This is a genomic window from Vibrio sp. 1874 (assembly GCF_033344395.1).
In the GTDB taxonomy this organism is placed as follows: Bacteria; Pseudomonadota; Gammaproteobacteria; order Enterobacterales; family Vibrionaceae; genus Vibrio; species Vibrio alginolyticus.
This window is the reverse complement of sequence record NZ_JAWPOR010000001.1, coordinates 788775-891593: the sequence shown is the minus strand read 5'-3', so window position 1 is coordinate 891593 and position 102819 is coordinate 788775. Positions and strand designations below refer to the sequence as shown.

90 protein-coding genes, 1 tRNA gene and 1 pseudogene (1 of these 92 cut by a window edge) are annotated in these 102819 nt (G+C 43.9%); 30 read left to right on the top strand and 62 right to left on the bottom strand.

The genetic code is table 11. The features are described 5' to 3' along the window. The 3 genes from R8N46_RS03950 to R8N46_RS03940 all read right to left on the bottom strand — a co-directional run bounded on the left by R8N46_RS03950 (position 1) and on the right by R8N46_RS03940 (position 3404). Positions 1-74: transfer RNA gene (locus R8N46_RS03950), tRNA-Cys, on the bottom strand. 204 nt (positions 75-278) lie between these two features. After that, positions 279-1733: an ATPase RavA stimulator ViaA gene (viaA, locus tag R8N46_RS03945; protein WP_005375981.1), complete on the bottom strand. Its 1455-nt coding sequence runs from the start codon at positions 1731-1733 to the stop codon at positions 279-281. Positions 1734-1742: 9 nt separating this feature from the next. After that, a complete protein-coding gene (locus R8N46_RS03940; RefSeq protein ID WP_054576741.1) occupies positions 1743-3404 on the bottom strand; it encodes an ATPase RavA domain-containing protein in 1662 nt (553 codons plus the stop codon). 269 nt (positions 3405-3673) lie between these two features. Here R8N46_RS03940 and R8N46_RS03935 point away from each other — a divergent pair, with 269 nt between their 5' ends. The 5 genes from R8N46_RS03935 to R8N46_RS03915 all read left to right on the top strand — a co-directional run bounded on the left by R8N46_RS03935 (position 3674) and on the right by R8N46_RS03915 (position 8466). After that, positions 3674-4189, top strand: a complete 516-nt coding sequence (locus R8N46_RS03935) for an NUDIX hydrolase (protein WP_115386663.1) — start codon at positions 3674-3676, stop codon at positions 4187-4189. Between the two features lie 22 nt (positions 4190-4211). Continuing rightward, a complete protein-coding gene (ltaE, locus tag R8N46_RS03930) occupies positions 4212-5216 on the top strand; it encodes a low-specificity L-threonine aldolase (RefSeq protein WP_054578964.1) in 1005 nt (334 codons plus the stop codon). Between the two features lie 78 nt (positions 5217-5294). After that, a complete protein-coding gene (locus R8N46_RS03925; RefSeq protein ID WP_017633643.1) occupies positions 5295-5615 on the top strand; it encodes a c-type cytochrome in 321 nt (106 codons plus the stop codon). 212 nt (positions 5616-5827) lie between these two features. Beyond that, complete coding sequence (gene yfcC / locus R8N46_RS03920) at positions 5828-7360, top strand: putative basic amino acid antiporter YfcC (RefSeq protein WP_005387492.1); 1533 nt, start codon at positions 5828-5830, stop codon at positions 7358-7360. A gap of 110 nt (positions 7361-7470) precedes the next feature. Continuing rightward, positions 7471-8466: a succinylglutamate desuccinylase/aspartoacylase family protein gene (locus tag R8N46_RS03915; RefSeq protein ID WP_213972164.1), complete on the top strand. Its 996-nt coding sequence runs from the start codon at positions 7471-7473 to the stop codon at positions 8464-8466. 207 nt (positions 8467-8673) lie between these two features. Here R8N46_RS03915 and R8N46_RS03910 read toward each other — a convergent pair whose 3' ends face one another. After that, positions 8674-9207 carry a lipocalin family protein gene (locus R8N46_RS03910; protein WP_054576742.1) on the bottom strand — a complete coding sequence of 178 codons (534 nt, stop codon included), beginning with the start codon at positions 9205-9207 and terminating at the stop codon, positions 8674-8676. 304 nt (positions 9208-9511) lie between these two features. On the opposite strand from R8N46_RS03910, the gene R8N46_RS03905 reads away from it, so the two are divergent. After that, entirely contained in the window at positions 9512-9892 is a 381-nt protein-coding gene (locus R8N46_RS03905; RefSeq protein WP_172563844.1) for a cystatin family protein, read from the top strand. 59 nt (positions 9893-9951) lie between these two features. On the opposite strand, the gene R8N46_RS03900 is transcribed toward R8N46_RS03905, so the two are convergent. The 22 genes from R8N46_RS03900 to tagH form a co-directional block, all read right to left on the bottom strand. Further along, positions 9952-13008, bottom strand: coding sequence for an AAA family ATPase (locus R8N46_RS03900; protein ID WP_213972163.1), 3057 nt, complete (start codon positions 13006-13008; stop codon positions 9952-9954). 9 nt (positions 13009-13017) lie between these two features. Further along, a complete protein-coding gene (locus R8N46_RS03895; protein WP_005375971.1) occupies positions 13018-14151 on the bottom strand; it encodes an exonuclease SbcCD subunit D in 1134 nt (377 codons plus the stop codon). 364 nt (positions 14152-14515) lie between these two features. Then, a complete protein-coding gene (locus R8N46_RS03890) occupies positions 14516-15355 on the bottom strand; it encodes an NAD/NADP transhydrogenase subunit beta (protein ID WP_115386667.1) in 840 nt (279 codons plus the stop codon). Continuing rightward, positions 15356-15646 carry a PAAR domain-containing protein gene (locus R8N46_RS03885; RefSeq protein ID WP_005375969.1) on the bottom strand — a complete coding sequence of 97 codons (291 nt, stop codon included), beginning with the start codon at positions 15644-15646 and terminating at the stop codon, positions 15356-15358. A gap of 11 nt (positions 15647-15657) precedes the next feature. Continuing rightward, the gene (gene tssI, locus R8N46_RS03880) at positions 15658-17493 is read right to left on the bottom strand and encodes a type VI secretion system tip protein TssI/VgrG (RefSeq protein WP_115386668.1); all 1836 of its coding nucleotides are present in this window, start codon (positions 17491-17493) and stop codon (positions 15658-15660) included. A 49-nt stretch (positions 17494-17542) separates the two neighbouring features. Further along, complete coding sequence (locus R8N46_RS03875) at positions 17543-18022, bottom strand: Hcp family type VI secretion system effector (RefSeq protein WP_005375967.1); 480 nt, start codon at positions 18020-18022, stop codon at positions 17543-17545. 208 nt (positions 18023-18230) lie between these two features. Further along, positions 18231-20798 (bottom strand): type VI secretion system ATPase TssH, encoded by a 2568-nt coding sequence (gene tssH / locus R8N46_RS03870; RefSeq protein WP_017820212.1) that lies wholly within the window; start codon positions 20796-20798, stop codon positions 18231-18233. Positions 20799-20808: 10 nt separating this feature from the next. Then, positions 20809-21774: a type VI secretion system baseplate subunit TssG gene (tssG, locus tag R8N46_RS03865; RefSeq protein WP_005375963.1), complete on the bottom strand. Its 966-nt coding sequence runs from the start codon at positions 21772-21774 to the stop codon at positions 20809-20811. Beyond that, positions 21771-23594: a type VI secretion system baseplate subunit TssF gene (gene tssF / locus R8N46_RS03860; RefSeq protein WP_115386669.1), complete on the bottom strand. Its 1824-nt coding sequence runs from the start codon at positions 23592-23594 to the stop codon at positions 21771-21773. The genes tssG and tssF overlap by 4 nt, the downstream gene beginning before the upstream one ends. Continuing rightward, a complete protein-coding gene (gene tssE / locus R8N46_RS03855; RefSeq protein WP_017635621.1) occupies positions 23591-24055 on the bottom strand; it encodes a type VI secretion system baseplate subunit TssE in 465 nt (154 codons plus the stop codon). Before tssE ends, tssF begins: the two co-directional genes overlap by 4 nt. A gap of 7 nt (positions 24056-24062) precedes the next feature. Then, positions 24063-24857 carry a type VI secretion system accessory protein TagJ gene (locus tag R8N46_RS03850; RefSeq protein WP_017635622.1) on the bottom strand — a complete coding sequence of 265 codons (795 nt, stop codon included), beginning with the start codon at positions 24855-24857 and terminating at the stop codon, positions 24063-24065. Positions 24858-24867: 10 nt separating this feature from the next. Further along, positions 24868-26379, bottom strand: a complete 1512-nt coding sequence (gene tssC, locus R8N46_RS03845) for a type VI secretion system contractile sheath large subunit (RefSeq protein WP_025767712.1) — start codon at positions 26377-26379, stop codon at positions 24868-24870. Between the two features lie 52 nt (positions 26380-26431). Continuing rightward, complete coding sequence (gene tssC / locus R8N46_RS03840) at positions 26432-27925, bottom strand: type VI secretion system contractile sheath large subunit (RefSeq protein ID WP_005375950.1); 1494 nt, start codon at positions 27923-27925, stop codon at positions 26432-26434. Continuing rightward, complete coding sequence (gene tssB / locus R8N46_RS03835; protein WP_005387524.1) at positions 27925-28455, bottom strand: type VI secretion system contractile sheath small subunit; 531 nt, start codon at positions 28453-28455, stop codon at positions 27925-27927. Before tssB ends, tssC (R8N46_RS03840) begins: the two co-directional genes overlap by 1 nt. Positions 28456-28470: 15 nt before the next feature. Further along, positions 28471-29586, bottom strand: coding sequence for a type VI secretion system protein TssA (tssA, locus tag R8N46_RS03830; RefSeq protein ID WP_115386670.1), 1116 nt, complete (start codon positions 29584-29586; stop codon positions 28471-28473). Then, positions 29579-30373, bottom strand: coding sequence for a PP2C family protein-serine/threonine phosphatase (locus tag R8N46_RS03825; protein ID WP_115386671.1), 795 nt, complete (start codon positions 30371-30373; stop codon positions 29579-29581). Before R8N46_RS03825 ends, tssA begins: the two co-directional genes overlap by 8 nt. Positions 30374-30382: 9 nt before the next feature. Continuing rightward, entirely contained in the window at positions 30383-31078 is a 696-nt protein-coding gene (gene tagF / locus R8N46_RS03820) for a type VI secretion system-associated protein TagF (RefSeq protein WP_115386672.1), read from the bottom strand. Then, positions 31060-34578, bottom strand: coding sequence for a type VI secretion system membrane subunit TssM (gene tssM, locus R8N46_RS03815; protein ID WP_115386673.1), 3519 nt, complete (start codon positions 34576-34578; stop codon positions 31060-31062). The genes tagF and tssM overlap by 19 nt, the downstream gene beginning before the upstream one ends. A 16-nt stretch (positions 34579-34594) precedes the next feature. After that, positions 34595-35887 (bottom strand): type VI secretion system protein TssL, long form, encoded by a 1293-nt coding sequence (gene tssL, locus R8N46_RS03810; RefSeq protein ID WP_033907010.1) that lies wholly within the window; start codon positions 35885-35887, stop codon positions 34595-34597. An 11-nt stretch (positions 35888-35898) separates the two neighbouring features. Beyond that, positions 35899-37224 carry a type VI secretion system baseplate subunit TssK gene (gene tssK, locus R8N46_RS03805; RefSeq protein ID WP_082240190.1) on the bottom strand — a complete coding sequence of 442 codons (1326 nt, stop codon included), beginning with the start codon at positions 37222-37224 and terminating at the stop codon, positions 35899-35901. A 21-nt stretch (positions 37225-37245) separates the two neighbouring features. Next, the gene (tssJ, locus tag R8N46_RS03800) at positions 37246-37701 is read right to left on the bottom strand and encodes a type VI secretion system lipoprotein TssJ (protein ID WP_005375933.1); all 456 of its coding nucleotides are present in this window, start codon (positions 37699-37701) and stop codon (positions 37246-37248) included. Positions 37702-37712: 11 nt separating this feature from the next. After that, a complete protein-coding gene (gene tagH / locus R8N46_RS03795) occupies positions 37713-38906 on the bottom strand; it encodes a type VI secretion system-associated FHA domain protein TagH (protein ID WP_005375931.1) in 1194 nt (397 codons plus the stop codon). Positions 38907-39218: 312 nt separating this feature from the next. On the opposite strand from tagH, the gene R8N46_RS03790 reads away from it, so the two are divergent. The 3 genes from R8N46_RS03790 (at position 39219) to R8N46_RS03780 (ending at position 42377) form a co-directional block, all read left to right on the top strand. After that, positions 39219-41369: a serine/threonine-protein kinase gene (locus R8N46_RS03790; protein ID WP_165439090.1), complete on the top strand. Its 2151-nt coding sequence runs from the start codon at positions 39219-39221 to the stop codon at positions 41367-41369. A 446-nt stretch (positions 41370-41815) separates the two neighbouring features. Next, complete coding sequence (locus R8N46_RS03785) at positions 41816-42151, top strand: Hpt domain-containing protein (protein ID WP_318098070.1); 336 nt, start codon at positions 41816-41818, stop codon at positions 42149-42151. A gap of 34 nt (positions 42152-42185) precedes the next feature. Further along, complete coding sequence (locus R8N46_RS03780) at positions 42186-42377, top strand: hypothetical protein (protein ID WP_025767706.1); 192 nt, start codon at positions 42186-42188, stop codon at positions 42375-42377. A 70-nt stretch (positions 42378-42447) separates the two neighbouring features. On the opposite strand, the gene R8N46_RS03775 is transcribed toward R8N46_RS03780, so the two are convergent. From R8N46_RS03775 to R8N46_RS03765, 3 genes are all read right to left on the bottom strand, one after another. After that, complete coding sequence (locus tag R8N46_RS03775; protein ID WP_115386677.1) at positions 42448-44118, bottom strand: SpoIIE family protein phosphatase; 1671 nt, start codon at positions 44116-44118, stop codon at positions 42448-42450. Between the two features lie 29 nt (positions 44119-44147). Then, on the bottom strand, positions 44148-44408 hold the full coding sequence (locus R8N46_RS03770; protein ID WP_017820228.1) for a hypothetical protein: 261 nt from the start codon (positions 44406-44408) through the stop codon (positions 44148-44150). A 220-nt stretch (positions 44409-44628) separates the two neighbouring features. Continuing rightward, positions 44629-45243 (bottom strand): glutathione S-transferase family protein, encoded by a 615-nt coding sequence (locus tag R8N46_RS03765; RefSeq protein ID WP_005375905.1) that lies wholly within the window; start codon positions 45241-45243, stop codon positions 44629-44631. A gap of 284 nt (positions 45244-45527) precedes the next feature. Between R8N46_RS03765 and R8N46_RS03760 the strand changes: the two genes are divergently transcribed. Both R8N46_RS03760 and R8N46_RS03755 read left to right on the top strand, forming a co-directional pair. Then, on the top strand, positions 45528-46103 hold the full coding sequence (locus R8N46_RS03760) for a TetR/AcrR family transcriptional regulator (RefSeq protein ID WP_005387553.1): 576 nt from the start codon (positions 45528-45530) through the stop codon (positions 46101-46103). Between the two features lies 1 nt (position 46104). Then, complete coding sequence (locus tag R8N46_RS03755; RefSeq protein ID WP_042604124.1) at positions 46105-46509, top strand: PPC domain-containing DNA-binding protein; 405 nt, start codon at positions 46105-46107, stop codon at positions 46507-46509. Positions 46510-46607: 98 nt separating this feature from the next. On the opposite strand, the gene nirD is transcribed toward R8N46_RS03755, so the two are convergent. The 11 genes from nirD to R8N46_RS03700 all read right to left on the bottom strand — a co-directional run bounded on the left by nirD (position 46608) and on the right by R8N46_RS03700 (position 60058). Next, positions 46608-46943 (bottom strand): nitrite reductase small subunit NirD, encoded by a 336-nt coding sequence (gene nirD / locus R8N46_RS03750; protein ID WP_017634206.1) that lies wholly within the window; start codon positions 46941-46943, stop codon positions 46608-46610. Continuing rightward, positions 46944-49463, bottom strand: a complete 2520-nt coding sequence (gene nirB, locus R8N46_RS03745; protein ID WP_065275352.1) for a nitrite reductase large subunit NirB — start codon at positions 49461-49463, stop codon at positions 46944-46946. A 10-nt stretch (positions 49464-49473) separates the two neighbouring features. Then, positions 49474-50310: an ABC transporter ATP-binding protein gene (locus R8N46_RS03740; protein ID WP_005450080.1), complete on the bottom strand. Its 837-nt coding sequence runs from the start codon at positions 50308-50310 to the stop codon at positions 49474-49476. Between the two features lie 11 nt (positions 50311-50321). After that, the gene (locus R8N46_RS03735) at positions 50322-51287 is read right to left on the bottom strand and encodes an ABC transporter permease (protein WP_213972162.1); all 966 of its coding nucleotides are present in this window, start codon (positions 51285-51287) and stop codon (positions 50322-50324) included. A 72-nt stretch (positions 51288-51359) separates the two neighbouring features. Further along, entirely contained in the window at positions 51360-52724 is a 1365-nt protein-coding gene (locus R8N46_RS03730) for a CmpA/NrtA family ABC transporter substrate-binding protein (protein ID WP_213972161.1), read from the bottom strand. 265 nt (positions 52725-52989) lie between these two features. Then, positions 52990-53571 (bottom strand): ANTAR domain-containing response regulator, encoded by a 582-nt coding sequence (locus R8N46_RS03725; protein ID WP_213972160.1) that lies wholly within the window; start codon positions 53569-53571, stop codon positions 52990-52992. Positions 53572-53644: 73 nt separating this feature from the next. Then, positions 53645-54562: a dienelactone hydrolase family protein gene (locus tag R8N46_RS03720; protein WP_054578976.1), complete on the bottom strand. Its 918-nt coding sequence runs from the start codon at positions 54560-54562 to the stop codon at positions 53645-53647. Between the two features lie 229 nt (positions 54563-54791). Next, positions 54792-55745: a glycosyl transferase family protein gene (locus R8N46_RS03715; protein WP_213972159.1), complete on the bottom strand. Its 954-nt coding sequence runs from the start codon at positions 55743-55745 to the stop codon at positions 54792-54794. Further along, positions 55742-56647 carry a uroporphyrinogen-III C-methyltransferase gene (gene cobA, locus R8N46_RS03710; RefSeq protein WP_213972158.1) on the bottom strand — a complete coding sequence of 302 codons (906 nt, stop codon included), beginning with the start codon at positions 56645-56647 and terminating at the stop codon, positions 55742-55744. The genes R8N46_RS03715 and cobA overlap by 4 nt, the downstream gene beginning before the upstream one ends. A gap of 20 nt (positions 56648-56667) precedes the next feature. Further along, a complete protein-coding gene (locus tag R8N46_RS03705) occupies positions 56668-59331 on the bottom strand; it encodes a nitrate reductase (RefSeq protein WP_213972157.1) in 2664 nt (887 codons plus the stop codon). 292 nt (positions 59332-59623) lie between these two features. Beyond that, positions 59624-60058: a GNAT family N-acetyltransferase gene (locus R8N46_RS03700; RefSeq protein WP_017634213.1), complete on the bottom strand. Its 435-nt coding sequence runs from the start codon at positions 60056-60058 to the stop codon at positions 59624-59626. A 379-nt stretch (positions 60059-60437) separates the two neighbouring features. Between R8N46_RS03700 and R8N46_RS03695 the strand changes: the two genes are divergently transcribed. From R8N46_RS03695 to R8N46_RS03675, 5 genes are all read left to right on the top strand, one after another. Further along, on the top strand, positions 60438-61694 hold the full coding sequence (locus R8N46_RS03695; protein WP_005375868.1) for an aromatic amino acid transport family protein: 1257 nt from the start codon (positions 60438-60440) through the stop codon (positions 61692-61694). A 612-nt stretch (positions 61695-62306) separates the two neighbouring features. After that, the gene (locus R8N46_RS03690; protein WP_115386683.1) at positions 62307-64220 is read left to right on the top strand and encodes a tetratricopeptide repeat-containing diguanylate cyclase; all 1914 of its coding nucleotides are present in this window, start codon (positions 62307-62309) and stop codon (positions 64218-64220) included. Positions 64221-64230: 10 nt separating this feature from the next. Then, on the top strand, positions 64231-64572 hold the full coding sequence (locus R8N46_RS03685) for a hypothetical protein (RefSeq protein WP_025998581.1): 342 nt from the start codon (positions 64231-64233) through the stop codon (positions 64570-64572). Positions 64573-64821: 249 nt separating this feature from the next. Continuing rightward, positions 64822-66600, top strand: a complete 1779-nt coding sequence (locus tag R8N46_RS03680; protein WP_115386684.1) for a S8 family peptidase — start codon at positions 64822-64824, stop codon at positions 66598-66600. Between the two features lie 12 nt (positions 66601-66612). Continuing rightward, on the top strand, positions 66613-67068 hold the full coding sequence (locus R8N46_RS03675; protein WP_025767689.1) for a hypothetical protein: 456 nt from the start codon (positions 66613-66615) through the stop codon (positions 67066-67068). Between the two features lie 146 nt (positions 67069-67214). On the opposite strand, the gene R8N46_RS03670 is transcribed toward R8N46_RS03675, so the two are convergent. The 3 genes and pseudogenes from R8N46_RS03670 to R8N46_RS03660 all read right to left on the bottom strand — a co-directional run bounded on the left by R8N46_RS03670 (position 67215) and on the right by R8N46_RS03660 (position 70163). After that, positions 67215-68144 carry an SRPBCC family protein gene (locus R8N46_RS03670; RefSeq protein ID WP_115386685.1) on the bottom strand — a complete coding sequence of 310 codons (930 nt, stop codon included), beginning with the start codon at positions 68142-68144 and terminating at the stop codon, positions 67215-67217. A gap of 137 nt (positions 68145-68281) precedes the next feature. Beyond that, positions 68282-69523 (bottom strand): annotated as a pseudogene (locus R8N46_RS03665) (sensor histidine kinase). Further along, positions 69495-70163 (bottom strand): response regulator transcription factor, encoded by a 669-nt coding sequence (locus tag R8N46_RS03660; RefSeq protein WP_053303698.1) that lies wholly within the window; start codon positions 70161-70163, stop codon positions 69495-69497. Before R8N46_RS03660 ends, R8N46_RS03665 begins: the two are co-directional and overlap by 29 nt. Before the next feature lie 89 nt (positions 70164-70252). Here R8N46_RS03660 and R8N46_RS03655 point away from each other — a divergent pair, with 89 nt between their 5' ends. The 4 genes from R8N46_RS03655 (at position 70253) to R8N46_RS03640 (ending at position 73083) form a co-directional block, all read left to right on the top strand. Then, entirely contained in the window at positions 70253-71452 is a 1200-nt protein-coding gene (locus R8N46_RS03655) for a DUF5666 domain-containing protein (RefSeq protein ID WP_115386686.1), read from the top strand. A gap of 149 nt (positions 71453-71601) precedes the next feature. Next, on the top strand, positions 71602-71898 hold the full coding sequence (locus tag R8N46_RS03650; protein WP_115386687.1) for a hypothetical protein: 297 nt from the start codon (positions 71602-71604) through the stop codon (positions 71896-71898). 271 nt (positions 71899-72169) lie between these two features. Then, positions 72170-72697: a hypothetical protein gene (locus tag R8N46_RS03645; protein ID WP_318098082.1), complete on the top strand. Its 528-nt coding sequence runs from the start codon at positions 72170-72172 to the stop codon at positions 72695-72697. A gap of 107 nt (positions 72698-72804) precedes the next feature. Further along, positions 72805-73083: a hypothetical protein gene (locus tag R8N46_RS03640; protein WP_080996836.1), complete on the top strand. Its 279-nt coding sequence runs from the start codon at positions 72805-72807 to the stop codon at positions 73081-73083. Between the two features lie 476 nt (positions 73084-73559). Here R8N46_RS03640 and R8N46_RS03635 read toward each other — a convergent pair whose 3' ends face one another. Continuing rightward, positions 73560-74609: a Preprotein translocase subunit SecY gene (locus R8N46_RS03635; protein ID WP_115386688.1), complete on the bottom strand. Its 1050-nt coding sequence runs from the start codon at positions 74607-74609 to the stop codon at positions 73560-73562. Between the two features lie 439 nt (positions 74610-75048). Here R8N46_RS03635 and R8N46_RS03630 point away from each other — a divergent pair, with 439 nt between their 5' ends. Continuing rightward, complete coding sequence (locus tag R8N46_RS03630) at positions 75049-75510, top strand: hypothetical protein (protein ID WP_005388493.1); 462 nt, start codon at positions 75049-75051, stop codon at positions 75508-75510. Positions 75511-75603: 93 nt separating this feature from the next. Further along, positions 75604-76077, top strand: a complete 474-nt coding sequence (locus tag R8N46_RS03625; protein ID WP_005375841.1) for a copper chaperone PCu(A)C — start codon at positions 75604-75606, stop codon at positions 76075-76077. A gap of 340 nt (positions 76078-76417) precedes the next feature. Here R8N46_RS03625 and yegD read toward each other — a convergent pair whose 3' ends face one another. From yegD to R8N46_RS03605, 4 genes are all read right to left on the bottom strand, one after another. Beyond that, complete coding sequence (gene yegD, locus R8N46_RS03620; RefSeq protein ID WP_115386689.1) at positions 76418-77770, bottom strand: molecular chaperone; 1353 nt, start codon at positions 77768-77770, stop codon at positions 76418-76420. Between the two features lie 121 nt (positions 77771-77891). After that, positions 77892-78515: a hypothetical protein gene (locus R8N46_RS03615; protein ID WP_206969268.1), complete on the bottom strand. Its 624-nt coding sequence runs from the start codon at positions 78513-78515 to the stop codon at positions 77892-77894. Between the two features lie 326 nt (positions 78516-78841). Next, complete coding sequence (locus R8N46_RS03610) at positions 78842-79162, bottom strand: DOPA 4,5-dioxygenase family protein (protein ID WP_005375836.1); 321 nt, start codon at positions 79160-79162, stop codon at positions 78842-78844. Between the two features lie 396 nt (positions 79163-79558). Then, positions 79559-79753: a hypothetical protein gene (locus R8N46_RS03605; RefSeq protein WP_127891143.1), complete on the bottom strand. Its 195-nt coding sequence runs from the start codon at positions 79751-79753 to the stop codon at positions 79559-79561. A gap of 65 nt (positions 79754-79818) precedes the next feature. Between R8N46_RS03605 and pdhA the strand changes: the two genes are divergently transcribed. From pdhA to R8N46_RS03590, 3 genes are read left to right on the top strand one after another with little or no spacing between them, the layout of a single operon-like run. After that, on the top strand, positions 79819-80913 hold the full coding sequence (gene pdhA / locus R8N46_RS03600; RefSeq protein WP_213911985.1) for a pyruvate dehydrogenase (acetyl-transferring) E1 component subunit alpha: 1095 nt from the start codon (positions 79819-79821) through the stop codon (positions 80911-80913). After that, a complete protein-coding gene (locus tag R8N46_RS03595; RefSeq protein WP_017634235.1) occupies positions 80906-81889 on the top strand; it encodes an alpha-ketoacid dehydrogenase subunit beta in 984 nt (327 codons plus the stop codon). The genes pdhA and R8N46_RS03595 overlap by 8 nt, the downstream gene beginning before the upstream one ends. Further along, positions 81886-83034 carry a dihydrolipoamide acetyltransferase family protein gene (locus R8N46_RS03590; protein WP_054701354.1) on the top strand — a complete coding sequence of 383 codons (1149 nt, stop codon included), beginning with the start codon at positions 81886-81888 and terminating at the stop codon, positions 83032-83034. Before R8N46_RS03595 ends, R8N46_RS03590 begins: the two co-directional genes overlap by 4 nt. A 67-nt stretch (positions 83035-83101) precedes the next feature. Here the strand turns inward: R8N46_RS03590 and R8N46_RS03585 are convergent, their stop codons facing one another. Next, positions 83102-84067, bottom strand: a complete 966-nt coding sequence (locus R8N46_RS03585) for an electron transfer flavoprotein subunit alpha/FixB family protein (protein ID WP_005375829.1) — start codon at positions 84065-84067, stop codon at positions 83102-83104. Between the two features lie 138 nt (positions 84068-84205). On the opposite strand from R8N46_RS03585, the gene R8N46_RS03580 reads away from it, so the two are divergent. Further along, entirely contained in the window at positions 84206-85867 is a 1662-nt protein-coding gene (locus R8N46_RS03580) for an electron transfer flavoprotein-ubiquinone oxidoreductase (protein ID WP_213972156.1), read from the top strand. Between the two features lie 59 nt (positions 85868-85926). Here the strand turns inward: R8N46_RS03580 and R8N46_RS03575 are convergent, their stop codons facing one another. Then, positions 85927-86811 carry a LysR family transcriptional regulator gene (locus R8N46_RS03575; protein WP_005388553.1) on the bottom strand — a complete coding sequence of 295 codons (885 nt, stop codon included), beginning with the start codon at positions 86809-86811 and terminating at the stop codon, positions 85927-85929. Between the two features lie 117 nt (positions 86812-86928). Between R8N46_RS03575 and R8N46_RS03570 the strand changes: the two genes are divergently transcribed. Beyond that, on the top strand, positions 86929-87600 hold the full coding sequence (locus tag R8N46_RS03570) for a type 1 glutamine amidotransferase domain-containing protein (protein ID WP_005388562.1): 672 nt from the start codon (positions 86929-86931) through the stop codon (positions 87598-87600). 84 nt (positions 87601-87684) lie between these two features. Here R8N46_RS03570 and R8N46_RS03565 read toward each other — a convergent pair whose 3' ends face one another. Further along, positions 87685-88332, bottom strand: a complete 648-nt coding sequence (locus tag R8N46_RS03565; protein WP_042521061.1) for a glutathione S-transferase family protein — start codon at positions 88330-88332, stop codon at positions 87685-87687. Positions 88333-88450: 118 nt separating this feature from the next. On the opposite strand from R8N46_RS03565, the gene R8N46_RS03560 reads away from it, so the two are divergent. Then, complete coding sequence (locus tag R8N46_RS03560) at positions 88451-89281, top strand: LysR family transcriptional regulator (RefSeq protein ID WP_042521063.1); 831 nt, start codon at positions 88451-88453, stop codon at positions 89279-89281. 9 nt (positions 89282-89290) lie between these two features. Here the strand turns inward: R8N46_RS03560 and R8N46_RS03555 are convergent, their stop codons facing one another. From R8N46_RS03555 to artP, 5 genes are all read right to left on the bottom strand, one after another. Beyond that, complete coding sequence (locus tag R8N46_RS03555) at positions 89291-89863, bottom strand: protocatechuate 3,4-dioxygenase (RefSeq protein WP_054576775.1); 573 nt, start codon at positions 89861-89863, stop codon at positions 89291-89293. Between the two features lie 137 nt (positions 89864-90000). Then, entirely contained in the window at positions 90001-90669 is a 669-nt protein-coding gene (gene artM / locus R8N46_RS03550) for an arginine ABC transporter permease ArtM (protein ID WP_005388569.1), read from the bottom strand. After that, positions 90666-91355 (bottom strand): arginine ABC transporter permease ArtQ, encoded by a 690-nt coding sequence (artQ, locus tag R8N46_RS03545; RefSeq protein WP_042521067.1) that lies wholly within the window; start codon positions 91353-91355, stop codon positions 90666-90668. The genes artM and artQ overlap by 4 nt, the downstream gene beginning before the upstream one ends. Position 91356: 1 nt before the next feature. Beyond that, a complete protein-coding gene (locus tag R8N46_RS03540; protein WP_005443853.1) occupies positions 91357-92088 on the bottom strand; it encodes an arginine ABC transporter substrate-binding protein in 732 nt (243 codons plus the stop codon). Positions 92089-92176: 88 nt separating this feature from the next. Beyond that, entirely contained in the window at positions 92177-92905 is a 729-nt protein-coding gene (gene artP, locus R8N46_RS03535) for an arginine ABC transporter ATP-binding protein ArtP (protein ID WP_017634245.1), read from the bottom strand. Between the two features lie 425 nt (positions 92906-93330). Between artP and R8N46_RS03530 the strand changes: the two genes are divergently transcribed. Further along, positions 93331-95565, top strand: a complete 2235-nt coding sequence (locus R8N46_RS03530; RefSeq protein ID WP_213972153.1) for a hypothetical protein — start codon at positions 93331-93333, stop codon at positions 95563-95565. Positions 95566-95706: 141 nt separating this feature from the next. Beyond that, positions 95707-96702 (top strand): ABC transporter substrate-binding protein, encoded by a 996-nt coding sequence (locus R8N46_RS03525; protein WP_054576780.1) that lies wholly within the window; start codon positions 95707-95709, stop codon positions 96700-96702. Between the two features lie 82 nt (positions 96703-96784). Here R8N46_RS03525 and R8N46_RS03520 read toward each other — a convergent pair whose 3' ends face one another. The 6 genes from R8N46_RS03520 to R8N46_RS03495 all read right to left on the bottom strand — a co-directional run. Beyond that, positions 96785-97162 (bottom strand): nuclear transport factor 2 family protein, encoded by a 378-nt coding sequence (locus R8N46_RS03520; protein ID WP_031777276.1) that lies wholly within the window; start codon positions 97160-97162, stop codon positions 96785-96787. A 142-nt stretch (positions 97163-97304) separates the two neighbouring features. Beyond that, positions 97305-98036: a DUF3726 domain-containing protein gene (locus tag R8N46_RS03515; RefSeq protein ID WP_025767672.1), complete on the bottom strand. Its 732-nt coding sequence runs from the start codon at positions 98034-98036 to the stop codon at positions 97305-97307. Further along, positions 98033-99769 carry a hypothetical protein gene (locus tag R8N46_RS03510; RefSeq protein WP_054576781.1) on the bottom strand — a complete coding sequence of 579 codons (1737 nt, stop codon included), beginning with the start codon at positions 99767-99769 and terminating at the stop codon, positions 98033-98035. The genes R8N46_RS03515 and R8N46_RS03510 overlap by 4 nt, the downstream gene beginning before the upstream one ends. Positions 99770-99870: 101 nt before the next feature. Continuing rightward, the gene (locus R8N46_RS03505) at positions 99871-101472 is read right to left on the bottom strand and encodes a BCCT family transporter (RefSeq protein WP_005388593.1); all 1602 of its coding nucleotides are present in this window, start codon (positions 101470-101472) and stop codon (positions 99871-99873) included. 109 nt (positions 101473-101581) lie between these two features. Beyond that, complete coding sequence (locus R8N46_RS03500; protein ID WP_115386697.1) at positions 101582-102571, bottom strand: membrane dipeptidase; 990 nt, start codon at positions 102569-102571, stop codon at positions 101582-101584. Positions 102572-102640: 69 nt separating this feature from the next. After that, a protein-coding gene (locus R8N46_RS03495; RefSeq protein WP_031781215.1) for an aldehyde dehydrogenase family protein crosses the window boundary here: on the bottom strand, positions 102641-102819 show its final stretch. Its footprint extends 1282 nt past the window's final position; only the last 179 of its 1461 coding nucleotides appear in the window; its start codon lies off the right edge, out of view; the stop codon is at positions 102641-102643.

Sequence of the window (102819 nt, the reverse complement as noted above, 5' to 3'; positions counted from 1 at the left end):
TGGAGGCGCCTCCCGGAGTCGAACCGAGGTCCACGGATTTGCAATCCGCTGCATAGCCACTCTGCCAAGGCGCCTTTTTATTACGCTTCAGGGCTCTACCCCGTTGCGTTGGTGGCTACTTTACGGATTGAGAGAAGATAGTCAAACAAAAACATTTCATTTTCTGTTCGTTTGATTTCTTTTAAGTCAATTCGACCAAAGTTCGATCTTATTGGCTTAAAACGAAGCAATATAAATCTCGCTTTCAGTTCGTTTTGTCCCATGAAACATTAAGGCGTTTAATAGTTGCTGACCCTTTTTAGCAATCTTCCCACAACATTAGGGTGATAAGACCAAGTGTGATCAAACATCGACATTAATGCAGGATTTCCGTATTTCGATAAGCTAATCGCGTGAAAACGGTTTTTCTTCGCTTTGAGCGCATCCACTTTGGCCAGTAACTCGTCTTGTTGTTTTGGCGCGATAAAGTCGGAAATGACTACCATGTCTGCGTTTTTATATTTATCACCGCTCATCAAGTCGATAGATTTAATCAAAGTTGGCTCTAAGTCTGTACCACCATGGAAGCTATAAGTTAGAAAGTCCGCCGCCTCGCGCAGACCATCTTGTTTGGTTAGTTCGTAGGTAATGTGTTCCGTAGAAAAAATAATGACATAGCAATCACGTTGCTCCGCTAGTGCGATTTGCATCAGAGCATAAGCCATGGCTTTGGCGCATTGCTCAGGAAAGCCACTCATGGAACCGGACGCGTCCACACAAACAATGAAGGGGCCTTTTTCGATATCTACCGCTTTATGGTCAGGTCGGTGAGCTTTAACTTTACGTAACGTGCGCGATTTGCCTTGTGTACGATAGTTCATGAGCCGTTTATCAACTAAGTGTTTATAGAACACAACTTCAAGTTCAGGATACGCCAAAAACATCGTTTCGTTGGGAAGTAGCTTATTTAGATCATCGCTTTCGTGAATACCAACAATATCATCCGTCGCCTCATCACTTTTCTCTTCGACCAATTGAAGTTCTTCAGTGGGCGCACGATTTAGTTCAGGATCATTTACTTGCCCCGCCATACGACCGAGTTGCTCCGCAATTTCTTGCAAGCCTTGGTGCTTCTTCAGAAACTCAGCATGGCGTTTCATCACCGTTAAGTCTGTTTTACTCAACTTGGCAGATGCCATATCCCACAGGCGCCCTACACTTTCAGCGTCACCCGACTCCGTGACTTTATCCATATTACGCATGGTTTCCATACGTTGATACAGGTCATTCAGCACCTTTTCTTTATTGGCTTCAAGCTCGCTTACTTGCGCTTGTTTTATAGCATCGGTGAGGCTTTTGTACCATTGATCACAAAAGTAATGAGGGAACATAGGGTTATTCATCCCTTTGTTCTTTTCCATCATTCGGCGAGCTTGCATGTAAAACGCAGAGTGCCATTCCAGCTTTTTAATCACATCTTCGATGTTTTCAAAAAACGCCTCTTCATCCCAATGAATAACCTCTTGATATAAAGACAGCTCTTGTTGGAAACGCTCTGTCTCACATACCTTGGTGATCCGTTTTTTAACGCTGCCTCGCCACTTTAACAAGTGACCTTTGACCGAAGATTTAACACCTCGGTTTTCTGCCATCATCATGACTTGTGAACGAGCCATCAAATCATTAACTGCGCTATCGATGATGCCGGAGTCGGCCACCATCAGCGCGAGGTTAAGTCCGTCTGCACCTAGCATGTCGTCTCCTTATGAGAAAAACTGATTTAAGTTTTTAAAGCGTTGGATAACTTTTTCACTTTCTGCTTGGATTGATTCAAGTCTCTGACTGACCTGTTGCAGACTCGACTCCATTAGGCGGGGTAATTCAGGATCAACAAAGCTATGCGGAAGCGCATCATGAAAGTTCGCTTTCACCTTACGCATATGGTGTTCTGCCTCACTAAGCTGATTTACGGCTTTTTCGCTCTGCGTTAACCACTTTTGGTAAAGCTCTACATCCAAGCCCTCTTGAGTCACTAGGCTAACCAGAATGCCTCGGTTCGCGATATCACGGATAACTAGGTTATTCGCCGCGTCAACGTCAAATCGTAAACGGCACATGTTGGTGTTTTGATTGACGTAACCATACACATCACCGCTTCCCTCTTTAATGACTCGATCTAACTCATCTTTGGGTACATAAACCCAGCGGCTATCACCTTTTTCTGATTCTGAAACCGACATGTTGCTTTGCAAGACCACCAATTTAACTAAGTTAACGGCTGCGCCAACTTTGTACATCTTGGCTTTAGAGGTATCAAAGCGCATGGTTTCTTTGCGCAAAATACCCGTTGCCGCTTCAGACGTTAACGTCATGCGGTAGGCATCTTCAAGTTCATGTTGAACATCAACCAAAGACTCACGGCAGTACTCGATTTCCTGCTCCGCGTCTTGTTGATCAAATGCATGTTTTAAGGCGAACTCTTGAACCACTTCACGTACCACATCTCGCGATTCAGGACTGTTCCATAAACAATCTTGCAGCAGTAGAAGGTCAAGCGGATTGATTTCATCGCGACCATTAAAAAACGCGCTCGCTTTTAACAACTTCACGGCTTTCTTCCAGCGGCGGTCAGAGACATACATGTCGGTATTGGCCACATCACCAAACTGAGCTTCAACTTTGCTTTCTAACATCGTTTTAAGCTGGAAAAGCTTTTCGAATGCATTATCGGTTAGCGTCAATTTGTCGAGCTGTTGTTGCCATTGATGATATTCTTCATCAGTTATCGCTAGGCCTTCTGGTACTTGTGCCTCTTGCGATGTGCCCACAGTCAACATCGACTTAAAGTTTTGTTTATTCTGAATTCGATTCACAAACACACGCACCAACATGCGGTCGTAGAGCGCATCCAATCCACTATCTTCATCGGGTAATTCATTGGAAGCCGATACCAACAGGCGCATTGGCACACGCTCGATATCGCTGCCATTTTTGAATGTTTTCTCATTAACCACTGTCAGCAATGTGTTAAGAATTGCAGGCCCCGCCTTCCAGATTTCATCCAAAAATACGACTTGTGCAGTTGGCAAATACCCTTTAGTTAAGCGAACATAACGGCCGTTGTCTTTTAGCTCTTGGATACTCAGTGGCCCAAACACCTCTTCAGGGGTTGAGAAGCGCGTCATCAGGTATTCGAAGTAACTGCTGTTATCGAACGCTTGGATGAGTCGTTTGGCAATTAAGCTTTTTGCAATACCAGGGGGGCCTAAAAGAAAAACACTTTCACCAGCAAGTGCAGCAAGAAGGCAGAGCTTGATCGTATGTTCACGCTCATAAACGCCATCCGTTAACGCTTTCGCCAATTTATTGATGCGTTCTGAGAGAAGCGCTTTTTCGGCATTTGAGGCAAATAAAGTTTGTGTCATACGTTCTCCGGCTGCTGAAGTGGTATTGTGTTAACATTTTTATACACTTGTTATAACTTTGTTACAAATGTATTTTGTCGAATTCCCCTTATAGCAGATGCTTTTCCCCATCTTGACGAAGCAATCAAAGTTTCCATTTATGAGACATTGCTCACTTAAAGTGCAAACGCTTTCGTCGTGTTGCAGTATTTTTTGCTTTTGTTTCCCACCATTTGTGGTTAATGTCGAAAAACGTCAAAAATGCGGTAACAGCTAGGGTTCATAACTGCATGAGCAAGATAGTTCATAAATGGAAGCAAATTTCTCTGATTGAAGAAGACGTTATGCTTCCCACAGGAAAGGCAATTACGCACACTACAATCCATCATCCGGGCGCTGCGGTGATTCTCCCTATTACAGCGGAGGGTGAGATTGTCCTTGTCCACCAATTTCGGCCTTCACTTAATAAATGGCTATTGGAACTTCCTGCTGGTACCAGGGAAGGCAACGAAGAGCCACTCTGCTGCGCCAAAAGAGAGTTAGAGGAAGAAACTGGGTTTAGTGCAGAGAAATTCACGTCTCTCGGCCAAGTCACCCCTCTTGCCGGATTTTGTGATGAGATACAGTATCTATTTGTTGCCGAAAAGCTCAACAAAACAAACCGTTACGAGTGCGATGAAGACGAAGTGATTGAGGTCGTCACCTTGTCAATCAAGCAACTCGAAGAAAAGATTGTCGATGGCACGATCACCGATGCCAAAACGATCGCCTGCTTAAGCAAAGCGCGCCTTTGCGGATATATTTAGGACTTTGACCAAGGAGACATTCATGGATTTTCGATCAGATACCGTTACACAGCCCACCCAAGCCATGCGAGAAGCCATGTTTAAGGCCCCCGTTGGGGATGATGTTTATGGTGATGACCCTACGGTCAATGAGCTTGAAAAATTTGCTGCGCAGCTTGCTGGTTTCGAAGCAGCTTTGTTTACCACTTCAGGCACTCAAGCCAATCTGCTCGGTTTAATGGCGCATTGCGAGCGGGGAGATGAATATCTATGTGGGCAACAAGCACATAACTACAAATACGAAGCTGGTGGCGCGGCGGTTTTGGGATCAATTCAACCTCAACCAGTCGAAAATAACCCAGATGGCACGCTACCATTTGATAAACTGGCTGCTGCGATTAAACCAGATGATTGTCACTTTGCTCGCACTAAGCTTCTCAGCTTAGAAAACACAATTAATGGTAAAGTACTACCTCTGTCTTACTTAGCAGAAGCACGTGACTTCGTGAATAAACATAACTTGCAGATGCATCTAGATGGCGCTCGCGTTTTTAACGCAGCCGTTGCACTTGATGTTCCGGTAAAAGAGATCGGTCAGTACTTTGATTCAATGACGATCTGTCTGTCGAAAGGTCTGGCTGCCCCTGTTGGCTCGCTACTGCTTGGTAGCAAAGACTACATCGCAAAAGCACGTCGCTTAAGAAAGATGGTCGGCGGTGGTATGCGTCAATCGGGTATTCTTGCCGCAGCAGGCAAACTTGCCCTTACCGAACAAGTGGAACAGCTAAAACAAGATCACATCAACGCAAAAACCTTAGCGGAAGGTTTAGCAGAACTGCCTGGTTTTTCAGTCAACCCTGAATTTGTTCAAACGAACATCGTGTTCGCGAAGCTTGATCCTCAAGTGGACATAGTAAGTATCGCTGCGAAACTAAAGGAACAAAACATCACGATAACCCCTGGAAATCCAATTCGTTTTGTAACTCATAAAGATATTTCAGCGAAAGACATCGACACTTTCTTATCAAGTATAAAATCTCTACTTTAATTTGATTTTGATCATTGAGCTTCCCCTAAGGGGAAGCTTTATTGTATCGGCATGATTTTTAGCGAATAGATAACCTCCATGCTCAGATTTGTACTTCTAATCTCTTTTATTTTCTCTTCCGCTATCCATGCCGAGCCGTTTGGTGATGCTGATAAAGGTAAAATCAAATCACCTAGCTGTGTCTATTGTCACGGTGTTACAGGCATCGCAACGAACAACACCTATCCAAGCCTTGCTGGTCAAAATGCTCAGTACCTTTACAATGCAATGAAATCTTATCAAGCCGGTGAGCGTAAAGGGCCACTTGCAGAAATGATGGCAGCACAGTTAAAAATGTTAAATGATGAAGACCTTCGTGATGTCGCTGCTTTTTATGCAGAACAGACAGAAATCAAGTGATTAGATCACCTGTAGATGTACTATGAAAGCTCGTGAATCATCCAAACTCAACGCATATTGAAACATTAACCCAACATTTGACCACAAAACAATCAAATTAACTTCACTTCAAATATTTGATGAATTTATAGTTCAACATAAGCATTAATATTGACTTTTTATTCTATTTTATCGATATTTCATGCTTTATTGAATTTGACGTGAAGTAAGTTATGTCTCACACACATGCGCAACCAGCAGACTCGGTTGCTACCCCTAAGTCGTGGCAGATGCCAGATACCCTCATTTTGATCTTCATTGTTGGTATTCTTGCTGCGATTCTTACCTACTTAATTCCTGCTGGTCATTTTGATAGCCAACAGGTGACCTACATGGTCGACGGTGCAGAAAAAACTCGCACAGTTATCGATCCTTCTTCTTTCTCTTATGCAACCGACGAAAACGGTGAATTGGTTTACAACAAGGTCGGCCTGTTTGCTTCTGGTGGTGGCATTGGTCTGATGAACTTCCCTTTCGAAGGGCTAGTTTCTGGCTCTAAATGGGGCAGCGCAATCGGCGTGATTATGTTCATGTTGGTTATCGGCGGTGCTTTCGGCGTTGTAATGCGCACAGGCACAATCGATAACGGTATCCTGCGCCTTATCGATAAGACCAAAGGTAACGAAGCGCTATTCATTCCAGTGCTATTTTTGCTGTTCTCGCTAGGCGGTGCGGTATTTGGTATGGGTGAAGAAGCCGTAGCATTTGCGATTATTATCGCGCCGCTTATGGTTCGCCTTGGTTATGATGGTATCACTACGGTAATGGTTACCTATGTTGCGACTCAAATTGGCTTTGCTACTTCTTGGATGAACCCTTTCTCCGTCGCTATTGCGCAAGGCATTGCGGGTGTACCTGTTTTATCCGGCATGACAGTGCGCATGGGGTTATGGGCTGGCTTTACGTTAATCGGTATCGCTTTCACAATGATCTACGCCGCTCGTGTGAAGTCAAATCCTAAACTTTCTTACAGCCACCGCACAGACCAGTATTTCCGTCAGCAAGAGCTTGGCAATCAAGATTCTCGTTGGAACCTAGGTGACACACTCGTTATCCTTACGGTTATTGCGACCACGGTGTGGGTCGTTTGGGGCGTAGTCGCTAACGCATGGTACATCCCAGAAATCGCTTCTCAATTTTTCACTATGGGCTTTGTTGTCGCGATCATCGGTACGATTTTCCGCCTGAACGGTATGACGCTAAACTGCGCAGCTGATGCATTTAAAGAAGGTGCAGCTATTATGCTTGCACCTGCCCTATTAGTGGGTTGTGCAAAAGGTGTATTGTTGATCCTTGGTGGTGGTACAACTGATGAAGCGAGTGTACTGAATTCAATTCTAAACAGTGCTGGCGGCGTGATTAGCGGGCTTCCTGACGTGGCTGCGGCATGGTTAATGTATGTATTCCAATCTATCTTCAACTTCTTCGTCACTTCGGGCTCTGGACAAGCGGCACTAACGATGCCTCTACTGGCCCCTCTGGCAGACATTGCAGGCGTTACACGCCAAGTGGCAGTTTTGTCATTCCAACTTGGCGATGGCTTTACTAACGTTATCGTCCCTACTTCGGCATCTCTGATGGCAACGCTTGGTGTCTGCCGTATCGACTGGGGTGACTGGGCAAAATTCTGCTGGCGATTTATTCTATTACTCTTTACCCTATCAAGTATCGTCGTTATCGCAGCTCATATTATGGGTTTTGCGTAAAACGAAGCCAATTGGTAATTAAGGCGAGACATGTTCTCGCCTTATTAATATTCATGGTATGACGACGCTAAGGTTTTAGATTAGCTCATGGTTTTGGAGTGGTAACTTTAATGGCAACACAATTTCTCGATGACGTGATTCAAGGTCATCAAGTGATTCAATCTCTCAATGTAGCAGACCTAAATTCGGGCGAGCATAAGTTTTGGTTTCGCATCGCAACGAATGCTCTCTCTCAGTGGCAACACCTACCTGTGCTAGTGTTCAAAGGTGAAAAACCTGGCAAGAAAATCATGATTACCGCAGGGGTTCATGGTGATGAGTACAATGGTGTGTTAGCAGCGCAGCAAACTGCTCGAGAGCTCATCGGCACTGAAGTCGCTGGTACTGTCACTATTGTTCCAACCGTTAACATGCCAGGTATGCTAAACCACAGCCGTGATTTCTATTCCGCAGACCCTGATGCGTCTCCTGCAAACTTAAACCGCTTTTTTCCTGGTGACCAAAACGGCAATGAAGCCCAACGCTACTTATATGCATTGTGGAATGATTTGCTCAAGCCAAATGCTGATTTAGCCATTGACCTTCACACTCAAACCAGTGGTGCGGCCTATCCACTTTACGTGTTTGCAGATTTCCGAATCGAGCAATCATTAGAAATGGCTCGCCTCATTAATCCTGATGCGATTTTAAATGATCCTGGAGATGCTGGCGTCCTTGAAACGGTCTGGAATAACCATGGTGTCCCAAGTATTACTGTTGAAGTAGGTATGGGGCGATATACCGAGCAAGAACTTATCAGTCGAACTGTAACAGGCATTTTTAATGTGCTGAAAAAGCATAACATTGTTGAAGGTGATATGGACCCTATTACGTCATGCTTGGAAGGAAACGAAATCATCAGTGTGAAAGCGACACACGGCGGCTTTGTACTGCCTCATGTCAGTTTGATGAATTTTGTCGAGCAAGGCCAACTTCTTGCGATTCAATACGACAGCTTTGGCGCTGAGATTAAACGCTACACCGCCCCAACAAGCGGCACAGTACTTAGCCACAATGTTGAATCTATTCGAGCACCAGGTTCCCTGATCGTTCGTTTGATTAAGTAAACCATAACCGTTTGTTGATAGATCAACCTTTCGACGCTCACTCAAATTTATATAAGCCCCATCACGAGTAATCACAAATGATGGGGCTATATCCATTTTGACCACATTAAGTTACGCGGTAACAAATTACTGTTAAGCGAAATGACAAACTGAGCTCTTAATTAGGAAGCTGCCCCTCTGTCCGCTTTTTCAGCCACGCTGATGAACTTAAAGCTGTCTTTGTTTCTCTTGTTCAACAAAAATGAGCTCGTCGATAGCGAAACCTTTCTCTTTAGCTACGTACTTAAAGCGCTCCACTACTCTCTCATCAACGTTAGGCGTTCTAGACAATAGCCACAAATAGTCGTGGTTGTAACCGGAAACAAACGCATAGTCATAGTTTTCACCTAGCTCAAAAACAATGTAAGAAGAGTATATTGGCCCAAAAAAGGAAACCTTTAAGTGTCCAACCGTTTTATCTTCAACAAAATAAGCTTTGCCTTCAGCTTCTGACCACTGTCGCTCTTCTTCGGAATATCCACGGTTTATCACCTTAACCCCACCATCCTCGCGAACCTGATACTCAGCGGTAACGTTGGATAAGCCTCGCTCAAATGAATGGTCTAGGCGTGCAATTTCGTACCACTTACCTAGATATGGCTCTAAATCGAAATTATTGACGGGTTCCACCCCATCCGGCTTCGAGGTACAACCAAATAAAGTTGCAAGTGACAAAAGTAAAAATATTTTTATCGATTTCATACAACACCTAAATTTTAATTAGTGATTGATTTTACTCTAGAAGATAACAAATCGATCACTAAGCCGCACCATCACCTTCATAGGTACACATCACAATTCTTCATCAATAGCGCACTGAACACCGAAACCTCGTCATCTCAGCAAATCGTTAACAAGATTGCTCTATTTTTGACTTACAAGCTGACCATGCTTGTACATTTTGTCAGCATTTAACCCTATGCATATAGAAACTTTGCACAACATAGACATTCGTAGGCATATCACCCTCCTATAATACGTTGCGTTATAGACAGAGGTTATTGTTATGAAATTAAAAACAGTGTCAGTTTGTGCACTTTTGGTGTTACTTGCAGGTTGTCAGCAGGAAAAGCCGAGCGAAACGACACAATTAACGACCTCGGCAGATGTATGTAATGCACAAGGAAACATGCCAGGTGGGTGGAATGAGTTTAACGCGACCCCTGATGCACAAAAGGCAATGGCCTTTGTTTTAGAGAAAATGGACACAATAGCGTCGTTTAAACAAATACTGAATGTTCACGCGCAAATCGTTAGCGGCGTCAACTATGCTATTGAGTTTGAATTGGATGATGGCTCTGTTTGGAACACGATTGTTTATCGCAACCTCGATGGCGAATATGCGATTACCCAATCGCCAAAAGAAGGCTACTTTTGCGAACAGTAGCGACTTAGTCAGAAAGCCCCTAACAATAGGGGCTTTTTGATCTAACAGTAGTCACTGAATTAGACAGCGAAGCGACATTGAGATTTAATCGACACCGTTGAACCAAGTCTTGATGGTTCAACATCAATCCTCTGCGCCATTTGCTCTTTCAGCTCAGAAACGTGAGAAATAACACCGATCATGCGCCCAGTCTGTTGCAGGTCCACTAGTGTTTGAATAGCAAGATCTAAAGACTCTGGGTCTAAACTACCGAAGCCCTCATCAATAAATAAAGTGTCTAAACGGATACCGCCACTATAGGATTGCACAACATCCGACAAACCAAGTGCCAGAGCAAGCGCTGCCATAAATGATTCACCGCCGGAAAGTGTCGCAACATCACGCGTTTTTCCTGTGTAGCCATCTTCAACCATTAAATCTAAGCCGCGACCCGCAGCGCCTTTGAAGCCCTCTGTTTTTCGAGCAAGAATATAGCGCCCTTTACTCATAAGGCTTAAGCGTTGAGAGGCCTGAATCAGCACATCATCCAACAGTACACCAAGAACAAAGCGATGTAGGCTAACCCTGCTGCCTGTTTTACCGCTAGCAACGTCGTACAACGTACCAAAGACTTTGTATTCTTCTTCTAACTTACTATTTTTCTCATGCAACACGGCAATATCTTTACGAACCTTTTCAAGACGTTCAAATATTGAGCGTGTGGTATCAAGTTGATTCCTTACTTCAATATATTGCGCCTGCAGAGTGGTTAACCTATCGTTAAACGACTCTAAATTAGGCCTTTCAAGATCTTTCAATGCATGATTTAAATCATGTAGTGTTTGCTCAAGCTTGGTTTGTGCCTGTTTGAAGCTGTCTATTTCTTGCTGCCAGGCTTGAAGTTCATCATCTCCCACTCGACTACTTAGATAATGGCTTTCATCCTCAAATTTACTCGCCTGTAGTGCCTCATTCCACGCTAATTCTGCTTGGCTAAGTTTTTGCTCTGACTCAGATAACCACTGCTTGTTCGTCGCTAAGTGACTTTCCGCATTTGATTTCTCCAATATCGCTTGCTGCAAAGCGGTTTGCGCCTTTTCTAAGCCTGTGTTCAAACTCAGAATTTGCTCTTTTGTCAGCAAAATTTCACGTTCAAGCAAGTCAGCGGAACTGTATTTTGGGTCAATAGAAGCTTGTAATTGAGCCAATTGTTCTTGGTTCGCTTTAACGGTTGATTCATTTGCCGCCATTTTATTCTGCAGCTCATGAATTTTATTTTCACCCACGACGCAGCGTTGATTAAGCTGTTCAACGTTCTTTTCTAGCTTTTCAATATCAATAGCTTGTAGACGTAGGAGTTGAGCATTGATCGCTTGCAAATCATTTTGAACCGTCGAGATCTCAGATGTAGCATACTCACCCAACTCCTCTTTCAACTGGTTACACTGATTCTGATACTGACTAATGACAACGTTATGTTGTTCTAGCTGATTGCTTAGTTGGTTCAACAAGGTTTGAGCTTCTCGCTCTTTAGCTCTAGCCGCCTGAACTTGCTCTTTTGTAACGGCTTCTTCAACAAACGTTGCGGGGTTAGGATGCGTTTCGCTACCACACACCGGGCATGCTTCACCTGCTTTTAGTCGCTGCGCTAATACTGCCGCTTGAGCGTTGTGCCACTTAAGCTCTATCGTATCAGCGGCTTGTTGACGCTGCATATAGCGCTGACTGGCTTCGTGTAGTGACTGCTGCTTGCCTACAGTTAGCGCATTGAGTTTAGAGAGCTCTAAAGTAAGATCATGCAGCTTTTGTAGATCCTGTAACAGCCGTTGTTTTTGTTTTATTTCCGCATCGATGCTGCCAATAAGCGCAACATCAACTCGTGCTTTCTCTAGCTCCTTCTGTCCCTGCTGGGCCTGTAACGTTAATTTATCTTTTAGTTCTATGTACTGTTTTAACGTTGCTTCAAATTGTTGTTTTTGTTGATAACCCGCCGTTATTTTACTTTCCAAATTGTCTTTCTCGACCAACTTGTTTTTCATACTTTCAAGTTGATACTGCAGTTGCGTTAACTGCGGGACCTTTGCCGCTGCCTTTTTTGCACTTTGCTGCAAGTTTTCTTGTTCTCTCGCAACGACATTAGCTTTTTCGAGACTCTCTTCCAAAGCTACGATTTTTTGCCTAAGCTCTTGCGTTTGAGCTTTTGCATTTTGTAATGAGATGTAGGGCAACTCTATCTTATTGGCATTTTTAGCGTTTTCTAATTGCTGTTGACGAGCTTTTATCGAATCTGCGTGTTCTAGATGCAGCTTGAGTGCGCTTTCTGCTTGCTCTCGTTTCGAAAACTCTCCATTCAAGGTTTCCGCTTTTTGCAATTCAGATTTAGCAGTATTGAGCTTATCTAACGCTGCTTGCTCATTCTTTTTATCAGACTCTAATTGCTTAGTTACTTGTTCCAGTTGTTGTAATAGTTCTTGTTCAGAACTCGCTTCTGCAACTTGTAAAGCACCTCGAATTTGATTATCAAATTCGCCTTTCGCTTTACTAATTGCACTCGCTTTATCTTTGAGCGCGTACTCAATTTTTTTATATATGTCAGTTTGAAAGAGCTGGCCAAAAATTTCTTCACGCTCTTTAGAGCTAGCAAGCAACAGTTCTCGGAATTTTCCTTGAGGCAACACCATAACTTGACGAAATTGAGTTTCATTCAAGCCAATAATATTGCTAACTTCAGTTTTAACCTGAGTCGTCTTGCTGGTGATAAGCGTTTCAGTCTCACCGAGTTCATAAAGAGCCGCAGTGTGCTTTTTAATCGTCATCCCTTCACCACGGGCCTTGGGCGCTTCCTGCTCAGGGGATCGAACAACTCGGTATTGTTTGCCGTGTAACGAAAATTCGAGAACTACTTCGGTTGGTAAGTCTTGCGCGGATAAGTCACACCGCATCTGAATACCTTGTCGCTCATTACCTGTGGTTTCACCATAAAGGGCGAAGCAAATGGCATCTAAGATCGACGTTTTACCGGAACCTGTAGGACCATTAATCAAAAATAGAGGGTTACTGCCAAGCTTCTCAAAATGAATGATTTCAGTTTTTGCAAACGGACCAAAGGCTTGCATGGTTAGTTTAATTGGTTTCATCTTTGGTCCCTATTGCTGTGATAATTGCTTAATAATGTCAGTAACAGCTTGCTCTTGCTCTTTAGACAACTGGCTATCTTGCGCCTCAATAAAAAAATCTCGGAACATATCAATTTCGCTTCGCGCCAACTTTGCTTGCGCCATTTCCTGCTCTACCCCAATTAACATGCCAGGTTTCTCAAGGTGTAAAACGTTTGGATACACTGAACGAAGTTTTTCCATTGGGTTTAAAATCGCATGTTTATCCATCAAACGAACTAACAAATAATCTTCATTCTTGGGGTCTGTTTTCCCTTGCTCAATAACTTTATCCAGCTCGCCCTCTACAATACGCATTTCATGAGGAGCCGTAAGATCAATATGCTTTGCAGAAACGAATCCTTTCTTGTCCAGTTCAACTAACGTGAAACCTTTTCTCTGGTTCTGTTCACCAAAGCTATACTTCATGAGAGAGCCAGAGTAACGGATATGCTCTGCGCCTTTCTTTTGAGGCTGATGCAAATGACCAAGTGCGACGTAGTCAAAATCTAAGAAGTGTTCATGACTCACGCGATCAGAACCACCAATAGATAATGGTCGTTCAGAGTCTGACTCGATAGCCCCATCAACAAAACAGTGACTCACGAGCACGCGCTTTTGCTTAGAGATAAAGCGCTCTTTAATTTGCTCAACAAGCAATTGATGAGCCTCATCATGAGTGGATACCGAGGCTTTGTAGGCAAACCTGACCTGTTCAGGGTCGTTATAAGGCATACCATAAAACGCGACCTCGTCCGCAGAGTCCGTTTTTATGATGATGGGAGTGAGCATCTCTTCAAAGTTGCTAACAATATGGAGACCTGCATTTTTCATTTGCTCTGAGCCGAAACCTAGCCTTTCTGCACCATCATGGTTGCCAGATATCAATATCATTGGTGTTTCTAACTCGGTACAAATGCGTTTCACGACTCGATTTAACAGTTCTATTGCAACCGTTGGTGGCACCGAACGGTCATAGATATCTCCCGCCACTACAACTGCATCGACGGGGTTGCGTTCAATATAGTTAATCAGTTGTTCGAGTACTGCTTGTTGATCTTCGAGTAGTGATACGTTGTGGAATTGTCGACCAAGATGCCAATCTGAGGTGTGGATAAACTTCATTCGAATTCACTTTCCGCCAATTCTATGAGTAGGCTTGCTTCTGTCAGAGTCCATGTACCGTTTATAAAAAGGAATGCGTCACGGGTGGGATCTCGAACAAGCCAAAACTCAAGTTATTTTATTTCGGTAAGGATATCTTGAGTCGAACAGCTTTTCATGTGGTTTGTGTTCTATGGCTGGCTATTTAATCAGAAAGCGAGAAGAACACTGTAAAAACGCGGTGAGCAAAGCTATTTTGAAAAGCAAGCTGCGCCTAGTCATTGTCCAAACATCATTAAAGGGCCAGTTTCGAGTCAATCCCCCATAACATTTGCATCACTAAAACCTCAGCTACTACTACTAGAAGGAAAAGCAATAGCCAGACCTATTCACTACGCCAATTGTATATTACTCCTACCGCATAGCCATCTGACTCGATGTCCGCTTGCAACACGTGAAAGTCTGGGCAGGGGCTGCTTCTTTGAAGCTCATCAATCACTAACGCTTTTAAAACGCCGCCACATGCACCCAATCCGCCAAGTTTGATATCAACAAATTGATACTGAGTTTGATCGGTCACCCACGGAGACAAGAATTGCATTGAGTTTAACCATTGCGGTTCTTCCTTATTAACGGATAAATACAATTGACTGAGTGGATGTTCACAACTTACTCCTAATTGCTTAAACACCTTGTCCACGGCGATGCGTTGTTGTTTGGCATCTAAATCAATTCGAACAACATCAGGCACAAGACCTGAATGTCGAAAAAAACACTTGGTTAAAATGATAGAGCTTTGAGGTTTGACATGCCCTTCTACATCACTCGTAACCTCTATAGCCAGTATCCAAGTCGCTTGCGTTTCATTAACTTCACGATTTATCCGATTTAGTGCCATCAAAAATGCAGCTTGGCCATAAGGATAAAAGTAAATTTCAGTATTGACAGTTTGGCCAACGAAAATAGAAAGCTCGCTTATCAATGCTTTAAGCAAGCGTTTGTCTACCGAAGATGGTAAAAGAACACAGAGATTCCCCTTGATATCAGCTTGCTCAAGACTCTCGCGCTCAGAGCGCACGAGGCTTAATATATGCTCATCTATTGATTGAGCAAAGTCTTGGGGTCGGATTTCCTCGGACAATCTAAAAGAATCATCAGCTATCTCGCGAACGGTGTGTGAACGGCCATTAAAGGATAGAAGATGCGTTTGAAATGCGAGTGGCATCTAGCCTCCGATTAAAACCGTAGGCATACCAGATAGAATTTTGCCACCATGAGACGTTGAATCGCCGACTCTCGCGGCTGGTTTACCGTTGATTGTTACGCTAGAAGAACCTGCTGAGATACTATCCGGAGGACCGATACAAATAAGCTTGTCGCCTTGTCTTGCCGCAGGTATCCCGCCAATCGTTACGTTTGGTGAACCAACAACGACGGGACCACCGACATGCGGTATCTTTCCTGTTTTTTTAGGGCAAAGATGAAAGCTGCCCAAAATTGCGGCTGGTTTACCCACTTTAAATCACCTTAGTTCAATGAAATTTGCCCAGCTTTAAGAGCAATAGCTGAGCCGTTAATGGATATTTTATTACCTTTGATATTGATTTCTCCAGAGCTAGACATCTGAATAGAAGCACCACCTACTTTGATCTCGACGCTCTTTCCTGCATTAAAAGACAGTACTTCACCCGTTTCATTCGAAAAGTTTTTACCTACTTTCAAGCTCGCGTTCTGACCAACCTCTTGATTAACATCATTGGTCACTTTTTCGGTTTTACTGTTTTCAACGGCGATATCAACACAGTCTTCAACTAGCATTTGGAACAGTTTTTCAGCATGAAGATAAATGTGCTCTTCACCAGGCTTATCATCGAAGCGCAACTCATTAAAATTGGATGTACCTTTTTGTACAGAGCGTGATTTATAACCACTCTGAGAACTTTGCTCTGGTAAAGCGTAAGGAGGGAGTTGACTACCGTTATATAGTGACCCCGTAACGATTGGTTGATCAGGGTCTCCGTTGACAAACTCGACGATGACCTCTTGTCCGACTCTAGGGTGAAACACCGACCCCCATCCGTTACCTGCGATATTTTGCGCAACACGAATCCAACATGAACTATTTACATCGTATTTACCAACACGGTCCCAGTGAAACTGAACTTTGATACGGCCATGTTTGTCTATGTAAATTTCACCATCTTTGTTCCCCGTAACTACTGCGGTTTGCAAACCTTTCATCTGAGGTTTCGGGTAGTTAACTGAAGGACGCAGGATTGTCTTTGAGTCAACACAACTAAACGAGACTTTGACACCTTGCGCACCGGTCCCACCTTGACCAGTCTGGTTATAAACAGCAGCAGACAAAAAAACAGAAGACAGTACATATTCTTTGCCGACTCGAGATTTATCTTCATGCTTTTTAAACTTGAAGCACTTGCCCACACTGAATGTTCTGCACGTAGCCTCGCCACGACACAAATATGCATTTTGCTGTAGTGCTTCTATTGCATGCGTGTTTCTCAGTGCGTATTGATCATTGCTCTCCATTTCACCCATGTATTCAAAATACTCGCTTCCAGGTACTGTAAAAAAATCACTTTCACCCTTTGCAGTATTTTTAGGATTCGAAGAAGGCTTGAGCATGTTATAGCCTGACTTTTGACTCGCTTTAGTAGTCAGAATTTGCGTTTCATGCCAAGAAGAAATGTGGCTAGATTTCGCCGTACCTGTATCAAAATCGACTAAAAACTCAGTACCCGGCTTATAAAAACTGATGTCATCAAAAATATTGAGCGTATGGGCAGACTTAGTATGTGTAAAACAAAATGATAGCCCCTCTTCCGATAACAGACGTCGAACAAATTCAAGATCTGATTCTTCATATTGTACTTTGTACGTGTATTTAGGATAGGACTTGGTTAGCTCAAAACTAAAGGCAACACTATGCTCCGATAGTACTTCAGAGATAATTTCCTTTATATCTTTATGCTGAAATATTCTGCAATTTTTTCGATATTCAGCGAAACGTAATTTAGGCTCTATTAATAATTCTATGTTTTTATAATTTTCGCCTTTATGTGTATTAGAAACCCTTTTCCCTTCTAATCTTGCAGCAGAAACGTAACCATGCATATAACGAGGATTTGAAGAAACATCCTCATTATTTTCAAGGGTAATGGTAACTTCCTTACCAATAATTTCGTTTAACTCACTTCGTTGATCATTAAAGTAAGCTTTAGCACGCAATGAAAAAAGTTCTGAGATCTCTTCTTTATACTCAAACGAGTTTAGTATGATGGCATCTTTACCGAATGGGGAAGAAATTCGGATGAAATTGTTATCTTGAGTTGCTCTTTTCATTAAATACTTCTTTCAAAAAAATGCGGAGGAATACTCCCCCGCATGAAAATTACATTTGTTGACCTTTAACACCGCTGTAGCCGTATACCAATGGAGCAGAAGTGTTGTTCTTATCGTCAGTAGGAGTCACTGTCATCATCATTTCTGTGTAAGAAATTGTGATAGTTTCAACTGGACGATCGTCTTGGATAGAAACGGAGTAGTTAGAAATCATCGCATCAGTCAGTTCGATCTTCATGATCTCTTCAACCTTCTCACCCTGCTTAGTAATATGGAAAACCGCTGGTTTACCTTTACCAATCGTCGCTTCTTTAAATAAGTCAGGAGAAGAACGGTCTTGAAGTTTAGTGATAGTCAAATCATATAGACGAGTAGCGCTCGCTTCACGGTCCATCGCTGTACCAGTGTATGATGAGATCTCACGACCTACACTCCAATCTACAGATAGTAGTGTAATCAAATCTTTGTATTGCTCGGCTGTTGCCTCACCCTTAATATCTGCGTATTTAAGATACGTATTAGACTGCATGCTAATCTCCTATAGCATTATTAATTGACATATATCGTAGTAATTTAATTATCTGACGTTTGGTGATAATTAGTGATTAATGTATCAAAAACTTCATTTTAAATACGCCCTGTTATATCTTTAAATAAGATTTAATTTAAGCGTTTTTTATAAAAAATAATAGTTAATATGAACCAACTCCCAATTATTATTGAGAGTGTAAAGGATGTTAAACTATTGAGACATCAAGTCCACTAGTTGTACCTTTAACAATAATTTCATCAAACGTCTTATCATTAAGAATTGCATGCAATATTTCATGAGAAATCTTCGGAAGCAATGTATTTTCTATGGTTGTTTGTACCACACGCGCACCACTGCCAGACTCATTGCTATTGTCTACAATATCATTAATTAGTTCCTCATCAAAAAACAGGTCAGCGTTATAGTGCTTACGAATACGAGTCGTAATTTTATCCAACTTTAATTTTGTTATTTCTATCAATACTTTTCTTGATAGAGGCAAATAAGGTAATACGTTCACACGCCCTAAAAATGCAGGTTTAAAGTCGACCAACAAATCATCGCGTAAAGCATCTTTTAGTGCTGACGGCTCAGGAGATAAATCAGGATCAGAATACAAAGACATCGTCGTTTCGGTCCCTGTGTTCGCGGTCATAATAATAATAGTGTTTTTAAAGTCTATATCTCGACCTTCACCGTCTTTAATTGAGCCTTTATCAAACACCTGATAAAAAATATCTTGAACACCAGGGTGCGCTTTTTCCATTTCATCGAGGAGAATTACACTATAAGGTTTACGTCTAACAGCTTCAGTCAGTACACCTCCTTCTCCATAACCGACATAACCAGGAGGAGAACCTAATAGCAATGAGACTTTATGCTCTTCCTTAAATTCCGACATATTGATAGTCGTGACATTTTCTTCACTACCATAGACTTTCTCTGCAATCGCCAAAGCCGATTCGGTTTTACCCACTCCGCTTGGTCCGGTTAGGAGAAATACACCATTTGGTCGTGTCTCATCCGTGAGCTGCGCACTCGCGGTTTTTATCACTTCAGACATGAGCTCTAAAGCGTGATCCTGCCCGACAACTCGCTTACACAAACTTTCTTTCAAACCCAATACTGCTTGGATTTCATCATCCTGAAGTTTACCTAGCGGTATACCGGTCCAATCCGAAATAACTTCTGCGATTAGCGCTTCATTTACATGCGAAAAAACTAAGGGCTGTGAGTTAGCGGAAAGGTTATTTTCAAGCTCTTGTAACTTGTCTCTAGCAGTTTCAGAACCCTCCTGGATTATTTGGGTTCTAAGTGACTTAGCTTCATTTACCCATTCTTTTTCTTTTTCCCAAAGTACTTCTAATTCAATAATGTCATTAGATAGCGCATCAATCTCTTTTCGGACACCTTGCAGCTGCACATCAAGAGATGCTCCTAGCCGACTCTCTTGGCTAAGATGCTCATACTCAGCTTGCTTTGCTTTAAGTTTGTTTCTTTTCGCATCTAGGCCTCCCGGTGTAGATGACTGACTTAACGCAACTCGAGAACAGGCCGTATCCAAAACAGAAACCGCTTTATCTGGCAGTTGACGACCATTAATGTATCGAGCTGACAGTTGGACCGCTGCATTGAGAGCTTGGTTAGTGATATGAACATCGTGGTGTTGTGCCATTACATCAAGTAAGCCTCGTAACATTTCGATCGCGAGTTCAGGGGCAGGCTCATCAACCTTTACGACTTGAAAACGCCTAGTTAAAGCTGCATCTTTTTCAAAATACTTTTTATACTCTGCCCACGTTGTTGCTGCGATCGTTCTGAGTTCACCTCTCGCTAATGCTGGCTTCAGAATATTCGCCGCATCACCTTGGCCCGCTTGCCCACCACCGCCAATTAGGCCATGAGCTTCATCAATGAACAATATAATAGGCTGTGGAGCGTCGTTTACTTCCTTAACAAGGTTCTTAAGCCTGTTTTCAAACTCACCTTTCATGCCTGCGCCGGCTTGCAGTAACGCCAAATCCAGAGACTTAATTGCCACATTTTGCAGAGCGGGAGGTACATCGCCATCAATGATCTTTTGCGCCAAACCTTCAACAACGGCTGTTTTTCCAACACCAGCTTCTCCCGTAAGAATCGGGTTGTTTTGTCGGCGTCTTAATAAAATATCGATCATTAGGCGAATTTCATTATCTCTACCAATCACCGGATCTATTTTACCTTCCCTAGCTTGCTCAGTAAGGTCTGTTGTAAATTGATTCAAGGCGGAATTCGCGTTTGACTGCGCTAAGTCATTCGATCTTGATTGAGGCGCATTACTTTCTTTAAAGTTCAATAAGCGAGATGGTTCTATCTTGTTTAGTTCAGGACTAATCGAACCAGCCATGTTGACTAACGTATCATCAGACAAGTAGGCAAATAAAAGATGGATGCACCCCAACTGTTCTTGATTGAATTCAATGGTTGCAGACAACAAGGCATTTTGCATAACAGTCACCGTATGAGCTGATAGCCCAGGCACCGACTGGCATCCTGTTTTGTATTTTTCTAATGCCTTTTGAATATCGGTTTCAACCTTGATTTTATCGACATCAAATTCGTCAAAAACTTCAGAGTAAATATCGTCAGGATGGCGGATAATCATCATTAACCAGTGAGACATTTCAATACTGTGATGAGTTCGGGAGCTTGCCATCGCAGCTGCCTGTTCAAGTGTTTCCTTAGCCTGAGGAGACAATCTTTCGACCAACGCTGAAAGTGAGAGTGAAGCCATTACATTTCCTTTAAATAGTAATTGTTATAGTTCGATCTTTTGTACGTTCGTGTTTTTTAAGCACAGAACCAATACCTAACTGCCCCTGCTGTTTCGATAAACAAGCTTGTGGTAGCAAACTATGTTTGGTGGTGAGCTGCCACTTCAGTTGTTTATGTTTTCCAATCAACTCATAAGCAGCGTTCTTAATGATTGCTATATTGGGTTGGTTAGGAAGCAATTTACTAACTAGCTGTTTATCTTTTGGCAGAAATTCTATTGTTGTCCCCGCGTTGATGTTCCATGCTTTCGAACCCAAAGACGCTCCTAAACCAAGTTGAGCAAACTGCCCTTCAGGCATAGTTCGGGATGCAAGGCGTGTTTGCTCTTCTTTCGTAAGGTGTAACCATTGTCCTTGAAATTCATGAACTTTTACTTGGCATCCAGATAAACATTCAAGAATACTTTTTAGTCCACCTTTACTTCTCACTGGTGAAGCAAACACACCACCATAGTGCCGGGACAGTGAACTCCCTTTCCCAGTTAATGCCGATTTACAGCTTTCTAACGGCGAACGCGCGCCCTGCGCATGCGCACGAGACTGAACAGTCAGCTGACTCAGTTGCCAACATCGATAATAAAGAGATAATAAGCGATGATTGAAAATATCGTAGAAGTCCACCATAGCCGTATCGCCTTCTTTTTGGCGATGTAAAGCTAATTCACTATAGTGCTGGGGAAGCACACCTTGCTCACCCGTTAGGCCTATTAAATTGGTCTCAATCTCTAACTTGCTGTCATCTATATTTTTCAGTTCACAAAGCTGAGCATTTTCAAAACCTAATGATGGATTAACCTTTAAGTTTAGCTTTTCATGCTTCGGTAACGCATCTGTTCCTATTTGCGCCTCTGCTTGCAGAACTTCATGTTCAATAAGATGAATCGCTTCAAACAATGGATGTTGCTTTAATTCTCGATAAAATTGTTCCGCGCTCATAGCAACACCTTATCGCCAGTTAATACGGGCCATAGGTGGAAAGACTTTCCCGTGGACTTAAGTCTTATTTCTAACTGCGTAAAAATGTTAATTTCAGCATATTGCGAGAAGTAAACAGATAAAACACTACCTAAGAGAAAGATCTGCTCTTTAGGTAAAATTTGATCAGAAACCGTCAAAATAATTTTTATACCGTGCGCAAATCCAACTTTACCTTTCTGACTAATTCTTCCTGTAGTAGGCTTAAACTCTAACTTAGTTAAAGCATCGATTACCGCTTTCGTTTCTGCTGTCCCAGAAAATGCATAGAGATTAAGGGTCTGCTTCAAAGTTGCTAAACCATCTTCCTCGGTAAAATGGTTTAAAGTTAAAAGCTTAGTTAACTGCCATCGTGTGCTTTCATCCATTTCTGGCCGAATGGTTTCTGATAAAGAAACTAAACAACGAACAGATTCGAAATTGTCATTTACCTCCGGTAAAGATACTTGCGGCAGCCCACCTCCAAATGGAAGTTTCTGCGCTAAGTTGCGGTTACAGCACTCAGCTTCCACGTACATTAACCAGTTTTCCCGGCTATCCGGGCTGAACAATTGATGTTTTTTATCAACAAAAGAAATGTAAGTTTCTCTACCTGGCTCATCATACCCACCAGCCCAGTTCTTATCCTCACGTCTCATCAACCAATAAATCTCACTAGTGTTCGTATAATGCGTGTGCTCACCAGCGTGATAACATGGTAAATTGTGGTACGTTTTGTTCCAGTTTCTCAACGTTACGTCAGAAATTGAGACAACCTCATTACTTTCAGCTTCTTGGTATTGTGGAGACAAGTGGTAATCGTATTCAGTTGGTAGAATACGCTTAGGCTCCATAATACTTTTAAATAAGTTGATCACAGGCACACAGCCTACCATTAAGCTTTCTTCGTCCACTTGCTTTGGAAGCCAGTCATCGTTGGTATCAAAGTAAAAATACAGTTCGACTTGCTCTCTAAGATCTAGCTCTGATAATCCAAGTTCGATGATATCAAAGAACATAAACTTCTCAGGAAAGTGCAAATACTCAACAAGTAATCTTGCTCCTGAAAAGCTTCTTTTACTGTATGGCACAACTTTCTCATCTTCTGAAAATCCTACTTCAGAAAGATGTCTTTTGGTTAAAGGACGAACTTCTTTGCCATCCACAACAACAGATAAACCAATTAGGTTTTGAAACAGCATTTGGTAGAGCTTAAAAGTCAATTGAGATTGACCGTTTAAATAGAAGCGCAGCCGTTCTATCCCCATTTCACCAAGAGGAGTCTCTTCATCTTGAGCCGTGAGCTGTACTTTCAAAACTGAATGAGCATTGCTTTCCCATCGTGAGCCAACTGGCTTGAAAGGCGCATTTTTAAAAACGCCAGAGGTCACATCAACAGGATACATTCTGACCGGATAACAAGTTCTAAACTCGCATTCATGATATCCAGTAGCACCGATAACAACTCGCTCGCCTTCTTCTACATCAAAATAAGAGGAAGTGGAGTTAGAACAGCTCATTTTAATGACTGACATTGACGGGATTGGGGCGTGAAAATCCGGATATAACTGTCCCATCAAAGACTCTGTAAACTGAGGGTAACTATTGTCTAAGCTTTGTCTAATCCTTGCTGTTAGAAATGCGCAGCCTTCTAACAATCTTTCTACGTGTGGATCGTCAACCTGTTCCTCACTAATACGAAGTCTCGCGGCAATCTTGGGATACTGCTCACCAAACTCTTGCCCTTTGTGACGCAAATAAGCTAACTCGCGATTATAGTACTTGAGAAACTCTTCACTCATTTTGCTCTACTCAGTTTCATACCTAAATTTACCGGCTCTACTTCAGAATTGAATCGCACTTCATGAATACTGTTATCAATTAAGCAAGTGGCATTTATCTGTAACCTCAATACCCTATCAATAGCGTTTTTCTCGTCCGAAATCTGGACATGAGGGTTCCTTAACCTCGGCTCAAACTCTTTAATTGCATCATGAACGATGTCGCAAAGCTGATTCTGCCCTTCTTGGCTGCTATAGGGCATTGAGGAAAAATCTGGCAGCCCATAGTTCAATATTGAATAACGAACCTCTAGAAGATCATCAGGAATATTTTTCCATCCAATACGACTATTCAGCATCGACTCTAGATCTCTAAGTAAGCTGCTCAACATCTGTTGCTGGCTTGCAGGGAAGTCTTTCTCATCTCGAGTGAGAGGATCACTATCTATCAATTTGTCGAGCAGAGAAACGGTTAACGACATGATATTTCTACGCTATTTGTTTCTGTTCTAATAATGTAGTCAAATCACAGATTGGAAGCGCTGAGTCACCGACTAACCAACATTTTTGACCCAAGCCAACAAAAGATTCTTGCTCACCAATCTGCTTCCAATCCGTTTCTCGACCTAACTTTTGCGCATCGGTCTCTGAGTCAACATATGTCAACGGCATATGGCCTTCGCCTTCACCAAGTCCATCGATATCAAACTCGACAGGTCGCCAAATACTCTCTAACAAAGAAGTAGGTGCTTTAACTTCTAGCGTATGGATGCTCGATATGGGTACAAGAAAATAGTTACCTGCTGTAGAAAACAGTTCAATGTAACCACCTAAACGATCATCAATATCTCTAGCATCTTCGTAGTTTGTGCCGTTTACGTTAAACCCTTTAATAGTGCGATGCTCTTCAATGCGATGCGATAGACGTGACGCTTCTTCGTACTCTTGATTTCCGAGAGCAAGATTAAATCGAACAAGCTCTTTAGTTAATTCCTCATCACCTAATACTTTGGCACTAGCCGCACCATTGATAAAATCCTTTCTAGCTTGAGCTGCTTTCACTAAATGTCGTAGCTGACTTGCACCAGGCAGATACTCAGGAAACAATTTAATCGATTGCATGAGCTGAGCGTCCGCACGCTCGAAGTCCCCATCAATGCAAAGAAGCTCAATGAAGGAACTTCTCAAGCTCGCATCTTTAGGGGTTGCTTTAATTTCATCAATTAATTGCTCTAGAGCGTGTTGCAATAGGCCTTGGGACAAAGCATTTTTCCATTGAGTCATTGTTATTTCCTTACACCATGTGCTCTGGTGATAATTCGGTAATTAATTTAATGCTAGATACCATTTGATCGAGTTGAAAATGCGGTCGCAAATGGATAACTGAGTAATAATGTCCAGGAGTTTCTCTTTTCTCTCGAACTGTAATTTTCGCTTCATTTAGGGGGTATTTAGCTCGAAGCTCATCAGACGCTTCATCTGATGCGGTAGTGTACTGATGTAACCAGCGTTGAAAGTCACGCTCTAGGCTTTCTGCGTCTTGATACCCACCAATTTTGTCACGCCCCATAACCTTGAGATAATGTGCGACTCGCGATACACACAATGTGTATTGCAACATCGATGTCAGTTTTGCATTCGTTGAAATATGCTTTTCTGCGTATTGTTTGGGCTTGTAGAGAGATACATTCGAGGTCATCCCCACCATATCGGTCTCAGGTATTGGAGAAATAGAAATAAAACCGCACTCAGACAATTCTTGTTCTTTTCTCTCAGAGATTTTCAAGTTTAACGGACATCTTTCACGATCATTCTTGCCATTAACACGCATCTTGCTCCTTGTAGGAGCGACGATAATACCCTGACTGTAATCGCCTTGTTTAATCCCTCGCATATGCGTGAACCAACCATGTTCCTGAAATGCTCTAATTGATACGGCAGCAAAACAGTACGCACTACTCCCCCATAGCAAATCTCGGTTGGAGTCGTAGATGTGTTCTTGAAAATTGAATTTATCATTCCGCGAGCCATCACTTTTGTATGGCTGACGGAACAAGACGTTAGGTGCAGTCAAACCAATAAATTTAGCGTCATCGTTGTCTCTCAAACTACGCCACTTTGCATAATCTTCCTGTTCAAATTGGGCCGCTATATCTCTTATCGCAGAGAGTTGAGCGAAACTATCAACACCAAACATCTCTGGCGATGCAGACATGATAAATGGGCTGAATGCTGCAGCTGCAGACTGAGAGATCTTACTCAACACAGACAGATCTCTATCAAAATAATTTTTACTAGGATCACAGCGAAGCTGATAATCTCCAACCACCACACCAAAGGGTTCTCCCCCTGCCATCCCATATTCATTTTGATAGAGCAACTTAAATAGTGCTGATTGGTCAAACTCGATGGCTTTTAAAGCATCTTTACTGATTTCATTCCATGTCGCCGTTAAAACCTTAACTTTTACAGAATCCGATGAACGAGAATCAACCTGTTCACATAAATACCTAACTCCAACCCACCCCCTTTCGAGCTGTTGAAACTCAGGATGATGTAATATTTCATTTAGTTGAGATTCTAATAGCTCATCAATGCGGTTAATTGTGTTCATCACACTATGACGAAAGCTGTCCAAATCTCTTGAACGTGTACCTTCTAGCCAAATTCGAGCTGACGATACAAGATCAGAAGATTCATTGAATCGAGTCAACCACGGGCTATCAAGTTCAGCGTAGCCTCCGGTACTGAACTCATGTTTTAGCTTGCTAGGGTCGCGAAAGTTAAGTGACACTGCTAATTCCATCTAGAACATAAAGATTGGTCATGGCTGGCCTTTCGACCAGCCAATTCGTTTCTTATCCACCTGACTGAGGGATCTTGGCCACAAGTCGCAAAGATGTCGTCAGTTCTTCCATTTGCAACCAAGGTTTCAGCCATGCTACGGCATTGTAAGAACCAGGTGCGCCAGGAATTTCCTTAACCTGAACACGAGCGTCTGCTAGAGGGTATTTCGCTCTGATCTCTTGACCACCGCCTTCAGAAGCATTGACGTAACCTAGGATCCAGCGGTTCAGCCAAGACTCAACGTCTTCTGCTTCCATAAAGCTACCAATTTTATCTCGAGCCATTACTTTCAAATAATGCGCAAAACGAGATGTTGCCATCATATAAGGTAGGCGGGCAGAAATGGCCGCATTGGCCGTTGCTTCAGGGGATTCATGGTTCGCTGGTTTTTGACAGGTTTGCGCACCAAAGAACACTGCATAGTTGGTGTTTTTGTAGTGACAAAGCGGTAAGAAACCAAGCTTACCAAGCTCCGCCTCACGTCTGTCGGTAATACCAATCTCTGTTGGGCACTTCATATCAGGGTCGCCATCATCACTCATGAAGAAATGCGTTGGCAAGTTATCCACTCGACCGCCGCCTTCTGCACCACGGATGGCAGTACAAAATCCATATTTTGAAAATGCGTCGGTTAACTTAACACCAAGAACATACGAAGAGTTCATCCAACAGTAGTCGTTATGTTCAGCGTTAACAGCAATACCTGAAACAGGATCTACTTCGAACTCTTCAAACCCAAACTCTTCGACTGGAGCGGTAGCTTGTCCGTATGGCAAACGAGCAAGGACTTTTGGCATCGTCAGACTAACGAAGCGCGAATCGGCACTCTCGCGGAACGAACGCCATTGGGCGTATTCTAGTGATTCAAATACCTTATCTAGGTCGCGTGGTTTTGACAGCTCAGTCCACTCATCAAAGCCGAATAGTGCTGGTGAAGCCGCGGACAAGAATGGAGAGAAGCCAGAAGCCGCTACATTTGACATTAGGCGTAACGACTCAATATCTTCTGGGTGGTTGGTAAACTCATAGTCTCCAATCAATGCACCATACGGTTCACCACCAGCACTACCAAACTCAGACTCGTAAACCTTTTTAAAGATCTGGCTTTGATCAAACTCAACAGCTTTGCTCAAGTCTTTATGTAGCTCTTTCTTGGTCATGCTCATCATGCGAACTTTCAGAGTAGAGCTGGTCTCTGAATTCATCACTAGATAATTTAAGCCGCGCCAAGAACCTTCGAGTTTCTGTAATTCTGGGTGATGCATTACTTCAGACAACTGATCAGAAATCTGCCTATCGAGCAAATTAATCGCTTCACGAAAAGTTACTGTTAGGTTTTTGTTCCAAGTAACTGTCCCTTTCATTGCTTCTTCAGCGAGCGTTTTAATCAGCTCCTCAGCACGAGAAGCTTCGGTCTGCTTAGTCGCACCAATAGCTTGATCTAAGAATGAAGTTGTCTGTTCATTAACTGTTGGATCTAACTGTTTTTCAGCTTCAGTCGTCATTATTCCGCTCCTTCAGTACTGTCTGACTTCGCTTTCTTGTCAAGATCTAACTCGCCTGCAAGTCTTGCCAGATTGTCTGTATTGTTCAAAACATCCTCTAGGATATTTTCAAGCTCTTCTGAGCGGTCAACTTTTGTCATCAAATCACGCAGTTTATTACGCGTTTCCATCAATTGGCGTAGTGGATCAACTTGATTTACGATCGCAGCAGGCTCAAAGTCTTGCATTGATTTAAAGTTTAAATCGACCTCAAACTGTGAATCGTCATTCGCAAGCTTATTCGCAACTTTAAACTTCACCGATGGATTCATTTTTTTGAGTACATCGTCAAAGTTATCTCGATCGATCTGAATAAAACGGCGGTCTTTTAATGGCTTCAACGCTTCTGTGTTTTGACCAGCGAAGTCACCCATTACACCTACAACAAAAGGCAGTTCTTTCTTAAGAGTCGTACCTTCAGTTTCAACATCATAGGTAATGTGGACACGAGGCTTCCGTACTCGTGATAGTTTCGAGTGGATACTCGTCATACCATTCTCCCTTTATTAATTTTCATTTTGTTCTGCTATGCCAACCAAACGGAAGTAGCTTTTCTTTGCATCCCCGTCGGAGATAAGTTCCGCCAGTAACTCCGGCAGAGGCATCCCACACCAACGAATAATCTGTTCGATGGAGTAAGAAACTGGTGAGTGAGGTTCACTCTCTCGGAAGAAATCAGCTACTTGCTGCAATTGTCTAATTGCCTGCTCTCGTGATTTCATGTTTGTCGCTAATAATGCATCACAACTTTGTGCACTTAACAGTTGTTCAGAAGAAGATTCATCAAGATCCTCTAGCTCTTCAATCACTGCTTGTGGTTGATCAAAACGATCTCCAAGAAGGTGCTTTAATGCCGAGTGTATTGATTCAAGTCTTTTTGATATATAAGAGCTAGGAGTCACATCACCGACCGCTTCATCTAATCGCTGACTGAATTCATTAAATGATTCCGTAGCGAACTCCAAATCCGTGATTAATTCTCGATAAAACGTATCAGAAGTCGACTTAACCGTAGTTGTAATTTCAGATAGCTCCACAGCCCCAAGCTCGACTCGATTTCGGCGCTTATCTTCGTCTAAGCGCTCAAGCTCTATAGCTTGCTGATATTCCCAATAGGCATAAGCTTGCTCCACGCCTAAGTCAGTCAATGGTATACAAGCAATTGGAAAAATAAGTGTTCCTTCACTATCGATACCATTGAGGCCAATAATCGCCGATATTCTTGTCTCAATACCATCTTCATCAGGCATTGGGTACAGATCATCCCAAAAGTTCTCAATTAAACTGGTTGCGAGTTTGTAGCCAACGCCCATACCACGAAAACCATACAATCGAGTTAGGGCTTCTATAAGCCAGGCAACAAATTCCAAATCTTTAGACTGATTCGTGAGTATTTCTGGGACATCTTCAATAAATACTCGCCATAAATTACTGTGGGTATAGATACTTTCTTCTTCTATAAGAGCATTACGTTCAGCGTTGCGGGCGGCCATACGCTGATCTTTCAACCGATAGTAAGCAGACTGTGGTGATACATCCTCTCTAGGATCAACACCTGTAGGATTTTCTTGAGATATAGGAGCCAACGCTTGTTCATACCAATAAAACATTTCATTACTCATAAGCTCTCCCTCTTAGAAAGACAGGTATTGTTGCGTCTTCTCTAGTTACTGTTTCGCACTCCGTTTGCGTTTGGCGAACTTTGATCAAAGCACAAGTTACGTTATCACTTGCGCCCCGAACCAAAGCCGAATGCATGAGCGCTAATCCAGCTTGGTTGACTGAGTCTGCATACAATGTCCGATGAATTTCATCACTCGTAAGTTCCTTAGAGAGCCCATCGCTACAGAGTAAAAACTGATCGCCGTCAGCCAACTGCCCTGAAACTTGATCAATAGTGACACTTTCGTCGACCCCAACAGCTCTGGTAATAACATTTGCAAGAGGGTGAGATTCGGCATCTTCAAATGCCAATAAGCCCTGATCCACTAAGTCCATGACTTGACTATGATCACGTGTTTTTTGGACAAAATTACCACTTCTAAGCTGGTAAATTCGGCTATCACCCACCCAAAGACAGTGGTAATACCCATCCTGAATAAACAACAAAACAAGTGTTGTTCCCATCGTTTTACCGTCTAAGTGATTTTGTGCGTATTGGTAAATTTCTAAGTTCGCTTCTTGAACCACTCTTCGGATATCATCGATATTAGTATTGGAGACATCCTGCATGTGGCGCGCGACTCTATCCACTAGCATCTGGCTTGCTATATCGCCAGCACTGTGTCCACCCATTCCATCGGCAACCACCCAAATATGCTGTTCTGTCATATCCAACAGAGCATCCTCGTTATAAGGGCGTACTTTTCCTGCGTGCGATTTAGCAAAGGTAAAATAGTTCCAATTCATTCTTCTATCCTACCAATTCCACTTTTTCCAGCCGCCATCAAGCATGGCTGAAAACTGACCAATTGAAGGAAATCCACTAGTAATGAACATGCATGGTTCAACCTTCGTTGAACCTTCAGTCCACCAAAAACATGGTTTACTCAATTTTTCTTTAATGAGGTAATTCAAAAGCGCGTTTTGATCAGTATTGCCGTGATCATGAAAAACTGTAGATATTTGGCTTTGATAAAGAAACTCCAGAGGCCTCACTTCACTTGTTACATTCGCAACGAGGTCATTTTTTTCTTGAGTACTCTTATGCCAAACATCAAAGACAAAGTCGTCCTCAAGTACTGAAAGAGCAAGAGCGGCACTGTCCTCAGTCCAAGCTCTGTCACCCCAATATTGCGCAGCTTCACCTTTTACGGCACGAGCTATAGTAAAGAAAAAGTATCTACCGCATGCATCAACACTAGGAATCATGCTACCAATGTAGGTTGAGTCTTCTAAATAGCTAATATCCAAAGCAAAGTGCCACACAGGAGCCGTTAAAAAGTGCTCATTCCAGCTTTCACCCAGTTGTTCCCTGCTGACTGCAATAACCGCCTGTTGCCAATCATGCCAACGCTCCGAGAAATCTTGTGATAAACCATCTTTCACAAAGTCCCCTTTTGCAGGCATTTTACCGATATAGCCCCAGCCTGATGTTATAAGGTTCGTGGACATCTGAACCTCTCCATTTCATTTGACCAAAACGGATTAATGGCACTAGAAGGAATAAGCTCTAGCTGCACCTTATTTCCCTTTAAATCAATCATAACTATATTGTCTTTACGCGATTCTGGCCTTGCTTTAAGTGATTGATCCAAAAGCTTGAATATGCCCCACTCACCTTCATAGGTATGCGCAATTTCGCGTTTAGATTCAGGTGGTGTGAACACAATTCGAGTCTGATCTTGACCGGCAGGCCAACTCAACGATTTAGCTCTTGCTGGTCCATGCTTATAAACCAAATCTTGTCCACCCAACTCTAAGACAAATCGAGTAATGTGCTGGTCTAGATAAACAGGCTTCATCCCAAACTCTACGCGCAATGAATTATCAGATTCAAAGAAAGACTGCCTGATACGTTGCGCTCTTTGAAAGACCATTAGTGTTTCTGGACGAACTCCAATTTCCTTTTCTAATCGCCAACGACTTTTCGAAGTATCCACAAACGGTTCGAGGTATTCTTGGAAGAATGCGTCAAGCGTACCTCCATAACCAAAGAATCGCTTAAAGTCTTTCAATCTAACTTCTCTGCTCGCGTTGGGCTCGAATGGATATCTGCCAGCAATAGTCCGCTGATAAGGGCGGACCACCTGTGTTACCCAAAGTTGATTTAGATGATCCTTCGAACCGCTCTCCGCAAACTTAACCGACTCTTGAGAAAGCTCACCTAGCCATTGATTAAATGGTCTCGGCAAAAGTTCTTTAGCACGAGCGAAGGAAGCTGCGACATCTTGTGTAACGGTTCCATCTAAAATACTTTTGTAGGCAATTTTCTGATTGTTACCAGAGCTTGATAAGTCACTTAAATACGAACGCAAGTTAACCATTGCTTGTTGAATATCATCAAAGTCTTGCTCACCAAGGCGTAAGATCTCTGAAAAATGCGATTCGACTTCTTTACCTGGCAGAGCAACATTGAAGCCGTTTTCTTCAGGTAAATACATGTCTAGTCTATCTGCCGTATTTGAAAACTTAACTTTGGCAACTTTACCAGCAACTTCAGAAGCGGCTTTTTGATTTTCTGACAATGATACTTTTGATAGAGCAACCTCTTTTTGGATTGCTCTCAACAAAGATTCGATTGGTCTTTCAACTCCAGATAAAACCCTCGCTTGCTCTGTCGCAAGTTCTAGGCTCGGAGCCTGCTTCAATTGAATATCTTCGATCAACGTTTTCCATTCATTAACATAATCTTGATAGTATCGAGACTGAACGCCTTGGATGGCACTATCTTGATCAATTTCATGAGCCTTAAGATCGTCACCATAAACCCAGTTCTCTTCCATTAGGCTTTTTACTGTACGGTTGATCTGAATCTGAAAAATGCTATGAAAACCATTGTACGTGTAGAAACCCGAAATGCCTTGTGATAGCGGTTTTCCACTAGCTCGCTCGAACTGCTCAAGCCCTTTAGGTCCCAATACATCAGTCAAGCGAAATGAAGGTACATGACTCTTAGAAAATTGTATTTTCATTCGCTGATAAGCACGTTCAGGTAGAGACATTTGAGTCAACACTTCTCGAGCACTCGTCACGGCAGCAGTGTTGTAAGTAAAGCCTTGTCCATCGTTGCCTAATAAATATTGAGTGTGCTGTAGCAAACGTCTTCTTAAGTCTGCGTTTAGCTCACCCGGATATTGACGTTCGAAATAAAAGTTAAACCAAGCCAACACTTCATCTTGTTGATATTTGTCTGGATTGAATAACATCAAATACGTTTTTAACGTTTCGTACAAATACTCACGATGCTGTTGATTGCTCTCCATTTCTGACACCAAGCTATCAAGAAGCAGAGGGGCGTAATATTGGGTCAAAGCATCAGAATATGCATTGTTTGCCGCCTGAGACACTTTGTCTCCCTGATAGAGACCAAACCTCTTTACAGAGTCGGCATCACCGTAGTCGCTTTGCTTTCCGAGAGGAAGCGTCATCAACTTATCTAATGTTTCTACAGCTGAAACAATATCCGCTTCAAAATCTAAACTTTGAGCGCCAATCATTGCATCAATATGGCTCGCTTGTTCATTGGTATCGACAATTAACTGTGAGTTCCACTTATAACTCATAAACCAAAGCGCAGAAGCTCCTAGCAGTAGCGTTGTACATCCAATGTAAACACCTCGACGCATCCAACCTGACTGCTTTTGATAGTGACGATTAACTGTTCCTAACAGTTGCTCTTTGAAAATAACCTTGTCAAAAAGATTCTTTACGAAATAACTATGAGAACCAGTCTGACTCTTTGCTAGAGCTAAACGATTTAACCCAAGTCCATTGGTTGATTCATTCATCAGCTTATCGACTGGTAAGCCTTCTTGAACCGAACTCAACATAAACACACCACGAATCAAGGCAGGCTCTTCAAAACTGTTTTGTGCAAAAATTTCAGCTAAAAACTCGTCAAGATTAGCTTGTAGCACTCTTAATTGCTTTGGAAATTCAAAGATAAGCGCGCGTTTATCTAAATCGTCCTCAGTTTCAAGTATTCTAAGCATACGGGCATCAAGGCGCTCCAACATGCCATGAAATTCTTTGTTGAATAGAGAAATAACGCCTCTTTCATCATCCACTTCACGAGGGAACATGAAACCAAATAAATCATCTCGTTCTTCCTTACTTAAATCGGCAAAGAATTCATTGAAACCGGCAACTAAATCCATTTTGGTGAGCAATACGTAAATCGGAAACTGCATGCCTAACTGGTTTTTCAGTTCTTGAAGTCTCGACTTAATTGCTCGAGCATGAAGACTTCGCTCGGTTCGAGTCTGAGACATCACGCTGGCTAAACTTATCGTAACAATCGCACCATTAATTGGTCTTTGCGTTCTATACTTTTTCAACAATCCTAAGAAACCATGCCACGCTTTAGAGTCGACCTTTTCTTGACTGTCTTGTGTCGTATACCGGCCAGCCGTATCTATAAGAACTGCTTTATTTGCAAACCACCAATCACAGTGGCGAGTGCCACCTACACCGGCAATAGAGTCAGAGCCAAGGCTGTCTCCTAATGGAAACTCTAACCCCGACTGCTTTAATACGGTTGTTTTCCCCGTTCCAGGAGGGCCAATCAACACATACCACGGTAAGTCATACAAGCTTCTCTTGCCTTTGTGTGTTTTCGTCACTACTTTGACAGCTTGCTCAATACGCTCGCGCATTAAGTCAATTTCACTTGCTGCTTCTTTATCTGATTGGCTATCAACCTCAAGCAACGTTTGAATACTTTCGTCTTCTTTCACCTTTTGCTTATGCTGCTTGGTAACGTTAAATATCGCCCAAAGCAACACCAACACTAGAATAGTGACTAGCCGTTGAAAGTCACTCTTTAGGGGCTCATATCCCGCTATCGCAATAAGTGGACCAACAACCCAAATGAAAATAGAACAAGCAGCGACACCGATAAGACCGAGAAACCATCTTTGAGTAAATATTCTGCCAATTTCTTTAATACGCATCTCTATCTACCTATTATTAATTCGCGACAAGAAGGTCGATTTCAATCCGGCGGTTAATAGCTCGGTTTTCATCACTACTGTTTTCAACTAATGGTCTTGCATCCCCCAATCCCTCGGGTATCACTCGCCCTTCTAATGCACTATTCGAGATCAGTTGTTCAGACATAGCAGTGGCTCGAGCTAATGATAGGTGCCAGTTCGAGGGATATTTACTCGTGAAAATAGGCCTATCGTCGGTGTGACCAGTAACAATGATCTTGCCTTGGGTCGACTCCAATGTTCTCGCAAGCTTAGAAATAACGGGTTGGATGTAAGCGACAACATCAGCACTACCTGATTCAAATAGATCTTGAGACTTTAACGAAATTCTTACCCTGTCTTGCAGCGGCTCAACATTGATTAGCCCCTTACCGATCTCAGTTGCTAGATACATTGAAATCTTTTCTGCAATTGGCGCTGATTTTGATTCTGACGTTGCATCTTGGTTAAGTTGTTGCGGTTGAATCAAATTGACTAATTGAGAAAAGGTGCGATTGGATGCCTTATTTAGCTCATAGCTAAAATACATATATATGCAGACCAATAATGCCGCCGTTACAGAACATACAACCCAAAGAGGGGCTCTATCAGAAGCCTTTGAGCCATTCAAAATGTGTTGGTCGATACTATTACTTAGCTCCTGAGGGACTCCTCTCCCATAAGACTTAAGAGTAGCAATAACCTGTCTTCTCAATTTCCGGTGCGATTCCAGTCCATTTTTTTCTAAACGGTATTGACCCAGAAACCCGAGAGATAAGCACACATACATTAGTTCAAGCAAATCTAAGTTCGCATCTGGTTTCGCCATGCACTTATCAAGATGCTTAAAAAACGCTTCCCCACCTTGACTGCTAGCATAGAAGGAGCTAAGTAATGAATCGTGACTCCAGAATGAATGCCCACCCCAATTGGTGTTAAGGACAACTTCATCTAGTGAACAGCATAAACAATAACGAGCTGTATCAATGGTATCCAAATCAACGTCATGCTGACGTAATCGGTTCTCATAATCTCTAAGCTTTTGTGCCAATGTCTCTTTTAGAAACAACGGATCGGAATGAGTCGCTGTCGACCGAATTTGACCGATAATAGATAACAGGCCATTCGCCTCTGCTAGTAGAGAGTTATTCCCATAAGCGACCACTGAATCATTGTTCACCAATTCAGGGCTTTTTGAGATAACTACGGTATTATCCACAGACTTTTCTGATTGTGGTTTCGATGCGGGTGCTCTTCCACCCGGTGTTGGTTTTACTATCGTTTGTTCCATACAGAGCGCGCCTATTGATTAATACTCCAAAGCTCAAGTTCAGCATTCGGAAAATGCCCTGATAGGTGAAGCGCAATACCGCCACTATCTTTTAGCCTCATCCAAAATGGCCCTTTCTTGACAACTTCGAAATAAACATAGCCCGTTTGGTAAGGAATCTGTCTCGGGACGACACTCAACGGCACTACGTTTATACCGTTGATCTGATTATTAATTAGATCGCGAATCTGTTCTGCCGGGCCAAACTTGAGTTGCGCTGGGACCAGGCGTCTTATTTCATCTGTTGTGGTGTCTGCTTTAATTGCTAGCACAAATTGGCATGACTCAAGCAAGCGTTTATCTGGAAGCGGCGTCACTTGAATACCGTATTGGCGAGGCTCCAACGGAAGTTTGGCCGCAGTTTGGTCAAGGACAACACTGAGGTACTGACTGAGTATCTGATTCAACTCGCTATAGACACTTGATACATCTAAGTGATCATACGCAAGCAAACTTGGGACTCTTTTAGTTTTATTAGAAAAAGTGGCTAACTCACCAATGTAACCTTTAAGTGTCGTCGCTAATTCCAGTGGATGTAACCTATCTAACTCACTGAAATGCTTTAACTTCGCCTCATATCGGTTCAGCATTTGGAGCATGATGAAATCAACAGCAGATGCCGATGCAGATTTACCCTTAATCAAGCGCTGTGCAATAACGTCAGCACGCATCTTTGTCATCGCGATAACGTTACGTAGATAAGCTGACATAACTTTGTCGCTAAGGAGGTTGATAAGCGGAGGAACGTACTCATCGTCTAGTATAACTTCCCCTTCAGGAGTTACCTCTTTGATCCTTAAGATAGGTAACTCCACATAACCCGCTAATTTGTCATTACTCGCTTTCAACTCTAGGTTAAGGGCTGCAACTTGGATGGTTTCTTCATCTTGTCCTGTAAGGTTATCTATCACGTCGATATCTTGAAGTACATAACGAGAGACGATCGATTCGCTTACATCCGAAACGTTTTTACCTGTAACACTTGAAAGAGGGAGAGTTATTTTTACTAACGTATTTTCAGTGTTTTTATCAATAAGTAGAGGCGAAACTGAATCGTTGGATATTAACGTATTAACCAACGTCATATCTGGCAAAACAGCTTCAAGATGCTCAAGTTCAATAAGACCATCTTTTAGCGCGTGTTTTTTTACTCGACATTTCCAAACTCCCCAATTGTAAGCCCCACCTAACTGATGTAAGCCCTTGAATTCTTGAGAGGTTGCGCGTTCTTGTTGTTGGAAGTGCTGGGGACGTAAAAACATTCCTTCGCACCAAGCCGTCTTGGAGTATTGCGTCATTTATAATTAGCCAACTAAACGTTATTTAACGACCAAAGACAGATCTTCTAACAATACTTGATATGTGTTGTAACCGGTCTTATCCACTTTAATGACTTGTCGCCAATTTGAGTTTTCAATATCTCGAAACGCTACGACAATGCCTAAATATTCTGTCTTTGGAGACATACTTGCTTGATATGTTTCTTTCTGACCTGGAGTTAATGAAACTTCATATTTATTCACTAAATCAGGTCCTAAGACTTTTTCACTTTCTTCATAAATAGAAAAAAAGTCCTGGCTTTCGAAAATGGTATTTGACGTTAATTCAAATACATACACCACTACAGGAGAAGGCCTGCCGTTTGAATCAGGATTAATGTTATGACTTGCTGCTATTTCTAAATCTGAGTATGGATCAACAACTAGGTTCGCTGCTGAGCACCCAAATAAAGCTATTGAAATTAATAACAAAATATATTGGTAAAACTTTTTCATCACCCTAATTCCTAGCCTTTGTTTTTTAATGCTAATTCATAGTGCTTAGCGAAGTCTTCTAAATAGAACGGAGACTCTTTATTGATAATATCATCGGATAGCTTTTCATGAATATCCTCAAACCTCTTCCAACTTTGAGCATATTTCCTAGCTGGAATAACCTTATTAATAACCGTGTCTTTCGCTAAAGCATCTGAGTATATAGAAGTAGGTTCAACAAGTGACATAACACTCGAAACCGTACCTTCAACACCTTTCATTAAGGCTTGCTCATGACTTTCGATGTCATTAAATGCTTCTTTAATGGCTGCATTTGGCTTTAAGAAGCTAGCGGTTTGACGGTTATATAAGTTATGAATCGCATCTTCTAAGTTTGCAGAAAACTTTAAAGGGTTATTTTCTGACTTACGAAATGCGGTATGACTAAGTCGATTTGTTTGTTTAAACACTGCTCTGTTATGCAGTGTTTCCATTAAACCAACTAGCATCAAAGAAAATGACTCCCCCAGTTGTTCGAACCATTCCTCTCGGTTATCGCTGGGAATCATCATTGGATCTATACCCACCCCTCTAACAAAAGCCGCAAGTTCACCCCCATTGGTATCAAAGTTGGGAGTCGATAGGTGTTCTGATTGTCGGTTAACTTTCGGTAAAGTTTCAGATACGGTGCTCTGTTTTTCGGGCTTTGGAATATCAATAAAATCATCGACTAAACCAATATCTAGCTGAAAGTCAGAAGGAACACTTTCGTTTAAGAGTTCACTAGCACTAAGGCCTAGGTCAACAAATTCTGCTTCCGATGGACTTGAGACTACTTCAGGGGGTGCGCTAGAAAGACTTTTACTTGTCTCAAGACTGAATACATCTGTATCTGTTTGAATAGAAACTGAAATTTGATAATCCCCTAAGCTAACCATATCGTCATCGCTTAGTGCTATTTCATTTCCTTGACCCACAGGAGTTACAGCATTATTTACAAAAGTACCATTAGTTGAGAGGTCTTTTATCAAGTATTTGTCACCAAACTTAATCAGTTCTCCGTGGGTTCCGGATACCACTCTTTCAGGATCTGGTAGTGTCCAATCACATTGTTCAGACCTACCAAATGTAACCTTGGCATGTTCATCACTTGATTCAAACACGAACTCACTCTCAATCTCTGGAGTAAATTTGTGAAAACTTGTTATGGTTAAAACCAACTTCATGTAAACCTCGCCAAAGACCTGCTAGATATTATTTTTAATTTTATTATTAACTGCTTTTTTATTAACAGTAAGATTAATAAAAATCTTAATACTGCCATTGAAAATCATGCACGGAATAATGAATCATTTTTTTATCAAAGCAATCACGTATTGTTCAACAATTTTAATTATCCAACCAAGTTCAAATTTTTGACACTTAGACTTTCATCAATAAAAAAACGAATGTTAGTTTGGCCGAGAAATTCTAACATAATGACTTTTCATTGAGCAGAAAGGTATATATTCCCCCATCATTTATACGGAGTTCTTGTGATGGAAGACAGTAATAAAAACAATTCTATAAATAACGAAGAAAGCGGAGATAAAACTAAAATTGTAAAGACTCAAAAACGAGACAACGCAATTAAATCAACCAAACTCACTAATAATGAAACCTCCGTTAAAAATAAAAATGAAACAAATACAAAACTGTCTCAAAAAGAAAACACTCCGTTAGTTAATAAGAAAAAAAACAATAAAGATGACTCATTAAATAATAACAAAGATGTTATTAACGAAAGCTTAATAGGAGCGACCGTTAAAAATCGGTATGAAATTGAGTCGGTTATTGGGCATGGTGGGCTTTGCGATGTTTACTTAGCTAAAGATAGGATTCTTGAATCTTCAGGTTCAGAAACACCCTACGTTGCGTTAAAAATATTACAGAAAGAGTTTGCTTCTCAACCAGAGACTGCACGCATGTTAATACGTGAAGCTCAACAAACTCAAAGGTTAAGCCACCCTAATATCATTAGGGTTTTTGATTTTGGTGTTGATGGCGAAATATACTTTTTAGTTATGGAGTATATTAACGGAGAAACATTAGAGAGTTTAATACAGCGTTCTAGGCCCCATGGGCTGAAGTTTAATGCAACTTTATCAATCCTAAATCAGGTACTCGATGCACTCTCATATGCTCACTCTCTTGGTGTAGTGCACGCCGACCTAAAGCCCGCTAATGTGATTTTAACGTCTGAGGGTAACGTTAAGTTGCTTGATTTTGGTGTATCTAAAACTCATCAATTAAAGCAGGATCAATATGCGGCTAAACGTAAATCCGAAAATGTTGAAACGCTTGGTTATACTCCCAACTATGCATCACTCAACCTGTTATCCGGTAAGGAACCGAACTTAAGCGACGATATGTTTGCTCTATTTTGTATTGCTTACGAGCTATTGAGTTGCAAACACCCTTACGCAAGAACTCCAGTTAATGAAGCTCTCAAAAAGAAGATCAAGGTCTCTAAACCAACTAACATGCCTGCATCTAAGTGGCCAATATTTTCAAGCGTATTTTCAACTGGCATCATTCCGAACGAGCTGACCCCTGAGCAGTTGAAACGCAAATTGAATATGCGCTATTGGCCTATCGCTAGCGGCGCGGCAGCGAGTATATTATTAGTTAGCGGCATTGTATTTGGTTATCAGCAGCAACAAGAAACCATCGCCAATTTGGAAACCGTTATTAGCAAGCAAAATGATCAAATTGCCGGACAAGAGTGGCAGCTTGATACGCCAGCAGAAAAAAGTTTGGCACTGATTGATAGTGAAAAAAGCTTACATCCAGTCGTTAAGGCTGGCTTATTACGCTTACACAAGACCTATATTCTCAGCGAGTTTGAATCTGAAATTGATCAGGTTTTGAATTCTGATGCCAACAACTACCCGAATTATGATGAAATTGAGTCCATACTTGATAAAGCAAAAACCTACTACCCTGACTCACATAAAATAGAAGTTCTTGCCTTAGATATTCAGTCAAGCAAGCACTCCACTTTACTTTCGATAGCAAGGCAAATCAACAGTCAACTTGAAAAGTCTCGGTACAGTAAAGAAGACGGCAGTAAATCCATCTATGAGCTCAAGGATGAGTTAAATCAGATTCATCAAGGTTATCCTTTCACGCCAAGTTCGTTATCTAGCGATGTTTTCGGTCAGCACCTCACTGAAGCACTCCAAAAGAAAGACGCAGCTGCACTTGTTGCTCTTATTAAGGTTGGGAACACCTTCTTTTCAAACGTAGAAGAGCATCAAGAGAACTTACAGATAAGTAATGCGATGAAAGATGCAGTGCTGGAAATGAAATTATATGAGACAGCGCTAGATTCCAACAGCCCTCTACCGTTTCCAGAAGATGCCGCTAGAATCCTGTTCCAAAAAGAGTTTGAAAACTTTTATTCTCGCCTAGAAAAGGCAAGGACGACAACTCATCTCGATAACTTGGTGAAGGATGTGGATCTGTTCTCGAAAAACTTTCCTATTGGTTTTCAGGATGTTAACGATTTAAGATTCAAAACTGCTGATAAATACTTACGCTTCTCCGATATATTACTTAATAAGCGAAGGACTTCAAGCGCAAGACGCGCTATGAAGAAAGCCAACGAGCTTATGAAGCAAATAGAACAGGACTCTAAGCAAAGCTAGTAATACAAAAGGGACGCGAGTCCCTTTTTTGCCGCAGATCACTTGCCAATATGCAACTAGATTGCTAATTTATACTTGTACTTAATGAGGAGAGTTAGCCTTGACTGAAGGAATAGTCAAAGTTGGCGAACGTCGGGCGTCCGTATGTAACGATAGCCTTAAACTAGGACTGCAAGACACTTACCGACTCGGCGTTTTACTTGGAAACGTCCCCTTTGCTACTTGTGTTAAAAACACGCGAGTTGAAGTTTTTTCATCCCTACATTTCGACCATTGCCGTTTGGATATAAGTCAAAATATCTTTAACAATGACTTTCTTTTTGTAAGTTTATCTCAAGCGACAAGCAAACTATTTCTGCTCAAATACTGGTTATGCCATTCATACCTTCGGCTAAGCCTTCATTATCCGAAACATTCCTCTACCGCAACGTTTAATAGGGGTATACATGATTAATTTTGATGTTCTCAATACATACATGGATAACGACGTAGATCTGATCGTCACTGTTTTTTCTACATACCTTGAAGATCACACGAATGATATAGAGCGTATAGATGAGCTATATACAAGCAGATGTTGGTCAGAACTCTATCTATTAGCGCATAGTTTAAAGGGCATTCTAGAGAGTTTCGGAGAAGACACCACGGTCATTGCGTTTCAAAGAATAGAAGAAAAAACCAGAAACGATACAGCGCCAGATAGCTCAGATATAGCTATAGTTACTAAAGAGCTAGCTGCAATTAATCAACAAATCTTCGCTTACTTGAAGAATATGCAATAAAGAAATTCAAGGCTTAACTGGGGGAAATATGGCAATGAATAATAGCAATTTCAGGGAGTTGATTGAGTCTCTCAAAGACCTAACACCAACTCAAAAAAGGTACTTACTTAGCCGTACAAAGATGGCGCTAGATGATGAAAGTAATATGTTAAACATCAGTGATATTCTAACACCAGAAGAGTTGGAGGCGTTACTATCACCGGCACCAACAACGAATACAAAATAACAATGATATACAACGCAACCGTCAGATTAACGCTAGGGACCAAGTGAAGGAAATCGACTTTGCTTGGTTGTTAGTTTCTCTCCCTATTCCTTTTCACTACAACAAACGTATTGTTTTCGAAACCTTTTTCCAATTTAAACAGGTCAGATAATTGAGCGACTAACATCAGTCCGCGACCAGAGGAGGACCAACTATCGTCATCCATTAAGTTAGGTGCCTCAATCTGTTTGTTTTTATGTTGGATGAACGTCTTTTCATTGATCGGCGCTCCGCAATCAGAGACTCTCAGTTCCACGAAACCGGACACTTGGTCATCCCCAACCCTACACTCCACTTCAATTGGCAGGCCTTCTATTTCACTGTAAGAATGAATATAAGCGTTATTCATGAGCTCAACGACACAAAGCTCCAATGATTGAATTGCATTTAAGGGGATTTGATGACCCATCAAAAACCGAACAACGTCTTTGCTCGCACTTCGTGAGTGAGTAAGGGAGCTCCCGTAAGTTCGTTTAAATTCGCTCTTTGACATTCTTTTCCTTAAATCGAGCCTCTCACCATGCCATTTTACCTGTAAAAGGCTGGCATCATCATCAAACTCATCTTCGTTATGCCAAGATTGTACTTTTTTAAAGACGTCTCCCACTTGGTCTTCAACTGTCAGCGTGCAAACAACTTTTATACTCGATGCCAATCGTTGTAGTGAAAACATCTCCTCACCCTGCCTCGCTTCAATCAAACCATCCGAATAAAGCCACAATGCATCGCCCTCATCCAGACTAATTTGGTTACCGATATATTCCATCGGCTGCATTGCACCAACGATAAAGTTATCGTCACCTATCTGTTCCATCGTTTTCGTACTCGTTCGCCAAACTAAGATCCTGGGGTGGCCAGCCGTGCAATAGCTAAGTTGCCCTGATTTTGTGTTAAGAATGGCGTAAGCCATAGTAAAGTAAAGTTGACTGTTTCTAGTTTGCTGATAACGCCGATTTAGCCGTTCAATCACAGATGCAGGCTCACTTACGCAATAGCCGTCATCTCTCAACTCCATCGTGATCGAATCAGGCCCCTGACTTTGAGATAGCGTCTGTTGAATAGAAAAAGCCATCAAAGCTGAAGAAATACCATGACCAGAAACATCAAATACATAAAACGCAACATGTCGTTCATCGAGCTCCAAATACCCCAACATATCACCACCAATCTGGGAGCATGGTTTGTAGACATAGCTAAAATTTACATTCTGAATAGTTGATTCAGCAGGGAGTAGTTGCTCCATCAGATGACTAGCAGACTGTAGGTCTTGGTGAATTGTTTGATAGGCCGCATCTAGCTCTTTATTTCTCTCAACGAGTTTGTTGTGCAGTTCTAAAGTACGAAACCCCGCACGGATTCTGGCCTGAAGTTCCTCTACAGACGTCTTCTTATCTACGAAATCATCTGCGCCAGCATCAATGCCTTTCACGATCGAACTTTGGTCATTTCTAGAAGACAGTAGAACAAAGAAAATGTAACGTTCGCTAACTTTAGATTTTAATTGGCGACACAATTCAATACCATTAATTCCAGGCATCATTAAATCACTCAGCACAAACTGAATATCAGGGCGGTGGGTTAGCACCTCAAGCGCAGCTCTTCCGTCTTCAACTGCAACCACTTCATAGCCCTGCTTTTCCAATGCACTGCTGATGTAAAGCAGTACTGTTTTACTATCATCGACCAAAAGAATGGGTTTCATCTTCCTCCTTAATACGGTTGCTTTACTGGCTAACGCAAAACACTAGTCACTGACTGCTCATTTCTAAAACGGCTGTAGTCTTCGGCTAATAATTGGTGTTGATATCGAGTGTAAGACAACGCTTCATTAGAAATTAGTATCTGATGCTCTTTTTCGATTAACTGACTTTGCAGCCTTTCAATCTGTTCATTCTGCTGTGTGTAATTGAGGTACAGTGCGAATAGACCAAAAACCGAAACCATTAACAGGGCGATTAGAATATTATTGATAGTTTTCACTTGAATACTCATGACCTCTCCTTGTCTATTATTAGACTTTCCATGATGAAAGAGAGCGTCTACGGACCAAGAGCCCAAGGCTCTAAAACGCAACGAAGCAAATTGAGGTTGTTTTTCCAATTATAGGCGATATGAGAAAAAATAAGAAAAATCTGAAAAAATTTGAATATCCTGCTGAGTTAAGAATCGGTAAGGTGGTAGCAGCGAGCTATCATCCACTCGCTGCAATACATTAACTCTGAAATGCAGGTCTAGCTAAAATTTGGTTATACCATCGAGCAATGTTTGGCGACGTCGATAGCACATCAATTTCTAGGCCTTTAATTGCGAAACTGATCAAAATAAAGCCTGTTATATCGACGATAGTAAAATGGTCTACGGCGATAAAATCATTATGTTCAAGGCGCTTGTCTAAGACAGGCAGAAATTCGTAGACGCGTTGTTTTGATTCTTCGCCCCATGCTTCAACGCAACGTTCTCTGTCTCCATAAACTCCGGTCATGTTTCGAAACGCCTGAAATGCCGCATTTAGTCCTTGGAACTCCACCACACGATGCCACATTTCCACCTGAGCACGTTCGAGCTGGTTAGCACCAAACAGCGCCAGATCATTTTCAAACGCTTCATCTAGGTAGCGACAAATCGCCACGCTTTCACAGATCGTCGTACCATCATCCAGTTCCAGCAGAGGCACTTTGCCATTCACGCTTTTCGATTTAAACGGTTCAGATAGGTTATCGCCCTCACGAACGTTCAGCGCAATTCGCTCAACCTCGCCACCGATTTCCTTCAGAAAAATGCTAACTCGCTTACAACTTGGAGTCATTGCGGTTTCATAGAGCTTCATTTCACATCCTTTTATCTTTTTCTAACCGATTGGTTAGGATATACTGTAGTCAGTTTATAAACGATCAGTCAAGAACTTCACTATCAAAAATTTTCAAACAGTTGTGGGTCTGTTTGCTGAGCGAGATTTTTGATGCCGTTTGTGAGTTCACATGAATTTGGAGGCTGATACCCAAGAATAGATGGGTATTCATCATATTGGTTCAGTTCGAACGCTAGAGGTTCTCTGTACTATCCCTCCAAAGCAATTTAATTACCCGATAAGCAGGCCCAGGCAGGTAATTTATGGCAAGAAAAGCCAACTTCGACCGAGATGAAAAGCTTCTCGTGGCTATGGATGTGTTTTGGCGCAAAGGCTTTGCGAACACGTCTATCTCAGATCTCACCGACGAGTTGAACATCAACCGCTTCAGTCTTTACAACACCTATGGTGACAAGCAACAGCTCTACTACGAAGCGCTCGATACTTACTTAAAAAAGGTCTCGCTACCGTCACTGAATGATTTAGAAAAAGACGATGCGTCTTTACCTGAGTTGGAATCGTTCCTTAAATCTTTTGCTGAGCTGCAACGAAAACGCAGCTGCGGGTGTTTTATCCAAAATGCGTTGATTGAGCACGCTGGTGAAGACGATGATGTACTGCGTAAAGGGCATTTCTTATTTGACCATCTTATCGACATCATTGCAGATGCGCTGACCAATGCACAAAAAGAAACCTTAGTGCCGAAAACGCTTAAACCAGAAGAGCTTGCTCGTTTTGTTCTCAACAACATGCAAGGCATGCGCGTGCTTGGCAAAGCCAAACGTTATGCCGATTTGGATACGGCGCTTTCCTGCTTGCTGGTTTTGATTAGGAAGTGACATGTCGATTGAAGTGATAGCGGTACGTCTTACCAAAGGCATGGACTTAAAGCTGAACCTAGCGAAATTGGTCGAGCAGTATGGTATCAAAGCAGGCTCGATTGCTTCATGCGTTGGTTGTGTCTCTGACCTCAACCTTCGTTTGGCAGGTGCAGAGAGTACGTTAACCAAACAAGAGCCATTTGAAATCGTCTCTGTGATGGGAACCCTAACGCCTGAACATCAGCACGTTCATATCTCGGTGTCTGATCGTGAAGGACGAGTCTGGGGCGGGCATTTAATGGAAGGCACGGTTATAGATACCACCGCAGAATTGATCATCCATTCTTACTCAGAACTTGAGTTTACCAGAACGATGGACGACTCGACCGGCTATACCGAACTGCAAGTGAATCCTTCCAAATAGTAAAAAGCTCCAGAGCCATACTGTGCTGTCTCTGGAGCTCTATTCGCTTGTCTCTTACGCTAAAAATTCACTCATACAGAGCAAGCTAATTTCGAGGATCATTCTTCGACTATATGACAAACCTGATTATCGTCGACCGTTACTTGCCAAGTTTTTAGACCGTGCGCTTCGTCTTCTAAACACTGCCCGCTCTTTAAACTGAAGTGCTGTTTATACAGTGGTGATGCAACACACATCTCACCATCAATATCACCGACAATCCCTCGACTCATCACATTAGCCTTACCAATTGGATCCCAATCTTGAACGGCGTAAACACCGCTATCTGGAATGTAGAATAGCGCAACGTGCTCGCCTTCAATCAATACAGTAGCACCGATAAACGGCATTAAGTCATCAAGCTGACACAATTTCACTTTGGTTAAAGCTGCCATTTACACCTCCTGTTTCACTGGAATACGCTGACCGCGCACACGTTGGTACGGCAAGACTTTGCTGCCCGACGTGCTGTTCAAGAAAGGACGGAAGCGTTGCAATTTCTGAGGATTATCCAACGTACTCTTCCACTCACATTGATACGTATCTACGACTCGTGCCATTTGTTCATCCAAAGAATCACATAGGTTGAGAGAGTCATCCAAAATCACTTGTTTAAGGTAATCTAGGCCCCCTTCCATGTTCTCCATCCACACCGACGTGCGCTGCAAGCGATCTGCGGTGCTGACGTAGAACATCAATACTCGGTCGATCATGGTGATCAACTCTGATTTGGATAAGTCAGATGCAAACAAATCAGCGTGTCGTGGTCTCATGCCGCCATTACCACAAACGTATAGATTCCAGCCGTTTTCGGTGGCGATCACCCCAATGTCTTTACTTTGCGCTTCTGCACACTCGCGAGTACAGCCCGATACGGCAAACTTAAGCTTATGGGGCGCTCGCAATCCTTTGTAGCGGTTCTCTAACTCAATGGCTAACCCAACCGAATCATCAACACCATAACGACACCAAGTAGAACCGACGCAAGATTTCACGGTGCGCACCGATTTGCCGTAGGCGTGCCCTGTTTCAAAACCAGCATCAATCAAGGTTTGCCAGATTTCAGGAAGCTGTTCTAACTGCGCACCAAATAAATCTACGCGCTGACCGCCAGTGATCTTGGTGTACAGATCGTATTGCTGAGCAACTTCACCTAGCACGATAAGTTTGTCTGGTGTGATTTCGCCGCCCGGAACACGAGGCACAATCGAGTAAGAACCATCTTTTTGCAGGTTTGCCATAAAGGCATCATTAGAATCTTGCAGAGATTGATGCTGTGGCTCCATGATGTGTTCATTCCACAAAGAAGCAAACACAGATGCCGCTGTCGGCTTACAGATATCACACCCATGCCCTTTGCCATGCAGTGCAATTAAGGTGTCGAAGTCTTTGATCTGTTCCACTTGGCAAATATGGAACATCTCTTGGCGACTGAGCTCAAAGTGCTCACAAAGGTGGTTGTTAACCTCTACCCCCATGGCTGCCAGTTGAGTATCCAATACCGACTTCACCATATTGCTACAGCCACCACAGCCAGTACCGGCTTTAGTGTTGGCTTTAAGGTCCGTCAGGTTGGTAGTGCCAGCTTGAATCTCGGCAACTAAGTCGCCTTTTGTGACGTTGTGACAAGAACAGATGATGGCGCTGTCTGGCATCTCTCCATCTAACATTCCGGTATCAAACAGCAGGTTCGCCGCGTGGTCTGGCAGGACCGTTTTGTTCAAATAACACTGTAAGAGCGCATCGTAATCGCTGTTGTCACCAACGAGAATCGCACCGAGCAATTGGGTACCGCTCGCATCAACCACCAGCTTTTTGTAGATACCTGCAACCGCATCTTGCAACACCATTTCCTGTGCGCCTTCAGTTTGCATTTGTGCATCGCCGATAGACGCCACATCCACCCCAAGCAGCTTGAGTTTGGTGCTCATGTCTGCACCTTTAAAACCTTCGCTCGGCATACCAGTCAAGACATCGGCAGTGGTTCTCGCCATGGTGTAACCGGGAGCGACCAAGCCAAAGATCTTCTGCTCCCAAAGGGCACATTCGCCAATCGCGTAAATGTTCTCATCGCTGGTTTGGCATTGGTTATTAATCACAATGCCGCCTCGCTCGCCTATTTCTAGCTCAGCCAGCCTTGCCAACTCATCTTGAGGACGAATGCCTGCGGAGAAGACAATCACATCCACTTCGAGAGGATCTTTGTCTTTAAACACCATACGATGCTTAGCCGTTTCACCATCACAGATTCGTTCCGTACCCGTTGAGGTGTGAACGGTTAGCCCTAGCGCTTCAATCTTCTCTTTTAGCACTAAGCCAGCACCATCGTCTAACTGCACGGGCATCAGGCGGGGAGCAAATTCAATAACGTGAGTTTCTAACCCCAATAGTTTAAGTGCGTTTGCCGCTTCTAAACCCAACAAGCCGCCGCCAATCACTGCGCCCGTTCTTGCGCCTTCACATGCTTTTTTGATTTGTGAAAGGTCATCAAGCGTGCGATAGACAAACACGTTGTCTCGGTCTTTACCTTCAATTGGAGGCACAAACGGGTAAGAACCGGTCGCGAGCACAAGTTCGTCGTAACCCAGCACATCTTCACCATCAAGGAGAATGCGCTTTTGCTCTCTGTCGATGCCTGTTACTTGGCTGCCAAGTACGAGTTGGATGCCATGCATGTCGTACCATTCTTGGTTACTCAGCATCAAATCATCATGAGACTTACCCGCAAACAAAGAGGACAACTGTACACGGTCATACGCGATAAAACGCTCTGCACCAATCACGGTAATTCGGTGCTCCAAATGCGCGTTTTTCTGCACTAATTGCTCGACGAGGTGTTGCCCAACCATACCGTTACCTACCACAACGATGTGGCTCAATGCGTTCTTTACTGGAATCGTTAAAGGACTGTTCATCGCTGCCTCCTTATGCCGTTTGCGCTGCGGTTTTGGGTTTGTCTTCTTTCGAAGCAGGAATCTCGACTTTGGATTGCTTCTCGTAAAGGAACTTCAGCACCGCTTGTCGACACTTCTGATACTGCGCATCATCTGCCAGTGCGACACGCTCGCGAGGACGCGGTAGATTCACTTCCAACACTTCACCAATGGTCGCTGCCGGACCGTTAGTCATCATCACGATTTTGTCGGATAGCAGCACCGCTTCATCCACGTCATGTGTAATCATGATGACGGTATTGTTTAACTCGGCTTGAATCTTCATCAGTGCATCCTGTAAATGCGCACGAGTTAACGCATCCAACGCGCCAAATGGTTCATCCATCAGTAGAACCTTTGGTTGAAGTGCCAGTGCTCTGGCGATGCCGACTCGCTGCTTCATACCGCCCGAGATTTCATCCGGCTTTTTGTGCGCAGCATGCTGCATTTGAATCAACTCCAAGTAGTGATTCACTTGTTCCTGAATCCACGCTTTGCCCTTTTTGCCGGCAATTTGTTTTACTGCGAGCTCAACGTTTTGATATACGGTGAGCCAAGGCAACAATGAATGGTTTTGGAACACGACTGCGCGGTCAGGTCCCGGTCCTGCTACTTCTCGCCCATCGACTATTACGCCGCCGTCTGTTGGCATGTGCAGCCCTGCAACTAAGTTCAATACCGTTGATTTACCACAGCCAGAGTGACCAATTAGGGATACAAACTCGCCTTTATTGATTTGTAAATCGACGTTCTTAAGCGCGATGAACTCGCCATCTGGCGTTGGGAATCGCATCCCTAAACGCGTCAGATCTAATAATGCTTTTTCCATGATCTTTTCCCTTATCTCAACGCTTGTTGTTTATTCCAAGACAGCCACTTTTGAAGTTGCAGCATGCCTCTATCGAGCATCAAACCGATAAAGCCGATGGTGATGACAGCCACCATGATGCGCCCCAATGATGCTGAACTGCCGTTCTGGAACTCATCCCAAACGAACTTGCCTAACCCTGGGTTCTGAGCGAGCATCTCTGCCGCAATCAACACCATCCAAGCGATACCTAAAGAGAGACGTAAACCTGTGAAGATCATTGGAATGGCAGAAGGTAATACGATCGTGCGGATGTGCTGCCACCACGAAAGTTGGAGTACTTTGCTCACGTTGATTAAGTCTTTATCAACGCTCGTTACACCCACAGCGGTATTAATCAGCGTCGGCCATAAGCTACACAGCGCTACAGTGATCAGAGAGTTGATGAACGACTTAGCAAACATCGGGTCATCACTCACATAAGTGGCACTTACAACCATGGTAACGATGGGTAGCCAAGCTAAAGGTGAAACAGGCTTAAGCAATTGAATGATTGGGTTGAACGCTTGATACAGCCCTTGATTAAGACCCAGCACGATGCCAAGTGGAATCGCGATAATCGTCGCGAGCAGAAAGCCCGCGGTTACGGTCACTAAGCTTGTTATGATTTGGTCGAAGAACGTCGGCTTACCTGTGTAGGGACGAATCTTCACTTCCGCGTCTGGATTTTTGGCTAATTTTGCAGCATTGCGCTTTTCCTGACGCTCGATAAACGCTTGTTCCTTTTCTCGCTCTTGCCAATGGTCATCGACAAGGTTGCTGAACTGCTGAAAAGTTTGCACAGGTCCCGGTAGCGTACCTAATGAAGTTTGCACTTCTCTCGCTGCTAAGTGCCACATTGCCAAAAAGAGCAGCAAGCCAATGACGGGCAAAAGCACCAGCCGACTTCGGTTCACTACCTGCTTAGCAGGAAAAAGGGAAATGACATTACTAGACATACTCACTCCTAAGAAATTTACATCCTTGTTGCCACAAGCGAATCCCCTCGCCTGTGGCGTTTATCGTTACGGTTAAACCTTGTCTTTTCCTTTAAGCCCGATAGAGAACTTCTCTAGATATTTATTTGGCTCGCGACCGTCATAAACGATGTTGTCGATAAAGTGTGTTTGTGGCGCACGAAAACCATCTTCAGCATTGAAATCTGGGAAGTCTTTTTTGCTCAACACACCATCTTCAATTAGCGCTTGAGCCGCTTGTTGGTAGATATCTGGACGGTAAACCTCTTTTGCCACATCCATGTACCAATCATCGGATTTCTCGCTTGAGATTTGTCCCCAACGGCGCATTTGAGTCAGATACCAAATCGCATCGCTGTAATACGGATAAGTGGCGTTATGACGGAAGAACACATTGAAGTCTGGCACGTCTCGTTTGTCGCCTTTCTCGTATTCAAATGTGCCGGTCATTGAGTTGGCAATAACTTCGGCATCGGCTCCGACGTATTCGCTTTTTGATAGCATCTTCACTGCTTCTTGGCGGTTGGCATTGTCGTTTTCATCCAACCAATGTGCAGCTCGAATCAAGGCTTTCACTACGCGAATGTGCGTGTTTGGATACTTCTCAGCCCAAGCTTTGGAAACACCAAACACTTTCTCTGGGTTGTTCTTCCAGATCTCGTAATCGGTCACGACTGGCGTACCAATACCTTTGAATACGGCTTGTTGGTTCCATGGTTCGCCTACGCAGTACCCTTTGATCGTGCCCGCTTCCATTGTTGCTGGCATTTGTGGTGGCGGTGTAACACTCAAAAGAACGTCAGCATCCAACTGGCCACTGTTATCGCCTGAGTCTGGTACGTAAAAACCTGGATGAATCCCACCTGCCGCTAACCAGTATCGCAACTCATAGTTGTGCGTCGATACAGGGAACACCATCCCCATGTTGAACGGTTTGCCTTTATCCAGATAGCTGTCGACCACAGGCTTCAGTGCATCCGCTTTGATTGGGTGAACTGGCTTGCCATCTGGTTGCTTTGGAATGTATTGCTTCATCTGCTCCCAAGTATCATTGGAAACCGTGATTGCGTTGCCGTTCAAATCCATACTGAACGCAGTAATCACTTCTGCTTTTGTGCCAACACCAATCGTTGCGCCCAATGGCTGACCAGCAAGCATGTGCGCGCCAGCAAGCTCACCGTCGATGACTCGGTCTAATAGCACCTTCCAGTTTGCTTGTGCTTCTAAAGTGACGTACAAGCCTTCGTCTTCAAAAAAGCCTTTCTCATAAGCAACCGCCAGCGGTGCCATATCAGTTAACTTAATAAAACCAAACTTCAGATCTTCAATTTCTGGTTCACCCAACTCTGCCTTTACACTGACCGCGGTGAATACCGATAACGAAATTGCTGACACTTTCAGCATCGAACTCCATTTCATTGGTTTGCTCCCATAAAAAAAGCGCCACTGCTCCGAAGAGCAGTAGCGCCGTTGCTAAGTCTACAATTACCGCCGTTGATAATTGAGATAAGCGATTCAACAATAAACCCAATTCTTCTAATCCAATTACTGTGCCAACTTATTTTTCACAGTAAATACAATAGATTAGTATATCTTGCCGTTTGTTATTCCCTGTTATTGCTTGCTGATAGTGCAACACGCACCACGTTAGAAAACGCACCCTAACCCCAAAGTGGTAGAGCAACTAATCCAAAACTTCCAAAGTAGTTATCAAATTCTTGGCAACTTGTGCGAGCGTTTGGCTCGATTGCATGGCTGAATTTCTTAGCGCTTTATAAGCCTGTCCTTCATCAACGCTGTGCATCTTCATCAGCAGACCTTTCGCTTTTTCCACCAGCTTGCGCTCTTCAATCTTATTGGTCAGTAATTCAATTTCCGATTGCATACTTTCGAATTTCGCTCTCACTAATGTCGCATGTTCAATCCAAGGTTGAAGTGCAAACTCACTATCGTGCGGCATAAGAACATAGTCCATTTTTTCTGATAAACGATTGATATCATTGGATGATAATTTCTTTAAGACGATAAGAAGTGGTGCCGATTTTCTGCGGCAGAAATCGACGATCAAACGCAGTTCCGCGGTTGGTTGCTGCCATCCAACCACAACGCTTGCTGACGGTTCTCGCTGCATAAGCGTTTCTAGTTGTGCCAATTGGCAGCCAATGATGTTGTCGTAATCTTTGCTCAACAAACCGGACAATCGAGCCTGCTCTTGGAGGCCATCACAGCATACTATAATGGGTGTTTTTGACGTTGATTGAGTCATGCACATTCCTTGTTTATATCTCACTCACTAAGAGAGAGATAACAAGGAATGTGCCAACTAAAGTTGAAGCGTTTTAACTAGAGGCGAGATGTTCTTTGAAGAAGCCGAGTGTACGTTCCCAAGCGAGCGCCGCTTCTTCCGGTGCGTAGCGTGCTGTTGAGTCGTTATGGAAGCCGTGGTTGACGTTCTCATACATTAACGCTTGATACTGTGCGTCGGTTGCGATCAATTGCTGCTCATAAGCAGGCCATGTGTCGTTAACACGCTTATCGAGCCCTGCAAAGTGAATCATCAACGGCCCTTTGACTTGCTTTTGGATCTCTTGAGCCGCAGGTGTTCCATAGAAAGGCACACCTGCATCGAGTTCTTCTGGCATAACTGCTGCGAGCATGTTGACAATGTATCCACCGAAGCAGAATCCAACCGCGCCCAATTTACCGTTTCCACCCTCGTATTGTTTGAGGAAGTTAGCGGCTGCAATAAAGTCTTGTTCGATCTTGGCTCTGTCCATCTCTTTCTGCATTGCGCGACCTTCATCGTCGTTCCCCGGATAGCCGCCGAGTGGATAAAGCGCGTCTGGAGCGAAAGCAATAAAGCCGTCTTTTGCAAGTCGCCTAGCCACGTCTTTGATATAAGGGTTCAGACCTCGATTTTCATGAATCACCAACACGGTCGGCGATTTCAAGGTCTTCTTCTGTGGCATCACCAAATAACCACGCCCTTCTCCATACCCATTTGGAGATGGAAAGGTTTCGTAAGTTGCTTTGATGTCAGGATCGTTAAATGAAACTTGTTCTGCGAGTGCGTAATTCGGGGTTAGCGCGTCAACCAGTGCTGTCATGCTAAAGCCAAGCACAGCAAGGCCACCCAGCCTATTTAGAAACTCACGGCGCGAGATTTTTCCGTGGGCGTATTCGTCGTACCAATCGAAGGCTTCTTGCGGGATCGGATGAGAAGCCTTTTCACTAGGAGTGGTATGCTTTAGAACCATTATCCATGTCCTCTGTGTCTTACCATATGGGATTTTCTCATTCTCAAAAGCGCAGCGAGAAACGAACGCGATTGAGGCTAAAACTGCGGTTTCACCACTCTGATACGGAGCAAGGTGGTGAAACACATCATTGGCGAGCTAGGATCTTTTACCTTCTTCAAACAATAGATAATGGATTCAGATTCAACAACTTTGCGTCGTTGGTTTTACATTAATTGACAATAGTGCGTCATTGCTGGGCGCAATAGGCTTGCCAGTAAGAGAAGGCTCGTTCGAATGCTTTTTCTCTGTCGTGCATTTGTGCAAATAGCACCACTGTCATGGTGGCAAGAACCGTATTCGCCATTTGGTTCATGTCATCTTCTGACGTCCCAAACGGGCAGTTCGCAGGCATTGTCACCTCAGACAGCATTTGCTCCGTCCAGTAGTGCGATGTCACGCCGCTTGTTTGGCTTAACCAGACCGTTTGGCTTACTTTCGGGTTGTATTCTGACTCACCCGATTGTCCTTTGAAGGACACAACAGCATGAGCGGTTTGACCAATCTCGTATTCGACTTCAGCATGAAGTTGTTGGAATCCAGGATGGAAGCTACCACGAATACCAACCGTCGCCTGCCCCGGATTCAATGCTCGAACCACAGTATTAATCGGCGTTCTAAGCCCATAACGATTCTTCCAACCGATCATGGTTTCTGCTTGAGGAGCGAACGCACTGAGCGGCAGATACACGATGTTTTGTGTGTCTAAGACACGTTTTGCGTCTTCGGCTGATTCCGCTTTCTTGATAGCAAACTTGTCGAGGTAATCTTCAGCATGCAAACGACCAGATTGACGGTCGTGATAACCATGCATCAGCACTTTATGGCCATTATCGGCGAGGATCTTCGCTGCCAACAGGTGCCAAGGTTGACCTGCCGCTTCACGTTTACCTGCATAACATGGCCAGTCGATGTCTGCACCAATAGCAGGCATGCGGGATTGGAATGCTTTCACAAAGCCGGCGATTTCTTGTTGAGTCTCGTTCTGTACACGAATCAGCATCAATAACATTGCCATCTGATCGTCATCGCACTCACCGTTTAGGTATTCATCCATAACTCGAAACGCTTGGTCAAAGTTCAGTGGTTTTCTACCACGTTCGCCACGACCGACTGTTCTAATACATTCCAAAATGCTGCTCATATTCCCTCGTATTTCGTCACTGACTGTACGGTTTCTATTAGTTGTTCGCGCAGTTTGACAACTTCTCCCATCACAATCAATGCTGGACTCACGCCTTTAAGTGTAATCGATAAATCATTGAGCTGATTGAGTTGTGTAACGTGCACTCGTTGTTGAGGGCTGCAACCATGAGTGATGATCGCGACAGGGAAATCTTCTCTCAAACCGGAGCCTAATAAACCCGTTTGTATTTGCGATGACTTTTCTAACCCCATATAGAAGACTAACGTTTGTCCGCTTTGCATCAGTTGGCTCCAAGCCTCAAATGCGCCTGTTACCACTTGCCCTGTCACAAAGGTAACGCTGCGAGCAACGCCACGATGAGTCAGCGGAATCAAGCTGTTTGCGGAACACCCAATCGCAGCAGTAATACCGGGGATGACTTCGTAAGCGATTGAGTGTTTGACGAGTGCTAACGCCTCTTCACCTCCACGGCCAAATACAAAAGGATCTCCCCCTTTTAAGCGTACAACTCGCTTTCCTTGTTGAGCGAGCGACACCATCAAATCACAGATTTCTTCCTGACCAATACTGGGTTGTCCGCATCGTTTGCCCACGTAAATCCAATCGGCTTGTGGCGAAGCCAACTCCAAAATATCTTTGTTAACCAAACGGTCGTACAACAGAACCTCTGCCGACATAATCGCTTTCACTGCCTTTACGGTTAACAAGTCTGGATCGTGCGGCCCAGCTCCGACAATCGAGACAAAACCTTTGTGGTTCGCGTCCAGGTCTAGTGAATGGTCTTCTAAAAGTTGGTTCAGTTTGCTTGCTTGATCATGCTTAGAAAAGCGAGACGAGCGTTCTTGTTTCTGACTCGCTTGTCCTTTCTTAAACCAAGACTTTTGATAAGGCGCTTCCATGTGCTTATCCTCTTTATGACTTACTTTATTTGAATAGCCAAACTTTGCTGGTTCGCTTGCTGTTTGCCCTTTTGATGCTGATGGCTGTCGACCATTTGTTTGATTTGAGAGACGCACGAGCCACAGTTAGTACCGCATTTGAGTTTGTTTTGAAGTTGGGTCACTGACGTGCAGTCTTGTTTCTCCATCGCGTCATGTATTTGTTTATCGGTAACGCGGAAACAACTACAAACCAGTTTGGCGCTACTTTGCGATTGAGTGATGGTAAGCAGTTGCGATAGCTCCATCGGTTTGCCAATCAAGCCGGTAAAGTTGGTGTAGTCGGTTTGAATCGGTTCACTAGACACCACTAAAACAGAACGAATGATACGAACCTCTCCAACAAGGTCGTAATCCACTGCTAACCAACCTTGGGCAATATCTATCGTAATTCTGCGGCTCTTTTCCGTTCGACAAAAACTCTGCTTCTTTGGTCGCTTATCGTGTGCAAAGCGCCAAATGCCCAAATTGCTTTCTGCTTGAAATGCGCTGTAGAGAAATTTACCGGAATCAAACTGTGTACCGATGAACATACCGTAGGTTTTTACCGCCGCATCTTGCACTTCAACATAAGACGACTTAAACGCAGGCTGCCCGGAAATAGGGTCTTTTGCGCTGTTTACTATCGCGTTAACACTGCTTTCACCGCCATATCGACCCGCCCAGTGCATTGACATAAATAGCTCTTGAAAACCCAAACCTTCATCAATTGCAACTTTGGCATAAATACTGGTGTTTGAAGTAGGCTGAAACAGCTTGGTGAGTTGTCCTGCTTTTAAGCGATTTTGAGTAGCAGAGAGTGTGTTCATGTACACGGTTGGTTCTAACTCAGAGGCGGCAAGGTGTGCGATATGACCTGTGCGCGTCATGGTATGCCATTGATCGCGTTGCCTGCCCGTATTGAGCCACCAGCCTTTTGTTCTTTCTAAACGCGTTGGAGATTCACTGGTCACGACAAAACGCGCTTTACCATCTGGGTGCGAATAGACGCCATCAGCAAAAGGACGCTCTCCTCCCCATTGTGTTGGCACCCACTCTTCGTATTCTTGCTCGGTTAAGTTGGCGTATTGAGAAAGATCTAGCTTCAATGGCGAATCTGCATTCATACCTGTCATCGCCGCATATTCCCTGAATACCGCCCGCTCAGAAGTAAACGCAAAGCCATTTTGTGTCTTTTCCAATGCACACAGAGCTTGTCCGACTTGGCATATCGCCCACCAATCTGATTTTGCTTCACCCGGAGGCGTTTGAAACTGGCGCTGCCTTGAAAGTCGACGCTCAGAGTTGGTCACCATGCCTTGCTTCTCCCCCCAACCAGCGGCGGGCAGCAATAGGTCCGCGTAATGCGCAACATCCGAATCCGCTGTGATATCGGAAACAATCACAAACGGACAAATCTCTAGTGCTCGTTTTACCAATTGGTTATCTGGCAAAGAGACAACAGGATTGGTTGCCATGATCCACAGAACTTTAATCTCACCACGTTCTACCGCCTCAAACAGTTCAACGGCTTTTAAACCGGGCTGAGTGGCAATTTCTGGTGAATCCCAGAACGCCTGCACTTGCTTAATAGACTCTGCGTCAAAAGCACGATGAACCGCTAATTGATTTGCCAAACCACCCACTTCTCGTCCACCCATCGCATTCGGTTGACCTGTAATAGAAAATGGCCCGCAACCTGACTTGGCAATTTTACCTGTCGCCAAGTGTGCATTAATAATGGCATTGCCTTTATCGACACCATTTTCGGCTTGGTTAACCCCTTGGCAAAACAACGTGATTGCGGTTGGGCTTTGTGCAAACCATTGGAAGAATGTCGTGAGTTTTTCTTCTGAAATCCCAATGGAAGACGTTAGATTAGTGACATCGTAACGCAAGTCAGAGACTTCTTCTTTAAGTGTATCAAACCCGTCGGTATAGGAATTTATGTATTCAGAATCAATACATTGCTGCTCAATAAGAAACTTAAGCAGCCCATTAAAAAGTGATACATCCCCATCGTTTTTAATCGATAGATGCAAATCGGCTTGCTGTGCAGTGACCGTTTCACGCGGGTCAATGACCACCAGCTTGAGGTTAGGATTGTTTTCTCTCGCTTGTTGAATACGTCGGAATAAAACAGGGTGCGTCCAAGCGGTATTAGCACCGCAAATGATCAATAGCTCAGTCTTATCAATATCGTCGTAATTGACGGGAACGACATCTTCACCAAATGCTCGTACATGAGCCGCAACCGCCGAAGACATACACAAACGCGAGTTCGTATCGATGTTTGCGCTGCCAACATAGCCTTTCATGAGTTTGTTGGCGACGTAATAGTCTTCCGTTAACAACTGCCCTGACACGTACATCGCGATGGAATCCGGTCCAAACTCCGCTTTCGCTTGATGAATCTTTTCAGCAATCAGATCCGTGGCTTGTTGCCATTGCACCTCTTGCCCTTGAGGTCGTTGCTTGGTGACAAGCTTTGGATACAACAAGCGCGAAGGCATATTCAAGCTCTCTGCCAGCGCGACACCCTTCACGCACAGTGATCCCGCATTTGCAGGATGACACACATCCCCAACGATTCCTTTCGCATTGACCTCGACACCACATCCAACACCACAATAGGGACAAGTGGTTTTTTTGCATCCTTGCGACATAACACCTCCAGTGCGATTCAGCCCAACTTACTAGCAAAAAAAAGCCTCTCCCGAATCGAGAGAGGCAGCAATGCCTTTAACGCTGTTAGTACATTTTCAAAAAGTAATACCCTATACCGCTCTCGCCTGCTATTAAGAGCGGCGCATCGAGTTATCGATGAACGTTTATGTAAAGCAAGTGAGGTGCCAAGATTAAAAACCCTTACCATACAAAGGGTTAGCTTAAAACCAATTATAGCAACGTAATGCTACGCACTGATTGTGTGCAAATTTCGGTCATTATCGTGCAGTATTACTTTACTAATTCCATAACTAACCTGGATTCTTCGTCACCAAAATAATGCGCTTCTTCTTCTAACGTTTTAAAGCCAAGGGAGAGGTATAAAGACAATGCAGGTTGGTTCTTAGGATCGACAGTCAATTTCACGCTTGAGCCTAACGTCAACGACGCAATAACGTTTTCTAGGAGGGAACGCGCAATACCTTTACCTCTATGTTGAATATCGACGGCCAATGACATGATCCAATATTGATGTGCATTTGTGCTAGTCGTTAGCAATATATACCCTGCGACCTGCTCTCCCTCTTTTGCTACCAGTAAACTCTCTCCCCAACAATCAAAAGCTTGCCGAAAGAAAAATTGAGGATAGGCGTGTTCTCCAAATAAAGTATTTTCGAGCTTATATATGGCAAATAAGTCCTCTTTTTGCGCAGACAAGATGTCCATTCAATGACTCCTTCTTTAACATGAATGGCAGCAGTATACCTAAATCTCATCTAAATGACGGGACACAAACATCTCAATTAAGTGCTTAAGAAATGTAATATTCTTCCTGAAAATTAGGCCTAACTCACTTAGAACATACATCCGTGATTAAGTTTTAACCGCAAAATCAAAAACCACACAAGATGAAAATTTCAATACATATAACCATTAAATGCATTACATTTAAGAACTTTATTCTGGTTTATTGAAAAATTCATAGTTGGATAATTTACAACCACCCCAAATTCACAGCATTATTCACCAAGCTTCGCGTGTGATAATAAACACTAAAACCTTTACCATTTTCAGCATTATTATTTTTATAAAAGCGAGTTTTAAAGTGAAAGAATCTCGAAATGCCTTAAATCCTAGTGAAATAAACACAACCACAGCTTGGTCAAAACATGATACACATTGGGTTCTTAGCCTATTTGGAACAGCCGTTGGCGCAGGCATCCTGTTTCTGCCAATTAACCTTGGGATTGGTGGTTTTTGGCCTTTAGTCGCGATGGCAGTACTTGCTTTTCCAATGACCTATCTTGCGCACCGTGGCTTAGCTCGTTTTGTACTATCTTCTAAGATCAAAAACGCAGACTTCACTGATGTAGTGGAAGAGCACTTCGGCGCAAAAGCAGGTCGTTCTATTTCACTGCTGTATTTTCTTTCGATCTTCCCGATCCTGTTGATATATGGGGTTGGAATAACAAACACAGTAGATAGCTTCATGGTAAATCAGGCTGATATGGCTTCTTTACCTAGACCTTTGCTTTCTGGCGTACTAGTGTTTGCACTAATTGCTATTATGATGGCGGGTGAAAAAGTAATGCTACGGGCCTTTGCCATCATGGTGTTCCCACTTGTTGCCATTCTTGCCTTTCTATCATTTTACTTAATACCGAACTGGACCATGCCTGTCATGGATGTGCCAGAAGCGTCAGCTTTTGCTAGCACTATGTGGTTAGCAGTTCCTGTAGTGATTTTCTCGTTTAGTCACGCAGCTGCAATTTCAAGCTTTGCAAATGTACAACGTCGCCATTACGGTAAGCAGGCAGATGCCAAATCCGAAGTTATTCTTCGTCGCACTAGCATTATGCTGATTGCCTTTGTTCTTATTTTTGTATTTTCCTGTGTACTAACACTGTCACCTGAACAATTGGCTCAAGCAAAAGAACAAAACGTATCCGTATTGTCTTACTTAGCGAACGCAACCGATAATCCATTTATTGCAACACTTGGTCCTTTAGTAGCGTTTGTTGCTATCACTTCATCTTTCCTTGGGCATTTTTTAGGTGCGCGTGAAAGCTTAAATGGTTTAATTACCAAGCATTTTAACCTATCTGAGAAGCGTGTTGATCGTATCAGCGTGGCAGCACTGTTCTTCTCAATCTGGGCGGCGGCGATCATGAACCCAAGTATTCTTGGTATGATGGAAGCATTGTCAGGGCCTGTTATTGCAATGATCTTATTTATTATGCCAATGTTAGCGGTGTATAAAATCGAGGCGATGAAACAATATCGAGGAAATGTCTCTACTTACTTTGTTCTAGCAGCAGGCATTGTGGCGGTAAGTGCATTGATTTTTAGCTTCTTCAGCTAATAACTAAAGACTAGCTTGGATTTTCAGGGGAATACCTTACACAAGGTTAAGGTGATTCCCTGAATTTTCTTACTCTTTAAAAGGTAATCATCGTTACCCTTGACTCTTAAATAAGAGCGAAAACACCCGCAATCATAAGTACTGAAGCGATGCAGGTACGGCCGATAATGCCGAAGTGCGAAGGTTGAATCATTTCATTATGCATAGTTAATCTCCTATTTATTATAAATAGCCATTTTTTATTGGCTTAATAACACTATGTCTAATATCCAGTTTTTTAACAACCCATACAAACATTAAATATTTATGACAGAAACGTAATTTTTTACACTTCACCCTGATTTCGAGCGATGAATCCGCGGCTTAAATCATTAGATTGAGTCCACCGAATATGCTCACTTACCTTCCATCGTTACCCTACCTATGCCATCTTCCAATCATTACATAAGTTTTCAATAGATTTTGTTTTTATAAATCATAATATTATAGAGATCCTTCTCGTATCTCACTCCCAAAACACTTTGCCACTGGGAATCCATCCGCACTTAACCAACAAGAAATGGTAGACTTAACTGGTATTCGGTTAAGAGATCACATTTTATTAATACGCTCATGCACTTCTCAATTAAAACACTGGCTTGCGCACTTTGTACTGCACTTGGACTTTTCTTGCATCCCACCAACGTACTGGCGAGTACCGAAAAGCAAGCTTATCTGGAAGAACACATTTCAGCAGAAAGCAAGCCCATGTTAAAACTCTACTTTCGCTCGATGGGTAAGCCGCGATCAATTCAAAAAGATGAGTTAAATACGCCACAGCATGCATCAGCGGAGTCTCTTGCTCTGTATTACTTTGCACGAAAGTACCTTAAGCGTTACGAAGGCGTTCCATTACCGAAAGATATGCCCGATTTAATCGAATTCGGTAAAAAGCACCATTTGGAATGGGTCGTCGCTGAAGCACAGCTCAATAAAGCTGTAACAATGATTGAGCAAGACGATAACTGGAACGCAGAATTGTTACTCCATGACGTTGTTTCTACAGCCCGTGATCTTGGTTATCTAGCATTAGAAGGCCGTGCTTACCGCTGGTTAGGCAATCTAGAAGTATCTCGAAATCAACTACGCAGTGGCCTAAAATATTATCGCAATGCCTATGAGTTATTAGAAAAAACAGTATTTGAAATACAAGTCGCGATGACACTGAACAACATTGGGACGGTCTACATCGACGCATCAGATTGGGCTCGGGCCAACAGTTACCTAACGCAAGCCCTCGACACTTACCTAGAGAGCGAATATCAATACGATAATAGCTTTTTTATGGGTGTTATCTACGCAAACCTTAGCATCGTTCACTCGAGCCTCGGAGATAACAAAAAAGCGGAATATTATTTCAATGAAGCCATTCGACTTTCAATGCAAACGGGGTCGGACACAGTCAAGCACCACTCTTTATCCAGCTTTTCACAAATGTTGAGCTCGGTAGGAAAAATTGATGATGCATTAATGGTCGCACAGCGTTGCGTAGACCTGCCCATTCCAAAAAATCTAGAAATGCTAAAAACGTCTTGTTACGAGGCATTTGCAGAGGCTTACCTCGCAAACAAACAATACGATAAAGCTATTACAACAGCGCTTAACGTTCTAGAACAAACCAAGTCAACCAGTGAATTAGAGCTGCGGCAGCGTATTGATATGCTTTCGGTACTGGTAAACGCTCATCAAATTCTTAATGACTATGAAGCTGCTTTTCATTATTTAACCCAATTAAGAGAGCTAGAGGCTGAGTTTTCTCATCATATTCATGGTGAAGAGATGATTAACATTAAGTTTGATCTCGAAGCTAAGTTAGCCCAGAAAGAACTCAAATTGCTAGAAACAAAAAATGCGCTACAAGCGTCTGAACTGCGTTCGCAGCGCTATCGAGAAATGTTCTACTTTATCGCTATTACGGCAATTGGTGTCGTTGGTTTTCGTTACGTACTGCGCGTTAGACGTATTAATAAAGCACTCACTCAAGAAAATACTACCGATCCGTTAACTCAACTGCATAACCGTCGCTATCTTCACATTTGGCTGGACAAAATGGCTCGTAGAAGCCCAGATAGAACATTTGCCTTAGCAGTTTTAGATGTTGATCATTTTAAAACCTTTAATGATCAATATGGACACGATATTGGCGATAAAATGCTGACTCATATTGCCACGCTATTTAATGAATCCACTCGCTCTGGTGACCTACTCATTCGTTGGGGTGGAGAAGAGTTTGTCCTATTATTCGAAGTACAGCGAGCTGAAGATTGCGCTAAGTTTTTGGAACGATTGAGATATACTGTTGAAAACACGCCATTGGTGGTTGACTCTAAACCATTAAGCGCGACAATTTCCCTTGGAGCAGTGGACAAACTGTCGGCACAAACAATTAAACAAGAATGGGATCAGTGGTTTTTCTTGGCAGACCAAGCTTTGTATGATGCGAAGCAAGCTGGTAGAAACCAGTTCATCATTCATCCTACATCATAAAAAAGCACACATGAAAAAAAATCTAATCATTATTACTTTTGCGCCTCTATTTCTTATGGCGTGTAGTAATCAGCAAGCATCTCAACTGGGAATGCGCAGCAGCAGTGTCAATGTATATGCCCAGCAAATGAGTAACACTCAACTATGTGAAACTCTCTACTACAACCGTGCAACCAACCAAACCAAAGTGGCGATTGGTGCTGAGTTCAATCGACGTGGATTAAACAAAAAGTGGTGTGATAAAGAATTCGATAAGTTGTACATTAAAAAGTGGATTGATAACGTGCTGCCTAAGAAAAAAGCCGAACCCAAGAAACCAATCGCAACTATTCAACCCGCTTCAACTAAATAACCCACCATCTTGAAGCAGACGGTACACTCGTATTTTCTGCTTTTCATTTTTCATGCATGTTCGATGCGACATATAAAAACCTCATGGTTTCAGTAAATTAACAAAGACTTATGTTGTCCATCGAACTTTTAATGTAAACAAGTTGTAAATGGTTTTCGTCCTTATTCTTTGTCGTTAGCTTTGTTTGTTCCTGTTAGCGGAATATGAAACAGGAACTAAAAAATTCCAAACAAAGACATGAGGTCAAAAATGGAAATACGCATTAATCGCCTATTTGCTGCTATGTTGGCAGTAGGCATTGCACCTGCCGTCTCGGCGTTTGATCCACTCTATTCTGAACAATGGCACTTAGACAACACGGGGCAAACTGCGTTTGCGGCTAATCCTGCTGTTGCTGGGAACGACTTAAACACTAGGCTCACTCAGGCAATGGGGATTGCAGGTGTTGGTGTGAAAGTTGCCGTCATTGATTCTGGAGTTCAGATCGATCACCCCGACCTTGCAGGTAATATAGTTACAGGTAGCAGAAACTTCGTCGAAGACTCTTCATTCCCACCAAGTTATCCGGTTGATACTAATGGTCATGGCACTGCTGTAGCCGGTTTGATTAGCGCCGTCGGCAACAACGGTGAAGGCGGACGCGGTGTCGCTTCTCACTCTTCCCTCATCGGTTTTAACTGGTTAGCCAACCAGACATTAGAAGGCTGGTTAATCTCCCATGGCATGGACCCAGCAACACGCGATGTTCGCGTATTTAACCAAAGTTACGGTTTCAGCCCTATAAACCCGATTACTTTTGATGAAAGCGACCCTCAACTAAAACTTGAAATGGACGTGATGAAAAACGTCAGCGAGAGTAACGCCTGGGGTCGAGGTGCTGTATTTGTAAAGTCAGCAGGTAATGGTTACCGCTATTTCAATACAGGGCGATTCTTCGTATTGCCAAGTAACTTCTTTGCTGGTGGAGACAATCAAGGCTTACCGATGCACAACTCTGCTCAGTCTTATGATAACGCCAATTACTTCAATTTAGTCACTAGTGCACTACGAGCGGATGGTACGCGAGCGAGTTACTCATCGGTGGGGTCGAACGTGTGGGTTGCAGCACCAGCAGGTGAATATGGGCAAGATTTCCCTGCTATGGTCACCACTGATTTAATGGGTTGTGAAGAAGGGCAAAATACCAGTGATGGCCTTGGCATTAATGGGTTACACGGCGGAACGGAGCTCGATCCGAACTGCAACTATACCAGTACGATGAATGGAACCTCATCGGCTGCGCCAAACACATCGGGTGCCATCGCGGCAATCATGTCAACCAACCACGCACTTTCTGCTCGTGATGTACGTGCTTTACTAGCGGAGACAGCAAAAGTAACGGATAAAGCGCATCCAGGCGTACAGCTTGAATTTACTAACCATAAAGGTGAACAGGTTAGCTACGAGGCCATTGCCCCTTGGCAGAAAAACGCAGCAGGCGTAGATTTCCATACTTTTTATGGCTTCGGCGCTGTAGATTTAGATGAAGCGATGCAACGTGCTCGCATGACGAATCGTGTTTTACCAGCTCAAGTCATTACGCCATGGGTTAATAACGCTACAGAAGTAAGTGTACCCGATGCAAGTCTAGTTGGTGGTTCTTCAAGTATCGCCATTGCCGATGAGCTGACAGTAGAATCCGTTCAAGTGACATTGACATTGGACCACGCTCGTCTGCCCGACTTAGCTATTGAGCTCATTTCGCCATCAGGGACTCGTTCCGTTTTGCAAACACCGCGCAATGGTCTTGTTGGCCAATCTCTTGATCCAACGATTACAGGCTACAAAGATCAATTAATGTTGTCTAACCAATTTTATGGCGAAGATGCAAAAGGCGAATGGACGTTGCGAGCAATAGATACGAACGGCGATGAAGTCTATTCTTACATTGCATATTTCAACTCTTCCACCATCTATGACGTTCCGATGGCAAACAACGCTCAGCCCGGTGTTATTAAGAACTGGTCGATGCGCATATTTGGACACTAAGGAGTCAATAACATGAAATACAAATCATTTTCTATGCTGGCTCTCGTTATCATGACGTCGAGTGTATACGCTGAGCAACAGCTCTCTCAACAACCTGCACCAGAACTGTTTGTGCCATCAGAAGCGGTTGAGATTAATGGCCAAGATTATCGAAAAGTGCAAACTGGCACTGTTAGAACCCTATCTGAAGACGTAAAACTTCAAGCGGGTGATGAGGTGTTTAAGAATGCGTTTAGTAACGTATCCAAAGCCACTGGACTGGTTTATATCACCGTAAACAATCCTAACGAAGCGAAAGCAGTCGCCAAAGAGTTAAAATTAGAAGTTATCTTCGCAGAAGGGGAATCAGCGGTGTTAAAAGCATCTCAAGATCAAGATCTGCTAAGTATTAGCGACTACCTAAACGCAGACAGCCGGGTAAAAGCGTCTAAAATTGAACTAAACAGCGGTAAATACCGTGCACAATAATTCTCTAACAAGAGAAGTTGGCCTGTAAAACCATGCCTCAGCGATTGCTGAGGCATTTTTATGGGTAGGAACAGATACGCTATTATTCTTTAGTAACATTTCGCATAACTAGTATGATACCTAAACACCCTACTCGCCTGCGCCTGTCATTTCTTAAACAAAATAATTTCCGTTCTTAGCTCTTCTTCCGTGGTTTCCTTCGGACTATTCAGATAGCGTTCGATTCCTAAAGGACTGGTTTTGACTTTCATACCACTCTGATGAACCAAGTTCATCGCTAAAGCCCATGCATTTCCCAAAAACTGATATTCACCTCGGTGTTCAACGACAAATGTTTCACTCTCAGGAATGGTACCGGTAACCGCCCCTTGAGGCGCTGGTACTGAGTTATGAAGAGGAAAGCAAGTGATAAACTCGAATGTACCTTTCTGCATATCCATCGACTGGTAATAACAAAACAATTCACCATTCACGGATAGGGTTTCGTCACTAATTAACTGTTCTAGTTGCTGAACATGCTTATCAATTACCGAACCTAATTCCTGCAAGCTAGCCACACCCTTGATCCCAATATAATGAATTTGAGGCAACGTTCGGTTCCCAATTTCGACTAAGTCTGAATGCACTCTTCCGGTTTCAAGCTTACTTTTAAGCATGCGTAACCCACGTTGATAATCCATCTCTATCATCGACTTAAACATACTTTTCAGAAAGAACAGATACCAAGGGACGCGAGATTGCATTTGCCATTCGACTAAACAGCCATTTTGTGACGGCGTCACGATTAGAGTCACCTTTCCATGGCTCTTGATTGGACGAAAGAAATGCAGCTCCATATCTAATCGATGCTCTTGAGTACTTTCCAGTACAATCGCGCCAGTCCCAATACGCTGACCATTCCATTGATAACCAGCTCCAACGTGGCCCTGATTATCACTGAATGTCAGCTCGCAGCTTGGTTCAAGAATGATCCATGGTGACCAGCTGGGCCAGTGTTTGAAGTTCTTGAGATAGCCAATAATTTCACTTTGATTCTTATTAATTTCAATACTTCGGCTGACCTGATAAGAGAGCATAACGGTTCCTCGAGTTTCCGCTTCACTAACTTCAGTCTAATTCAAATTCCAGTTTTTTCTTGTTTGACTGCGGGTTAGATGCGTACGACAAGAAAAAGCCAGAGCGTTAAGTCTCACTTGAATCAATACGCACAAAGCTAAGAGCAGAACTCCACTTTTGCACTAAATCGAACACCATCATCGTCCAGTACTAACGCCCACCCCATCCGTTCACATATTCGTTGTACGATAACAAGCCCACAACCATAACCAGCGTTGTACGTCTCGTTGCCATCGTGACGGTTTAGGATCTTAAGCGCATGACCTTTCAACTCAATTTCAATATCTCCCACACTATAGCTAAAGGCGTTTTTAATCAGATTGTTGATTACAATGGTCACAAAACTCTCCGGTGCATTCACGACACCACTATGTTGTTCGTGCAAAGCGTAGTTCGAATCTTGCTTGGCAAATAAAGGAGCCAGCTCTTCCAGTTGTTTTTGTAAACAAGTAAGAAGCTGATGCTCTCCGTAATGCTGAGGCTCTATTTTCTCTTTACCAAGTAAGAGAAACGCTTCTGTCAGTACACGCATCTCGTCACAAGCTGACTGCATCCTCGTGATGGCTTTTTGCGCAACTCGAGGTTGATCAGGAAGACGCGTCAGAATGTCTGTTGAGCCTTTAATCACCATGATTGGCGTTCTCAACTCATGCGATGCAAAACGGCTAAATTCTTGTTCTCGTTTGAAGTAGCCCGCGATATCGTTCTTATTATCCAGCAAAGTCTGCTCTATCTGGCGTGTTTAGCTGAACTTAGTTTCAACTTGGAAAGCGGGTTGATCCGGTGACATTTGGCTAATTTTGTCTTCAATTTGCGCTAATGGCCGAGACAATATTCGCACCATGTAAATGCCATACCCAACCATGACAAATGAAAACAAACCACCGAGCAGCAGCGTAAACTGATGCAGCGAGCTTTCGTATTCGTCCAAGTAATCATCTGAGTCATCTTGAAATACAATGTACATAAGCCCCTTCCCTGAGGGATGGTTCAATACAACAAAGTGTTTATCTTCTTCACCAAGCAGGTATTCGTAAAAACCAGGTGAAGTAAAAGAGAGCAACCAATCCGGTGTCGGAGCTTCACTCCAATATGAGTTGAACTCCAATACGTTTGGCAATGGCGCATCCCAGCCCTGTTTCTCGAAATTCTCACTATAAAGCGCAGCTTCAGTATCGAGCCAGTGATGTAAACTCAGCACTTCCAGTTTGTTTTCTGCCACATAAATCAGCGACCAAAAAAGAGTAAACATCACAAACGTCATGACCCCAAAACCCCAACGGATCTTGCGATAAATGCTTGGATATTCGTTATGCTTTAAGTCGGTAACCTTGTCCATGAATAGTCTCTAATCGTGATTCTTCAAAACCTTTGTCTAGCGCGGTTCTTAAACCGTAAATATGGCTACGAAGTGCATCACTTCCGGGTGGTTCGTCTCCCCACACACTATCGATCACTTCTGTGCGCGAGACCGCTGCTGGAGCACGTTGGAGGAGCAATTTTAAAATTTTAGTTTGAATTCGACTCAGCTTAATTTCTTTGTCTTTTCTCGTTACTTTTCCTGTACGCGCATCTAAACAAATATCTGCAAATTTGAGCGCTCCGATATCTTGTCTTGGACCACGATTAGCCAAAGCATGAACACGCAAACTGAGCTCTTCCATCGCAAAGGGCTTCATTAAATAATCATCTCCCCCCGCTTTAAAAGCCGCGATTTTGTCATCTAGCGTATCTTTTGCCGTTAGGAAGAGAATTGGCGTTCCACATAACTTATCTTGTCGAAGCTTCTGTACCGTACTGATGCCATCGAGCTTCGGCATCATGATATCCATGATGATTACATCGTAATGATTTTCCTCGATTAACTTAATCGCAGCCTCTCCATGAAACGCACAATCGATAATCATGCCTTCTAGCTCAAGATAGTCTGCAATCGTCTCCGAGACGTTATGGTTGTCATCTACAATTAAAATTTTCATAAAATCACGTTTCTTCACGATCTCTTCACGATATGCCCAATAAGATACAGGCAATTTCCTAAACTCGCTCGTAAATTGAGGTTAATACAATGAAAAAACTCGCTCTTATTTCTGTAGTAGGTTTGGCATTGTCTGGTTGTGGTGGTTCAGGTGGTGGCAGCAATAGCGATAGCACATCAACTCAACCAGCAGTGAAACCAAGTGTAGCGATTGGCTCTGTTGAAGCGGTCAACGCTGAAGAAAGCACGTTAACCGTCAATGGACATACGTATCGTGTGTCTGAGGTGGTTTATGACGACACACAAGTGCAATTGGCCGATGTAAAACCAAAAATGGTGGTTCGCGTGGGGTCAGATATTCAGCAAGCTTCGGACAATGGCGTCCGAGTCACACTTGAACCAACCATTACAGGACGTGTCACAGCGATTGATCATGTGAAGAAAACATTTACGGTAAACGGCGTAGAGCTGCAGTTTGACGATTTAAGTGATGATATAGAAGTCAACGACTGGGTAATGGTGTCATCATTGCCAACTGCTGATGCGGGTTATCGAGTGTTGTCTGTGGTCGAACTCGACGTAGATAACGATTACCCAGTACTTGATAACGACTACGAACTGGAAGGCCGTATTACCAGTATCGATGAAAATGCTGGAACATTTAAGTTAGGTGGAAAAGTAACGGTGGCATATAACAACATTAGCCAACTTAGCATCGGCCAATGGGTGGAAGTAGAAGGTGAAATGCAAAACGGCATCTTCATGGCAAATGAGGTAGAAGTTGAAGGCTACGACGTCATAAGCAATGACAGCGATGTGGAAGGTATCGTGACTTGGGTTGCAAATGACTACAGTGAGTTCTCACTAAACTACCGAGGTGCATTCTTCATCGATAACGCAACACGATTTGAAGATGGCAGCAAAGCGAACCTAAAACAAGGCCAAGAAGTGGAAGTAACGTCTGTCGTGAAAAATGGCAAACGCATCGCTACCGTTATTGAGTTTGAGCAACCAGACTTTGACGATAACAACCAATGGCAAGGTAAAGAATTTGAATGTGAAGGATACGTATCAAACTACGATGCTGAAGCAAGAACATTTGAAATCGAGCATTGTGAGAATGATGCTGATCAAGTACTAAGTAACACCACCGTTGTGATTGATGCACAAACACGCTTCCAAGGCATTGAAGAACTTAACCTAAATGGTGCTCGTGTCGAAGTCGAAGGTGTGATCATTAACGAGCAAAATATTGCCCGTGAAGTGGAGTTAGACGTTTACGACTACTAATCCCTTCTACGCTTAAGAAAAAGTGTCACTTCGGTGGCACTTTTTCTTTTCACCTTACTTTGCTTCCCAAGCTCAAACCAACAAATTCTCAGCCAAAGCCTTTTCTCTCCGTTACACTTTACCTATGTTTCACAACATTGGTGACGAATATGAAAAAACGCAACCTCATTTTGTTAATCTTGTTTTTTGGTTCAGCCACGAGCTTAGCTAGCGTTATGGATCCTGACTGCGATGCAGAAAAGGCAGCTAAAGCCGCTGCGACAAAAGCCGTGGTTGGTGTTGGGGGTCGCTGTACGCCTAAAGAGGCACTGAAAGATACCGCAGTTGATGCAGGAAAAGACAAATTGCCAGATGAAGGGGTGGCGGGTAAAGCTGTTGATGCAATGACACCGGAAAAAGAGAAGAAAACGGTGAAAGACGTAACCAAAAAGCTCAATAACGATTGATACCTACATCATAGATGTTTGAGCGTAGAAAACATTTTCCTAGAATAAAGTGGCGATTTACCAGTTGTTTGAAGCACACGTCTAATCTTGGTTTTTCATATTCAAAAACCTGCATTTGACCACACACTATTTTTACTACACAAGTTCAAAAATTAGTAATAATTCCTCCTAACTTTGAGACTTTGAGCCTAACGAGAAATGTAACAACTTGCATACAAGTCACTTGGCTATATTGTACACATACTATATATCGAAGAAAGGAGGTTTAACGATGGTTAGAGGTTATAGTGAACAGACTCTAAAAGCCGAACCTGTAGTTCAATTGGCGGTACTGACAGGCTTAGATGCCGATTTGAACTTCATCAGAAACAACAGAGAAAAGGTTTTGCCTATAATCACAGGTGTCATTTTGTATCGACAGCTCAATAGACGCGACCAAAGAAAAGTCCTTGAGCAGGCACAGGCTTTAGGGAATTCGAAATTTTTCGGTAAGATTCAAATGCTGGTAGCGCAAAGTATTGCCAAGCCAATGTGGAACCCTTGGAGCCTATCAGATGGTGAGCTGCGCCAGTATTTTAATACTCATAAAGCAGTTGCAAATTTCCTTTCTACATGGTTTATCACCATCGATATTAAACTTGAGGTCGGCTTTATGGCAGCTGTTATATACGCACTATCAAAAGGTCAAGGGGCTGCATTGATTAAAGAAATGGCTCAGTGCACATCGCTGAAGAGACTTTCAAAAAACTCAGCCTCTCATCAACTGCACAACAAGCTGGCGCGAGAGCATTTTTTGTAGCTGTTATTCTCGCTAGTGTACTCAAAGGCTTTAACGAGGCAGATGCGCTAGCTGCAAAGAAAGAGTTGTTACGACGTAACATGCTTGGAATAGAGGATTTGTAAGCTATGTTTTGGATACTGGGTCTTTTAGTTTCCTTGTTTATCATGTACTCGGATTACGCGCATTACTTCTATACCAAGCGACATGGAAAGAAATCTAGGGTTTCTCGCTTATTTAGCTTGTTGATCACGGTAACGCTTCCTATGATTGCGACTACCGAGATTTTGAACGATCTTAATGTAGAGAAAACCAGCTACCAAGTGTGTGTAGTTTTAGTCTCAGCTTTAGTTGGCCTTCTGGTCTGCTTGTCGGAACAGTATCGTTTTAAGTCAGAAAGAGATTAGTGGTATCGGGTTGTCCAGCTATCACCAAAGGCATCAAATTGGTGCCTATTTTATTATTGGTTTATTAATAACTGATCTGGCGAGTAAGGCCGGTTCGAATATCTTCTAACGTTCACCCTCGAGCACGAGACCGCTATCATGACTTCTTTAATGAAAAAAAGAGAGCCTTTTGACTCGGGGATTTAGAGCTCTTGGACGTCTGAATGCGCATAGTTCATACCCTCTATTGAGACGTCGGAATTATTCGCTGTACCGTGATAGAAAATTATTTATGTATTGAAACACATATACCTTGCTCGTGAATATCTAGCCGTCTCGGACATCTCAAATCTAACCTCAACTTATATCCAAATGAATTTGTAGTTTGTATCACCAACTGCTCATAGTTTATTTAACAATTAACAACGAGTTCATGGGGAGCTAATACAAAAAAGAGCGCCGATTGACGCTCTTTCCGAACTTTAATAGATAACCAATTATGCGGTCTCTGCTTCACCTATCCAATGATAATGGTGGTTGGCTTTTTTCCCCACTAAACCGAGCTCTGCCAATTCTTCAAATACCTTGTCTACCTCTTCCGCAGACAGCCTAAACTGTTTAGCAACGGCTTTTTTGGTGCACGTAATTTGATGCGTTTTAAGTGCATCGCTAACTTGCTCTAACAAGGTTTTCGGTTCCTTTGGTTCTTCTGGCTCCGGCGCTGCTGGTATTTCTTGCTCTACTTCCTCTTTTATATGAGGAAGATAACCCGCAGGCGCTGGGTCTATATCGCGAACTGTTTTCAATATCATGCCCTCATTTCTGCGATAGAAATATCGGAACCGTTGCTCTTCACCAATCAAGCCAACAAAAAATGCAGCAAAGAAGTCCAAAAGAATCGAAAGAAATACAACCAAGCCAAGCTGAGCTTGCTGAGAGGTGGTACCAAATGCGTTAGCTAGACTATCAATTAAACCAATCACTGAGCCTTGCGTCACCGGCGGTAAACTATCACGCTCCATAGCCAAGCGTTGCTGCTCTTCACGTAAGGTTTTGTTTTGCTCCTGGATGCGAGTTACACCAGTCGCGATACGTTCCATCTCGATGTATTTCTGCGCTGCCATATTGTTGAGCTCAATCTGCTTATCGATTGCCGCAATCTGACGATTAAACGCTTCCACTTTCGCCTGCTCTACCGAAATATGACTTTGTGCACTATTGGTTGCACTATTAATCCCACCAATACTACCGCCAATGGAAATCGCAGCTAAGACTAAATAAAACACGAGAGCGGTTGCTGCTCCTGTGTAGTTGCGATGGGCTCGGCGCTCACCGTATTCATACCAAGCGTAAAATTTACCTGCTTCAAAAACGATCGCTAAACCACCAAATAAGGTTTGCATCATCGGGTTTTCGTCGATAGACAAAAACAGCAATAGAGAAAAAATAGTCGATGCTAAAATCGCAGCACCGGTGAATGCATATACACTCACCATGGCAAATCGACCTTTAGGGTATCGATATCCAATCTGTTGTTCGTATTTCATTTGAGAAATTTCTTAAGATTAATCGCCCCTCCGACTAAGCAGGACGGACGTTTCTGGCATGTACAAAGGAGCGCAGAATACCGTATCCTTTATTAAATTACTGTCATAATTCCGTTAATGGAAAACAAGTGAAGATTCGGTGTGCATTTTGAATCGATATCAGCCAAATCTAGCACGTAAAAACACCACCACGACACCCACTAACCGAAGCTTCAGTGACATATAAGAGAGATTAATTCGGTATCTTCAGAAGCGACTAAGCAAGACTGACAAGTTGAATTGGAGGTTGTGAATGTCAGCCGAATCAAGACATTAAAGCGTTAAAAATAGGCAACAAAACAAATAATGCACACTTGCATCACCTTTTAGTAAACTGATAATTACATTGTTTGGTTAATTTGTTAGTATCCCGCGCCGAAGAAGATAAGCACTCAATTGTATGGAAAACACTCTAATACAGCACAAACACCATCGCTTGCACGCTATTGCGGTTATTATCGCGGTGTTGTTTCAGTTGTATTTAGCGTCCACAGCCGCTCTTAATCCTACACAAGTTCACAGCACAACTTGGCTCAACAAAGTCCAAAGTGAAAAGGTTTTACTGTGTACCGCAGATGGTTTCAAATGGGTGGATATCAATACGTTGATTGAGGCTAACGCTCAATCTTCTTCTAAGCTCATCCAAGATCTTAACTTACACGACGGCTTCCAGTTTGAATGCCCGCTTCTTCAAGCTGTTCAATTCTTTCTTTTAGTTGCGATTGGGCTTTACCTGACAACCATCCATTGGCTGCGCCGAGTAAAGTATGCACTGACGACTTATCACTTTTCAAAATGCGATAAGCTCGTTTACAAACACATCGCGCCTAAGCACTCTCCGCCGAGTGTTTTTCCTGCCTAACAGGCATCTAATCATTGACAACTTTATTCAAAAATAACGATGACTCTGTTTGTTGTCCATTCAGAGAAGCTATTAATTCAAAAGGAAAAACACATGCTTAAATCATTAAAAACCGCCGCTATCGCGCTTATTGCTGTCATCGCTAGCCCACTGAGTTTAGCGCACGATTATGAAGCAGGAAAAATTCATATCGACCATCCATGGAGCCGCGAAGCGCCACCAAACGCACCTGTTATCGGTGGTTTTTTTCAATTAACCAACCACGGTGACAGTGAAGATGCATTGATCGCAGCAGAAAGCCCAATCGCAGGGCATGTCGAAATTCACACGCATAAGAAAGAAGATGGTGTGATGAAAATGATTAAGATTGACGAAGTGCGCGTTCCAGCCAATGACTCAGTGTTGTTTAAGCCAGGCAGCTTCCATTTAATGATTTTTAACCCAACACAAACTCTTAAAGAAGGCGACCGCTTCCCTATGACGTTAACATTCAAAAACGCGGGTAAAGTGGAAGTAGAAATGGCGGTTGAAAAACAAGGTCACATGGAAAAACACATGCACCATTAATGACGTAAACAAAAGTGCCCGCTGATTTAGCGGGCATTTTTATCTCAGCTTAGTCAAAATCATTATTCCGGTAGATCCTAACTCGACTCTTCAGAATAATGGTGATGAATAACGCTCGGCGAAACGGGGTCACATATCATAACAGCGTGCTCGGGCAAGAGATTCTAAATCACGCTCGTCCCTCGCTATTCAGAATGACCTTGAAAGACTTAAGATCCTAAAAAGGTTCCCTACCCGCTTAAAACTCAACCTCTCGACAAAGTTCTCCAACCATCACTTGGCAAGCCTAAATGAAATCATAAGTTTGGCAACAAAGACCCACGGTTAATCAGCTTTCTTTCTACTTGAAACAAACCTCAGCCCAACGAGCTAAGCCGGCAGTTACTGAGCCAAAATAGTTTCCACTGACAACCGGAATACTTGGCAGTACGGTTTGCACCGCATCGCGCAAGATTGGCGAGCGTGCCGAACCTCCAGTCATAAAGATAGCATCGGGTTTAACTCCAGCTTGCTCTACCGCTTCTGTCACCAACGCCGTCATTTTATTCTTTGGCGACTGGATCGCTTCGATCATTTCGTCACGTTGTACATCAACTTCAATCGTTTCTGATAGTAAGTTGATGCCAGTTCGGTAAGAAGCTTGTTCTGAAAGTGCCACTTTTGCCTCTTCGGCACGGCGAACAATGTTGTAGCCTAAAGACTCATGATACACCTCTAGCAAACGAGCAAGTTTTTCTGGCTCTTGAGCCTGCTTTTGAAGCAACTTTAACGCTGATAGGTTCTCTCGCGAATAGAAGTCACTCTGCGCTTCTACATTATTGATTGCTATCGGGTTCCAGAATTGGGTAGTCGGCATCACAATGCCTGACTCCATTTTACTTCCCATGCCAAAAGGGAACATGAGCTGCTTAAATGCTAGCGCGATATCAAGATCATTCCCGCCGACACGCTGGCCACTGTGAGCTAACAAGCTTGCGGTCCTATCTGCTTTGCCGCGCCAAGACGGTCCCATTTGGATCAACGAACAGTCCGTTGTACCACCGCCAATATCGACTACTAGAATGATTTTATCTTCGCTGAGTGTCGCTTCATACTCTAGGCCCGCCGCGACAGGCTCAAACTGAAACTCCACATTTTGGAAGCCCGCACGTTTCGCTGCCCGCAACAAAATGCGTTCAGCCTGAATGTTAGCCGTTTCACCGCCACGCCCATGAAAGTTAATTGGTCTGCCGATCACAGCATCGGTAATACTTTGCTGCGCATCGTTTTCGGCTTGAGACTTAATATTGTCCATCATCGCGCAGACAAGGTCTTCGAAGAAAGCCAATTGCACATCACGCAAGCCAGATGCACTAAGAAAAGACTTCGGCGATTTCACATAATAGATATCGCGAGGATCTTCCAAATAGAGATTAAGTGCAGCCTGACCAAACGCGATGTCGTCGGATTCTAAGTCAATACTTTCTTCTCGGTTTAAATTGATTGCCCGGCGTAAAACCTGCTCACCAACTTGATCTAATGGTTTAATATCTCGATGGCGAAATAAATGCTCGGATACCGATTCACGAGTCGGTGCAGCAAGGGTGGAAGGAATAAAAGGGCTGTTTCCTTCTAGATTAAGCAGTACTGGATCACCCGATTCCATTTTAGCCACTGAACAGTTTGCAGTACCATAGTCAAAGCCGATAAACATTGTTTCTCCCACTGTCCCACTGATTAGTGGCCTTTTGACCGTTAAAAAGCTGGCAATGCTAACTTAATGGCATAAGAATTACTATCCCAAAATCAAGTGTAATTTAACGTGGAAAATCTATCTAAGGTACACTACTTTCTCTTTTTGCAGATGGCACAACAACCGCTACCAATAAAGCTAACAATAGGAACACAGGGCTAAGCATTAATCCATGCCAGATTGAATACCCATCATGGAACAGCCAGAATATACCAAGCGTCAGTAGGTACGAAAAGTAGCTGCAAAACACCAAGCTAATCGCGACAAAGCGCTTTTGATTAATAATAAGAATCCGCACTAGATACTGGCTAAGAATACCAGAGCAGCGCATGGCAAGTTGCCAATTAATGATAAAGAAAGCAAGCGCAATAAACCCAGCTACGACCAGTGCATCATGCGTGCTTAAAATGAAGTAGCTACCAAATCGGCTTATGATGACCGGATAATCGCCTTCGTATATCGTTGACCAAGATATTGCGTTCGCTGCTGCTACGTAATTGGCAAAATAAGCAATGGCGTAGAAAGTCGTTTGAGAACTGAACGGCTGAAATACATCCGTACAAAATCCTCGCCACTCTTCTTTGTTGGCGGTAGGCCCAACCCAGTCACGTTTTTTTTGAGCGGTACGCCCGGCAAACGCAGGCCCGTTGCGAAACAACAGCCAAAATATATAGAGTGCAAGTATAACCAAGAGTATTGAAAACATACCCTTCCCCCTCATAAATTATCGGCGCCACTGCCAATGGCGTTGGGGTCGTAAACTGCACTTCCCTGCTATACCTATTTGATTTATCAAAGACTTATTATTTTATTACCACCAAAATTCATTTAATGGCATGCTAAACAGCAACATTTTCACGCTTTGTGCGTGAAGTTCGAAAGCCTACTTTTAGGTTTAGCACAAAAATAACTACAGCAAAGCGTAAGAAAGGGATTCCGCATCCATCAATGAAGATGAGGCGTTAAGCAGAAGCTGCGACCGCAATGAGAAGAGAAGGATTCAAAGCGGCCATGCATGGACGAGAAGAGCAACTATTTCTCTAACTTTTCTTCAAATACACCAATCTCTCTGCCCAACCAAATCGCGCGTTCTGTGTGATCAAGTAACTCTTCTTCGCTTACTGGGTGAATAAGCACAGAAAAATCGCCTCGAATCGTATCAAGCCACGCCAAGAACTCTTCACTCAATGATTCTAGGTGAATTTCAAACATCGGCATTTTGTGTGGGCCAACTAACCTTCCAACTAATGGAAACACACGCAGCACATCTTGACGCTCTTGACGGATGATCTCGTTCAAGGCTTGCGCTTTATCTTGTTCTCTTAAGGGAAAATAAACATGAGCGTGGTACATAACTTCTCCATAATCACTTCCACTTGAGCACCACCTACTTTGGATAAGCTCAAGGACTGCCGAGGGTATACATTTGTAATGCCGTCACCCTACCTTGATTCCACTCTGTTGGGAAGAAGTTATGCATTCTCATAAGGTCGAGGCTTCGAGCACAACAAAAATTTGCAATTCATCATATAGCAACTGTTTGAGTTGATTCATTAATAATGACTCACTTTGTCAAATTTTACAGCCAAATTTTGTTGCAAATATGTTTCATTAACCAGTAATTAAATTCGAGTTTAAAAATACCAACAACAAAATAGCAGCATATTACTCTGCAAAATCAGGGTGTAAGCAAAACTTTACTACTGAGCGAAAGTCAAAATGAAGCATAATTTAACAATTTGTTTACACTTATTGTATCTGGCTATACCACGATTTAGTTAGAGGGTTAGATACAGAAAAGCCTTTCTCTGTATCTTGCGGTGAAATAGTCGCAGCGATGTTATCGACAAATAGTTTAAGGGACGAACAGATGCCTACCGCTATCGAAAGCACACGCAACCTTAGGTATGGCCTTTGCGCTGATATCAGAGTTTGAGTACCCATACAAACTCTGGTTTTGTATGAACAGCTGCAGTCCAAAAGACCCGCAGCGTCAAAAGGAGCTTGAGATGAACGTTCAGGCATTACCCATGCATCGGTTTATCGACCATCGTGGGGACCTAGTCGGCCAACTACCCAACTGGGCTGACAATGAAACATTGGTCGGGTTTTACCGAGATATGGTATTAACTCGCACTTACGACAACAAAGCAGTTGCCTTGCAACGCACCGGTAAGCTAGGGACCTATCCCTCACACTTAGGCGCGGAAGCCATAGGCATTGCGGTCGGCAGAGCACTTAAAGCTGATGATGTGTTTGTCCCTTACTACCGCGATATGCCTGCGATGTGGTGTCGTGGCATTGGCATGGAAAAGAACCTTCAATACTGGGGTGGCGATGAGCGCGGGAGTGATTTTGCTCCTGAAGGCAGTCCGGTTCCTAGCCGAGACCTTCCCTACTGTGTACCCATAGCGACGCAATGTACGCATGCTGTCGGGGTGGCTTCCGCGCTAAAAATTCAAGGTAACCATGAAGCTGCGCTAGTCATGTGCGGCGATGGTGGTACATCCAAAGGGGACTTTCTTGAGTCAATAAACTGCGCAGGTACTTGGAATATTCCACTTGTTTTCGTCGTAAACAATAACCAGTGGGCAATTTCAGTGCCGCGTAGTCTCCAATGTGCCGCCGATTTCTTATCAGAAAAAGCGCAAGGTGCAGGTATACCGGGTATTACTGTCGATGGTAACGATGTCGTCGCCGTTTATGATGCAACTAAAACCGCCCTTGAGAGAGCAAGAAAAGGGAAAGGCGCAACACTCATCGAAGCGGTGAGTTACCGACTGAGTGACCACACTACGGCCGATGATGCGACTCGTTATCGTAAAGAAGATGATGTTCAAACTGCATGGCAATACGAACCTATCGCACGTCTTAAAACGTATCTCCTTAATCAAGGCGCTTGGAGCGACGAACAAGAACAGCAATGGCTAGATTACTGTAAAGAGCAAGTAGAGTTAGCTGTTGAACGCTATCTGAGCTTACCGCCACAAGCACCAGAAACCGGTTTCGATTATTTGTATGAATCGCTACCTCAAGAGCTTCATGCACAAAGAGATGAACTCATCAACAAGGCAATGAGAATGCAGGGAGGCAGACATGGCTGAGCTAACGTTGGTTGAAGCAGTAAACCTTGCCCTGCACCACGAAATGCAACAAGACCCCAATGTTGTCGTATTAGGTGAAGACGTGGGCGATAATGGTGGTGTATTTCGTGCCACTGTTGGACTCAAGCAAGAGTTTGGTCTTAAACGAGTCATCGATACGCCACTCGCTGAAGCCTTAATCGGCGGGGTTGCGGTCGGTATGGCAACGCAAGGATTACGACCTGTCGCCGAATTTCAGTTTCAAGGTTTCGTTTTTCCTGCGATGGAGCACTTAATGTGCCACGCAGCTCGAATGCGTAACAGAACTCGCGGTCGGCTCACTTGTCCCGCGGTTTTTCGTGCGCCATTTGGCGGCGGTATCCACGCTCCGGAACACCACTCAGAAAGCGTGGAAGCGCTATTTGCTCACACTGCTGGATTTAAAGTGGTGATTCCTTCTTCTCCACAACGCGCATACGGCTTACTTCTCGCTGCAATTAGAAGCAATGATCCCGTCATGTTCTTCGAACCGAAGCGCATATATCGCACCGTTAAATCTGAAGTCGTTGATAACGGCGAAGCACTCCCACTCGACACCTGCTTCACCTTACGTAAAGGGCGAGATATCACGCTCGTTACTTGGGGCGCATGCGTCGTAGAGTCACTTCAGGCCGCGCAAACCTTGTCTAGTCAGGGAATTGAAGTCGAGGTGATTGATTTGGCGAGTATTAAGCCAATTGATACCGCGACGATTTTCAGCTCACTAGAAAAAACTGGACGTTTACTCGTTGTTCATGAAGCGAGTAAAACTTGTGGTGTGGGCTCTGAGCTATTAGCTCGAACCGCTGAACATGCCATGTGCTTACTTAAAGCCCCACCTAAACGAGTAACTGGAATGGACACCATTATGCCTTATTACCGTAACGAAGATTATTTCATGGTTCAGGAAGAAGACATTGTGACCGCGGCGCGCGAACTCGTGGAGGATTGGAAATGAAGACGTTTAATTTACCCGATCTCGGTGAAGGTCTCGCTGAGTCAGAAATTGTCAAATGGCACGTTAATGTCGGAGACATGGTTAAATTAGATCAAGTGATCTTAACCGTAGAGACAGCAAAAGCGACGGTAGACGTCCCTGCCCCCTATTCGGGCCGTGTGGTCAGCCGTCATGGTGAGGAAGGTGAAATCGTCAATATTGGTGCATTACTGCTAGAGATTGATGAAACAGGTGCTGGGAGAGAAGTAATGGCAGAGAAAAAAGCCACTGCTGACGCCGCAACCGTCGTCGGTAGCGTTTCTCACCAAGCGCATCATGTTAACGTTGATGATTTCTGGATTGGTGGCAACCACAACACGACAGAAAGCAACCTCGTTACCGCCCTGCCTTCGGCTCGCTTGTTGGCACAAAAACTTGGGGTAGATCTTAACCTCGTGTCAGGTAGTGGCCCGAACGGACTTATCGTTGATGCCGATATTTACGACGAAGCCGGAAAACAGCGTCCAGGCACCGAAGTTTTGAAAGGCGCTCGACGTACCATGGTATCGTCTATGACCGAGTCGCACGAACATGTTGCCGCCGTAACCATTACGGAAGAAGCGTTGTTGGAAGATTGGCTGCCAAACGAAGATATCAGTATCCGCCTTGTTCAAGCGATTGTTCATGCGTGTCAAGAAGAGCCTGCTTTAAACGCTTGGTTTGATGCCGAAACCATGACACGCTGTGTACACACAACGGTCAATGTAGGAATTGCAGTAGATAGCCGTCATGGATTGTACGTACCAGTCTTGCGCCACGCAGATGAATACGAGCCACAAGATGTTCGTCGTTGGCTCGATCAAACCGTTGAAGGGATCAGAGAGAGAAAAATCGGTCGTGAGCAATTGCAGCACGCAACGATTACGCTTTCCAACTTCGGCGCGATTGCCGGTATTTACGCAACACCTGTCGTCACACCGCCACAAGTCGCTATTGTCGGTGCGGGCCGAATACTCGACCGAGTTGTGATAAGAAATGGTCAAGCAATTTCGGTGAAAGCAATGCCGCTATCCGTAACGTTTGATCATCGCGCTTGTACTGGTGGTGAAGCTGCAAGGTTTACGAAAGTACTTGCAGAGCACCTGCAACGTCCGAGCGAAAAGTAACTTATAAAAATCAAATGATAAAGGCTTCCAGTCCGGAAGCCTTTTGTTTTAGGAAGCAAGACTATATCTACAGCTTCTCTAACAGCTCTGGCATTACCACAAACAAATCGCCGACCAATCCATAATCAGCAATGTCAAAAATAGGCGCATCAGGATCGCTATTAATTGCAACAATCACCTTGGAATCTTTCATTCCCGCCAAATGCTGGATCGCGCCAGAAATTCCGACGGCAATGTATAACTCCGGTGCAACAATTTTGCCGGTTTGCCCGACTTGATGGTCATTAGACACATAGCCCGCATCGACCGCCGCTCGTGACGCCCCTACCGCTCCACCTAGCTTGTCAGCCAATTGTTCTACTAAAACAAACTTCTCTTTACTCCCGAATGCACGACCACCCGACACTACTACTCTAGCCGCTGGCAATTCTGGTCGCTCACTTTCTGGCGTTTGTTGCGAAACAAACTCACTAAGTTTATTGATAATCACCGTGTCGACTTGAGTAAGCTTAGGGACAACTGGCGTGTCAGATAGCTCTGCGGCATCAAAAGCCGTACTTCTTATGGTCATCACTTTATAGGGATCATTCGACGTGACTCTCGCCAATGCATTTCCAGCATAAATTGGACGAATCACCGTATCGATAGACTCGATTGTCATCACGTCAGAAAGTTGACCAACATTAAGCAACGCCGCCACACGAGGCATCACATTCTTACCAAATGTACTGGCAGGAGAAAGAATGTGTGAGTAGTTTTTGGCTACTTGTGAGATCAAAGGTGCGATATTTTCCGCTAATCCATGTTCATATCCCTTCGCATCAACCCAGATAATTTCTGCAACACCTTGAACACAATTCAACTCATCCAAAACTGATTGGCACTGATAACCAATAAGCAACACAGAAACAGGAAGCGATTTATCATCATCCTTAATCTCAAATGCCGCTTTAATTGCACACAGCGTCCCTACAGCCAACGATTGGTTGTCATGCTCTGCGAGCACAAGTGTTGCTAATGGTCGGTCTTCCATGGTCATGCCTCATATAACACGTCAGATCCATTACTTGAGCTTAGTCCACTTCACGTTAACGTCAACTGAGCTATAGTTTTCTGTATAGAAACCAAAAACCTGTCACGCAGATGACGATAATAGAAAGGAAGCATAGAGATGGAACAAGAATGCATGGAGTTTGATGTCGTGATCGTGGGGGCCGGACCTGCAGGCTTAAGCGCCGCTTGTCGGCTAGCTCAACTCAGCCAAGACAGTGAAGGTGACGCACTTTCAATTTGCGTTGTAGAAAAAGGCTCAGAAGTGGGCGCACATATTTTATCTGGCGCTGTTTTTGAAACTAGTGCCTTAGATGAGCTTTTCCCCAATTGGAAAGAAATGGACGCCCCGCTAGCAGCCTCAGTTCAACGAGATGATTTCCTTTATCTTACTACTGAACAAAACCATATTCGCGTTCCCCACTTCCTTACACCGCGTCCAATGATAAATGGCGAGAATAATTACGTAATTAGCCTTGCCAACCTTTGCCGTTGGCTCGCTAACCAAGCAGAAAATCTTGGGGTGGAAGTTTTTCCGGGCTTTGCCGCTGCAAGCATCAATTATGATCAGACAGGCGCCGTGACAGGCATTAACACGAGCGATATGGGACTAGATAAGAACGGCCAGGCCAAACCTAACTTTGAACCAGGTATCGAGCTAAGGGCAAAATACACCCTTTTTGCTGAAGGTTGTCGCGGACATCTGGGTAAAGAACTTATTCAAAGGTTCGACCTAGACGCAGGAAAGCAACCACAGCACTACGCGCTTGGCCTAAAAGAGATATGGGAGTTACCCACTGACAGTAAGGATGTATCTGGCAGTGTTATCCACTCCGCTGGCTGGCCCTTGAGTGAAACAAATACCACAGGCGGCGGTTTTCTCTATCACATGGAGAACAACCAAATCGCCGTCGGGCTTATTGTCGACTTGAATTACAGCAATCCTTACTTGAGTCCGTTTGACGAATTTCAACGCTTTAAGCACCATCCTGCTATTGAAACACATTTGAAAGGTGCTCAGCGCATCGCTTACGGCGCAAGAGCCATTGCGAAAGGTGGGCTTTCCTCTCTGCCGAGACAGCAATTCCCTGGCGGTTTATTGATTGGTTGTGATGCGGGGACTTTGAACGTCGCAAAAATTAAAGGCAGCCACACAGCAATGAAATCCGGAATCATTGCAGCAGAAGCGGTACATACGGCCCGACAAACTGGAGCTTCTGAGCCAGACTACCAGTCGTTGTTTGAATCATCATGGTTGTATGACGAACTCGCCGAAACGCGTAACTTTGGCGCGAACATTCATAAGTTGGGCAGCATACTTGGCGGTGCTCTTTCGACTTTTGAACACAACCTGTGGCAACCACTGGTTAAGAAGCCGTTACCTTGGTCTATCAAGGACTATTCGCACGATCATGAGCAGTTAAAACCTAAACAAGAGTGCCACCCAATTGCATACCCAAAACCAGATGGTGAAATCAGTTTTGATAAGCCTTCGTCGGTATTTTTGTCGGGAACACAGCACGAAGAGAATCAACCTTGTCACCTTGTTCTGACTTACCCTCACATTCCAATTGATGTGAATTTAGGTATGTATGACGAACCGAGTCAGCGCTATTGCCCCGCTGGGGTTTACGAAGTGGTGGAAGTGGACAATAAGTTGAAGTTTCAGATAAATGCCGCCAACTGCGTGCATTGCAAAACCTGTGACATCAAAGATCCTTCGCAAAACATCACGTGGAAAGCACCAGAAGGTGGCGGTGGACCGAGCTATCAAAACATGTAGATACGTTAGTATGTTGACGATCTAACAAATGGATAAACAAACCGATTGGCAGAGCCTCATTACTCCTGCCAATCGGCAAAATGATCAAGCAAGAAGTCGATAGCCAATCGCGCTCGTAGTGGTAGAAAGTGACGATTCTGATAAACAATCCAGCTGCTGTTGCCACTTCCCCAATAGGGCTCTAGGATTGGCACCAAACGACCAGACGAAATAGCATCGTTGAAACTGCTCTTCGGTAAGTACGCCACACCTAATCCTTCTGCACAGGCTTGCAAGACCGTGTGTGCGTTATTGCTCTTCCATCTGCCCTGCACTTTTACGCCATCTAAAGGCTTGCCATCTTTTTCAAACAACCAAACGTCTTTGTTGGCAATAATGCAGCTATGACGCTTGAGTTGCTCGGGGTGCGTTGGCAAACCATGTTCATCGAGATAACGCTGACTGGCTGCCGCTGCCATGGGACGATCCACCAGCTTTCTCGCAACCAAGCCTGAATCACTCAACCTACCGTAACGAATGGCAAAATCGAAACCATCTTCAATAAAGTTGACCATGCTGGTGTTGAAGTTGATTTCTACCGTGAGATTAGGATGTTGCTTGGCAAACGCCATCAAGGCAGGCGCTACATGGTTTTCAGAAAACGCACCAGCGGCACTCACACGTAACGTACCACTCAATTGAGTTTGCTGCGTGGTGAGTTGCTCATTGGCTTGCTGAAGCCCAATCACCAACTCTTTACACTGTTGATAATACGCTTGCCCCGCTTCCGTTAGACTCACCATTCTTGTCGAACGTGCTAACAAAGCGACACCTAATCGCTCTTCTAGTCTTGTGACTTGGCGACTGACGTGACTGGTACTGCAACCTAACTGTTTTGCCGCTGCAGAAAACCCTAAGCTCTCAGCAACCGTAACAAACTCATTGATGCCTTCAAAACTGTCCATACTTACCTTTGCTATATAGCAATAATGTTTTGCCAATTAATCGTATTATCACTTATTTGATTAGCAATTAGTATGAAGGTGTTCAACAAATACACGTAAGCCAAAAAGGAAACCATCATGAAGAAAGTACTCATCATTGTGACGAACCATGCGACCCTAGGTGAAACTGACCAAGCAAACGGAACTTACGCGCCAGAGCTCACTCATGCCCTTAGCGAACTGCTGGGTGCAGGCTTCGATTACGACATTGCCTCTATCAAAGGCGGGCAAGCACCACTGTACGGAACCGACATCGAAGGCGACGCAGTGAACGAGAAAATTTTGGCGGATGATGATTTCCAGAACCGCATCAACAACACGATTCCAGTGTCACAAATCAACGGTGACAACTACGATGCGATCTTCTATCCGGGTGGTTTTGGTCTTCTTTCAGACCTAGCGAGCAACGAAGATTTTGCCAAGATTTCCGCAAAACACTATGAAGATGGCGGTATTGTGGCAGCAGTTTGTCATGGTCCGGGCGCTCTTCTTCCTATCACGCTTAGCAATGGCGAAAAGCTGCTTGCGTCTAAATCAGTAACAGGTTTCACTCGCGAAGAAGAGATCGACTTCGGCACCATCAACGATATCCCATTCCTATTGGAAGAATCTCTTGCACGCAGCGCAGCGCGCTACTCTAAAGTGCAACCATGGCAAGAGTTTGTAATTGTGGATGATCGTGTCATCACAGGTCAAAACCCAACGAGCGCACACGGCGTAGGCAGAGCGATTGTTGAACACCTAGCTTAAACGCACCGGAAACTACAACTATCCTAGAAGAGGAAAGCGTGCTTTGTCATGCTTTCCCTTGCTACAGGCGATCGCAAGATGCGCTTATACTTCTTCCCCTGCCTCGTCCTCTTCTACGATATCCGTTTCTTGGCTCGCCTCTTCCAACCATTGCTGTAAAGATTCACTTGCTAGCACCTTCTGTTGGTAAGCTTTGGCACCTTCGGATAACTCGATACCGTAAGTTTGGAAACGCAATACCACAGGTGCATACATAGCATCCGCTATCGACCATTCTCCAAATAGCCAACCGTTTGGATGCAGTTCTGCTTGCTCTGCCCAAATAGCGTCAATGCGAGCAATATCTTTACGTGCTCCCTCCGTTAGATCGACTTTTCTGCGTGCGCGGATGTTCATTGGGAGTTCGCTTCTTAAGTTAAAGAAACCCGAATGCATTTCTGATGCGATGGCGCGTGCTTTAGCCCGTTCCGCAGACTTACTTGGCCATGCTTTGCCTTGTAAGTATTGCTCGTTAACGTATTCCAAAATAGCTAATGAATCCCACACGGTTGCGTCATCATCCACTAAGGTAGGGACTTTCACGGTTGGTGTAATACCTTCCAAGGTCTTATAAAAATCTTCCGTGAATAATTTGAGCTTGGTGACTTCGACATCCAGTTTGAATTGAGAAAAGATCAGCCATGCGCGCAGTGACCAGCTTGAGTAGTTTTGGTTAGCAATAAACAGTTTCATGACGCCTCCATGCGGTTTGTGTTTTGAGTACCCATTCACAATATCTGATTGTATTTAAGGGGACTAACGGATAGTTTTGATGGAACACTTCAACAAAAACGATGGATGAGTTTTAGATATGGATATCGATGCGTTACGCAGCTTTCTGGCTTTTGTCGAAACGGGAAGTTTCACTCGTGCAGCCAAGCAGATCAATCGCACCCAATCCGCATTCAGTGCGCAAATGCGTAAGCTAGAAGACGAACTCAGCGTCAGTTTGTTTGAAAAAGAAGGTCGCAATCTTGTCTTAAGTGAAGCGGGATTAGCACTACGCTCTCACGCAGAGCAATTGGTTAGCTTGCACAATCAAGCACTGAAACAAGTGAGGCGCTATGAAAACAAGCGCCCTCTTCGCTTAGGTTGCCCAGAGGATTACAACGACAATATCTTGCCTAAAGTCATCCGCGTATTACAGCAATCTGAGCCCACATGTTCAATTCAAGTCTTCAGTGAGCCAAGCATCACCTTGAGAGAGAAACTAGATGAAGGAAAGCTAGACGCCGCTATTGTGACAAGAGCACCGGATAGTGAAGAAGGTTATTGGCTAGCGAGCGACAAAGGCGTGTGGATTGCTCATCCTGATTTTGACATTGAGAACGCCCAACCTCTCCCTCTCGCCCTATTCCAAACCGACTGTAAATACCATGCGGCAGCAGTAGACGGATTAACCAAACGTGGCACTCCTTATCAACTACTGGCATGTTGCAATACGGCTTCTGCACAACGAGCAATTGTACGTTCAGGCATGGCTATCGGTGCGATGGGCAGTATTAGCGTTAGCGAGGATCTTAAGATCTTAGACGATATGCCATCGCTACCTTCCGTGGATATCGTTTTGGTCACGGGCGTCGAGCCTCATCCGATACTGGATAAAGAATGCTTGGCGCAATTGGTTGAGTTAATGGCTTAACCGGATTAGCTAGCCAATCACAAAGTTAAATTGGCCCGTTAACCGCCCGTCGATTCGTATAGTTTCAAACTGCAGATAATCACGGGCTTTGCCACCCCACCATTCATCACCAGTATTGCCTCTTAAGTATAATTGAGTGGTCAGAAGCTCTTTGTTACCCCGCCACAACTTAACGTGAATGTGCGGCGGACGAGAGGCATAAGGCACAGGGTACAAGGTCTGAAACAAGTAGTGACCATCCGATTGAGTTTCTACCGCACCAAAGCCCGCAAAGTGCGCATCAAACTTATCGTTATTTGGTTGCTTAGGATGATCGTAAATCCCCTGCCCATCGCATTGCCAGATTTCTACTTTGATGCCTGAGACAGGGTTTCCCGATGTATCTACTACTCTGCCTTGCAACACGATAGGTTCACCGACCAAGCCTTCTGATTGCAGAATCAAGTTTTGACGAAGAGGAATATCCACTACTGGATAAAATGGCCCTTCTGTTTGTGCTGGCGTCGGCCGCATTGGTGTCGTCGCTTTTAAAGAGGGTGCGAACAACAATGTCCACAGCGCTAAAAAGTGTCTTCTTTCCATGATGCCACCAATGCAATTACGTTGAATTAAGTTTGGTGGAACTTGAGAGATTTGCCATGACGAATATAAAAATGCCCCTGCAAGAGAGTCATTTGCAGAGGCACTGTGGAACTAAATGATGAGTGTTGATCGAAGGATTATGCGGCTTCGAACGCCAGTGCTTTCTTCTCTACCTGACGGAAAATGAGAGTCAGCACACCATTTACCGTTAAATAAAATGCGCCTGCAATACCAAATACCGTCAACGTGTCGTAGGTTTGTGCGTTAATGCGTTGCGCGTAGCCCATCAGATCCATGATCGTAATCGTGCTTGCTAGTGACGTACCTTTGAAGACCAAAATCACTTCGTTCGAGTAAGCCGGAACCGCACGACGAATAGCGTATGGCAGCAGTACTTTTAGTGTTGCGGTTTTGTTCATACCTAATGCACGACACGCTTGCCATTGACCAGAAGGAATCGCGTTAAACGCTCCTTTGAACAACTGAGTGCTGTATGCAGCGGTATTGAGTGCTAGCGCTAACATCGCACAGAACCAAGGTTGGCTTAACCATGTCCAGAATACACTTTCTCTTACGGCATCAAACTGACCCGGACCGTAGTACACCAAGAAGATCTGTACCAGCAAAGGCGTACCTGTGAACAAGGTGATGATGCCACGACTTACCCAATGCAAACCCGGAGTACGTAGGATCAGAGTCAGCGTCATCATCAGAGCTAAAAGACAGCCCACAACCAAGGAAGCGGCGGTCAATTGGAGGCTAGTGCCTAAGCCATCCAGCATTTGCCAAACGTGTTGTTCGTTCATGCGGTCGCCTCCTGTCCCATGCTCATGCCTTGAATTGAGAACTTCTTATCAATCAGTTTGACGGCACGTTGTGTAATCAAAGTAATGCCTAGGTAAATCACCGCAGCGGTTGCGTACCATGTAAACGCTTCATGCGTCGCTGCAGATGTTAGCTGCGCTTGTTTCAACAAATCCGTTACGCCAATCAGTGATACAAGCGCGGTGTCTTTCAGCAGAACCAACCATTGGTTAGTTAAACCTGGTAGTGCGTGTCTTACTGCTTGTGGTAAAACAATGCGAACGAAAGCGTGTGCTTGACTGATGCCGAGTGCACTTGCTGCTTCTCTCTGCCCTCTTCCAACGGCTTTTAATGCGCCACGTAGAGTTTGAGAAGCGTAGGAAGCGAAGATCAATGACAACGCCACCACGCCAGACAAGAACGGGCTAACTTCAATAAAGTCGCCGGTGATTAAAAACAGAACCTGCGTCGAACCAAAATAGATGAACAACACGACAAGGATTTCTGGCAAACCACGTACAATCGTCACAAACGCCGTCATTGGCCATTTAACGAAAACGCGGCGAGACATTTCACCACTGGCGAATACCACTGCCAGAATCAAACCGACTAAAAGGCTTGTAAAGGCTAGCTGGACAGTCATCCAACTAGCTTGAACAAGCGATAAAGAGTAACCCGTTAGTGCCATATTACTTACCGAAGTACTTGTTGTAGATTACGTCGTATTCGCCGTTCGCTTTCACTGTTTTCAGTGCCGTGTTCAGCTTGTTCACTAGCTCGTCGTTACCTTTGTTTACTGCGATACCGAAACCGTTACCGAAGTATTTAGGGTTAGTAACGTGCTCACCTACGTACGCTAGGTTGTCTTCTTTCTTGAACCATTCCGCTACGACTGCTGTGTCACCGAATACAGAATCAATACGGCCATTCTTCATATCGATGAATGCGTCCTGGTAGCTTGAGTAAGGAACCGCTGTTACGCCTGGCATTTGCTCAATCAGGTAGCTTTGGTGTGTTGAACCGTTTTGAACACCAACACGCTTACCTTCTAGTGCTTTTTGATCGGCCACTTTTTCTTTGATAGAAACAAACGCTGCTGAGTTGTCGTAGTAAGGGTCAGAAAAGTTCACTTGCTCCAAACGCGCGTCAGTAATATCCATTGCAGAGATAGCCGCATCGTAACGCTTGAATTTTAATGCAGGGATCAGGCTGTCAAAAGATTGGTTGTGGAAGGTGCATTTTGCTTCCATTTCTTTACATAGTGCGTTCGCCAGATCCACATCAAAACCTTGGATTTGGTTGTTTTCATCCATGTATTCGAATGGGGCGTACGTCGCTTCCATCGCAAATTTGATCTCTTCTTGTGCTGCTGCATTCGCTGAGACAAGTCCGATTAGTGAAGCTAGTAGAATCTTTTTCATTGCAATACTCCGTGTGTACTTAGTGGGCTGACACTCGCAATGACAGCCGAGCTTATCTGTTAAATAGACTGAACTTTAAAAACGTGATTTAGTGATTTAAGTAGTCAGCAAACTGGGCGGTTTGCGGGTTAGAAAACGAATCATTTGTGCCGTGCTCAACGATGTGTCCTTTTTCTAAATACAGTACGTGGCTAGCGATTTTCTTGGCGAAATCCACTTCGTGCGTCACAACTACTTGTGTAATTCCGGTTTCGCTTAAATCTTTAATAATCTTAACGACTTGGTTAGTAATTTCCGGATCAAGCGCAGCGGTCGGTTCATCAAAAAGCAAGACTTCCGGTTTCATCATCAATGCACGAGCAATCGCCACACGTTGTTGCTGACCACCAGAAAGTTGCATCGGCCATGCATCCGCTTTGTCTGCCAAATGCAGCGTCGCAAGAATTTGCATTGCCTGCTTCTTCGCTTCTTCTTTATCCATGCCAGCGACTTTTACCGGAGCCTCAATCAGGTTCTCCATCACTGTCATATGCGGCCATAGGTTGTACTGTTGGAACACCATGCCCACTTTACGACGAAGCGCTAAACCTTGCTTCTCTTTGATTTCAGTTGAAAAGTCGAATGCGTCATTAGCGATGTTTAACTGGCCGTTATCCGCTCCTTCAAGAAGGTTAAGAACACGTAGTAGAGAGCTCTTCCCTGCACCACTCGGACCGAGTAACACCAGTGTTTCGCCGCTTTCACACTTAAAGCTGACATCGTGAAGCACTTGTGTCTCACCATAGGATTTATTGATTCCGCTTACCTGAATAGTCATGCTGACATACCGCATTAATTGTCACTTGGCATTTATATTACTCAAAAGGATTTTTTATGCAATAAAAATGTATAAAAATTAATTTTGTTAAATTTTTGTATGATAAGCAATCAATACAACAGAGAATATGACTGGTTTAATCAGTTGGTTTTAACTGAAATTGTTGATGAAAATCCAACAATATGATGGCAATCGAAATAAGGTTAAAATTCTGGTTACTTTTGTGCTTGTGTAGACGGAATTTTGAGTCTTTGAACGTACTACACCCGACGCAGACCTTCTCATTTTTGCCGGGCTTCCCCCCTCGATTTCCGGTAAAGCCTTCTATCGGCGGGTTCCTGATTAGGACTTTGTGAATAGACTATAATTTCTCTTTGTATTCTGGCCCTTAATTCGAGTCATCTAAGTATGAGTGAGATAACCCCATGTTGAAGTCGCATTGTTTTTCTCTCATGGCACTTGCTTCTCTGAGCTTACTTTCTATACCCAGCGTTTGGAGTAGAACAGCAATCGTATTACCTGGGTTGTATGAACAGGGTATTGATCTTCAAGATAAGCCTATCTCTGCTGCGGCTACACGTGAATGGGAACTGGATTATGCTGATATCTTATTCGGCGCTTACGAAAGTAAAAGTCATAATGAGCGTGTACAAGCACTTGGTTACATGTACAACCAAAAGCTGGAACTTAACTCAGGTTGGCTGGAAAACGATATACGTAATCTCGCAGAACTGAATGGAATTGACTACGAAGATTTCTTTCTCCACTTTTCTGAAGACACTATCCTAGCTGAAGTCGACTCAAGCCATGGTGAGAATACTCTACTCAATCGAAAACCGATGATCGTTGGCTATACCGCCAGCGCTGACCACGCCGGTTTTTGGCTATATCAACCACCGCCATGGGATGCTGATGTATTTGGTCAGGCGAATAATGGTGGAGCCCTCTATGTCTATCACTCAGAGAAGTTCGACCGCTTAGCCTTTACGTTCTCTCAGTTTGCTCAAGGCGGCAGCTTCACGATTGAATACCCTTCTGCCATCGACTCGTTTGGTCAGGTAACTGAATGGAAACGCTTCGCGATTAAAAAAGACAAAACTGAGAACATGACTAAAAACCAAACAGTAAGCTGGTCTGTTCCTTTGGATTGGGTTCGCGCTACAACGCATGATGGTAGCGGAAAAACTTATGGTGGCGGTCAGTACTTTGGCTCCACCTTTTTACGCGACGGCGGCCGCCTTTACGTTGCGAAAATCACTTGGCATGACGACAACATAGAAAACCGCCCACGTCTCGAAAACATTCAACTCAAAAATAGCTTCCCTGCCGTCAATATCTCAGGAGTACCAACGGAGACACCGGAAGGTCAAACCATTCAACGCTGGCGTAAAATTCGTGGCTTCGACAAATCTGCAGATCGAAACCAAGACAATTATCTTTCTTGGAATGAATACAAAAACCGTTCGAATAAGAATGCAACCGCACGATTTCGTTGGGAGTCACGCGTTATTCCATTTGGTCGTATGTGGAATCAAACCTCTTCTTGGGCATTGACCAATCTCGGCAATCCCTTTTTTGCCAATACAATGCTCCACTCTTACCAAGCTGGATGGGCGAAACAAGGTTTAAATGGTGCGTACAACGACGATACGAATAAGTTACTCGGTGCAAATCAGTTCTACATATATTCCGGAGGCACAGTGGATGAACTTGGTTTGGTGGCGGGTAGCCAAGCTGCTGACGATGCTTACAAAGCGCAATTCTCGGCGTTCTTGAATAAACTGGCAACGCTGGATGAAGATGCGTTAATTGGCCTCAACATAGGTACGGCAAACTTATTCGGTCGTAATGGGCAAAACCACTTGGTTAACGCTGGCTCCTTGTACTTGCGCGAGCACTACCTTTTCCCTGCTACCGGCTTTAGTGGCTATGCTGGCTTGGCTAAATTTTGGGATAACTCTGCACTCGCCAAAGCTGGCCAGAAAGTGATTTATCAAGCGACCACGCGTTATGGTCGCGTTCAATACTTTGGTAACACAGAAAACAATTGGAAACAGGACCAATACTCTGCACTAGCGGTGTTCTACTTAAACTATCACCCTGAGCGCAGTTACTTTAATCAGTGGAACAATGGCTACTTATATGGAAGTAATAACACAACAAGTGACAACTTCTGGAAGGCAGGCGTACCAAAGAATATTGCTTATCAACCTAGCACCTTGCTTGCCGTTGATTTGGGAGAGCCAACCAATCAAATCCCAGATGGGTATCAGGCGACTCCGCTAATGATGTCCACCAGCACGCCCTATCCTGCCGATTACACTGTCATTGGAGATGCTTCTATGAGCAAAGTGGCTCATCCTGACTTGCCCAATGGCGCTATCGATTTGTTACCAACCTATACGTACTTTGCGTATCACTCAGACGATACGGTGGTGGTGCATGGTCCTACGGAGATGGTGTTAGCCCGCGAATTCACTAAAGGCCGAGTGCTGTATCGAACTGATTTCTTTGGCAAGAATATCGATTATTTCACCTCACCGAAGATGACAATCGCGCTTCCAGAGCCTATGCGACCTGTAGATCAAGACGGTAACATCGGCGACTATGTTTCTCATATTGAGATTGGCGGCTACGAAGGAGTGTTCTTGCTGTATTAACTCCCTTTCAACACGCCTCACCAAACGCTTCATAAATCACCGTTTTTATGCTTAACGTCACTGAAAAAAACTTGTTCACTGAATCTTTATAAACCGATGTATATACTGAAGTAAATGACAACGACAAGGAAATTCAGTCACATGAAGACGACACCTTCAATGCTCTCTGTTCTGCTGCTATCAGCATTATCTACTCATGCAAATGCGGACGAATGCGGAAAAATAACCATCGCAGACATGAATTGGAATTCGGCCAGCTTAATGGCGCACATCGACCAATTTGTCTTAAATGAAGGCTACCAGTGCGATGCGGAATTGATCCCTGGTGATAGCGTTCCTACAGGCACCTCTATGATTGAAAAGGGACAGCCTGACGTTGCGCCAGAGTTATGGACAAACGGTATTAAAGAAGCACTTGATAAAGGGATTGCGGATAAACGCTTGCGCATCGCTAGTGAATCGCTTGTCAATGGTGGTGAAGAAGGGTTTTGGGTTCCCGCCTATCTGGTAAAACAGTATCCAGAACTCGCGACGATAGAAGGCGTCATCAAGCACGCCAAACTATTTGAACACCCAGAAGATGATGACAAGTTCGCGTTCTATAGCTGCCCTGCTGGTTGGACATGCCAAATCACCTCCGGTCACTTGTTTAATGCATTAGGGTTAAGTGAGCACGGCTTTGAGATGGTTGACCCAGGATCTGGCGCAGCATTAGCTGGCACCATCGCCAAAGCCTATGATCGCAAAATGCCTTGGTTTGGTTACTACTGGTCACCGACCCCCGTATTGGGCAAGTATGATATGGTCAAAGTGGATTTTGGTAGCGGAACAGATTTAGAAGAGTATCGCAACTGTACCACTCAGCCTGATTGCGCTTCACCAAAAGTAACAATGTACCCACCTTCTCCAGTTCGCACAGTAACAACTGAGGCGTTTGCGAGCAAAGAACCCCAAGCATTCGCGTACTTGCAGAAACGCGGATTTACCAACGAGCAAATGAGTGAAATGCTGGCCTGGATGGAAGATAACTACTCGGACGGTGAAGAAGCGATGTTTTACTTCTTTAATACCTACCCTGACTTGTGGAAAGGCTGGGTATCTGAAGACGTCGCGGTGAGAATCGAAAAAGCGCTTTGATGATTAATACTTAAAGTGCCACAAATCATTTAACCTCCCATACCGTTTGAATAAACGGCATGGGAGACTCGTCAACGACTCGTTAATACATGGTGTGACCATTCAATGTTTCTTTAGGAATCTCTTGCAGAGCGTCCCAATGTTCGACGATCTTCCCATTGTGATCAAAACGAAAGAAATCCATTGTCACGTATTCAATATCATTAGGCCATGTTTGGTGAGTGTGTAGTGCCACCAAGTTCCCTTCAGCAATGGCTCGCACAAACGTAATATCTTTATCGGGATACTCGTTTTGCATCCGCTCAAAATACTCGATAAAAGCCTCGGGGCCATTTCCAACTAATGGATTGTGCTGGATGTACTCATCACCTACGTAGTCTTCAACGGCCTTTCTTGGATTACCTCTATAGGCGGTTTCGTAAAACGCAATGGCATTTCTTTTATTCTCTTGCAGATCCATTTTTCTTACCTGTGTTGCTCCATCTTGCGGATAACGGTAATCATAGTCTTTGAACTTCAGAAGTGACCAAACATCGCGCACAAAAAAGGCCGCTAAACAGCAGCCTTCATCACTTCTACTTGGAATCATCGCCTTTCATCGCTTAAACCACACCACCAGCACCGAGCATAGAACGCTCACTGTTCTCCACCAGCAACGCGGTTGCGGTTTGTTTCAGTGTTTCCCATTCTTGGTCTTCGACAAAGATACCATTTTGCCAAGAAGCTTGTTGCGTGCGGCTTAACTCATCTCCTTCAATGTGGGTGGTATACCCTTGTGCACTTTTCTCGATATCGAAATCGTTCACGGAGAGCTCGATAACCATACTATGCAAATCCGTATCATGCCCATCAAACTGATCCGAGAAAAAGACTTCTGGCGCGATTCGTCCACGGTTTAACACATAAAGCGTTCGCTTGGGACTAGAGCCATTGACCCATTGTGCGCGACACGCGATGCCTTTCGCAGAGAGCTTCAACAACTCACTGAAACCCAACCAACGGTTATGACACTGTTTCAACGTAATGGTAATCGACTTACGGTTAATCATTTTCTCAAGTGCGAAATCCAACACAGCGGGTAAATGACACGCTACACTCCCGTTGTGCAGTTCTACCTCTATGCTTGACGGTGTGCTGTTGGTCACCGATACGGCGCAGTCTGAATCTAACCCAAGAAACAGACTGGCGTTATTAAAATGACGAACTCCATGTAAGCCAACCATTTGCAAGTCCGCCACCATGTTCGCAATGACATCCGCCTCACCACAGTGACGGCGCATGCCAAGAAATGCCTTATTAACCGCGGCCACCAATTCGTTGTGAGAGACGATCATAATGCAAATCCTCCGTTGATTTTTTGATTGTCACTTTGCGCAATTTCGTCACGCGGCGGCATGCTAGGGAAAATCCACGTGTCTGCCAGTTTAGGGTCGTGAATTTCATCTAACAACGGCGCACCTTGGAAGAAAGTTACTCGAACCCAACGATCCGAGCGCGGATCAAACTTAGTCGCACCAAAGATCGCCAATTTACAGCGCAGTAAGTGCATTGGTAACGCATCTTTACGCAGCACATTCATTTGAATATCCCCCATCGCACGGTTGCCTAACGTCCATACGCGACGTGTGATCGAACGATAAGCCGGTTTTTGCAATAGAAACTCTGCTACGGACATTTCTACATCACAGTCAAGCAAGGCCTGGTACAAGCGATTCACTTGTCTGCCAATATCAAGCGGCAGTTCTTTTTCTTCTCCAGCCTCTTCCCCGCGGACACCAAGCCTTGGCTCTTCTTTGTCTTGTGAGCGATACCAGAACCAGTAGTTGTTCTCAGCTAGTGAGTAATCCGCATCAATCGCCCAGCGGTACTTGCTTTGCAACACTTCCAGTAAATCTTGGATCTTTTTCCCGCCCGGAATAGATAACATTTCATCCGTATTCATTTGGCTAGCAAATTCATCCACTAAAGATGGGTAGAGTTCGATCAAGCAAGAGGTGAGGATTTCTTGGGCTTCCACACTCATTGTTTTCTTATGCTCGACCAAACTCGCCCAGTGCGGATGTAATGCCATTAACGTTGTTAGCTCCGATAGCAGTTGTTTGATGTCTGCTATCGCTTGATGATTGAGCCTGTCTTGATGTTCATTGATGGTGATGACTTGCTCTAAATGACGCTGTGCTTTTTGCAGCAATCCTTGCAAAGGAGCATGGAACGACGCTTCACATGGCATCGCAAAGACTCGCGCTACCGCACGTTCGCGAGAGGTCATCCATTGGTCAACGATGCACGGGTGATTAATCAAGTATGGAGCCATGCCTAAGCCAGTAGCATTGCCGACACCAAGGTAGCGCTGCAAGCCACGATGCAAAGCCACCGCCTTGTCGCCACCTTGTTGAAGTGCCAGATAGTGCACCCAATCTAGGCTGAATTCACGCAACATATATACGGCACACATTTGCGCACTAAAAGACTGGCTGAAATCTGAGTTGTTCTCTAACAGTTTGAAATCGGCGATACCAAACTTTCCGTTACCATAAACAGCTGTGGTACGCAGGATATAACCCACTTCCGCTAACTCTTTCGGCTCAGGCTGCTCGCCTTGAGAAAGCGCGCTAACAATGTGCTCAAACACGCGCACACTTTTGTTTGCGCGAGCAAGAACAAGTACGTTGTTTGGATTACGTCCCGCTTCTTGCAGCGGTACATTTTCTCGCAATCTTTCCAACAAAGTAACATCAACATCGCCTTGAACCAGTGCAAATGTGACGTCCCACTTTTCAGCAATTACGCGATCATTACGCTCGTCGTCGGCAATTTCATCACAGAATACCACCAAATGATAAACGTGCTCTGGCGTGGTCAATTTGTAAATCACATGACCATAACCACGAGGACAAAGCTGCCACTCATGCTTGGTTACTTGCCAGTTTTGGCTTGCCATATTACGAATCAGACTGCGAACAAAGCTGATTCGGTTTTGGTGCATTGCGCCAAGCCTTTCGGCTGCCATGACAATCGCTGCATCGCGCATAGTTGCTTCCGTATAAGTAGAACGATGTGCATCCATTTTGCTCACCACCTATTTGTTATTGTAAGAATACTAGGGTTTGTGCGGATGCAGGAGGAAAACACCCGCACAAGCTCCACGTTGTTTGAATTGGATAATTGTTATAGCCCTTGCTCTTTCGCCATTTTGATTGCAATTTGTGGCGCATTCCAAAGTGACGGTAACAGAATCAACGAAACCGGAACCGCGGTAATAACAATGAAAGATTGCAGAGCAGAGATGCCGCCAGAGCCAAGGGAAATTAGGATCAATGCCGTCACACCCATCATTACTCCCCAGAAGGTACGGATGATCGCATTCGGCTCCGTTTCACCACTGATCACGACACTGATTGTGTAGGTCATTGAGTCGCCCGTCGTGACGATGAAGATCGTGGTTAAAATCAGAAATAGAATTGAAGTCAGCATTGGCATTGGTAGTTGCTGAGTCACTGCAAGCAAAGCACCTGGCAAGTTAAAGCCCTCAAACGCCGCACTCACGCTACCCGGTTCAGCAATTTCAAACGCAAGGCCTGAGCCGCCCACAATCGTGAACCAAAAACAGGTGGTTAACGGAGCCACAATACTGATGGTGGAAATAACTTGGCGAATAGTTCGACCACGGGAAATACGCGCAATAAAAATTGCCATCATCGGACCATAACCCAGGAACCAGCCCCAGAAAAATACTGTCCACCAACTTAGCCAACCTTCGTCACCGCGATAAGTCGCCATTGGGATAAAGTTATCCAACATGCTTCCTACACCTTGAATGTATCCGTTAAAGATAAAATTCGTCGGACCAAAAAACAGGATGTAAACCATCAATGCCATTGCCAGAATCACGTTGTAACGACTAAGCAGTTGCATGCCTCGGCTTAATCCACTGAGTGCTGACAAGGTGTAAAGAGCAATCGCAAACAAGATGATGATAAGCTGAGTGGTAAAGCCATCAGGGATATCAAACAACGCATTTAACGCGTAGCTAACCTGCAAGCCTAGAAACCCAATTGGACCAATGGTGCCCGCGGCTACCGCGATAATGCAGCATGCGTCAATCAATGCACCGAGTTGGCCTTTAAGTGCTCGTTCGCCCAAGACTGGGTAAAGCAAAATACGGGGTTTTAGTGGTAAACCTTTGTCGTAATGTAGGTGCATCACCACGATGGAAGTTAAGCTACCTACAATCGCCCAAGCTAGAAAGCCCCAGTGCATAAAGGATTGCGACAACGCATTCACCGCACCTTGCTGCGGGTTATCTTGCGCGCCGTACAAAGGAGGTGGGCTAACATAATGCGCGATAGGCTCAGCCGCGGCCCAGAAAACGCCACCACCAGCCAATAAGGTACAGAAAATAATCGCCATCCAGCGGAAAGAATCCATTTCTGGTTTTGCAATCCCGCCCAACATCACCTTGCCTGTTCGCCCTGCAGCCAAGCCAAGACCAATAAGAAAAGTGAGAAGCAGCAGTAACTGCCAGTATGGACCAAATACCTGAACTGCCCAGCCAAAGCCAGCGTTAACGATCGTAGATAACAGCTCGCCGTCATAAAGTGCAATAGCAACGAACAACGCGATGAAACCACCGCTATACCAAAAGGCCGGGTTATTCAGTCCTAATTTGTCCGTCGTGTTTTCTGTTGTTGATGTGTTGTGTTTTGCTTTTGACTTGCCCGATGACACGCTCATCGTGGAAGCTTTCATGCTATTGGTTAAATCAGACATACTCTGGCTCCAGAGGTTCTTTGCAGCAGCCAAAGACTGGCTACAAATGTGAGTTTTACGCCTGCCGTATTGTTATTATGTGGGCAGGCGGTTCCTACTTTGGGGAATGCTATGAAATAGGCTCTAATCCTTCTTTAAGGAAGTTGAACCAGTTTTCACCCAATATTTTTCCAGCCTCAGATTCACTGAATCCGTGACCCATTAATCCGTTGTAGATGTTCTCCATCCCTGCGCTGCCGCAGAACCATGGCAGCGCATCTGGCCATCCCGAGTTACTTGCTGAACCTTCGCCGTAATCCATCGCTTTTGACCAACGCCCGTTGCGCATCCATTCCAATACTTGTTGCGGTTGGTTTAAGCACAGATCACTACCGATGCCTAAATGGTCGACGCCAAACATGTCTGCGGTTTTCGCTACCATCTGGCAGAAATCATCCAGCGTGCACTGGCTGCCATTTGGCAAATGGAATGGATATAAACTGAATCCAATCAAACCACCGCGCTCCGTCAGTGCTTTGATCACGGTGTTGGATTTGTTGCGCAGTGCGTCATGCGCAAACGTCGGGTTAGCATGGCTGATACAAATTGGACGCGAAGAGAGCTCGATAGCTTCCAACGTCGAACGCTCCGCGCTGTGGGACATATCAATGATCATCCCGACTCGGTTCATCTCTTCAATCGCTTGCTTACCAAAGCGAGTTACGCCGGAATCGTTTTGTTCGTAACAACCTGTCGCCAGTAAGCTTTGGTTGTTGTAGGTCAGTTGCATGATCAGCAGACCTTGACGGCGCATCACTTCAATCAGGCCAATTTCATCATCGATTGGTGAGCAATTTTGCGCGCCGAAGAAGATGCCGACTTTGCCTTCTGCTTTGGATTTTTCTACATCTGCCATTGAATAAATAGGCATGATGAGGTCCGCATTTTGCTCGAAGCGCAAGTTCCACTCAGCAAAACGCGTCAAGGTTTCGCGCGCAGTTTCGTGGTAGACGATGGTGGCATGAACGGCGGTAATGCCACTCGCCTTAAGCGTTTGGAAATACTCTCGATCCCAATTGCAGTACTGCAATCCGTCAATCACAATCCGTTGTTGGTACATAACCACTCCTTAAACAATTTCTTAGCCTTTTCGTGCGGGTAACTGACACCATCAGTTACCCTGCCCATCTTAGTAAGGACGCTGATAAGCGGTTTTCACTACGGTGTAGAACTCTTTGGCGTACTGACCTTGCTCACGAGGACCAAAGCTAGACTCTTTACGGCCACCAAATGGAACGTGATAATCTGTACCCGCAGTTGGCAAGTTAACCATGACGCAGCCCGTTTGGACTTGCTGTTTGAAGATCG

Coding starts and splice junctions, on each gene's coding strand:
- viaA (WP_005375981.1), bottom strand. CDS start 1,733: ATGCTAGGTGCAGACGGACTTAACCTCGCGCTGATGGTGGCCGACTCC.
- R8N46_RS03940 (WP_054576741.1), bottom strand. CDS start 3,404: ATGACACAAACTTTATTTGCCTCAAATGCCGAAAAAGCGCTTCTCTCA.
- R8N46_RS03935 (WP_115386663.1), top strand. CDS start 3,674: ATGAGCAAGATAGTTCATAAATGGAAGCAAATTTCTCTGATTGAAGAA.
- ltaE (WP_054578964.1), top strand. CDS start 4,212: ATGGATTTTCGATCAGATACCGTTACACAGCCCACCCAAGCCATGCGA.
- R8N46_RS03925 (WP_017633643.1), top strand. CDS start 5,295: ATGCTCAGATTTGTACTTCTAATCTCTTTTATTTTCTCTTCCGCTATC.
- yfcC (WP_005387492.1), top strand. CDS start 5,828: ATGTCTCACACACATGCGCAACCAGCAGACTCGGTTGCTACCCCTAAG.
- R8N46_RS03915 (WP_213972164.1), top strand. CDS start 7,471: ATGGCAACACAATTTCTCGATGACGTGATTCAAGGTCATCAAGTGATT.
- R8N46_RS03910 (WP_054576742.1), bottom strand. CDS start 9,207: ATGAAATCGATAAAAATATTTTTACTTTTGTCACTTGCAACTTTATTT.
- R8N46_RS03905 (WP_172563844.1), top strand. CDS start 9,512: ATGAAATTAAAAACAGTGTCAGTTTGTGCACTTTTGGTGTTACTTGCA.
- R8N46_RS03900 (WP_213972163.1), bottom strand. CDS start 13,008: ATGAAACCAATTAAACTAACCATGCAAGCCTTTGGTCCGTTTGCAAAA.
- R8N46_RS03895 (WP_005375971.1), bottom strand. CDS start 14,151: ATGAAGTTTATCCACACCTCAGATTGGCATCTTGGTCGACAATTCCAC.
- R8N46_RS03890 (WP_115386667.1), bottom strand. CDS start 15,355: ATGCCACTCGCATTTCAAACGCATCTTCTATCCTTTAATGGCCGTTCA.
- tssI (WP_115386668.1), bottom strand. CDS start 17,493: ATGAAAAGAGCAACTCAAGATAACAATTTCATCCGAATTTCTTCCCCA.
- R8N46_RS03875 (WP_005375967.1), bottom strand. CDS start 18,022: ATGCAGTCTAATACGTATCTTAAATACGCAGATATTAAGGGTGAGGCA.
- tssH (WP_017820212.1), bottom strand. CDS start 20,798: ATGGCTTCACTCTCACTTTCAGCGTTGGTCGAAAGATTGTCTCCTCAG.
- tssG (WP_005375963.1), bottom strand. CDS start 21,774: ATGAGCGCGGAACAATTTTATCGAGAATTAAAGCAACATCCATTGTTT.
- tssF (WP_115386669.1), bottom strand. CDS start 23,594: ATGAGTGAAGAGTTTCTCAAGTACTATAATCGCGAGTTAGCTTATTTG.
- tssE (WP_017635621.1), bottom strand. CDS start 24,055: ATGTCGTTAACCGTTTCTCTGCTCGACAAATTGATAGATAGTGATCCT.
- R8N46_RS03850 (WP_017635622.1), bottom strand. CDS start 24,857: ATGACTCAATGGAAAAATGCTTTGTCCCAAGGCCTATTGCAACACGCT.
- tssC (WP_025767712.1), bottom strand. CDS start 26,379: ATGGAATTAGCAGTGTCACTTAACTTTCGCGACCCTAGCAAGCTAAAA.
- tssC (WP_005375950.1), bottom strand. CDS start 27,925: ATGACGACTGAAGCTGAAAAACAGTTAGATCCAACAGTTAATGAACAG.
- tssB (WP_005387524.1), bottom strand. CDS start 28,455: ATGACGAGTATCCACTCGAAACTATCACGAGTACGGAAGCCTCGTGTC.
- tssA (WP_115386670.1), bottom strand. CDS start 29,586: ATGAGTAATGAAATGTTTTATTGGTATGAACAAGCGTTGGCTCCTATA.
- R8N46_RS03825 (WP_115386671.1), bottom strand. CDS start 30,373: ATGAATTGGAACTATTTTACCTTTGCTAAATCGCACGCAGGAAAAGTA.
- tagF (WP_115386672.1), bottom strand. CDS start 31,078: ATGTCCACGAACCTTATAACATCAGGCTGGGGCTATATCGGTAAAATG.
- tssM (WP_115386673.1), bottom strand. CDS start 34,578: ATGCGTATTAAAGAAATTGGCAGAATATTTACTCAAAGATGGTTTCTC.
- tssL (WP_033907010.1), bottom strand. CDS start 35,887: ATGGAACAAACGATAGTAAAACCAACACCGGGTGGAAGAGCACCCGCA.
- tssK (WP_082240190.1), bottom strand. CDS start 37,224: ATGACGCAATACTCCAAGACGGCTTGGTGCGAAGGAATGTTTTTACGT.
- tssJ (WP_005375933.1), bottom strand. CDS start 37,701: ATGAAAAAGTTTTACCAATATATTTTGTTATTAATTTCAATAGCTTTA.
- tagH (WP_005375931.1), bottom strand. CDS start 38,906: ATGAAGTTGGTTTTAACCATAACAAGTTTTCACAAATTTACTCCAGAG.
- R8N46_RS03790 (WP_165439090.1), top strand. CDS start 39,219: ATGGAAGACAGTAATAAAAACAATTCTATAAATAACGAAGAAAGCGGA.
- R8N46_RS03785 (WP_318098070.1), top strand. CDS start 41,816: ATGATTAATTTTGATGTTCTCAATACATACATGGATAACGACGTAGAT.
- R8N46_RS03780 (WP_025767706.1), top strand. CDS start 42,186: ATGAATAATAGCAATTTCAGGGAGTTGATTGAGTCTCTCAAAGACCTA.
- R8N46_RS03775 (WP_115386677.1), bottom strand. CDS start 44,118: ATGAAACCCATTCTTTTGGTCGATGATAGTAAAACAGTACTGCTTTAC.
- R8N46_RS03770 (WP_017820228.1), bottom strand. CDS start 44,408: ATGAGTATTCAAGTGAAAACTATCAATAATATTCTAATCGCCCTGTTA.
- R8N46_RS03765 (WP_005375905.1), bottom strand. CDS start 45,243: ATGAAGCTCTATGAAACCGCAATGACTCCAAGTTGTAAGCGAGTTAGC.
- R8N46_RS03760 (WP_005387553.1), top strand. CDS start 45,528: ATGGCAAGAAAAGCCAACTTCGACCGAGATGAAAAGCTTCTCGTGGCT.
- R8N46_RS03755 (WP_042604124.1), top strand. CDS start 46,105: ATGTCGATTGAAGTGATAGCGGTACGTCTTACCAAAGGCATGGACTTA.
- nirD (WP_017634206.1), bottom strand. CDS start 46,943: ATGGCAGCTTTAACCAAAGTGAAATTGTGTCAGCTTGATGACTTAATG.
- nirB (WP_065275352.1), bottom strand. CDS start 49,463: ATGAACAGTCCTTTAACGATTCCAGTAAAGAACGCATTGAGCCACATC.
- R8N46_RS03740 (WP_005450080.1), bottom strand. CDS start 50,310: ATGGAAAAAGCATTATTAGATCTGACGCGTTTAGGGATGCGATTCCCA.
- R8N46_RS03735 (WP_213972162.1), bottom strand. CDS start 51,287: ATGTCTAGTAATGTCATTTCCCTTTTTCCTGCTAAGCAGGTAGTGAAC.
- R8N46_RS03730 (WP_213972161.1), bottom strand. CDS start 52,724: ATGAAATGGAGTTCGATGCTGAAAGTGTCAGCAATTTCGTTATCGGTA.
- R8N46_RS03725 (WP_213972160.1), bottom strand. CDS start 53,571: ATGACTCAATCAACGTCAAAAACACCCATTATAGTATGCTGTGATGGC.
- R8N46_RS03720 (WP_054578976.1), bottom strand. CDS start 54,562: ATGGTTCTAAAGCATACCACTCCTAGTGAAAAGGCTTCTCATCCGATC.
- R8N46_RS03715 (WP_213972159.1), bottom strand. CDS start 55,745: ATGAGCAGCATTTTGGAATGTATTAGAACAGTCGGTCGTGGCGAACGT.
- cobA (WP_213972158.1), bottom strand. CDS start 56,647: ATGGAAGCGCCTTATCAAAAGTCTTGGTTTAAGAAAGGACAAGCGAGT.
- R8N46_RS03705 (WP_213972157.1), bottom strand. CDS start 59,331: ATGTCGCAAGGATGCAAAAAAACCACTTGTCCCTATTGTGGTGTTGGA.
- R8N46_RS03700 (WP_017634213.1), bottom strand. CDS start 60,058: ATGGACATCTTGTCTGCGCAAAAAGAGGACTTATTTGCCATATATAAG.
- R8N46_RS03690 (WP_115386683.1), top strand. CDS start 62,307: ATGCACTTCTCAATTAAAACACTGGCTTGCGCACTTTGTACTGCACTT.
- R8N46_RS03685 (WP_025998581.1), top strand. CDS start 64,231: ATGAAAAAAAATCTAATCATTATTACTTTTGCGCCTCTATTTCTTATG.
- R8N46_RS03680 (WP_115386684.1), top strand. CDS start 64,822: ATGGAAATACGCATTAATCGCCTATTTGCTGCTATGTTGGCAGTAGGC.
- R8N46_RS03675 (WP_025767689.1), top strand. CDS start 66,613: ATGAAATACAAATCATTTTCTATGCTGGCTCTCGTTATCATGACGTCG.
- R8N46_RS03670 (WP_115386685.1), bottom strand. CDS start 68,144: ATGCTCTCTTATCAGGTCAGCCGAAGTATTGAAATTAATAAGAATCAA.
- R8N46_RS03660 (WP_053303698.1), bottom strand. CDS start 70,163: ATGAAAATTTTAATTGTAGATGACAACCATAACGTCTCGGAGACGATT.
- R8N46_RS03655 (WP_115386686.1), top strand. CDS start 70,253: ATGAAAAAACTCGCTCTTATTTCTGTAGTAGGTTTGGCATTGTCTGGT.
- R8N46_RS03650 (WP_115386687.1), top strand. CDS start 71,602: ATGAAAAAACGCAACCTCATTTTGTTAATCTTGTTTTTTGGTTCAGCC.
- R8N46_RS03645 (WP_318098082.1), top strand. CDS start 72,170: ATGGTTAGAGGTTATAGTGAACAGACTCTAAAAGCCGAACCTGTAGTT.
- R8N46_RS03640 (WP_080996836.1), top strand. CDS start 72,805: ATGTTTTGGATACTGGGTCTTTTAGTTTCCTTGTTTATCATGTACTCG.
- R8N46_RS03635 (WP_115386688.1), bottom strand. CDS start 74,609: ATGAAATACGAACAACAGATTGGATATCGATACCCTAAAGGTCGATTT.
- R8N46_RS03630 (WP_005388493.1), top strand. CDS start 75,049: ATGGAAAACACTCTAATACAGCACAAACACCATCGCTTGCACGCTATT.
- R8N46_RS03625 (WP_005375841.1), top strand. CDS start 75,604: ATGCTTAAATCATTAAAAACCGCCGCTATCGCGCTTATTGCTGTCATC.
- yegD (WP_115386689.1), bottom strand. CDS start 77,770: ATGTTTATCGGCTTTGACTATGGTACTGCAAACTGTTCAGTGGCTAAA.
- R8N46_RS03615 (WP_206969268.1), bottom strand. CDS start 78,515: ATGTTTTCAATACTCTTGGTTATACTTGCACTCTATATATTTTGGCTG.
- R8N46_RS03610 (WP_005375836.1), bottom strand. CDS start 79,162: ATGTACCACGCTCATGTTTATTTTCCCTTAAGAGAACAAGATAAAGCG.
- R8N46_RS03605 (WP_127891143.1), bottom strand. CDS start 79,753: ATGGGTACTCAAACTCTGATATCAGCGCAAAGGCCATACCTAAGGTTG.
- pdhA (WP_213911985.1), top strand. CDS start 79,819: ATGAACGTTCAGGCATTACCCATGCATCGGTTTATCGACCATCGTGGG.
- R8N46_RS03595 (WP_017634235.1), top strand. CDS start 80,906: ATGGCTGAGCTAACGTTGGTTGAAGCAGTAAACCTTGCCCTGCACCAC.
- R8N46_RS03590 (WP_054701354.1), top strand. CDS start 81,886: ATGAAGACGTTTAATTTACCCGATCTCGGTGAAGGTCTCGCTGAGTCA.
- R8N46_RS03585 (WP_005375829.1), bottom strand. CDS start 84,067: ATGGAAGACCGACCATTAGCAACACTTGTGCTCGCAGAGCATGACAAC.
- R8N46_RS03580 (WP_213972156.1), top strand. CDS start 84,206: ATGGAACAAGAATGCATGGAGTTTGATGTCGTGATCGTGGGGGCCGGA.
- R8N46_RS03575 (WP_005388553.1), bottom strand. CDS start 86,811: ATGGACAGTTTTGAAGGCATCAATGAGTTTGTTACGGTTGCTGAGAGC.
- R8N46_RS03570 (WP_005388562.1), top strand. CDS start 86,929: ATGAAGAAAGTACTCATCATTGTGACGAACCATGCGACCCTAGGTGAA.
- R8N46_RS03565 (WP_042521061.1), bottom strand. CDS start 88,332: ATGAAACTGTTTATTGCTAACCAAAACTACTCAAGCTGGTCACTGCGC.
- R8N46_RS03560 (WP_042521063.1), top strand. CDS start 88,451: ATGGATATCGATGCGTTACGCAGCTTTCTGGCTTTTGTCGAAACGGGA.
- R8N46_RS03555 (WP_054576775.1), bottom strand. CDS start 89,863: ATGGAAAGAAGACACTTTTTAGCGCTGTGGACATTGTTGTTCGCACCC.
- artM (WP_005388569.1), bottom strand. CDS start 90,669: ATGAACGAACAACACGTTTGGCAAATGCTGGATGGCTTAGGCACTAGC.
- artQ (WP_042521067.1), bottom strand. CDS start 91,355: ATGGCACTAACGGGTTACTCTTTATCGCTTGTTCAAGCTAGTTGGATG.
- R8N46_RS03540 (WP_005443853.1), bottom strand. CDS start 92,088: ATGAAAAAGATTCTACTAGCTTCACTAATCGGACTTGTCTCAGCGAAT.
- artP (WP_017634245.1), bottom strand. CDS start 92,905: ATGACTATTCAGGTAAGCGGAATCAATAAATCCTATGGTGAGACACAA.
- R8N46_RS03530 (WP_213972153.1), top strand. CDS start 93,331: ATGTTGAAGTCGCATTGTTTTTCTCTCATGGCACTTGCTTCTCTGAGC.
- R8N46_RS03525 (WP_054576780.1), top strand. CDS start 95,707: ATGAAGACGACACCTTCAATGCTCTCTGTTCTGCTGCTATCAGCATTA.
- R8N46_RS03520 (WP_031777276.1), bottom strand. CDS start 97,162: ATGGATCTGCAAGAGAATAAAAGAAATGCCATTGCGTTTTACGAAACC.
- R8N46_RS03515 (WP_025767672.1), bottom strand. CDS start 98,036: ATGATCGTCTCTCACAACGAATTGGTGGCCGCGGTTAATAAGGCATTT.
- R8N46_RS03510 (WP_054576781.1), bottom strand. CDS start 99,769: ATGGATGCACATCGTTCTACTTATACGGAAGCAACTATGCGCGATGCA.
- R8N46_RS03505 (WP_005388593.1), bottom strand. CDS start 101,472: ATGTCTGATTTAACCAATAGCATGAAAGCTTCCACGATGAGCGTGTCA.
- R8N46_RS03500 (WP_115386697.1), bottom strand. CDS start 102,571: ATGTACCAACAACGGATTGTGATTGACGGATTGCAGTACTGCAATTGG.